The organism is Shewanella phaeophyticola (assembly GCF_025398315.1).
GTDB lineage: Bacteria > Pseudomonadota > Gammaproteobacteria > Enterobacterales > Shewanellaceae > Shewanella > Shewanella phaeophyticola.
Genome location: NZ_JAODOQ010000001.1, coordinates 2,941,240 through 3,056,582 on the forward strand (window position 1 = coordinate 2,941,240; position 115,343 = coordinate 3,056,582).

Below are 115,343 nucleotides of genomic sequence, written 5' to 3' on the forward strand. Positions count from 1 at the left end.
GGTTGATATTATGACCCCTACTGATGCGCAATTGCCGTTACTGGCAGACGACATCATCACCGCAGAACGTGAACAGTGGCCAGAGTCGCAACTGAGCTTGCAATTAAGCCAGCACCCACATTTTATCAACGCTGCCCCGTATTTGGCCGTTTAGCGGATCGTTTTACTCAAAAAAGTCTGTTAGATGAATTGTCGGTAGCCACTTCACCATGGCAACTTGTCGATGACAATACCCGTACCGACACACTGCACAGTGCTTATGGTGACCGAGTATTGTTAAAGCGCCGCACAGGCGGTTATGACGGTAAAGGTCAGCATTGGCTAAAACAGGCTGAAGCAACCACGATTCCTGATGATTGGCGCAATGAAGCCATTGCCGAACAAGCGATTAACTTTGATGAAGAAGTGTCGTTAGTGGGCGTACGCACCCAGGATGGCCGCTGCTTGTTTTATCCGTTAACACTGAACCTACATCAAGACGGTATTTTAATGGCCTCGATTGCGCCACTCAGCCGTTTAGCACCACTGCAAGCTGAAGCTGAAACCATGTTAAGCAAGGTGATGAACGGCCTTGATTATGTGGGTGTGATGGCGATGGAGTGCTTTAGAGTTGGCGAACATCTTATGGTTAACGAGCTTGCGCCTAGAGTGCATAACTCAGGCCATTGGACCCAGGCGGGCTGTCATATCAATCAGTTTGAACTGCATTTACGCGCACTGTGTAATTTGCCAATGCATCAACCACAGGTGAACTTTCAATGTGTGATGGTTAACTTGATTGGTGTCGATAAAGACGACCGCTGGTTAAGCCTGCCAAATGCTGAACTGTTTTGGTACAACAAAGAAGTGCGAGTCGGCCGTAAAGTGGGTCACTTAAACTTGTCTGTGCACAATAAAGCCATGTTAAATGACAGCATTAAACAACTTAAAAGCTGGATGCCACAGCAATACCAGGCTCCTTTAGATTGGATTTTGGCCGAGTTTGCTTAATATATCTTATTAACGATGAAATCTGATCAACGACGAAAAAAGGAGCCTAGGCTCCTTTTTTGTTATGACCTTTGAATTAAACGTTTCAAAATTTATACCAATTCCAGCAATTATCTGGTCATTCAGCGGGAATTCTGTACCTTCTAGGCAAGTAATAGGATTGTAGGCATAGTTGCTCTCGGCAACTGCTCCTGCGTTGCTCTACCTCCTGCATCCATGCAGTCGTACATCAAAATACTATTAAGCAGCATAGAAGGCACAGAAACCCGCCTTGCAGGAGACGCTCAGACAGTCCATTTCTTTGTTGCATTGCCTTAAAAGGGAGTAACCATTCTTTCAACAATGCGCCTCAAACTGAACAGTCTGAGCGGCTCTGATTGGTCACATAATTAATGGAAATGGTATTACCACCACCAGGATGAATCTAAATCCTCTTTGCATTTACCGTATTGAGCTGCGTAGCGTTTGGCGCGCTGGTCGACTTTATTGGCCACTGGAGTCAGCCACTTTTTCGCTTTGTAAGAGCCACGCTTATAACCGCCCCAACCTTCGTGATAATTTAAATATTGGTTTTTAGCATCCCATTTAGACACACCATTAATTTTATGGGTTTTATAAATAAACCAGCCCATGAAATCCATCGCATCGTCAAAATCGCTGCGGCTTGACCAACTGTTTCCCGTTTCACGTACATAGTCGTCCCAGGTCATGGTTTTCGCTTGTGCATAACCATAAGCATCGCTGGCTCGCCCAGTGGGAATAATCCATAGAAAGTATTCCATTGGGGGAGCAGCATTGTGTTTAAACGAGCTTTCTTGATACATCATGGCTAATGGAACATGAACTGGCACGCCCCACTTTTCACGGGTGTCTACGGCGGCATCATACCAATCACTGTGTTCTTCAAAAATGGCACAGATATTATCAGGATCTTTCGGAGGAGAGGTGGCACAACCAGACAATTGCAGTAATAAGACTGAGCTAATAACAGCTAAAAAACGCTTCATAACACCTCGGTTTGCACGTAAGGCTAACGGTTTTCGCTAACCCAGAAATAACATTTGGGACAAAGTGGCAGGCAATTAGCCGCTAAGCCTATGATGATACGATGAGTTTTACATCAATGAACCGCTAATGCAATTAAGGTTCGGATTTCATCTCACATTGATGAGATTCAGTTTGCCACACAATGGGCTGCCAATACCCTGTGTTTTGGCCGATATAAATCCGGTCTGTATTAAACTGAGCTGCAATATGGTATCGCTGCTCAGCACTCACATCGACAGTCAATACCTTCACTTTACGCGCCGCGAGTGACACTTTGAGCTCTGGCGCATTAATCAGTTCAGCTACGGTAAACTCGTGCTTACCCGGGGTTAAGCGGTAATTGAGCAGTGAGAATAACCGGTACACCGTCAAGATGAGTCACCACCACCCGGTAAAGCTGGGCACTGTTATCCGGTGCAAGATAACTAGAAACAGTGCCACAAGCGACAGTATCATCAGGCGAAGACGCGCAACCATGCAAAATGACAAATGCCAAACACATTACGGTAGCTTGCGCTTTGTTTCGCCAGGACAATCTGCCAGACATGTTTACTTAGCCTCAAAGGTGCCTGCTGGCACGACGTCTTTAAAATATTGTTTTAAAAACTCGCTAAAGGTGTCTTGGGGTTGTTGTTCAATGTTTTGCTGTTCAGCTAGCGAGGCTTTGGCTTCGTCTGCATAAAATTGCTCAGTTTCGTCGCTAAGTGGGTAGTGGCTCAAAAATTCATGATAACCTTTGGCCAACTGATGAACCCATACACTGTGGTCAGTTCCCTTCACGACAACTTCGTGAAGAACACGACCTGACAAGGTTTTATCTGGGTCATCAATGGCTTCAGCCCAAGTATTTAATGCCGTTTGATATGCATGACTGTCTTCACCGTCGAGTAATACAGCAAGGGGTGATAGCTCAGCAAATAACGCGTGCATCCACTCATTTAAACCAATGGTTTGGCCATGGCGTTGCAAGGTTAAACCCGGTTTGCGGCCTTCAAGCACTACGGCTTTTAAGTTTGCAGCGATTTCAGCTTCGCCGGCTTCGTCAGTGTCTTCTGATGGTGACAATAAACAGTGTAATAAAAATAAGTCGAGGAAGCGTACCTGGGTAGCATCAATACCCACAGGGCTAAATGGATTAACATCTAATGCGCGAACTTCAATGTACTCGACACCTGCGCGAGCTAATGCTTGCGAAGGCTTCTCGCCTGATTTAGTCACTCGTTTCGCTCGAATTGGCGCATAAAACTCGTTTTCAATTTGCAAAATATTGCTATTAAGCTGGCGGTAATCACCATCCACATTGACACCAATTTGGGCAAATTTTTTCGACGGCATTTTAATCGCAGCGCCCACACCTTCAAGGTATTCAGGTAGTGAGTTATAGCTGATGTTTAAGGTGTCTTGTTCTTTATTGGTGTAGCCTAAATCACTCATGCGCAATGAGGTTGCGTAAGGTAAATACAAGGTCCCTTTACCGGTTTTTTCAAACTCAAAATCAACTTCTTGATCTTTAATAAACGACCCACATAACGCGGGTGATGAACCAAACAAATACGGCAATACCCACACTAAACGGCGATAGTTACGGATAAGACCAAAATAAGATTCAGAGATAAAATCTTCAAAAGTAATACTTTTGCTACAGCAAGCATTGCCATTACCGTTAGCCATTTTGTCATCATACAGGCGTTGCCATAACTCATTTGAAACCGAAAAGTTAAAATGCACCCCGGCAATAATTTGCATTAACGCGCCGTAACGGTGAGTTAATCCTTTGCGGTATAAGGTTTTCATTTTACCGGTATTAGAATTGCCATAACGCGCTACCGGTATATTGGCAACATCGCCGACATAACACGGCATGCTCACTGGCCACAGTTTTTGGCCATTAAGATTGCGTACAGTATAGGCATGAGTTTGGGTTAACCCTTCGAGTAAATCGTCGATACTGTGATTTACTGGGGTGATAAATTCGAGTAATGCTTCGCTGTAATCTGTAGTAATACGCGAGTTAGTCAGGGCTGAGCCTAATGCTTTTGGGTGTTCGTCTTGAGCTAAATGACCGTTATCGTCAATACGCAATGCTTCACGTTCAATACCACGTAACATGCCCAATAATGCCTCGCGGCCTTGAGTATTGTTTAAGTGTTCGACTTTTTCATTGAAAGACTTCAATTTACTACTCTCTTTTATGGATTCGCATTGCGAGTAAACAGCTAGACCTGATAATAAAGGATATTGTTACTAATTTCGCAAAAAATGTATCTCTACGTCAGCGAGACATCGCGCTACTAAGTTAAAAAAATAAAAACGGCAACACGCTGCGGTTACCGTTTATAAGATCTAAGTCATTAAAATTGCTTGTGTAACGCCTAAACAATCTAACCTCAACTTACACATTTAAGATAAATTGAGCACAGATACAGTTTGGTCAATTACATTAAAAAAGCCAGCTAACTTAGCGAGCTGACTTCTGTTTACAATATGAGGTTAACACTGAGCTTTTTCAAGTGCCAGTGTTAACCAAAGCGTATCAATTGTTCAACTAGTCAGCAAGTGTTAGTGTTTCAACCTGATAGCCTAATGCTTTTATGCTAGGTTCAACGCTGGTTTTATCACCCACGACCAGAATAACCATATCATCAATGTTCAACAGTTGACTCGCCAGTTGGTTTAGCTCTTGAGTTGAAATGTTATTGACGATTTTATCTTGCTCTGCGGTAAAATTGCTGTCGAGTTGATAACGTTGAATCATCCGTAAAAAACCGGCTTTTTGATACGGTGTTTCGTACTCAAGCGCTTGACCTTGGGCAATAGAGCTACGCATAAAGTTAAGCTCATCATCTGTCATGCCTTTTGCTTGGTAAGCGGTTAGCTCATTAACAAACTCCGTTAATGCATCGGCAGTCACGTCACTGCGGACGCTAGCGTAAGCCATAAACTCACCAGAGTCTTCAGCACCTACAAACATGGTTCGAGCACCGTAGGTATAGCCTTTTTCTTCACGCAAATTAAGGTTAATACGACTATTAAATGCACCGCCTAATGGATAGTTCATCAGGTAAGCTTTAAAGTAATCGCCTGTGGCATCATAAGCTAACGATGTTTTACCTAGAGTAATAACTGACTGCGCTGCACCTGGTTTATCAATCAAATAAACAGTGTTTTTAGGGTGCGTGGGTGATGCAGCTAATGGTGCAACTTGAGTCGCCTCGCCCTGCCATTGTGAAAATAATGATAGTTTAGGCATTAACTGCTGTTGATTTAAATCAGACACCACCACCATTTGCGCATTACCCGCACGATATTGTTGCTGATAATATTGTTTAACGTCATCTAACGTTAGGGCTGACAAAGACTTAACCGTACCATTGCTGCTCACTCCCATTGGGCTGTTAGTACCGTAAAGTAATGCTTTAAAGCCCGTACTGGCAATGTAGTTAGGGTCTGATAATTGGTGTTGTAAGCCTTGGATAGCTTGTTGTTTAACGCGATCAAAGTCTGCCTGTAAAAAACCAGGGCTAAATAAACGCTCTTCAACTAGAGCCAAGGTCGCATCGAGGTTTTCAGTTAAGCTCGAGACTTTAATGTAACTTTGAGAACTGCTCGCGCCAAATGAAATACTTGAACCTAGCATGTCTAATGCACCAGCAAGCTCTTCACTACTGCGTTTGCTGCTTGATTCATTAAGCATAGACGCCGTTAAATCGGCAACACCGGCTTTATCTAGCGAAGCTAAACGATGACCGCCATCAAGGTATATTAATAGCTCTACGGTTGGCGTTTCGTTGCTTTCTGTGCCCATCACACTGATGCCATTTTCAAGCTTGGCTTGCCACAGTTGTGGCACAGTAAGCAACGGAGCGGCTGACGATGTTGGCATTTTACTGCGATCAAAAGATGACTTAGCAAATGCTGTACCCGTTAATCCGGTAACCGCTTCTTGCGCTATCGGCATAACCTTAGGTGTAAAGTTGTCTTCATGAGCAATTAACTGTGTTTGCCCTTCTGGTACCACACTCATTACGACCATAGGTTTGTTTTTAATGTAGGTGTTAAATACCCGCATGACGTCGGATTTAGTGACGTTGGCATAACGCGCAAGATCAGAGGCTACCATGTCAGGTTGCCCAAAAAAGGTTTGATTGGCAGCGAGTGTCGACACCTTGCCTTGCACACTTTGCATGCCAAAAATGGTGTCGGCCTCAAACTGTACTTTCACTTTTTGTAGGTCGTCATTGGTCACGCCGCGCTGTTCAAACTCGGCAATGGTTTGATTCACTTTTGTTTCAATGTCAGCGAGGTTACCGCCTTTTGCAGGATTAGCAACAGCATACAACGACATTTGGCATGCAAGCTCCTGACATGGGTGACTCACACCTGCTTGCACTGCAAAGCCTTCTTTCACTAGATTTTTATAAATAAGCGATGTTTTACCGCCGCCTAAGATATTGGCCAATAAGTCGAGCGCGGCCTCATCTTTATGTTGTGCGTATACGGTTGGAAAGCCGATATAAAGCAGTGGTAAATGAACTTTGTCTTCCATAGAAATATAACGGGTTTTATCTAAAGTGACTGCCGTTTTAGCATCGGGCTTCACTTCAGAGTCGCGCGGAATTTCGCCAAAGTATTTGTTAACCCAGGCTAAGGTTTGCGCTTCATCAAAGTCACCACCTATGGTCAAGGTGGCATTGTTTGGTCCGTACCAACGTTGGAAAAAATGTTTAACATCGCTTGAGGTAGCACGGTCTAAATCTTCAGGCCAGCCAATCACTGGCCACGAATAAGGGTGTCCTGCTGGGTACAGTGCTTGGTTGAAGCGTTCATTTAAGCGTCCATATGGGCGATTATCAATGCGCTGAGCACGTTCGTTCTTTACTGTTTCACGTTGCACTTCAAACTTTTTGTCGGTTAATGCGGGCAGTAAAAAGCCCATGCGATCAGACTCTAACCAGAGCATTTTTTCTAGCTGGTTGCTCGGTACGGTTTCAAAGTAATTGGTTCGGTCAGTATTTGTGGTGCCGTTTAAGGTGCCACCGGCCTCTGTAATCACTTTAAAATGTTGTTCGTCTGCGACATGTTGTGAGCCTTGGAACATCATGTGTTCGAATAAATGCGCAAAACCACTGCGCCCGGCAAGTTCACGGGCTGAACCAACATGGTAAGTCACATCAACATGCACTAATGGATCTGATTTATCTTGATGTAAAATCACCGTCAGGCCATTAGCAAGTTGATACTTTTTATAGGGGATACTGACTTGATTTTCTGCCTGAGCAACGGCTTCAATTAAACTAACGCCTTGAGGTAATGCAGAAACTTGTTGTACTTCGTGGGCACAGCCTGCCAGTGCAGCACTGATGACACTGGCCAACAACCATTTTTTTAAATGTAATTTCAAAATCGAGTCCTTCCTGTTAACAAAACGTCTAGCGCACTACAGACTTGTTATGCACTAGCCGATTAATTCTAGATTCATTTTATCTTGTCATACCGACATAAAGATGAAAACAATCACACTGTAACGTAATATTTTTCCCGCAAAAATCAGTAATGTTGATGCCATTAATGGCCACTTTAACCAGCCAGCAAGTAGACATAGTACATCACCGATAAGTGGCAACCAGGATAATAACAACGCCCAAATACCATAACGTTCAACCCACACTAAGGCCGTTTGATGAGATTTGCTTTGAATGTCTTGTGGGTTTTTAGCCACCCGACCAGCACGGCCTAAACCATAACTGGTCATGGCGCCTAAGGTGTTACCTAACGTGGCCATTAATAATAATTGCCACCACATAGAGGGAACGTCATTGAGTAACGCCACCAGCAACACCTCTGAACCGCCCGGTAATAAAGTAGCCGCTAAAAAGGCGCCGGAGAACATCATCCACAAACTGGTCATGACTTATCTTATTGTCTCGTAATAAAGGGTTGAGTTAACGGGCTATAGCTTCGACCAACAAAAGTTGGTTTTGTTATTGAAATAGGTTAAAAAACAGTAAAAAAATTAAAGTTATAATAACAAACCCACTTATTCTTATAAGTTATAACAAAATAACGTTGTCTGCTATGAGTTCAGTTCATACAATGCGATTAATATTTATTAACCTTATGCGGAATGACTGGACGTTTTGTAACGCCACACTCCGCTATTTAGCCCATTAATATGCCATCCACTTGGTATTACAGCGTGGGCTTACATTTGGAATTGACATGATACTGCAAACGCTCAATCGTATTCCGTTTTGGCAAAAAGTCATTGCGGGTTTTGTTTTAGGCACCTTAACTGGCATTGGTCTGGGTGAATCAGCCATCATATTAAAACCGCTTGGCGATTTGTTTATTAGTGCGATTAAAATGTTGGTCGCGCCTCTAGTATTTTGTGCCATTGTGGTCAGTATTACCTCTCTAGGCTCGCAATCAAACTTAAAAAGACTGAGCTTTAAAACGTTGGCCATGTTTATGTTTACGGGAACAGTGGCATCGTTTATTGGTTTAACTATTGGTAGCCTTATCGACATGGGCGGTAACCTTGCGCTAGCCACATCAGAGGTGCGCGAACGTGATATACCTGGCTTTGCCCAAGTGTTATTAAACATGATCCCAGTTAACCCATTTGCCTCATTGGCAGAGGGTAATGTGCTGCAAATTATTGTATTTGCTGCGTTGGTGGGCATTGCGATTAATGCTGTAGGCGAAAAAGCCGTAGCCTTAAAAAATACCATTGAAGCGGGCGCGGAAGTCATGTTCCAGTTAACGCGTATGGTGCTTAAATTAACACCTATTGGTGTATTTGGTTTAATGGCTTGGGTAGTAGGCGAATATGGCTTAAGCACACTTTTACCGTTAGGTAAGTTTATTATGGCGATTTATATCGCCGCGCTTATTCACATTATTGTTGTTTACGGTGGCCTAGTGAAATTTGCTGCGGGGTTAAGCCCATTACAGTTTTTCCGCAAAGCCATGCCTGCGCAAGTCGTGGCATTTAGTACGGCATCCAGTTTTGGTACTTTACCAGCCAGCACACGCTGCACTGAAGCGATGGGGGTGTCAAAACGCTATAGCGCATTTGTACTGCCACTAGGCGCAACCATGAATATGGACGGTTGTGGTGGTATCTACCCTGCCATTGCTGCGATATTTATTGCACAAATTTACGGTATTCCATTAGATATGACCGATTATATGTTAATTGCCGTTACGGCTACGGTTGCCTCTGTGGGTACAGCAGGTGTGCCTGGTAGTGCGATGGTAATGCTAACCGTAACATTAGGCGTAATTGGTTTACCCCTTGAAGGTATTGCTTTTATTGCGGCCATTGACCGTATTATTGATATGATCCGCACCGCGACTAATGTCACAGGCGACATGATGACCGCAGTTGTTATTGGTAAAAGTGAAGGTCAGTTAGATGTAGATAAGTTTTATGCAGATGAATCAACCGCACCGCAAACTCAGGGTTAATCTTTAGCATAATATTAATAATACCCGGGCGGTACCAGCAACCAAAAAAACAAAAAGCGAGCATCAATTGATGCTCGCTTTTTTTAGTTATAGCACACTAATAAATTAGAACTTAGCGTTTGCCCATAACCATACTTTATCAGCATCAACTTTACCGGCACCGGCATCGCCCGCAGAATAAGCAGCATATTTAACACCGACAGTATAATGCTTATCGATTGGTAAGCTAAATACCGCGTCTATTTCGTTACCTAAATCACTCACTGTGGCACTTGAGTCATCGGCTTCAAAATCGTGGTAAACCAATGCCCATTTACCGCCGGCGACTTTACCGCTAACTGATACATATGTATCAGCTAAGCCTTGTGCTGGTGTAGCCAAGAATTGGTCTGCCCAACCATTAAACGCATGCAAGGTCGCTAATGGCGTTGAAAATCCATATTCGCCATCGTCTGAACCCAATAGCTCATATCCAAGCTTAACCGTTAAACCACTAAAGCCTACACCCACTTCTGCAAGCATATAATCAGTAGAATATGATGTCGTTGCGGTATCTGTGTCTTGAGTTGCATAATCTACTGTATAAAGTAGTTTGACGTTATCAAAATCTTTAGCACCCGCAAAGCGAATACCATAAGTGTCAATACCATTTTCTACGTTGGTATCTTCTTCAAGTAAGTAACCATATGCACTTAGCTTACCCAAATCTAAATTGTAAGATGCATTAAACACGTGATCTTTTGAGTCAATGTCTTTTACTTCTGCAAAAATACGGTTACGTTTGTAAATGTAACCATAATCAACAGTGAAATCGTTAATAGCATATTGCATGGTCACTGCATCAAAGGTTTGACGGTCTTGACGCCAGCCTACATGCCCAATAAAACGCATATTATCTAGAGCCATCACTTGACGGCCGACTTTAGCTTTAAAGCCATCGCGTTTATATTGTAAAAAAGCTTGGTCTAACTCAGTGGTTTCAGGATCGGCAATCACAGAGTAAGCAGTATTATTACCAATAGCATCGTTATAATCATTTACCCCAGCAAGACTGCGAGAATCTTCAAATTCAACTAATGCACTTAATCCATAATACTCGGCCGTAGCAAACGTTAAACGAGTGCGTAAAGTCAACGCATCAGCATCTTTTAAGGCATTATCTTGATCGACTGATTCATAACGTAAATTTAAGTTTACTTTTGCCGTACCTTGAGTGATTGCATCAGCTACTGAATTAACATTGGTGTCTGCAGCATTTGCACTGCCCATTGCCAATAATAATGAACAGCTTAATGCTGATACTGTCGCTTTTTTAAATGAGGTTAAATTTAAACAAGCTTTACCCGCAACTTGACTCGCAAGCAGTTTATTTTTCATCTTTTATCCCTTGAATGTTTTATTATTACACGTTGTTGTGTGTACTTAAGCCGCTTGCAAGCTAACTGTTATTAATGGTAACGACTTTGTTAATTGTTTGCTGTGACATATCTTGCATTTTATTTACTTGTTTAATTTGAGGCAGTGGTTCAACCTTGCGCTGCTTTTCGTACAGGAATTTAAGGACTTCAGAACGCAATCGGTTGTATTCAGTATCTTGAGCTAAGGCTAAGCGGTTTCTGGGACGCTCAAGCTCAACCGATAAAACCTCCCCCACGGTGGCTTCGGAGCCATTGGTCATCATGACAATTTTGTCTGACAGCAATACGGCTTCATCGACATCGTGAGTAATCATAATCACGGTATTATTGAGCTGACTTTGAATTTCCATTAACGAATCTTGCATATGTGCTCGGGTGAGTGCATCGAGTGCGCCAAAGGGTTCATCCATTAATAGCACTTCTGGTTGCATGGCAAGCGCACGCGCAATACCGACACGCTGCTTCATACCACCAGAGATTTCACCGGGGCGTTTGTGCATAGCATGATCCATGTGTACCAGCTGCAAATTATGCTCAATCCATTGTTTCATTTCGGTTTTATTCATTTTTCCAGCAAAGACTTGTTTTACAGCCAACTCAACGTTTTGATAGGCACTCAGCCAGGGCAATAATGAGTGATTTTGAAACACCACAGCCCGCTCTGACTTCAGGGGCTTTGACTTCTGTATTTTTTAAAATCACCCCACCAGAACTGGCTTGATATAACCCAGCAACAATATTTAATACTGTTGATTTACCGCAACCAGAGTGACCAATTAACGAGACAAACTCACCCTGGTTTATCTTCAAATTAACGTCTTTGAGGGCAGTAAATGATCCCTTAGGTGTTGGAAAAACCATATCAACACCACTGATATCTAAAAATGTGCTCATTGTGTTTTCCTTATTGATCCCAAGAAACCCAGCGTTGTAACGCTAAAATGCCGCGGTCGAGTAAAAAGCCAATAAAGCCAATTACCACGACGGCAGCCATAATGCGCGCTAATGAATCAGAACTGCCATTTTGAAACTCATCCCAAACAAACTTACCTAAGCCTGGGTTTTGGGCTAACATTTCGGCGGCAATTAATACCATCCAGGCCACACCCAGCGATAAACGCATCCCGGTAAAAATCATTGGAATGGACGCGGGTAACACAATTTTTTGTACATGGGTGATGGCCGACAATCGCAGTACTTTACTGACATTTATTAAGTCACTATCTATACTCGACACCCCAATCGCGGTATTGATAATCATCGGCCACACGCTACACAGGGTGACGGTCAACATCGAATTAATAAACGATTTTGATACTATAGGATCAGGCGACACATACACCGCACTCACCACCATAGTGACCAAAGGCAACCAAGCCAGTGGTGATACCGGTTTAAAAATTTGAATAATGGGGTTGATTGCCGCTTGTAAGCTGCGGCTTAGCCCCATCCAAATGCCTAAGGGAATGGCGATAACCGCAGCCAATATAAAGCCACTCATCACAGTCACTAAACTCGTGACAATTTGATCCCAAAAGGTTTCTTTACCGGTGTAGCCACGAATTTTGGCTTCATAGTTTGGATCTTTTGCCAGCCGAGCCGCATTACGCGTTTCTTGGCGTTCAAAAAATGCCTGTGCTTTTTCGCGCTCGTTAACATGTTCTTGATATAAATTTTCAAACTGTGTCACTACCGCAACCGATCCCGGAAACTTACCCAAAGACGTATCGATACTATTGGCGGTCACTGTCCATATGCTTAAAAATATGGCAATACCAATAAACGGTAACAAGATCACTTTACTGAGCTCGGCCATTTTCACCATCACTGCTGCCACCTTGTCTCGTTCCATTAAGCGATGTTGTGTCATCGACGTTAGACTATTCACCCCAGACTCCTTAGCCGTGTATTACAGCTTGTCACCTTGCTTTAAACCAATCGAAAATGAATTGATGTATGCATTCGGCTGAGTTCCGTCGTAGACTAAATTATCGATAAAGTGAGTTTGCGGCGCTTTAAACCCGCTTTCGTTGCTAAAGTCAGGAAACGCACTTGCAGGGATTAATTTGTCGTCGATTAGTGATAGTGCAGCTTTAGCGTAAAGGTCAGGACGATAAACCTTAGCGGCAACATCTTTGTACCAATCGTCTGATTGATCTTGTTCAATTTGGCTTCAACGGCGCATTTGAGTTAAATACCAAATCGCATCTGAATAGTATGGGTACGTGGCGTTATGTCTAAAAAACACATTAAAGTCTGGCACTGCACGCTTGTCGCCTTTTTCATATTCAAAGGTGCCTGTCATGCTGTTGGCAATCACGTCGTAATCTGCGCCGACATAGTTAGGTTGTGACAATATTTTTACCGCTTCAGGGCGGTTAGCATTGTTATTGTCATCCAGCCACTTTGCAGCGCGAATGAGTGCGCGTGTTAAGCGTATTGTGGTGTTTGGGTATTTTTCAGCAAACTGTGCCGTGATACCAAAGACTTTTTCTGGGTTATTTTTCCAAATTTCATAATCTGTCACTACCGGAACGCCAATGCCTTTAAACACCGCCTGTTGGTTCCAAGGCTCACCAACGCAATATCCGTAAATAGTGCCAGCCTCAAGTGTTGAAGGCATTTGTGGTGGCGGCGTTACCGACAATAACGCTTGTGCGTCAATTTGCCCTGATGTATCACCTTTGTGCGGCGCATAAAAGCCTGGGTGAATCCCCCTGCCGCTAACCAATAACGTAACTCGTAGTTGTGAGTCGATACAGGAAATACCATACCCATATTAAATGGCTTACCCGCCGCATTAAATTCTTCAACAACCGGCTTTAATGAGTCGGCTGTAATAGGGTGAACTGGCTTTCCATCAGCTTGCTTGGCAATGTTCGGCTTCATTTTTGCCCACACATCATTTGAAACCGTAATCGCATTACCATTTAGATCCATTGAAAATGGCGTAATAATATGGGCTTTAGTCCCATAACCTATGGTGGCAGCAATAGGCTGCACTCGCAAGCATGTGCGCGCCATCAAGGCGACCGTCAATAACACCATCAAGTAAGACTTTCCAGTTGGCTTGTGCTTCGATGCTGACGTACAGGCCTTCTTCTTCGAAATAGCCTTTTTCATACGCGACAGCTATCGGTGCCATATCGGTTAATTTGATAAAACCAAATTTAAGCTCTTCTTTTTCTGGATAGCCTATTTCAGCATTGACCGAAGTGATACTTAGGCTGGTGCCAATTGCTATCCCCAAGATAAGCGGCTTAAGCATCTGCTGTGTTATCGATGTTGTCCAAGTCATATTCATTCCCCATTGATAAAAATTGCCCACAAAAAAGGCGCCTCGGATATCCATAAAGGAATATCTCGATAGCGCCTTTGCTAAAAATTAATTTTTACACGTTACATATCAGTTAGTTAGGTAAAAACTTAACACTTAATCACTCATACAGAATGTTTAACATGTGTAAATATTAATATTCATCATTCGTGCCAATCTGTTAAATACATGATTTAACAACAATTGTTAAATTTTGGTTAACAACCAGTAATACCATAACAGTGCAACATTACAGCATTAACGCACCAATATGTTCCAAAAGAGGTAGGCCGTAAACGAAAAAGCCAGTGCAAGGCACTGGCTTTATTAAAGATAAAATCATGGTGTTGAAACAACCATTTTATGGTTATATCGACAACTTGGGATTAGCCCAGCACCGCAAGCAAGACACCGGCAGCAACCGCACTACCCAGCACACCCGCAACGTTTGTACCCATGGCATGCATAAGCAAAAAGTTTTGATTATTAGACTCTAGAGCCACTTTATTCACCACCCTCGCAGCCATTGGCACCGCAGAAACACCTGCTGCACCAATCAATGGATTCACTTTACCGCCAGACAACTTACACATCAGCTTAGCCATTAATACGCCAGTCGCAGTACCAATACTAAATGCCACAGCACCCAAAACTAAAATACCGAGGGTTTCGATACGCAAAAACTGCTCTGCAGACAATTTAGAGCCCACTGCCAGCCCCAAGAAAATCGTCACAATGTTGATTAATTCGTTTTGTGCCGTTTTAGACAAACGATCAACCACCCCCGACTCGCGCATTAAGTTACCCAGACAAAACATGCCCACTAATGGCGTCGCTGCAGGTAAAAACAGAATGGTCATGCCCAATACCATCAATGGGAAAATGATTTTCTCTTTTTTGCTGACTTCGCGCAGCTGCTCCATTTTAATTTCACGTTCAGCTTTGGTGGTCAGTAATTTCATTATTGGCGGCTGAATTAATGGCACCAAGGCCATGTATGAATAAGCAGCAACCGCAATGGCACCCAGTAACTCAGGCGCCAGCTTAGAGGCTAAGAAAATCGCGGTTGGTCCATCTGCACCACCAATAATGGCAATTGCAGCAGCATCTTGCATACTAAACTCAAACCCAGGCACTAAATTAAGCCCAATGGCACCCAGTAAGGTTGCAAAAATACCAAACTGCGCCGCCGCACCTAACAATAATGTTTTAGGGTTAGCGATCAAGGCTCCAAAATCGGTTAAAGCACCCACGCCCATAAAGATAAGCAGTGGAAAAATACCGGTTTCAATACCCACATGATAGGCGTAATACAGTAAGCCGCCCTCGTCAGTAAAGCCCGCATTCGGAATGTTCGCTAAAATAGCACCAAAGCCGATTGGCAGTAATAATAGTGGTTCAAAGCCTTTAGCTATGGCTAAAAACAGCAATAAACAGCCCACGCCCATCATTAATAATTGGCCGCCAGTAAAGTTAGCGACCCCAGTTTCTGACCAAAAGGCCATTAATCCTTCCATTTCGACCTCTTATGCTAATGCAAGTAATGCTGAACCCACAGTCACACTGTCACCTTGCTTAACAGCAAGGTTTGCGACAACACCATCTTGCTGAGCACGAATTTCGGTTTCCATTTTCATTGCTTCAAGAATAATCAACACTTCACCCGCTTTAACCGCTTGACCATTGTTAACGAGCACCTTAAAGATGTTACCCGACAAAGGCGCAGCCATAGTACATTTAACCTCACCCGTAGGCGCAGAGGGAGCCGCTGCAACGGGGCTAGGGCTTGCCGATACTGGTGCTGCTGTTGGAGTAATTTGACTGATATCGCCGCCTTCACTGACTTCAACAACAAAGCTTTGACCTTCTACATTGACCGTATAAGTTTGCGGCTCGTTGTCAGCGCTCACTTTTACCTTGAGGTCATCGGCACTAGGAACGGGTTCAAACGCATCTGGATTGCCGCGATTTTTCAAGAACTGCAAACCAATTTGATTAAATAGTGCGTAGGTCATGACGTCGTCATCAGATTCAGTGGCTAACGCAAACCCTTGCTCTTGGGCTTTTTCTGCTAATTCTGTGCGTAATTTATCAAGCTCTGGAGCAATCAAATCTGCAGGGCGGCATGTAATAGGCTGTTCACCTTTTAATACGCGTGCTTGCAGCTCAGCATTGACAGGTGCTGGCGTAGCGCCATACTCACCTTTTAATACGCCTTCGGTTTCTTTAGTCATCGACTTGTAACGCTCACCCATCAATACGTTAATCACTGACTGAGAGCCAACAATTTGTGATGTGGGTGTCACTAAAGGTAAAAAACCCAGATCTTCACGCACCCGTGGGATCTCTTCAAGCACGGCATCCATTTTGTCTGCTGCGCCCTGCTCTTTTAATTGGTTTTCCATGTTGGTTAGCATGCCGCCAGGCACTTGAGCACGTAAAATACGTGAATCAATCCCTTTTAATGCACCTTCAAAACGGACGTACTTTTTACGAACATCTCGGAAATAAGCGGCTATCTCTTCAAGCAACACCATGTCATAGCCGGTCGCTCTGTCGGTATCTTCAACCATAGCAACAAGCGTTTCAGTGGCGCTGTGACCATAGGTTTGGCTCATTGATGATATCGCGGTATCTAAAACATCGACTCCTGCCTCAATAGCTTTTTGATAGGTTGCCGTACTTAAGCCTGTTGTAGCATGGCAATGCATTGAGACCATTAGGTCTGTTTGCGACTTTAAGCGGCTAATGAGTTCATAAGCTTGCATCGGCTTGAGTAAACCCGCCATGTCTTTAATACATAAAGAATCTGCGCCCATGTCTTCTAAACGCTTAGCCATATCCACCCAGGTATCGATGGTATGCACGGGGCTTGTGGTAAATGAAATGGTGCCTTGGGCATGCCCGCCAACGTTCTTAACGGCTTTTACAGCGGTTTCAAGGTTACGCACATCGTTCATTGCATCAAAAATACGGAATACGTCCACACCATTGGTATGAGCGCGCTCAACAAAGCGAGTCACAACATCATCGGCATAATGACGGTAGCCTAAAAGATTTTGCCCACGCAATAACATTTGTTGCGGCGTATTTGGCATGGCTTTCTTTAATTCACGAATACGATCCCAAGGATCTTCACCAAGATAACGAATACAAGAGTCAAAAGTCGCTCCGCCCCAAGACTCTAGAGACCAAAAGCCCACCTTGTCTAGCAAAGGGGCAATCGGCAACATATCGTCAATACGTAAACGTGTTGCGAGTAATGATTGATGGGCGTCACGCAGTACGACATCGGTTAATGCTAATGGCTTGCTCATAATGACTCCAAAATTATTTTGCGCGGTATTGATGTATCGCAGAGGTGATTGCAGCCACTAACTTAGGATCTAAGTGAGTGACTACCGCTGTATTAGAAGGTGCTTGCGGTGCGGGAATATCCGCCACCGGTGCAGGAAAAAGCTTTGCGACAATGCCAATACCTACGATTAAGATACTTAAAAAAGTAAACACTAAGCCCATGCCCATTATCATGATGCCCAGCGCATCCGATAATTGCTCAGATATCGATGTCATGTTTCCTCACTTTTTATCAAACAATTAAAATCAGCTGATTTGATGAATATGTTTTAAATCAATGCCCTATAGAGGTTTACTTCGCCGTTTGTTCTAAAAAACAATCTCACATTGACTCACACATTAACGGCAAGCTAATTAAGCAAGCATAAACATTCATACCAAACGTCATTCAACACCGTGGTTTATCTGAGTAAAACGGCTTATTTAAACACGTTAAACTCAAAATCTTGTCACAAAATATAAACAAAAAACAGTTACAATACTATCCCTTTGTAAATTGGTCTTACCAAAATAAATGCCCAATCTCAGTGCAGGTTAACAAAGTTCAAAATAGTCACCTAAAAAATAAAGATTCAATAATATTTATGCCTTTTTTTGTTGATACATAACAAAATCTGTAAAAGTAACGATTTTGCAACATGATAAAATAGTGCAAATAAATCGTCACCTTAAACAAAAACTGTTTATTTACTCACTTTATATGAATATAAATACACTTCAATCATGTGTTGCCCTTTTTTAGACATAGGTATCGTTTACCAATCTTACTCTTTAACCTCAAGTGATAAAAATGACCATGATCGACCAAGGTAGGTCAGAGCCATGACAAACAGCTGAGTTTTAAATGATAGCTAACGGTCTACAAGCCTGAGATAAGATTAACAATAATGAAGGTTACAGATAATAGAAGGGATATTTGGGCTCAAAGGCTCATAGCCACCTAGTTCAAATCAGTTAATACCAAAGGCTCATGGAAGCCGCCACGATTGATATGATGACTAGGGTCTGTTGATCTTTCAAGATTGTTTTTGCAGCGAATTGTTGGTCTTTTATACAAGGCAGAGACTTTGAGGTGTAGTTATTCTACATAAAAAGTCGATAACGCAGTAAAAATGGCCAACAAATGCTGCCTGAAAGGTTCGGCTAAAAACGTTTTACTCTTTGTTGAATGGATTTTGCTTAGATGACTAGGCATCAATCCATTCGCCTCGATTAAAACGTTTTTAACTCGAACAAAATTCAAACAGCAAAGATCAACAGACCCTAGGTGCAGATATCCATCATGGCGGGTAAATCTGATACCCAAAGCCGAATATATGGGAGCAATTGAGTATCAGAAGTTGTCGTTATTATCTCTTGCAATAAGAGAGGATTCATAAATGGTATTAATGACGATAAGTTAATGACTGTTCAGCATTGTATATTTTACCCATAAAAAAACGCCCTGTAATCATACAGGGCGTTTCTATTATGGTGCGCGTGGGAGGATTCGAACCTCCGACCGCCTGGTTCGTAGCCAGGTACTCTATCCAGCTGAGCTACACGCGCAAAATCGGTACAACATGCCAATCAATATTTTTATGTTTACTACTGTAGTTAACAAATAAAATAATGAATGGCGGAGAAGGAGGGATTCGAACCCTCGATGGGATTTAAAGCCCATACTCCCTTAGCAGGGGAGCGCCTTCGGCCACTCGGCCACCTCTCCGCAAAAATGGTGCGCGTGGGAGGATTCGAACCTCCGACCGCCTGGTTCGTAGCCAGGTACTCTATCCAGCTGAGCTACACGCGCGAAATTTGGGTTTTGGTGCAATATGAATGGTGCGCGTGGGAGGATTCGAACCTCCGACCGCCTGGTTCGTAGCCAGGTACTCTATCCAGCTGAGCTACACGCGCATTCATATTTATCACATTAATAGTTAATGGTGCGGATGGGAGGATTCGAACCTCCGACCGCCTGGTTCGTAGCCAGGTACTCTATCCAGCTGAGCTACATCCGCATCGATTTAACTATTGTAAGAAATGGCGGAGAAGGAGGGATTCGAACCCTCGATGGGAGTTAAAGCCCATACTCCCTTAGCAGGGGAGCGCCTTCGGCCACTCGGCCACCTCTCCGTTTTCTTGGCGCACATATTACTGTTTGACGAAAATAAGTCAAACCCTTTTTAGGAAACCTAACTTCATTTGGACTGTTTTTAATCACATTGGAGATAATAGCTTCAAATACTCATGAAAACTGTATTCTTTTTTGCGAATATTATTTTAAAAAATGATTTTGAAAGATTATTTAAAACGGCTTATTTACCCAAAAAACAAAAAAGCCAGCAAATGCTGACTTAGTTTATATCGGACAAATATGCCGAAACTAGTAATTTCCACCTTCAGAAGGTGAACCTGACTTCTCAGACTGAATACGTTGGTAGATCTCTTCACGGTGAACAGACACTTCTTTTGGTGCATTAACACCAATACGTACCTGGTTACCTTTAACACCTAAAACCGTAACGGTGACTTCATCACCAATCATTAATGTTTCGCCTACACGACGAGTCAAAATTAGCATTCGGTTGCTCCTTTAGTTCAATCTGCATAACACGCTTTGTCCGTAATATGCGTTCATTATAATGTCTGCACTTAATAAAATCATAGTATCTATTTCAAAATACGTCGGTTTATAAGGCATTATCTATTCGGAAAACTTAAAATCTTGGCGATAAACCATTTATTCATACATGACGACTTAAAATAGGCCGCATTTATCATCACGTCGTTAAATCAATCTAAACAGTAAAATCAAACGCAAAACATCCGATATAACACTGGAGTCTAAAGACGCTAAATTAACACGAGTACAAAGCTCAACAAACTCTTCTACCGCTAACAAGTCACTTCACTATGCCAAATCTACTGTTCGCACTCAAGTTATAAAGTTGAATATCATAGACTTTATAACTTAAGTGTCGACTAAATCATGAAATCATGAATAAATTAGCTCAAGCGCTCAGATATCCATGGTTCAACAGATGCTAATGCAGCGGCAAGATTTTCAGGTTGAGTACCGCCAGCTTGCGCCATATCAGGACGCCCGCCACCTTTACCACCTACCTGCTGAGCAACCATTGCAACTAACTCACCCGCTTTAACTTGTTTAGTTAAGTCATTGCTCACACCTGCAATCAGGTTTACTTTGCCGTCTTTCGCGGTGCCAAGCACAATAATGGCTGATTTAAGCTTTTGCTTTAACTCATCTTGTAAACCGCGTAGTGAACCTGGGTCTACACCTTCCATCATTTTAACCAGCACTTTCACGCCATTCACATCAATCGCATCACCGGCCATATCTGCACTTGCTGCAGCGGCTAACTTATCTTTAAGTTGCGATAAGTCTTTCTCAAGTTGTTTCACTTTATCAAGCTGGGCTTTTAACTTAGCGACCACTGACGCGTTGTCAGATTTTAGTAACTGCGCAGCTTCATCTAGCATAGCTTGTTGCTCGGCTACATAACTCATTGCCGCAGCACCGGTAACCGCTTCAATCCGGCGAACGCCAGCAGCAATACCGCCTTCTGAAGTGATTTTAAACAACCCAATATCACCCGTACGGCCAACATGAGTACCACCACACAGCTCGATAGAGAAATCGCCCATTGTGACCACGCGCACCTGATCATCGTACTTTTCACCAAACAGCGCCATTGCGCCCTTTTCTTTGGCTTCATCAATGGCCATTTCAGCCGTTTTTAATTGATGGTTACGACGAATTTGAGTATTAACAAGATCTTCAATCGTTTTCAACTCAGAGGGCTTAACGGCTTCAAAGTGTGAAAAGTCAAATCGTAAACGCTCTGGATTCACAAGTGAGCCTTTTTGCGTCACGTGAGAACCTAATACCTGACGCAGTGCAGCATGCAACAAGTGAGTCACAGAATGGTTTAATTGCGTGCGGTGACGTAATTTTTTATCCACTTGCGCAGATAAGGCTTGCCCGACAACTAATTGCCCTTGAGCTAATTCGCCTTGATGGCCGGTAGCTTGACCAAATTTTTGAGTATCGTTAACGGTAAACTCAATTCCTTGTGTACTTAACACACCTTTGTCACCAACCTGCCCGCCTGACTCTGCATAAAATGGGGTGTTGGCTAACACAACAATGGCTTTTTGACCTGCGGTGACGCTTTCTACGGCGTTGCCATCAACATATAACCCAGTCACAGTCGACTCACCCGTTAACTCGCTATATCCACAAAATTGGGTTTCAGCATCAATGATTAAATTGCTGTTGTAATCTGCTCCAAAGTTACCTGCGGCTTGTGCACGGCTTCTTTGTTCGGCCATTGCAGCTTCAAAACCTGCTTCATCAACATTAATGTCACGTTCACGGCAAACATCAGCGGTCAAATCAACAGGGAAACCATAAGTGTCATACAATTTAAAAACGGTTTCACCATCTAAGGTGTCGCCTTTAAGACCGTTTAATGCGCCATCTAGAATAACCAAGCCACGCTCAAGAGTGCGGGCAAATTGCTCTTCTTCGGCTTTTAATGCTTTTTCAACGATAGCTTGCATGGCTTTTAAGCCGTTTGCAGCATCGCCCATCACGCTGATTAATGTTGGGACTAATTTATAAAAAAACGCTTCGTTAGCGCCCAACTTGTTACCATGACGCACAGCGCGGCGAATAATACGGCGTAGTACATATCCACGGCCTTCGTTTGATGGCATAACGCCATCTGCAACTAAAAATGCGCACGAGCGAATATGGTCAGCAATAACGCGGAGCGATTTATTTTCTAAATCAGATACGCCAATAATCTCTGCGGCTTTAGCTATTAATTGCTTAAAGATATCGATCTCGTAGTTTGAATGTACACCTTGCATAATGGCAGCAATACGCTCAATCCCCATACCTGTATCCACAGAAGGCTTAGGTAAAGGCAGCATTTCACCGTCTGCTTGACGGTTATATTGCATAAATACGATGTTCCAAATTTCAATAAAACGATCGCCATCTTCTTCAGGAGTGCCAGGGCGGCCTCCCCAAATGTGGTCGCCATGATCATAGAAAATTTCACTACATGCACCACTGGAATCGGTATCACCCATCTGCCAGAAGTTATCTGATGCGTAAGCTGCACCTTTATTATCACCTATACGGATCATGTTCTCAGGAGCAATACCAATTTTTTGAGTCCAGATATCATACGCTTCATCATCGGTTTCATAGATAGTGACGCATAGACGCTCTTTAGGTAGCTTTAGAGTTTCAGTTAAAAAGGTCCATGCAAATCGAATGGCGTCCTCTTTGAAGTAATCACCAAAACTGAAGTTACCTAGCATTTCAAAAAAAGTGTGGTGACGCGCGGTATAACCTACGTTGTCTAAGTCATTGTGCTTACCACCTGCACGAACACAACGTTGAGAAGTGGTTGCGCGCGTATAATTACGCTTATCCATGCCTAGGAACACATCTTTAAATTGGTTCATACCCGCATTGGTAAATAACAGTGTTGGGTCGTTTGTGGGAACGAGTGAGCTGCTATCAACAACCTGATGTCCGTTATCTTCAAAGTACTTTAAAAAAGCACTTCTTAACTCTGCTGTAGTCTGAAACATGAAATGGCCCTGAAATAGAAGAATACAAAAGTAACCAACTTGACACGCAAGCCAGTAAATGTAGGCATTATATACTGAATTTAAGGGAATAAGCGAGACGAGTAAACCGATTATCATCTGAGCAAAAAACGATAATTACTCAATAGTTTTATCGCACAAATGCCGCAATAGCACAGTTATTAGCATCGACCATTGTGTTAAGGACATATAATAGCCTTGAGCTTTGCCAGAAAAGGGCTTGTTCTATTTATTGCTCATTCAAATGATGTAACTTTTGCTAGGGTCTGTTGATGTTTCAAGATTGTTTTTGCAGCGAATTGTTGGTCTTTACTCACATATATAACTGCGCGGCAGAGACTTTGAGGTGTAGTTATTCTACATAAAAAGTCGATAACGCAGTAAAAATGGCCAACAAACGCTGCCTGAAAGGTTCGGCTAAAAACGTTTTACTCTTTGTTGAATGATTCTTTGCAAATAAAGAGTTGCTTAGATGACTAGGCATCAATCAATTCGCCTCGATTAAAACGTTTTTAACTCGAACAAAATTCAAACATCAAAGATCAACAGACCCTAGGCTCCAAAACAAAAAAGTCGCGGTGCGTAACAAACGCAACCACGACAGATTAAGCACACAGGCTCATAAAATAAGCAAACCTAGATTAAAATACTTCACCCGTTTCTAAATCAATGTTTTCATCGCCATCTTCAGCATTGGCTAAACTGTTGCCACTTGCTAATAATAGCGAACGCAGTGTGGTGTCAATTTCATTGGCGATTGCTGGGTTTTCAATTAGGTATTTACCGGCGTTAGCACGGCCTTGACCAATTTTGTCACCTTTATAGCTGTACCATGCGCCGGCTTTATCCACTATTTTGTGCTGTACACCTAAATCAACTAATTCACCGGTGCGGTTAATCCCTTGACCATAAAGAATTTGGAATTCAGCTTGCTTAAATGGTGCTGCAATTTTGTTTTTAACGACTTTAACGCGAGTTTCGTTACCCACCACTTCATCACCGTCTTTCACCGCGCCTGTACGACGGATATCTAAACGAACAGATGCGTAAAACTTAAGTGCATTACCACCGGTTGTAGTTTCAGGGTTACCAAACATCACACCAATCTTCATACGGATTTGGTTAATGAAGATAAGCAAAGTATTTGACTGCTTAAGGTTACCCGCAAGCTTACGCATTGCCTGGCTCATCATGCGTGCCGCTAAACCCATATGTGAATCACCAATTTCACCTTCGATTTCAGCTTTAGGTGTTAGTGCGGCTACCGAGTCAACAATAATTACATCAACAGCGCCAGAGCGAGTTAAGGCATCACAAATCTCAAGCGCTTGTTCACCTGTGTCTGGCTGAGAACACAGTAAGTTGTCGATATCAACGCCCAGCTTTTTAGCGTATATAGGATCCAGTGCATGCTCAGCATCGATAAACGCACAGGTTTTACCTTCACGTTGTGCCGCTGCAATGACCTCTAGCGTTAATGTGGTTTTACCTGATGACTCTGATCCGTAAATTTCAACGATACGACCCATTGGTAAACCACCGGCACCTAAGGCGACGTCTAATGAAAGTGAACCGGTAGAGATAGTTTCAACATCCATTGTGCGATCTTCGCCCAATTTCATAATTGAGCCTTTACCAAATTGCTTTTCAATTTGGCCTAAAACGGCGGCTAGTGCTTTCTCTTTGTTTGGATCAACCTTCATTGTAAAACCCTCTTAAGGCATTCAATACGTTTAGTAAAATGCGTTTTGTATTTAGGTGAAATGTTGTAACTCATCTCAATATGTTCATCAGTATACTGTATAGTCATACAGTATCAAGTACTGATCGTAATTTTTTTTATTTCAAGTTAATTTGCCTTTTGACATCAACATTTTACCCTACAAGCAATTTTTATTATGAATTGATTTATACCCCGAAGATAAAAATTGTTAAGATTAGCGCCATAAAGTTTCGTGCCCCAAGATTGATAAAGTGAAGAGTCCATAATGACTGTAATTGATACCAGCGATTTAGAAAAACATACCCCGATGATGCGACAATATTTGAGCTTAAAAGCCGCTCATGCTGACATGTTGCTATTCTATCGAATGGGTGATTTTTACGAGTTATTTTATGATGATGCTAAAAAAGCCTCTGAACTGCTGGGTATTTCGTTAACAGCTCGAGGTAAGAGTGGGGGTGACCCAATTCCAATGGCCGGCATTCCTTACCATGCCGTTGAAGGGTATTTAGCTAAATTGGTTCAAATAGGCCAATCTGTGGCTATTTGCGAGCAAATTGGCGATCCTGCTACCTCAAAAGGCTCGGTTGAGCGACAAGTAGTGCGCATTGTGACTCCGGGCACATTAACCGATGAAGCACTATTACAAGAAAAACAAGACAACCTACTTGCAGCACTTTATCAAGGTAAAAGTGGTTTTGGCTATGCCACACTTGATATCTCGTCAGGGCGTTTTATCATTGCCGAATTACCAACACGCGAAGCATTAGAAGCCGAACTTCAGCGCACCCACCCTGCGGAGTTACTCTACAGCGAAGATTTTACTGACATGTTATTAATCAATAACATGAAAGGTATTCGCCGCCGCCCCGAATGGGAGTTTGATTACGACACCTGCATCAATCTATTGCTCAACCAATTTGGTACCAAAGATTTACATGGTTTTGGTATAAGTGATGCGCGCTTGGCGTTACAAGCCGCGGGTTGCTTAATGCAATATGTCAAAGACACCCAAAAAATGGCCTTACCGCATATCAATTCCATTGTGCGATTCAATCAGTCTGAATCAATCATCTTAGATGCTGCAACGCGTCGAAATTTAGAGCTAACCCAAAATTTATCAGGTGGACATGACAACACTCTTGCCTGGGTACTCGATAATACAGCAACGCCTATGGGCAGCCGCATGTTGCAACGCTGGATCCATGAGCCACTTCGCGACCGCCAAGCAATTCAATTACGCCACGGTGCGGTCAATGAATTAATAGAAAACGACCTTTACCACACTCTGCATGAGCAACTAAAAAGTTTAGGCGATATTGAACGTATTATGGCTCGTCTTGCCCTGCGAAGCGCCAGACCACGAGATTTTTCACGTTTAAAGCAAGCGTTAGCATTATTGCCGACAATCCAGCAAACATTGTCTCAATGTCAACAGCCACAAATGATGACATTAGCGACCCAATTGGGCGAGTTTCCTGAGCAGCATGACCTGCTCGAACGCGCAATTGTCGATAACCCACCGATGTTAATTCGCGATGGCGGCGTGATTAAAACGGGCTACCATGCAGAGTTAGATGAGTGGCGTAAATTGAGCGAAGGCGCGAGTGATTATTTGGTTGAACTTGAAGCCCGTGAAAAACAACAAACTGGGATCAATACCTTAAAAGTTGGCTATAACCGCGTACATGGTTATTACATTGAAGTCAGCCGCTTACAAGCTGACAAAGTCCCTTTGAGTTATCAACGACGCCAAACATTAAAAGGCACTGAACGCTACATCACCCCAGAGCTTAAAGAGTACGAAGAAAAAGTCCTTTCGAGCCAGGGCAAAGCGCTCGCATTAGAAAAACAGTTATGGGAACAATTATTTGATTTACTGTTACCTAAACTGCAAGAGCTACAAAGTTTTGCAACTGCCGCCGCACAGTTAGATGTATTGAGTAACTTTGCTGAGCGTGCAGAAACGCTCAATTATCAATGCCCACAGATGACAAACGATATCGGGGTTCATATCGATGCTGGCCGTCACCCTGTCGTTGAGCAGGTCAGTCAATCTGCCTTTATTGCCAACCCTGTAAGCTTGACCCCACAGCGTAAAATGTTGATTGTAACCGATCCTAATATGGGCGGTAAATCAACTTACATGCGCCAGGTTGCCTTAATTACTTTAATGGCTCACATTGGTTGCTTTGTGCCTGCAGAGGCGGCACAAATAGGTGAAATAGATCGAATCTTTACCCGCATTGGCGCATCTGACGATCTGGCATCGGGCCGATCAACCTTTATGGTCGAGATGACCGAAACCGCCAATATTCTCCATAATGCCACCGCCAATAGCTTAGTGTTAATGGATGAAATTGGCCGCGGAACCTCAACCTACGATGGTTTATCGCTAGCATGGTCTGCTGCTGAATACCTCGCTAAACAAGTCAGTGCCCTCACTTTATTTGCGACCCATTATTTTGAACTAACTCAATTGCCTGAGATATTACCCGCAGTAGTGAATGTTCACTTAGATGCAATTGAACATGACGATACCATTGCCTTTATGCATGCCGTTCAGGAGGGAGCTGCCAGTAAGAGTTATGGTTTACAAGTTGCCGCATTAGCCGGTGTACCCAATCAAGTGATTAAGGCTGCCAAGTATAAGCTGCATCAACTCGAAAATCGCGATATAACAGCTGCAGAACAAGTACCAAGTCAGGTGAGCATGAATTTACTGGCGCCAATGCCGGAACCTTCGCCTGCGATGGATAAGCTGGCACAAATAAACCCTGATGATTTTACACCTAAGCAGGCATTGGACTTATTGTATGAGCTAAAAAAGCTAGCCAATTAAGCGTAAAATGTAAACAATAAAAAAGGACACGCCAATGTGTCCTTATACTATTCATATCATGGTGCGGCTTAGCTTAGCCGCACACTTTCCACTAGCTAGTCTCTAAAAAGCGCTTCCACTGATAAACCTTGCGAGCCTAATAGGTCTTTTAAACGTTTTAACGCCTCTACCTGAATTTGACGAACACGCTCACGTGTTAAACCGATTTCAGCACCGACATTTTCAAGTGTTGATGGCTCATAACCTAATAAACCAAAGCGCCTTGCCAATACTTCACGTTGCTTAGTGTTGAGCTCGTTTAACCAACCTACAATAGAGTTTGATAAGTCTTCGTTTTGTACGCGATGATCTGGCTCTACCGAGTCATCATCGGCAATCACGTCTAATAATGCTTTTTCGTTTTCACCGCCAATCGGTGAGTCAACTGAAGTAATTTTCTCATTCAATTTTAGCATGCGGCTAACATCGCCGGTTGATACATCAAGTTTTTCAGCAATTTCTTCTGCTGTGGGTTCGTGGTCCAGTTTTTGCGCCAGCTGTCTTGCGGTACGCAAATACACATTTAATTCTTTCACCACGTGGATGGGAAGCCTAATTGTGCGTGTTTGATTCATGATCGCACGTTCAATGGTTTGTCTGATCCACCAAGTCGCATAAGTAGAAAAACGGAAACCGCGCTCAGGATCAAATTTTTCTACCGCTCTGATCAGGCCTAAATTGCCTTCTTCAATAAGATCGAGCAATGCCAAACCACGATTGTTGTATCTTCGGGAAATTTTAACAACGAGACGCAAATTACTTTCGATCATACGGTTACGAGATTTTTCGCAGCCTTTAAGGGATTTACGTGAAAAATAAACTTCTTCTTCAGCTGTTAGCAGCGGAGAAAAACCAATTTCACCTAAATATAATTGAGTGGCGTCGAGATTTTTTTGAAGATCATCTTGGATCTTTTCTTCGATATCGAGTTGCTGCACCAAATCGCCATTATTGGTTGCAACCTCTTGTGGTTGTTTAGCTTGATCGACAAGTTGTTCTGCTGAAGCAGTACTTTTTTTGCGGCTCATAATTGCTCTCCCAAACCTAATTTTGTGGTATGTAATCTACTGCACTAGCCTATCCTCCGTTATTTATGTTGCTAAACTATTACTGTTTAGGTAGATATCGTAATGGGTTTACTGACTTACCGTGATAACGTACTTCAAAGTGAAGCATGACTTGGTTTGTCCCGGTACTGCCCATTTTTGCAACTGTTTGCCCTGCGTTAACATATTGCTTTTCTTTAACCATTATCGTGTCTGTATGAGCGTAAGCACTTAAATAATCATCGTTATGTTTAATAATCACTAAGTTACCATATCCTCGCAACGCATTACCCGCGTACACGACCCTTCCATCAGCAGCGGCTTTAATAATATCTCCGCGGTTACCAGCAATCTTAATACCTTGATTGCCTTGTTCCGATGTCGAAAAATATCCAATAATTCGACCTCTAACTGGCCAGTGCCATTGCTGAACTTGTTTTGGCAAGCTGGCGGTTGCACCAACTGCACTTTGGTTAACATTTTGTTGGGTAGTTGTTACAGAATACGCAGGCTTTAAATTGTGATCAAGATCTTTTTTCGTTCTGTTTAAAACAGGCGCTGCACTTGAGTTTGCCGAAGAGTTTGAAACGATTGTTTTATTTTCAGAACGACTGGGGGTGTAGAGTAAGGTACCGTTGCAGCATTTGTTTGCACTGCTGGCACATAAGGTTGTGAAGATTTTGGGTTCGACGATACTGTTTTCTTTGCCAAGACCAAATTAAGCATTTGCCCTGGATAAATCGTATAAGGGGCTTGTAAATTATTCTCACGCGCCAGCTCAACAAAATTACGCCCCGCCCCCCACGCTATCGAATACAGGGTATCGCCCTTCTTTACCTGGTATTGATGGCTTTTTAACGAACCTTTGTGGTAACGAGGATCATAATTAATCGATGATAAACTATCTACCGGCGCAGGACGATCAGCTTGAAAACTACATCCTGTCAGCATAATTGCTAAGACCAAACAATTTGGCCAACCGGTTTTCATCAAACTAAGTCCTTTAGGAAATACACAAGAATAAGGTGAAAGTGTAATCTAGCACGTTTAAAACTAAGCAATACCTTGCAACAAGCTTTGATACAACACAACAAAAATGACGTTTAATTAAATCTTTAGTGTTATTTTTTGTTTCAACACAGTGTTATTACTTAGCGAGCGTATTTTATCTCACAAACTCTACTATACATATCATCGCCACCGCTCACGAGTAATGGCTCTAAATCAACGAAGACTCTAAACAACAATTAACCTAACAATGTTACGCTAAATCACCATTGATTAATGGTACAAATTTAACGGCTTCGACTATTTCGGAGTGAAACTCATAGCTCGTGCGAGTGATCTTCAGTAGCTGCTGAGTGTCCTCACCTACTGGAATAATTAATACGCCGTTATCTGCCAACTGTTCAAGCAAGGCTTGAGGCACTGATGCTGCCGCAGCTGTAACCATGATGCCATCAAAAGTGCCACGATTAGGCCATCCCTGCCAACCGTCACCATATTTAAACGAAACATTGTGCAAGTCTAAGCGTTTTAAGCGTTGCCGGGCTTGAATTTGCAACGCTTTAATTCGCTCTATGGTACACAGCTCAGGAATGAGTGACGCCAGTACTGCAGCTTGATATCCCGAGCCAGTGCCTATTTCGAGCACTTTTTGTGGGTTACGTTGCAAGAGCAATTCGGTCATACGCGCTACGATATAAGGCTGCGAAATCGTTTGCCCCTGACCTATCGGTAACGCAGTGTTTTCATAGGCTTTATGCGCTAATGCACCGTCAAGAAATAACTCTCGCGGTGTGGTGGCCACCGCTTGTAATACTGCTGGGTGGCGGATGCCTGCATCAGACAATTTTTTGGCTAAATTCATTGCTGATATTGATGCTACCCGGGTCATATTTTTGTTATCCACTCAGCTAATCCGTTTAATTGATTATAAGCTGTTAAGTCTACGGTTAAAGGCGTGATTGAGACATAACCTGCTGCTATTGCGCCAAAATCGGTACCTTCGCCAGCATCTTGCTCACTGCCGACCGAGCCAAGCCAATAGATATCTCTACCAGCAGGGTCTTGGGTTTTAATCATTCCCTCGGCTTTGTGTCTTGCCCCTAGACGTGTCACTTTAATGCCTTTAATTTGTTCTACAGGCAAATCAGGTACATTCACATTTAAAATTTGATCGCTATTAACAGGGTGTGCCAGCAAGCCCTTAACTATTTTTGCAGCATAAATCGCTGCACTGTCATAGTGAGTTAACGATTTACCGACTAACGAAATCGAGATAGCAGGTAAGCCTAAAAAGCGCCCTTCCATCGCTGCTGCTACGGTGCCAGAATACAAAGTATCATCACCCATATTCGCCCCAGCATTAATACCAGAAACCACAATATCGGGTTCATGCTGACATAACTGTCTAATGGCTAAATGGACACAGTCAGTCGGTGTACCATTGACTGATATATAGCCATTATCTAAGTTATTAATTCTTAATGGATTAGTCAAGGTTAAAGAGTTGCTCGCCCCAGAACAATTTCGGTCAGGCGCGACAGTCAACACTTGAGCAAACTCACTCAACGCTTGAGTTAACGCGATAATGCCAGGAGCATGAACGCCATCATCATTACTGACCAAAATATTTATCATCGTTATGACTCTTTTTGAGAGGTTGATTCAGATTGTGCTAAACGCTGTGCTTGTTGCTCAGCGACCATGACTTTTCTTTGTTGTTCTTGGACATCTTGATAGTCAGCAAGTTCGCGCAGTACCGAGGTAGCATAACTGCCAGCAGGCAACATAAACTCAAGAGTAAGTACATCGGCGTCAAAGTGCCATTTCATTCCTTGAGGCTCAAGCAACAAAGGCCGTCTTTCTTGTGATAAACCGGCATTTTCAAGCCCAGATAAATCTTGTGAATAATCGGTTAATGGCGCCATTTCTAGCTCAAGAGCTGCATCTTTTGCCAGTGGGTTGCCGCGCCCCCAAAGAGGTGCTGACAATTGGATGTCTTTTTCAGCTAAGCGCTTATTAAGCACATCATCCCAGGCATCGACGGTAAAATAACTTTTACTGCCAGCAAGCATCACACAATCACCCACTATCGTTTGTGCTTGATGTGTGGCTAAACGGTGTGATGCCGAGAGGTTAAATATGTTTGAGCGCACGGCAGACAAATACATACTGCGCTTGTTACGATCTTTAACATTACGGCCGCCATTTAACATCTGGCGTCCCATCACTAAATTTTTGCCATCATGACCAAAGCGTTGTTCGCCAAAATAGTTGGGCACTCCGGCAGCAATCTGCTGTAATCGAGATTCAACGTCAGCAACATCCGTAATATTACGCAGGGTCAACACAAATCGGTTGCCTAGTAAGGCACCAATTCTTAATTTTTTGCTGTGACGACTACTTGATAACACTGTGAGTTTATCATTATTTAATTGCGTCCATTCGGGCGTTTCTTTGCCGGGAATACGTACACCAAACCACTGCTCAGTAACGGCATTTTTATCTTTTTGCCCTGCATAGGTCACATCTTTGGGGTGCACTTTAGCAAACTTAGCAATCACTTCAGCGACATAGACGGTGTTCAAGCCATTTTTTTGGATATGCAGCATATGATGTTCACCTTCCCCCGTTGGGGTAAAAGGCAAAATTTCTTTGACAATAAAATCACTATTGTAAGTTCGTAAATCGGCTTGGCTTGAAGGTTTACCTAACAGGTAATGTAATTCATTCATCTAACTAGCATTCTCTATGTGATTAACGCGATTGACTTACCATCAGTACGACAGCTTCTACAGCAATACCTTCTTTACGTCCGGTAAAACCCAGCTTTTCAGTGGTGGTCGCTTTAACATTTATATTGTCAAGTTCGGTTTGTAAATCGTCACTTAAACATTGACGTATTGCCTCAATATGTGGCGCCATCTTAGGCGCTTGGGCAATCACCGTGACATCAAGATTGCCAATGACAAACTGTTTCTCAACGGCCAATTGATAACAATGCTTTAAAAGCGCCCGGCTGTCAGCCCCCTCAAAATTAGCATCTGTGTCAGGAAAATGCTTGCCGATATCGCCTAATGCCATCGCCCCTAGAATAGCATCACTCACAGCATGTAAAACCACATCGCCATCAGAATGAGCAATTAACCCAGTGTCATAAGGAACAACAACACCACCTAAAATAAGTGGTTTATCGCCACCAAACTTATGTACATCAAAACCATGGCCAATACGTATATTCATGTTAATCCTTGCGGCGAAGTTATCTTTACAATGTGGTTATTGTGCTTGCGACATGAACAGCTGAGCAAGCTGTAAATCATCAGGGTGAGTGACTTTAATATTATCAACACGGCCTGTAACCAAGCCGGGCATAACACCTGCCCACTCCATTGCGCTAGCCTCGTCGGTAATATTGACCTTGGCTTTAAGGGCGTTAGCAAGGTTAGCCTGTAATGTGTCGATAGGAAAATATTGTGGCGTTAATGCATGCCATAATAATGCTCTTTCAACCGTATTAGTGATTATGCCACTGGGGTCACTGCGCTTCATGGTATCACGTACCGGAGCGGCTAAAATCGCCCCTTGAGGAAAGCGTGACTGTGATTCTAGCAGCTTATCGATATCGCTATGGCACAAACAGGGTCTGGCAGCATCGTGAACCAATGCCCAGGCTGTTGGGTCAATAGTCTTAGCCATGTTCAGAGCCGCCAATACAGAGTCTGCCCGTTCTCCCCCACCTATAACTTGAGTCAATTTAGGGTGTTGAGACTGGGCTAAATACTGAAAGTACTGATCTTGTGGATGAAGCGCGATAACCACTTGGGTGATCTGTGGGTGTGATAATAAAACATCGAGAGTGTGCGCTAAAATCGGTTGTTGGCCAAGTTGTAAATATTGCTTAGGTTTATCAGCCGCCATACGACTACCGATACCTGCAGCAGGCACAATCGCAATAATAGAATTAGAGTTGTTTTGCATAGTAGACCATTGTTATCGTTATTATGGCGTAGTTAAAGCGAATGATTTTTATGGGTTAAACGGTTGTTGTTCGCGCAGCTCACTGCCCACCACGCGATAAAAAGTCTCACCGTCTTTGACCATGCCAAGTTCATTACGAGCACGCTCTTCAATGGCTTCGGTGCCACTTTTTAGATCGATGATTTCTTCTTTAAGGATTTGATTGCGAGTCACCAGCTTTTGGTTGCTTTGTTGCTGGGCGTCAATCTGGGCTTGCAGCACGACATACTCTGATAAATTGTTATCGCCCAGCCACAGCCGATATTGCAAAATTGCCAATAAACCTATCATTAATAATATTAGTCGTTTCATAATATCAAGTTACGCTGTGTTAACCCCTAAAATGTTTGTTGGTTATAGTACAACAAAAAAGGCCACCGAGTGGTGGCCTTTTTAAACTAAAGCAAAAAATTATGCTTGACCTTTCACTTCTTTAAGGCCGTTAAATGGTGCTTTTGCACCTAACGCTTCTTCAATACGAAGTAATTGGTTGTATTTAGCAACACGGTCACTACGACTTAATGAACCCGTTTTGATTTGGCCAGCAGCAGTACCGACAGCTAAATCCGCAATGGTTGAATCTTCAGTTTCGCCGCTACGGTGTGAAATCACTGCGGTAAAGCCAGCATCTTTAGCCATTTTAATTGCAGCCAAGGTTTCAGTTAATGAACCAATTTGGTTGAATTTAATTAGGATAGAGTTTGCAATACCGTTGTCGATACCACGCTTAAGGATTTTAGTGTTGGTTACGAATAAATCGTCGCCGACTAACTGAATTTTGTCACCTAACAATTTAGTTTGGTGCGCAAAACCATCCCAATCTGATTCGTCTAGACCATCTTCAATCGATACGATTGGGTACTGGTTAGCAAGATCAGCTAAGAAGTGGTTAAACTCTTCTGAAGTGAACTTTTTGCCTTCACCTTTTAGGTGATAAATGTTGGCTTCTTTGTCGTAGAATTCAGATGCTGCACAGTCTAGTGCTAACGTAATGTCTTTACCTAGCTCGTAACCGGCATTAGCTACAGCGACTTTAATTGCTGCTAGTGCTGCTGCATTTGACTCAAGGTTTGGTGCAAAACCACCTTCATCACCAACGGCTGTTGAGTGACCTTGTGCTTTTAATACTTTTGCTAAGCTATGGAACACTTCTGCACCCATACGTAATGCTTCACGGAAGTTTGGCGCGCCAACAGGTTGGATCATAAACTCTTGGATATCAACACTGTTGTCTGCATGCTCACCACCATTGATGATGTTCATCATTGGAAGCGGCATAGAGTAAACACCAGGTGTACCGTTTAAATCTGCAATGTGTGCGTATAAAGGCACGTTTTTAGCAGCTGCGGCAGCTTTAGCTGCTGCAAGAGAAACCGCTAGGATTGCGTTAGCGCCAAACTTAGCTTTGTTTTCAGTGCCATCTAAATCAATCATGATTTGATCAAGTGCTGCTTGGTCTAATGCATTTTTACCTTTAAGGGCTTCTGCAATTGGACCATTTACAGCGGCAACCGCTTTTAGTACACCTTTACCTAAATAACGTGCTTTGTCGCCGTCACGTAGTTCTAATGCTTCACGACTACCGGTTGATGCGCCAGATGGTGCAGCAGCCATACCCACAAAACCGCCTTCTAAATGCACTTCTGCTTCTACGGTTGGGTTGCCACGCGAATCCATAATCTCGCGACCAATCACTTTAAGAATGTTAGCCATAATTTCCTCGTACTGTGTCAGTAAATTAAAAAATTTATATAAAAGTTAAAAGCCAATACCAATAAAACCACGATATTCGTTAAAACTGTCGATTTATTGGTATTTTACTTTCAGTTTGGTAATTTTATTTTATCTTCGCTTAGGATAAATCGAATTGGATTTAGCTTCAACTTAGTTTACACCACTGTAAGGCATCAGATTGATGATTATTTGATCTTACGCATACATCATAGACAAAAAAGCCGTTAATGCATCAACATTAACGGCTATTTCAAATTTAGCTGATATCGCGTTTTTGGTATGCTGAAGAAGCAGCAATAAACCCTTCAAATAATGGATGACCATCACGTGGGGTTGAGGTAAATTCTGGGTGGAATTGACCCGCAACAAACCAAGGGTGATTTGGTAATTCGATCATTTCAATTAATTTACGGTCTGAAGACAAACCACTGAACACTAATCCGGCTTTTTCAAGACGCTCAATGTAGTTGTTGTTCACTTCATAGCGATGACGATGGCGCTCTACACAGCTTGTAGAGTTGTAAGCTGTTGCTGCTTTAGTGCCTTCTTTTAAGTGACATAATTGTGCACCTAAACGCATTGTGCCACCTAAATCAGAAGACTCATGACGTTTTTCAACATCACCTTCTTCGTTAATCCACTCAGTGATTAAGCCAACCACTGGGTGTGGAGAATCTGGGTTAAACTCGGTTGAGTGGGCATCCTCTAAGCCGGCCACATGTCGAGCAAACTCAATCAAAGCCACTTGCATACCTAAACAAATACCAAAGTAAGGTAAGTTGTTTTCACGGGCAAATTGCGCGGCAAAAATTTTGCCTTCAACGCCACGCTCACCAAAGCCGCCCGGTACTAAAATACCATCTAAGCCTTGCAACACTTCTTCACCTTTAGCTTCAACAGTTTGTGAATCAATGTACTTGATATTCACTGTCACACGGTTTTTTAAGCCCGCATGCTTTAATGCTTCGTTAACAGACTTATAAGCATCGGGTAGTTCGATGTATTTACCGACCATACCAATGGTGACTTCACCGTTTGGATTTGCTTCTTGGTAAATCACATTTTCCCACTCAGATAAGTCGGCTTCGTTACAATCTAAATGGAAACGCTTGATCACTAATTCATCTAACCCTTGTGAGCGTAATAGCGCAGGAATTTTGTAGATGCTGTCGACGTCTTTAAGTGAAATAACCGCACGCTCTTCTACGTTACAAAATAACGAGATTTTAGATTTTTCGTTGGCAGGAATTGCACGGTCGCCACGACAAACCAATACGTCTGGCGCGATTCCAATTGAACGTAACTCTTTTACAGAGTGCTGTGTTGGCTTGGTTTTGATTTCACCTGCAGCCCCCAAAAATGGCACTAAGGTTAAATGCATAAAGAGTGTGCGATCGCGTCCTAGCTCAGCACCTAATTGACGAATAGACTCAAGGAAAGGCAATGATTCGATATCACCTACCGTGCCACCAATCTCTACGATTGCAACGTCATGACCTTCGCCACCTTCAAGTACTTTTTCTTTAATCGCATTGGTAATATGCGGAATAACCTGAATGGTTGCACCTAAATAATCACCACGACGCTCTTTACGAAGTACTTCTTCATAAATACGGCCTGTAGTGAAGTTATTGCGGCGGTTCATTTTAGTGCGAATGAAACGTTCATAGTGACCTAAGTCGAGGTCGGTTTCAGCGCCATCTTCAGTCACGAATACTTCACCGTGCTGAGTTGGGCTCATCGTACCTGGATCGACGTTAATGTATGGGTCCAGTTTCATAATGGTTACATTGAGGCCACGCGCCTCTAAAATTGCTGCTAGCGAAGCTGCTGCAATGCCTTTACCTAGTGATGAAACAACGCCACCAGTAACGAAGATATACCTTGTAGTCATGCTGAACCTGAGAAAATGTGTTGGAAAAAACGTGCTTGTAAGAAAGCACTAGGACGGGGCGATAGTATATCAAAGCCACTTCGATTCGACAAACTTAAACATGCTAATTTTAGCTTAATTTGCCTTTTCATCTTGCTTTACCTTATCCCAGTAGCCATCTAACTCGGACAAAGTATGCTGCTCAATGGCTTTTCCGCTGTCGGCAACATAATGCTCAACGCCTCTAAATCTGCGTTCAAATTTGCTGTTGGCTTGTCGTAGCGCTTGTTCTGGGTCGACCTTTAAATGTCTAGCCAAATTGACCACGGCAAATAATAAATCCCCCATTTCATCTTGAATATGGGTTTGCGAGTAAGCCGGATCGTCATGGCTTTTGTTTACCTCAACAAGCACTTCATCAATTTCTTCATGTATTTTTGCTACAACAGGTTCAAGCTCGGCCTCAATCAAAGCCGACTTTAGCGACCCGATGTTGAATTTTGCGCGCTCGAGATAATGCCGGTAATGCTTGAGGAATATCGTCTAATGCCGAGTGAAGCTGCTTTTGCTGACGCTCATTAGCTTTTAATTTGTCCCATGCTTGGCTTAACTCTTGAGTATTAGTGATAGCGTCACTGATTTGACCATCAGCCTGCACAAACACATGTGGATGGCGCCGGGTTAATTTATCGCTAATACGCTCTACGACCGTGGTAAAGTCAAACATGCCTTGCTCCTGAGCAAGCTGACAATAAAACACCACTTGAAACAACAAATCGCCTAATTCATCGGGTAATTCCTGCCACGCTTTGCGCTCTATGGTATCGACCACCTCATAAGCTTCTTCTAAAGTAAAAGGCACTATAGTGGCAAAGTTTTGGGCAAGGTCCCATGGGCAGCCAGTTTGCGGATCACGTAATTGCTTCATAATATTCAATAACGATTGAATGTTTGCCACCTTGTTTTTCCTCTAAATTGAACGACACTTTAATTAAAAAGGCACCCAGATTAAGGTGCCTTTGTGCCGAGTCTTTTGTTGATTCTTACGGTTTTATAATCTACGAGACTCAATGACACCGTCGACTTGTGATAATTTCGCAATGATGCGCGATAATCCATCAAGGTTGTATAGCTCAAGTTCAAGCTCCACGGTTGCCGTTTGCGTTTTTACATCTGATGATGAGCTCATGGCCATTACGTTTGACTTTTCAGCTGCGAGGACTGTGGTTAAATCGCGCAATAAACCGCTGCGGTCATGAGATAATACCCGTACTCGAATACGGTATCCGCCAGAATAGTTTTCGCCCCAAATGACATCAACACTGCGCTCAGGGTGTGCGCGCATTAATTCTTTAACTTGTTCACAATCACTGCGATGCACTGAAATACCACGCCCCATGGTGATATAACCAAAAATCTCATCACCCGGTACCGGCTGACAACAACGGGCAATATGACTCATTAAATTACCGACACCGTTAACCTCAACCTGGCCTTTGCTTGATTTTTTCGGTTTGTTAGAGGCTTTTTTAAGAATGTCTTCCACTAAGTCTTCGTCGGTATCTTCCACTTTACGGACTTTAGTTTCGGTAAAGTTAACCACTTGGTTTAAGCGTAAATCACCTCCGCCTATGGCTGCTAACATGTCGTCCATGGTATTAAGGTTAAAACGCTCAACTGCCACGATAGCATCTTTAATTTTTAAGCCAACGCGGGATAACTCTGACTCGAGCATTTCTTTGCCGGCGGCAATATTTTTGTCGCGGTCTTGCTGTTTAAACCAATGTTGAATTTTAGATCGAGAACGAGATGACTTGATATAGCCTAAGTTAGGATTGAGCCAGTCACGTTTTGGGTTTGGCGTTTTTGACGTAATGATTTCAATGCGCTCGCCGGTTTCAACCTGGTAAGTAAACGGCACAATACGGCCATCTACTTTGGCGCCTATACACTTATGCCCCACTTGTGAATGAATGTAATAAGCAAAGTCGAGCACCGTCGAGCCTAAAGGTAAATCGACAACTTCACCGTTAGGGGTAAATACATAGACTCGGTCTTCAAATACCTGGCTGCGGACTTCATCAACCAAGTTACCACTTTCGGCCACATCTTCTTGCCACTGTAAAATTTTACGTAGCCAGTTAATTTTTTCTTCGTAGCCGGTTTGTTTGGCGTTACCCGCACCTTCTTTGTACTTCCAATGTGCAGCCACACCAAGTTCAGAATCTTGATGCATGGCTTCGGTGCGGATTTGAATTTCGACAGTTTTGCCTTCAGGTCCCACCACGACGGTATGAATGGATTGATAACCGTTCGGTTTTGGGTTGGCGACGTAATCGTCAAACTCGCGTGGAATGTGGTGCCATAAATCATGCACAACGCCTAACGCGCCATAACAATCTTGTAAGCGTTCGGTAACGATACGTACAGCACGTACGTCAAACAGTTCATCGAACTTAAGATCTTTACCCTTCATTTTACGCCAAATGCTGTAAATATGCTTAGGGCGGCCATAGACTTTGGCGCGGATCTGATCCTTGTCTAAACGCGCTTGTAATTGCGTAACAAACTTGTCGATAAACACTTCACGGTCAACACGTTTACCATCAAGTTGTTTAGCGATGTCTTTATATACCGTTGGGTGCAAGTAGCGGAACGAAATATCTTCAAGTTCCCACTTGAGCTGACCTATACCTAAGCGATTAGCAAGCGGTGCGTAAATATCGGCAATTTCACGGGCTAACAATACGCGAGTTTCTTCGTCAGCATTTTTAACCGCGCGCAATAAACACACACGCTCAGCCAATTTGATCACTACTGCACGTACGTCTTCAACCATCGCCAGTAACATTTTACGAATATTGTCGATTTGAGGTTCGGCGTCACGCGAATTTTCGCTGACTTTAAGGGCGCCAATGGCATTCATGGTGACCACGCTGGCCACCAACTTAGCTAAATTTTCGCCATACTTTTCGGCTAATTGTTCATCACTTAACACGCCTGCTTCATGCATTAAAAACAGCACTGCCGCTTGCAGGGTTTCAATGTCCATGTTAAGTGGCGCTAAAATTTCGATCATTTCACGAGCACGCGCAAGCAACTCGGTGTGCGCCAGTTTGTTTTTGACCGGTAAGGCCTCAACTTGCTGGATCAACGATAATAGTGTTTGAGCGTCGTCTTTATCGTCAATATAACGGGCGACCCACTCATCTAATTGGAATGCTTGCGTATTAAAATGTGCTTCGCGAACAGATACCATGAACCCTTCCTTAGCCGCATGACCGACTGATACCCACCTTCACTTCACTGATTCAAGGTGAAATGAGGTAAAAACGACAACTGAATATGCTATCTTGAAGCCCTAGGCACGTTTGTCAATTCAAACATGATTAATTGAACAATTTTATAGCATACCAGTTGATAATACTGAAAAAGTTGACACTTATTTACCTAGTTCAAATAAGACCATCGCCTCAATATGATGCGTTTGAGGAAACATATCAACTAAACCTACTTTAGCAATTCGATAACCATTGGCTAATAATACACTACTGTCGCGGGCTAAACTTGCCGGATTGCACGACACATAAACCACCTTTTTAGGTTGCATTTTTTGCAGCCATTGTAGACTTTCATAGGCGCCGGCTCTAGCAGGGTCAAGTAACAATTTATCAATTTTACCCAGCCAGGTTTGCTCAGATAAATCGGCACTTAAGTCTGCATGGTAAAAGCTCACATTAGTTAATTGATTATCGAGAGCGTTCTGTTTGGCCTGCTCAACCATTTCTGCCACACCTTCAACGGCAATCACTTGCGCCGCTTTTTTCGCTAACGGCAAACTAAAATTACCGACTCCGCAAAACAAATCAAGGATCCGCTCGCCAGCTTGAGGATCGAGCCAGTCAATCGCTTGTTCAACCATAGCTTGGTTTATCACACCATTCACCTGAACAAAATTACCCGGCGTGAATGAGCAACGAACACTGTTATCCGCTAAAAGGTAAAACGGTAATGTCACTTTATCTTCGTCAGATAACAAAGTTGGGTAAAGCTGGGTTAATTTACCTGCATCATCTTGCAACAACACCTTAAGTTGATGTTTTTCGGCAAAGCCACTTAACCAACGTAAATCTGAATTAGGTAAGGTTTTCGTTATTCTCAACACAGCAAAGTGACCATTGTCAGCTTGGGTTAATTCAACATGGCCTAAACTGGCTTTGGCTTTTAGCTGATTTAAATTAACCGCCAGCGGCGTGATAAGATCAGACAACGGCGCTGCAAGCACTGGACATTGGTTAATTTCAACAATTTTATTGCTGTTTGCGGCCCGAAACCCCAATTGTAAACGTTGGGTGTTTTTGTCAAATACTGTCGCCAACCTAGCTCGGCGGCGATAATGCCAGGCATTATCAACAATGGGTGTGGCAACAAGGTTTTCAGCTACCGCCTCAGCACTGGATAACTTAGCAATAAGGTCAACTAACGTAGTTTGTTTATGTTCGCGTTGTGCCTGTGTGTCCATATGTTGTAAATCGCAGCCGCCGCATTGCACATAATGCGGGCAATGGGCTTTAATACGGCTAGTGGCTGGACTATCAATTTTGATGAGTTTAGCTTTGGCATAACTTTTCTTTTGTTCAACAAGCTGCACCGTGGCTCGTTCGCCTGGCAATGCCCCTGCGATAAACACGACTTTACCTTGATGCTGGGCTATTCCGGCACCTAAATGATCTAACTGGGTGATGTCTAATGAAAGCTTGGCAGATAATTGTTTAGATTTGTTCGGTTTTTCTTTGAAAAATTGTGCCATTTCGGCCTCAGATGTCGAATAAAAAACTAGTCAAGTGTGCGCTATTTCTGGCAGTCTAGACGCAATAGTAGCGATTTAGCATCAGGAACACACCTAACTGACATGAAAAGTGCCAACAATATGACCAAATACAGCCTACGTTCTTGGGTTCTGGTACTAGCGTTAGCGCCCACAATTGTAGTGGGTATTCTACTTGGAAGTTATTTCACGATAAACCGCTTTTATGAATTGGAAGACACCTTAATCGTCAAAGGCAGTAATATTGTTGAGCCTTTGGCCATCGCCAGCGAATTCGGCATCATTAATCAAGACCGTGAATCAACCAAACGCTTACTAGCAGCCTCGCAAATAAACAACGCATCACTCATCCATTCTATTGCCGTATTTGATGCCGAAAACCAGCTGTTTGTCACCTCGCATTATCACAAAGACTTTGAAACCATGCGTTATAAACAGCCCCTGACTCAATTGATTGGCGCGGAGCACGAAACCATTGGTGACACCATGGTCATTAGAGTGCCTATTATTTCGCATACCGGTTATGAAGCATCATTAGTAAGTAGCTTAAACCGCTCAAAAGATAATGATACCCAACCCATCACCCAGCACTTTATAGAACCCATTTATAACAGCCAACAAGAACAAATATTAGGGTATATTTCGGTGTTGTTGAACAAAGAAAATGCCCTTCTTGAACAACATCGAGCCGCTATTGCCGCGTTTATTATTGTGTTGATTGGTGTACAGTTTAACTTATTTTTCACCTTCCGTTTGGTGAAACATGTTAACCATCCCATTACAGAAATGGTGCGGGTGGTGGCAAAAATTCGTGAAGGCAAACTCGACACCCGCCTTGAAGGTAACTTAATTGGTGAATTGGATTTATTAAAACGTGGTATTAATGCCATGGCGAGTTCATTGTCTGAATACCACGATGAAATGCAACAAAACATTGACCAGGCCACCTCCGATTTACGCGAAACATTAGAGCAAATCGAAATTCAAAACGTAGAGTTAGATTTAGCCAAAAAGCGCGCTTTAGAAGCCAGCCGCATTAAATCTGAATTCTTGGCAAATATGTCCCATGAGTTACGCACACCGCTTAACGGCGTCATTGGCTTTGCAAGACAGTTACTTAAAACGCCTCTGCACACCAGTCAACTCGATTACATTAAAACCATTGAGCGAAGCGCCAGTAATTTATTGGGCATTATTAATGACATTCTCGACTTTTCTAAACTTGAAGCCGGTAAAATGGTGCTTGAAAAAATGCCTTTTGCGCTGCGCGAGACTCTAACAGAAACCTTAACCATTATTGCCGGTAGTGCCCAAGAGAAAGGCCTAGAGTTGGTTATCGACATTGATGAAAACGTCCCCGAAAGTGTCAGTGGCGATGCTATGCGAGTCAGCCAAATCATTACTAACCTGGTTGGAAATGCAATCAAGTTTACCGACATTGGTAGCGTGATCCTTAAAATTCACCTTGTTGGACAAGATGAAGATAACATCACCCTACGCTGCGAAGTGATCGATACCGGGATTGGCATTGATGAAAGCCAGCAAGAATATTTGTTCCAAGCTTTTGGCCAGGCAGACTCATCCATTTCACGCCGTTTTGGCGGCACAGGGTTAGGATTGGTGATTACTAAACGCCTTATTAATCAAATGGGCGGCCAGATAGGCTTTACCTCAGCGCCAAATAAGGGGTCAAACTTCTGGTTTATTTTACCTCTTGGGATCAGCCAATTTGAAATTGGTGAAGTGATCCCCGTTGAAATGCTTCAGCATAAATCGGTATTACTGTATGAACCACGTGAATTAACGCGCGACATGCTTAATCGCCGTTTGGTATCGTGGCAGCTTATTTTAACCAATGTGGCTAACTCAGATAACCTGACATCAGTACTCAAAAGCCAAAACAGCAAATTTGATTACATCATCATGAGTTGTCATGGCTTTACAGACAACGCCGCCTTTATTGAATTATTACAACAAGCACGCCAGCATACAGAATGCCTAGTCATCTTGCATGATTGCCTTAACCAAGATGTGATTATCAATGTACTCAAAGCCAATGCTGACATACTGCTTAATACTCCTGTAAGTGATTTTACCCTCGCGCATCACTTAATATATCCGCCAACACCAGCAACGTTAATCAGCTTGCCGGAACCCGCGAAAATTGATGTTCCTAAACGACTCAATGCCTCTGTTTTAGCTGTTGATGACAACATCGCTAACTTAAAACTCATTGATACATTATTAAAAGAGTTGGTCGCTAATGTCGTCACTGTTAATAATGGCAAAGAAGCTATAGCGCAAGCCAAAGCACACGCATTTGACTTGATTTTTATGGATATCCAAATGCCAGGCACTGACGGGATAACGGCCACCCAGCATATACGTGCACAATCGCTTAATCGCCATACGCCTATTATTGCTGTCACCGCCCATGCAATAGCTGAAGAGCGAGAAAATATTTAGCCAGCGGAATGGATGGGTTCTTACCTAAACCCATCGATGAAGTATCTTTAAAAAGTGTAATCAGTCGTTGGATTGTTAAACCCCAATTTACTCACTTTGATACCCAAGTACTCAATTGGGATTTATGCCTAACCCAGGCAAACCAAAAACCTGATTTAGCATTAGATATGCTAAAAATGCTTGTCAGCTCATTACCTGAAACCGTCGAGACCATCACCAACGCATTGAACGATCGCGACAGCAGCACCTTATTACAAACAGTGCATAAACTGCATGGTGCAACCTGTTATTGCGGAGTGCCAACAACCCAAAAGCTTTGCCAAGACATTGAGTCGGGATTAAAGCACAAAATTGACATCGATGATTTAGAACCTGAAATACTAGAGTTACTTGATGAGTTAACTAAGGTAGAATCAGCGGCAAATCAAGTTATAAACCAGCTATCAGTGGATATACCTAATGACCAGTAAAACCGGCTTTTTTAAACGCCTTAAAGCACTTTCTTTACCACAAAAGCAACTTTTTGCACTTGCCTTATGTCAACGCATGCTACCTAATTATCAGTTGTTTTCAGAAGTCTGCGAATTCGGTGAACCACAGGTATTAAGCACTGCATTAGAGTTGCTATGGCAAAGCCAGTACGACAAAAAAATTAAATTCAATATTGAGGTGCACTTACAACGCCTAGATGACAACACCCCAGACCCAAGTGATTTTGAAGCCTACGGAGCGTATCCAGCAATGGATGCAGCAGTTGCCATTGCAACCCTAATGAGTGCAATTAACAGCAAAATTGAAGAAGACATCACTAACATCAGCAAATTGTCATCAAGCACTGTTGCTAACTATATTGAAGCCATTAGCGATGAGTCATTAATGGATGAAGAGCTCGATGAATTCGTGTTTTCACATCCAGTAATGGAAGAAGAGAAAGAGCTTCAAGGTATGCTACTTGATATTATTGAGGCCAATCCGGATATTAATAGCGAATTAGTCAAAGGCTTACGCAAAGACATTATTGATGCGGGTGTATCTAATATTGGCATCAGCATACAATGATCCGTTTTAGACCACTTTAGCCCTAACAACTAAAACCACAATAATAACCACAGCACTCAATCTGTTGTCATCTAAACAGCCTGAAGCAATTCAGGCTTTATAGAGTAATCGTCAATGAAAAAGATTTTTTACCAAGGTTACACCTTTACCAACCCTGACGGTAAAACAGATAATTGGACCTTAGTGATTGGCAACCAAGTTCGTGTTGGTTCATTGTTTGAATTAAGAAGACAAGTGCATTTTTTTACTGAACTTGGCATCTTACCACCGCCAAAAGTCACTAAATAACCCCGCAAATGATAAACCTTAAGGTAAACACTGATACTGAAAGAAAAGTGTTCAGACCTCATTAAACGATAACCGATTAAATTCTGACTCAATCAACGCTAGTCTCATTAAAAACATCATCTTTATCATTAGTCTAATTGCATCACAACAGGCAAAAGCGGTACAGTGACACCTCTATCATTTTGCGAAGGAAACGCGAGGGATGTCTAGTATTCTTACCCCGCTTATTGCTGTTTTTGCCATCATGGTGCTAGGCAGCTTATTTCAAAAAAGCAGGATCTTGCCTGCGGATACTGATGTCATTCTCAATCAATTTGTTTACTACGTCGCATTTCCGGCGATTTTATTGATTGTTTTAGCAGAAACACCGATTGAAGATATTGCCCAATGGGGCTTTATTGCAGGGTTTAGCCTAGCCATGGTCATCACCTATTCGGTAGGGGTATTACTGTCATTGTGGCAAGCGCCTAAACAACAAGCTGTCGCTGCAATGCGCGCATTAAACTCTACATTTGGAAATACCGCTTTTATCGGTATCCCATTGATGAGTTTAATGTTTCCAGATAATAAAATGGCCTTAGTAGCCGCTGCCATAGCGAGCTTATTATCGGTTATTATGTTTGCCTTCGCGCTGGTGTCAATTGAGCTTGCGAGCCGCAGTAAACAATCAACCGAACCTGCCATATTAATTATGGCAAGTGCATTGGGTAAAAACCCCATTGTGGTTGGAAGCGCAATAGGTATCACACTGTCGGCATGTCATATTACCCTTCCCTCTAGTATTACTTTGATGCTGCACCAAATAGGCAATACCTCAAGCCCTTGCGCCCTATTTGCTATCGGAATGGTACTGGTTAAAGCCTTGCGTCAACAAAGTGGTAGAAAATTGTTTAGCGCGGGATTAATTGTCGAGTTAAACGGCATTAATTTGTTAAAACTTGTGGTTCAGCCTCTGATTGCATACGCCCTACTAAAAGCATTTGGTGTCACGCCACAATGGTTAATCATGGGAGTGTTATTAGCATCTTTACCCACGGCAGCAAGTGTTTACTTACTTGCTGAGCGTTACCAGGTACATGCCAATGTCAGTGCACAAGGGATCCTCTACGGCACCTTAATGACCTTTTTAAGTTTACCGATAATAGAAACCCTATTAAAAACGTATGGTTAATCATCAGCCAATTATTGCTCAACAATCAAGCAGAGATAATTTTTAGTCAACTACTTTACTGTATAAAAAATCAGTATATACTGTTTATCAATACAGTGGTTTGGTGGTTTCATTGACAGGAATTCATTATGCTTTGCCAACTCAGCATTAACAATTTTGCTATCGTACGTTTTTTAGAACTCGACTTTAAAGCCGGTATGACAAGCATCACCGGTGAAACCGGTGCTGGTAAGTCGATTGCCATCGACGCTCTGGGGTTATGTTTAGGTAATCGCAGTGATGCTAATACCGTCAGGCCTGGCGCAAGTAAAACAGAAGTCAGCGCTCGCTTTACCCTGCACGATGTACCTTTAGCTAAACGCTGGCTTGAAGACAATGATCTTGACGCTGAAGATGAATGCATTCTGCGCCGTACCATCAATAGTGATGGCCGTTCTCGTGCCTATATCAATGGCAATCCTGTACCCGTGACACAATTAAAAGCCATTGGCCAGTTGCTCATTGGCATTCACGGGCAGCATGCCCATCATGCAATGCTCAAAAGCGAGCACCAATTGAATTTGCTCGACAGTTACGCCAACCATAAATTACTCCTTGATAGTGTTAGTGCCAGTTATCAGCGTTGCAAACAGGTTGAAAACCAACTAAAACAACTTGAACAAGCACAGCATGAGCGTATCTCTCGCCAACAGTTGCTGCAATATCAGGTCGAAGAGTTAAACGAGTTTAACCTAGGCTTAGAAGAGTTTGATGAAATAGAACAAGAGCACAAGCGTTTAGCTAATGGCACCGATTTAATTGAATGCTGCCAGGCGGGTTTACACTTACTTACTGAAAGCGATGAAGGCAACATTGAATCACTGCTCAATAAAGTGACCAGCATTGCTGACACGTTACAAGGATATGATGACTCGCTTGCGCCCATTAGCACCATGTTAAATGAAGCATTAATCCAGGTACAAGAAAGTGCCAGTGAAATAGAAAGCTATTTAAGTCGCTTAGAACTCGACCCTGAACATTTTGCCTTTCTTGAAAAACGCTTATCAACAGCAATGCAACTCGCTCGAAAGCATCATGTTAGCCCAGACAAGCTCGCATTACATCATCAAGAGTTGGTGGCAGAGCTGGCCGAGCTTGCTGGTGATGAAAGCAAACTGGATGAAATAAGAATGCAGCTTGAGGCCAGCCAAAAGGCCTATTTAACCAATGCCCAAAAGCTCAGTCAAAGTCGCAGTCGTTACGCCAAAGAGCTAGATAAATTAGTCACTCATTCGATTCATGAGCTCAATATGCCTAAAGGTAAATTTTGCATCCAAGTCAATCACGACCCAGCCAATATTTCAATGAATGGCAGTGACAGTATCGAATTTATGGTGACCACTAACCCAGGGCAGCCTTTACAACCCATTTCTAAAGTGGCTTCGGGTGGCGAGTTATCACGAATAGGATTAGGTATTCAGGTGATAACCGCTAAAAAAGTCGCCACTCCAACATTGATATTTGATGAAGTTGATGTGGGTATTTCAGGTCCTACGGCATCAGTAGTAGGTAGAATGCTCCGCAGCCTTGGAGAATCAACTCAGGTATTGTGTGTAACTCATTTACCACAAGTTGCAGGAAATGGTCATCAGCACATGTTTGTAAATAAGTTTAATAAGGCCGGTAGCACTGAAACCACAATGCAAGCATTAGATAAAGATCAACGCGTTGATGAACTGGCGCGTTTATTAGGTGGCGACGTGATTACTGAAAACACCTTAGCTAATGCTCGCGAGTTATTGCAGTAAAGGTCATCACTTATCAAAAGTTAATCGGCATGTTATTATTATGTTAAATGGACTTTGCGGATAAAAAATGATGATGACGGTGTTAAAAACGATTGGTGTGCTGGTTGGGATAATCAGCAGTTTATTGGTATTTGGTGTTGTTTGCTTAGTGGCAATCAACGCGTCTGACAGAACAAAATCACCTAATACACTACTCGTTGAAAGCTGGCTAAAGCAACAACCTGTTGTATCGGACACAAACGGGTTTGTATATGTAATGGCGATGCTAGGCACTACCGAAGAAAATAAGTTGAATCCACCAGAAGCAACGCTTCGCTTTAGTGATCAGCAGACCAAATTAATTCGCGACTTTAAAGAAGCTTGCCACTCAGCAAATTTGGATACTTGCAATGAGTTTTTCAGCCGTAATAATGAAACAATTAACCGTGCTATTAATGCCCATCAAACCAATATTGATAAATACAATGTATTAGTCGCTATGCCTGATTGGCAAGAAAGCGATCAGTCTTTAATGCCTCATGATCAAATTCGCTGGTCTCAACTTTTTCAGTTAAGAGAGCTAAGCTTACTTGGTACTCTGAATCGCCCGGGAACTACCACCAACAAAATAGATGTTGATGCTGCAATAGCATTCCTAAATAAAGAAACGTACTTTTGGAATAATGTATATCACTCATCGAGATCGTTACTGTCTCATATGATTGTCAGTGGTGTACTGAAGGAGCAACTCCGCTTTGCGAGCACTTTAGCTCAAAGCAATAAAGAAGTGGTTAAAAATATCAATGCTTGGCAATCACCTTTCAGCTTAAGTCAAAATGACTTCGAACGTATATTTTCAGGTGAATGGCTCTTTGGTCACAACGCCATGCAGCAAATGGTAATGGAAGCTCAACAGGATACTGCACCATTTTACGAACAATGGTTAGCCAAAATGTTTATTAAACCCATTGATGATGATAACTTGCGAGCTGAATATTTCGTTAACATGGTTAAAGAGCCTGTATCAACAGATGCATCGCTTATGCTTAAAAAGCCTGAATATTGCGATAACGACAATGCCTTGATGCAGTTATGGCAATTACGCTACAACCCTATCGGTAAAGTATTAAGCTGCACTTTTTATGAAAGCGATCTTAAACTGCGTGTCGTCAATATGAATAACGAAATAGAACAGCTACGCACTAATTTAATGATGATTCAATAGCCATCAAGTAGTAATAATACCAACACTTCAATACTAATAGCCCAATAAAAAAGAGCATCAGGTGCTCTTTTTTATTGTGTGATAAATGGCTGTTATAAATAGCCTGAATTCAGGATCAGGTTAAATAATAAATCGCTAGTTGCACTCCAATTAATGCAAATATGCCTGCTAAGACATCGTCTATCATAATCCCAAAACCACCGTGGACTTTGGCATCAAGCCAGCGAATAGGCCAAGGCTTAATGATGTCAAAAAAGCGAAATAATATAAAACCAAGTACTAAGTATAGAAAACCAGCGGGCGCAGCGATCATGGTGATCATTAACCCAACCACTTCATCCCACACAATCGCACCGTGATCATGTACCCCCATATCTTTGGCCGCTTTACCACAAATGTAAAAACCAGCAAGCATACTCAATATAGTAATCAACAAGTAATGACCTAAGCTTAATTGCTGCATTAATAGCACTAAAGGCACGGCAGCTAAGGTGCCAAAGGTTCCTGGCGCTTTGGCAACTTTACCACTGCCAAAACCCAATGCAAAAAAATGAATAGGGTTAGTAAGCGACAGTTTGAGTACGAATTTATCTTGAGTCAGTAGTTTCATAAGCCGTCATTTAAAAGTGTTCAAAACCATGCGATACCGGAACAAACGGTTCACCTTGGTCAACCAACTTGAGTTTATCACCGGCACAAATTTGACCGATTTTGACAAATTTAACCCCTGCATGGATCAATGCAGTATCAATCGCTCCGCGTTGAGACTCTGGCACAGTAAATAATAATTCATAGTCTTCACCGCCAGTTAATGCATAACTCAGCGCCTCTTCACGGCTTAAGTTTGCTTTAATGGATGATGATAACGGGATTTGGCTAACATCGATAATTGCACCGACTTTTGAAGCCTTAAGCACATGTTGAATATCGGACACCAACCCATCTGATAAATCGATAGCACTGGTGGCTAAGTTGCGTAAAGCTTGTCCGGCTAACACACGTGGCGTGGGATAGTAATGACGGTTAATCAGGTATTCTTTATCATCGGTGTTAACGATTTTAGCGCCGCGCAAAATATCTAAACCTAAAGCGGAATCCCCCAACGTACCGGTGACATAAACCCAATCACCATTGTTAGCTCCGCCGCGAGTTAACGCACTGCCTTTTATCACTTGGCCATTAATGGTTATAGTGATACTGCGAGTACCACGCGTAGTGTCGCCACCAATTAACGCAATACCGTAATACTCGGCAATTTCAAATAAGCCGTCACTAAATTGTTCTAGCCATTCAGGCTCAACACTCGGTAAAGTAATTGCTAAGGTAAACCACGCAGGCTCTGCGCCCATTGCGGCTAAATCGGATAGATTTACTGCCAGTGATTTATAACCTAAAGCATGGGCTGGAATGTCAGCTAAAAAGTGAACGTTTTCAACTAACGTGTCACAAGATATTGCAATCGATTTATTTTCTGCTGGATTCACTAAAGCACAATCGTCGCCAATGCTAAGTTCAACATCGCGTCTTTTTTGGCCTTTATTGCGGAAGTAATGTTCAATGAGTTGAAATTCTTTCACATTCAGTTTGGTACGGAAAACCGACCACCTTAATTTAGAAACAATTAATAGATATGAAAAACGGCATCCGAAGATACCGTTCTGGTGTTACTTGTGTTTCACTAATTTATCAAGCAAGCCGTTTACAAACTTGTGACTGTCGTCTGCACCGAATGCTTTTGCTAATTCGATACCTTCGTTAATGGCCACTTTAAACGGCACATCTTTACGGAAGGTCAACTCGTAAGTTGCCAAACGTACAATAGCTTTCTCTACTGGTGAAACATCTTCAAAATCACGATCTAAATGTGGCTTTAGTAAATCATCAATCTGTGAAGTTTTAGACGCCACACCTGATAATAATTCACGAAAATAAGCAACATCTACACCGTCAGTGTTCTGTTCAGTTAAAAACTCATGTTCTACGTCAGCAACATTGTTTTTGCTCAACTGCCATGAATAAATGGCTTGAACGGCTAGACGGCGAGCCTTACGGCGCTCTGAAGGTTTCATACTTTTCCTACTATTACAGCTGTTGTTCTAGTTGTTGCAGTACATTAACCATTTCAAGTAAACCAAGGGCAGCTTCGCCACCTTTGTTACCTGCTTTAGTACCTGAACGCTCAATAGCTTGTTCAATGGTATCGGTTGTTAATACACCAAATGAAACTGGTAGATCATAGTCTAAAGCAACTTGAGCTAAACCTTTGTTACATTCACCGGCAACAAAATCAAAATGAGGAGTTCCGCCACGGATCACAGCACCAAGTGCAATGATTCCGTCGAATTTTCCGCTTGCTGCAACACGCTTTGCCGCAAGTGGTAATTCAACTGCGCCAGGAACACGCACAACAGTAATGTTGTCGTCGCTTACCTGACCGAAACGCTTTAATGTGTCTATTGCACCGTCAAGCAGACTTTCAACTAAGAAACTATTGAATCGCGATATTACGATCGCCACTTTGGCATTTTTCGCTTCGATATTACCTTGAACTACGTTCATTCTATCTTACCTAAATTAGCTAAAGCACCCGGCTCGGGGCAAAAAGAGGCGCTATGATATCACAGCCATTAGCCCTGAGCGCTATGCAATTAATGAAATTGTTAAATTTACCGATTACTCGATTTATTCACCGATATAGTCAGTGACTTCTAAGCCAAAGCCTGACAGTGAATGATAACGCTTTGGCGAACTTAATAGGCGCATGGTTGTGACACCTAAACTGGCTAAGATTTGTGAGCCGACACCGACCTGGCGTGACGTACCTTGCCACATTGCTGAAGCCGGTGACTCACCGTTATCTTCAGCTTCAAACGCTTTTACTTTTGCAAGTAATTCGCTTGGATGTTCATTATTACCTAATAACACCAATACACCGCCATCGGCAGCAATTCGCTCCATGGCTTGCTCTAGCGGCCAGCTGCGTTTTTGATCGCGCTCAGAACGCAATAAATCGTTAAAGGTGTTTTGTAAATGAACACGTACCAAACAGTTTGGCTTTACTTCATCTTTAACCATTGCATAGTGTAGTTGATTATCAATCGTGTCTCTAAAGGTAACCATAGTAAATTCACCAAAACGAGTCGGTAATTTACAGGTTGCTTCACGTACAACCGTGGTTTCATTGGTATTACGGTATTCAATAAGATCAGCAATGGTGCCCATCTTAATCCCGTGTTTTTCGCTGAAAACCTCTAAATCTGGACGACGCGCCATGGTGCCGTCTTCATTTAAAATCTCAACAATCACGCTCGATGGCTCACAACCTGCTAAGCGTGCTAAATCGCAGCCGGCTTCAGTGTGACCCGCGCGCGTTAATACCCCACCTTCTTGCGCCATTAACGGAAATATGTGACCAGGTTGCACTAAATCAGACGCTTTAGCTTCTTTTGCTACCGCGGCTTGCACTGTTACCGCACGGTCGTGTGCTGAAATACCGGTTGTGACACCCGCAGCAGCTTCAATTGACACGGTAAAATTCGTTGAAAACTGGGCATTATTATTGGTGACCATTAAAGGTAAATTTAATTGAATACAACGTTCTTTGGTCATTGTTTGGCAAATAAGTCCACGCCCATAGGTTGCCATAAAATTAATTGCTGCTGGGGTAATTTTATCAGCCGCTATGATCAAGTCGCCTTCATTCTCTCTGTCTTCATCATCCATCAAAATAACCATTTTACCTTGACGAATATCTTCAATGATTTCTTCTATACTGTGTAGCGCCATTGTCAGACCTTTATTTATCGATTTATAGTATTTGAATATGTTGGGTACAATTTTTATATGTCATTAGCGTAAAAAACCCGATTTAGCGAGCAGTTCCATTGTCACTCCTGACGTCGGCTCAGGGTTTGCTTCAGGCTGCATTAACCGCTCTAAATAACGGGCGATTAAATCCACTTCAATATTAACGTTATCGCCAACCTTTAACTCTACCAAGGTGGTTTCACCTGCAGTATGAGGCACAATAGTTAATCGAAAACGCGTGCCATCAACTTCGTTGACCGTTAAGCTCACGCCATCAATGGTAATCGACCCTTTATGAGCGATATAACGGCTCAGCGACGCCGGCGCCGACAACCAAAACTCTAACGCCTTGCCTCGATAAGCACACTGCTCAACTTTAGCGATGCCATCAACATGACCGCTAACCATATGGCCACCTAACCTTGTCGTCGCCGTCACCGCTTTTTCAAGGTTTACTTTTTGGCCAACTTGATAACGACTAAAACCCGTTAGCGCGACAGTTTCAGCCGAAATATCTGCAACATAACCGTCTGCCAGGCATTCAACTACTGTTAAGCAAACGCCATTCGTTGCAATACTGTCGCCCAATTTAACGTCGGCTAAATCTAATTTTCCACTCGCAACCGTTAGGCGTATATCGTTACCTTTACGATCAATTTTACGTAATGTGCCAAGGGCTTCGATTATCCCAGTAAACATAATGACTCACTTTTGATTTTGATTCTTTGCTGTCGCTCAGGTTTTACAGTTTGCAACAATTAATAGGTTTTATTATATCTGAGGATATAACGCTTATCTTGGCCTACGCTGCGCTCGTCGATTAATTGCAGGGCAGGTGTTTGCTCCATCGCACTGTAATTAGGAAGCTGCAGCATATTACGACCATGACTACCAAGGATTTTAGGCGCTTGATAAAGCACAATGTCATCCTCCAGTCCTTGAGCCACAAAGGCCCCCGCTAACGTCGCACCGGCCTCGACTAATACTGAGTTGGCCGTTTTCCCCAAATACGTTAACAAGGCCAACAACGGGATTCTACCCGACGAATCACACTCTAGAACTAAAAATGACACATGAGCAGGAAAAGCCGCTTTAACCTCTGGCAGATAATCACACCCTGACACCAGTAAGATCGGACTTTCAATGGCAAAAAGTTGTTGATTTGCGGTTAATCTTGCTCGGCTATCTAACACCACTCTGAGTGGCTGAAAAATTTCACCAGGAGTATGACGAGTGGTTAAGTCGCCCAATGTTTCAAAACGCACATTTAAACTTGGGTCATCGACCAAAACCGTTTCAACGCCAGTAATTAATGCACAGTGGCTTGCGCGGTATTTTTGCACATCTGCGCGCGCAGCAGTGCCGGTAATCCATTTAGACACGCCATTAGACAAGGCTGTTTTGCCATCTAGACTGGCCGCTATTTTTACCGTCACCCAAGGTAAACCGGTTTTCATCCGCTTCATAAACCCAAGGTTTAGCCCGTAAGCTTGTTCAGTTAATAAGCCGACATCAACCTCAATACCCGCCTCTTCAAGCATGGCAATACCACGTCCAGACACTTCCGGGTTGGCATCGGTCACAGCCACAACCACTCTCGCGACGTTGGCATTGATAAGCCCCAATGCACACGGCGGCGTTCGCCCATAATGGCTGCACGGCTCTAAGGTCACATATGCTGTAGCACCTTGAGCTGATAAGCCTTGCTCTTGAATCATCTTAAGCGCGTTAACCTCAGCATGTCCTTGGCCAGCACGTTGATGATACCCTTCACCGATAATTTGCCCTTGCTTGACAATAACGCACCCCACACAAGGATTAGGCCTTGTGGTATAACGGCCTCGTTCTGCCAGCATAATGGCTCGGCTCATCATTTCAATATCGACGCTAGACCAGTTAGACATGGTTGAACTCTCTTTGAATGCCATAAAGCATTACTCATTTATCACAATGGGTAATCATGGCTTGAGGTAGTGATTATTTTTGTAATTTAGCGATAGCTTCGCCAAATTGTGACACATCTTCAAATGCACGATAAACTGAAGCAAAGCGAATATAAGCCACTTTATCTAGGCTCATTAATTGCTCCATCATCAAATTACCAATCATTTCAGAGTCGACTTCACGCTCGCCAGTGGCGCGTAAAGTGGATTTAATTTTACTCAGCGCCTGTTCGATTTCATCAATTGATACCGGACGTTTTTCAACTGCACGCAGCATGCCACCACGCAGTTTTTCTTCATCAAAGGGTTGTCTGGTGCCATCGCGTTTTATCACCCGTGGCATCACTAACTCAGCGCCTTCAAAGGTCGTAAAACGTTCATGACATTCGGTACATTCCCGGCGACGACGAACTTGGTGACCGTCGGCCACTAAACGAGAATCGATGACTTTAGTATCGGTCGCGCTACAAAAAGGGCAATGCATTGAACCTCCTGCAGAAAACAAAATGGCCGCTAAAATTAGCGGCCATTAAAGTTTATCCTATTTGTGGCGCAAGGTTAACCTAAACCTCAACGCCTAAACAATCAAGATTAACCGTATACAGGGAACTTAGCACACAACGCCAATACTTGGCCTTTAACGCGCTCAATGACATCAGTGTTAGATGCATCATCTAAAATGTCACAAATCCAGGTTGTCAGCTCTTTCGCTTCAGCTTCTTTAAAGCCGCGGCGCGTAATTGCTGGTGAACCGATACGGATACCCGATGTCACAAACGGTGAACGTGGATCGTTAGGCACAGAGTTTTTATTAACCGTAATGTTGGCACTGCCTAAAGCCGCGTCAGCTTCTTTACCGGTTAAGTCGCGACCGATTAAGTCAACCAACATTAAGTGGTTTTCAGTACCGCCAGAAACGATTTTGTAACCGCGGGCTAAAAACACTTCAACCATGGCTTTGGCATTTTTAACCACTTGCTGCTGATATACTGTAAACTCTGGCTCTAAAGCTTCTTTAAATGCGACCGCTTTACCCGCGATAACATGCATTAATGGATCACCCTGGCCACCAGGGAATACCGCAGAGTTTAACTTTTTGTATAAGTCTTCATCGTCAGCTGCAGAAATAATAATGCCGCCACGAGTAGACAGCTAATGTTTTATGCGTAGTTGAAGTTACAACGTGTGCATGAGGTACTGGCGTAGGATACACACCAGCGGCAATTAAGCCTGCAACGTGTGCCATATCAACAAATAGGTAAGCACCAATTTTATCTGCAATTTCACGCATTTTAGCCCAGTCAACAATACCTGAGTAAGCAGAGAAACCGCCAATCATCATCTTAGGCTTATGCTCAACCGCTAAGCGTTCCATTTCGTCATAGTCAATTTTACCAGACTCGTCGATACCGTAGGGAATGATGTTGTAAAGTTTGCCAGAAAAGTTAACTGGAGAACCGTGCGTTAAATGGCCACCGTGGGCTAAGTTCATGCCTAACACTGTGTCACCTGGCTGTAATAACGCCATGAATACTGCACTGTTTGCTTGTGAACCAGAGTGTGGTTGCACGTTAGCGTAAGTGGCGCCAAATAACTCTTTTGCACGCTCGATTGCTAATGTTTCAACAACATCAACATACTCACACCCACCATAGTAACGCTTACCTGGATAACCTTCAGCATACTTGTTTGTTAACTGAGAACCTTGCGCTTCCATCACACGTGGACTGGTATAGTTTTCAGACGCAATCAATTCGATGTGCTCTTCTTGACGACAAGTTTCATCTTCAATGGCTTTAAATAATTCTGGATCGTAATCCGCAATATTCATCGCTTTTTTCAACATGGTAGCTCCAACATCATTATCTATATAGTAAGGTTGCGCGGTATTCTACTCTGCAACGATAATTATTCACAGTATAAACAACATGAAATTCACTGTGTTCTCAATACAAAACGATTCATGTTGAATAGCTAATACACTGCCAATCCCCTCAGCGCTATGCACATAAATAAAGCCACAACTGAAAACCTGCAAACGACAGTTGAGTTACGCAAAGAATACAGTAGAATTATCAGCATCATTGTTGACAATTAGACTGAATAAACATGGCTCAATTTGTATATAGCATGCTTCGAGTGGGCAAGATTGTTCCACCTAAAAAGCAAATTTTAAAAGACATTTCGTTAAGCTTTTTCCCTGGCGCAAAAATTGGTGTACTCGGTTTAAACGGCTCAGGTAAATCAACTTTATTACGAGTTATGGCAGGGCTTGATACCGAAATTGAAGGTGAAGCACGCCCAATGCAGGGGCTAAAAATTGGTTATTTACCGCAAGAGCCGCGCTTAAATGAGCAGCAAACAGTACGTGAAGCCATTGAAGAAGCGGTAAGTGAAGCTAAAAATGCCTTAACCCGCCTTGATGAAGTCTATGCCGCCTACGCAGAACCAGACGCCGATTTTGATGCGCTAGCAAAAGAACAAGGCGAGCTTGAAGCGATTATTCAATCGCAAGATGCGCATAACCTTGAACATATTTTAGAGCGTGCCGCCAATGCCCTGCGTTTACCTGAATGGGATGCAAAGATTGAAGTGCTATCAGGTGGTGAACGTCGCCGTGTCGCAATTTGCCGTCTGCTTCTTGAAAAACCAGAAATGTTGTTACTTGATGAACCAACAAACCACTTAGACGCGGAGTCAGTGGCGTGGTTAGAACATTTTTTACAAGAGTATAACGGCACCGTAGTGGCCATTACCCATGACCGTTACTTCTTAGATAACGCAGCCGGTTGGATTTTGGAGCTTGACCGCGGTGAAGGTATTCCGTGGGAAGGTAATTACTCGTCTTGGCTTGAGCAAAAAGATGCACGTTTACAGCAAGAATCATCTACAGAAAGCGCGCGCCAAAAAACCATTGCTAAAGAATTAGAATGGGTTCGCCAAGGTGCTAAAGGTCGTCAATCTAAAGGCAAGGCTCGTATGGCACGCTTTGAAGAGCTGAATACCAATGACTATCAAAAACGCAACGAAACTAACGAATTGTTTATTCCACCAGGACTCTCGTTTAGGGGACAAGGTTATCGAAGTGAATAATCTCACCAAGTCTTACGGTGACCGAGTATTAATTGATAACCTTAGCTTTACCGTACCTAAAGGTGCGATTGTCGGCATTATCGGTGCTAACGGTGCAGGTAAATCAACATTATTTAAAATGATTTCAGGTGCTGAGCAGCCAGACAGCGGCAGTATTTCTGTTGGCGACTCAGTGCAAATTGCATCGGTTGAGCAGTTCCGTGACTCTATGAATGATAAAAATACCGTCTGGCAAGAAATCTCAGGTGGCCTTGATATCATGCGGATCAACAATACCGAAGTCCCTAGTCGCGCTTATGTAGGCCGCTTTAACTTCCGTGGTGGAGATCAACAAAAGATCATTGGTACATTATCAGGTGGTGAGCGAAACCGTGTTCACTTAGCTAAGCTCTTACAAGCTGGCGGTAACGTATTATTACTCGATGAGCCAACCAACGACTTAGACGTAGAAACATTACGTGCACTTGAAGAAGCACTACTTGAATTTCCAGGGTGTGCCATGGTTATTTCCCATGACCGTTGGTTCCTCGACCGTATCGCAACTCATATTTTAGACTACCGTGATGAAGGTCAAGTGAACTTCTATGAAGGTAACTACACTGAATATTCAAACTGGCTTAAAAATACAATGGGCACCGATGTCGTTGAACCGCACCGATTAAAATATAAACGTATTAACAAGTAACGTTTGATTCATTTATAAGTAACAATTGTGTGTAAAACAGAGACTTCGGTCTCTGTTTTGTTTTATACCGGTTTATTTCCGTTTATATTTGTAAATTTTCAATATAAACTCGAAGCTATATCTGCATGTGTCAAAATTTTGTCAATTTATTGTGAGCTAAGCATCACAATCTGTTTGTAAAGGCAAAATAACTTAAGTATTATAAATTATTAACGGATTATTTTGCTCTTTGCTGATTACACTCAGCGTATTACAGAGTGTCGATGGTTCCAGCTTGTAGAGAAATATAATGGAGAGATCAGTGAGATACGGTTCAATTAGCCTTGCTTTATTGTGCTTATACGCAAGTAATTCATTTGCGGCACTCGAAGTCATCACCAAATCAGAAAAACAGACACTTAACCAAATCGAAACCGAGTATGATATCGACAGTCTGCTGATCAATGTTAATGACAAATTCTCTCAACTTAACAAGAAAGCCTATGACGTTGAAGGGCTTAAAAAAGCCATCGCATCAGAACAGCAACGTTATGATGAATTAATCGAAGGGTTACCAGAGGCTATCCGCACAAAGATAACCTTGCCAAACACTTACAAGCAAATTGAAGAGTCAGTCACTTTAGTTGATGAGTTAACCCTAAAAGCAGAACAAGACAGCAAGCGCCTTGAGGCTGAAAAAGAAGAAATCCTGTCTGAATACGAATCCATCAATAAACAGCGTGCGACCAAAAGTCAGCAGTTGTTTAAGCTTAAAACTGATATTACTAACCGCTTGATTGCTGACCTATCAAGATCAAGTAGCACTTTGCCAATTAATATCAATGGTTCGACGGAGTGTTCTAAATACCAAACGATTGCTGATTGTTTAAAAGAATCAAAAAGCAGTATTTTAAGCAGTACCCGTAATGAATCGCCCTTTTTAAATGATAAAAGTGTGCTGCTTTCTTACGAAGTCATCGACGCCAACATGAACATGAAAGGCGGTTTACAATATAAAGTGGCCATGAAGTTCAAGCCATCTTATAACAACAAAATCGATGAAATGCTTAATGAACAACTAGGCTTAAAATCGGCCATGGTCACATTAGTCAGTAACGTGCCTGCAGATTGGTTTGTTAATGGTGTAAAAGTCGGTACCGGTAAAAAGTTGTTCCACGAAATTCCATTAGGCAAGCATGGCATTTTGGCCTCTTACCAAGACCAAGACCAATCAAGTGTCGAAAACATTGAAGGTAATGGTGTATTTAACTACAAGTTCAACAACGTTAAAACAGAAAAAGCGCCAAGCAGCCAAACACCATCTGTAGTGGCAGAGCTACCTAAGGGGATCCTCAAGCCAACAGCAAAAGCAACCCCAAAAACCGCTGACAAACCTAAAGCGAAATACACGCTGTTTTCAGACCAAACCAGCATTAAACTCAGTGATGAAGACGCTAAAAAGACCTCTTCAGACAAAGGCTACGAATACTTTATGGGTGTTTCACCTGCCACTAAAAAGCAAAATATTGAGTTTACAAACGAGCCTATCGAAAAGTAAGCCTTAACACTTTGCTAAACCTTAAAGCCATATCATTCGATATGGCTTTTTTGTTGCGCTAAATAAAACTAAGTGCCTTGTTACAAACAAAACCAAAAGCTTTACATTACTTTACGATAAATTTTACAAAACATAATTACAATATGGCCATATGCTAATTCACAATTTGCGTGCCCTGCGCATTGTTTATAGAGAATTCCCAACATGATTAAGAAACTCGGCTTAAATACGTTTTCAGCAGCCTTTGTGATCGTCGCCTGCAGCGTATTAAGTCCCCATGTTTTTGCAGCCTCTAAGCCTCAACGGGTTGAAAAAATTATCCCCGTTATGACAGCAAATGTTGAACAACATGAGTTATCACAGTCAGTCACACTGATTGGTAAACTCGTCGCCACCGACTCAGTGATGATTGCACCGCAAGTTGGCGGTAAAATCGCTTCCATTGAAGTGACCTCTAACCAACATGTCAGCAAAGGGCAAACCTTGCTCTCTCTTGATAACAGCAAAGCGAAAGCCAATGTATTAGAAGCGCAGGCTTACCACAAAGATGAACTACGTAAACTCAACGAGTTTTTAAAACTTATCAACGTTAACGCCATTACTCAAACCGAAATTGAAGCACAAAAAGCCAGTGTCGACATTGCCCTCGCCCGCCTGCAATCAACACAAACCGATTTGGCCTACCACACAGTAACCGCCCCTTTTAGCGGTAATACCGGCTTGGTCAATTTTAGCCGAGGCAAAATGGTCAGTATGAATGAAGAGTTACTGTCACTAGATGATTTATCAGTACTGCAATTAGATTTACAAGTGCCAGAACAATACTTGTCACTTTTGAGCACAGGTATGCCGGTTAGTGCCAGTAGCAGAGCATGGGCAAACACTACCTTTACCGGCAACATCATTGCAATTGACCCAAGAGTTAACTCGCAAACGCTTAACTTAAACATTCGTAGCCAATTTGATAATAAAAATGGCCAACTAAAACCCGGCATGATGATGTCTGCAACGTTAATTTTTCCGAGCGTTTCAGCCCCTATCGTTCCAGTACAGGCGCTTGAGTACTCAGGCACTAAACGATTTGTTTACGTCATCAACCAAGACAATGTCGCCCAGCGTAAAGAAGTCGTATTAGGCGCAAGGATCAAAGATGAAGTGTTGATTGAGTCTGGCGTCAGTATTGGCGATAGCATCGTAGTTCAAGGGCTAGTGAATATGCGCGACGGGGTTAAAGTGAATGACCTGAGCAAATCAATAAAAACGACACAAAACGACACAAAAGTATTGTCAGATCAGGAGCATAAATAATGTGGTTAAGTGATACTGCAGTTAAGCGTCCTGTTGTCGCTATTGTACTTAGCTTGCTCCTTTGCGTATTTGGTATGGTGTCGTTTTCTAAGCTGGCTGTTCGGGAAATGCCAGATGTGCAAAACCCAGTGGTCACCGTAATGACAACGTACAGTGGCGCCTCGGCCACCATTATGGAAAGTAAAATAACCAAAACGATTGAGGATGAACTCACCGGGATCAGTGGCATTGATGAAATCACCTCAACTACACGTAATGGTATGTCGCGTATTTCGATTGAGTTTGAGCTCGGTTGGAATTTAACTGAAGGTGTCAGTGACGTTCGTGATGCCGTGGCCAAAGCGCAGCGCCGCTTACCCGATGAAGCTGACGATCCTATTGTGTCTAAAGATAACGGCACTGGAGAACCGTCGATTTACGTCAATTTAAGCTCTGAAAACATGGACCGTACGCAATTAACTGACTATGCCCAACGTGTTTTAGAAGACAGGTTTAGCCTCATTACCGGCGTAAGTTCAGTGAATATTTCTGGTGCTTTATACAAGGTCATGTATGTGCAATTAAAGCCACAACTGATGGCGGGCAGAAATGTGACCACCAGCGACATTATCAATGCCCTCAATACTGAAAACCTTGAAACACCGGGTGGTGAGGTTAGAAATGACACTACTGTCATGTCAGTGCGCACCAAACGTTTATATTTTAGCCCCGAAGACTTTGAATACCTTGTGGTGCACACCGCATCAGATGGTACTGCGATATACCTTAAAGATGTCGCCAATGTGTTCATTGGTGCCAAAAACGAAGACTCCACCTTTAAAAGTAACGGTATCGTTAACCTCAGCTTAGGGATTGTGCCGCAGTCAGATGCTAATCCACTGGACATTTCAAGGCAAGTACAACAAGAGGTTGACAAGGTACAAGGCTTCTTACCTACAGGGACCCATTTAGTGGTCGACTACGATGCCAACGTATTTATCGACCGCTCAATCAGCGAGGTATACAACACGCTGTTGATAACTGGGGTACTGGTGGTGTTGGTACTGTATATTTTTATCGGACAAGTCAGAGCAACGTTAATTCCAGCTGTGACTGTTCCGGTGTCTCTCATCGCTGCATTTATGGCAGCTTACAGCTTGGGCTACACCATTAACTTATTAACACTTATGGCACTAATCTTGGCCATTGGTTTAGTGGTCGACGATGCAATTGTGGTGGTTGAGAATATTTTCCATCATATCGAAAAAGGCGAGCAACCCATACTTGCCGCTTACAAAGGGACACGAGAAGTGGGCTTTGCGGTAATTTCAACCACACTAGTACTGGTGATGGTCTTTTTACCTATTTCCTTTATGGATGGCATGGTTGGCCTTTTATTTACCGAATTTTCAGTAATGTTAGCCATGTCAGTGATATTTTCATCACTTATTGCGCTGACACTCACGCCCGTAATGGGCAGCAAATTACTCAAAGCCAATGTGAATAAAAACCGCTTTAACCAATGGGTAGACCGGGGATTTTCTCGGTTAGAACACAATTATCGTCGTATGGTTAGTTTGGCGCTAACATGGCGTGTCGCGGCGCCTGTCGTTATTTTATCGTGTATTGCAGGCAGTTACTTTTTAATGCAACAAGTGCCATCGCAACTTTCACCGCAAGAAGACCGAGGGGTGCTTTTTGCCTTTATCAAAGGGGCTGAAGGCACCAGTTATAATCGTATGGTTGCCAACATGGACATTGTTGAAAGTCGCTTATTACCATTATTGGGACAGGGCGTTGTGAAATCATTTAGCGTAGAAGCTCCCGCCTTTGGTGGCCGCGCAGGCGATCAAACTGGCTTTGCGATTATTCAGCTAGAAGATTGGGCCGACCGCGACATCGATATTAAACAAGCATTAGGGTTAATTAGCCAAACTTTAAAAGATATTCCTGATGTAATGATTCGCCCTATGCTGCCAGGGTTTAGAGGTAGATCAAGTGAACCCGTTGAATTCGTGCTTGGCGGCTCTGATTACGCTGAATTGTTTAAATGGGCGCAAATTATACAGCAAGAAGCCGATGCCAGCCCCATGCTAGAAGGTGCCGATTTAGATTATGCTGAAACCACACCCGAGCTTGTGGTTTCAGTGGATAAACAGCGCGCCGCCGAATTAGGCATTAGCGTATCAGAAATATCAACCACCCTTGAAATCATGTTAGGCGGTCGCAGCGAAACCACTTTTGTAGAGCGAGGCGAAGAATACGATGTGTACCTTCGTGGCAACGAAAACAGTTTTAATAGTGTTAGCGACCTCAGTAAAATTTACTTTAGAAGCTCAAGGGGCGAACTCATTACCCTAGACACAGTCACCCATGTAGAAGAAATTGCCTCACCACAACGGTTAAGCCATACCAATAAACAAAAGTCGATCACCATCAAAGCAAACTTAGGTGAAGACTATACACTGGGTGAAGCCCTAGACTATTTAGAGCAACGTGCAATTGAAATATTACCTACCGAGATTTCAATTGCTTATACAGGCGAGTCAAAAGACTTTAAAGAAAATCAAAGTGGGGTATTGGTAGTATTTGCCCTTGCCTTACTGATTGCTTATTTGGTCTTAGCAGCCCAATTTGAAAGCTTTATTAATCCAGCCGTGGTGATGTTTACCGTACCGATGGGAATTTTTGGTGGCTTTATTGGCCTAGCGCTCACTAATCAAGGCATGAACATATACAGCCAAATTGGCATGATCATGTTAATCGGCATGGTGACTAAAAATGGCATTTTAATTGTTGAATTTGCCAACCAGTTACGCGATCGTGGCTTTGCACTTGATACCGCCATTATTGATGCTTCTGCACGTCGGTTACGCCCCATTTTAATGACCGCCTTTACCACCTTAATTGGCGCAATTCCGTTGATTATGTCAACAGGTGCTGGCAGCGAAAGCCGCATCGCAGTGGGAACTGTGATATTCTCCGGCATGGCATTTGCTACTTTTGTAACCTTATTGGTAATCCCAGCCATGTACCGTTTAATCTCGGTTTCAACTCACTCCCCGGGTATGTTGAAGCCCAATTGAATGACGCCATTGCCGCACAAACGGCACAACAGCCTTAATTAACATAGGTGTGATAATGACTAACATTGCAGTATTTGTAGACGTACAAAATATTTATTACACCTGTAAACAAGGCTTTGGCCGCTCATTTAATTACCGCGCACTGTATCAACAATTAGCAAAGCGCGGTCACATTAGCCATGCCATCGCTTATGCGATAGCCCCAGCCGATGACGGACAAATAAAGTTTCAAGATGCCTTAAAACATATTGGGTTTACGGTAAAAACTAAGCCTTATATTCAACGAAGTGATGGCTCAGCCAAAGGCGATTGGGATGTGGGGATCACCATCGACATGCTCGAGATAGCCCCAACGGTTGATGAAGTAATCTTGTTGTCTGGCGACGGTGACTTTGATCTATTATTGAAAAAAATAAACCAAAGCAGCCAATGCTACACTCATGTTATTAGTGTTGAACGCTTAACGGCCAAGTCGCTCAGTGATCAATGCCAGCAATTTACCCCTATAGACAACACGTTATTGTTGTAATAATTTGCGCCTAAGCCTTATTTAAGATACAACTTATCGACAGTTTTTTTTACAATACCTCATATCGAATAATGAGTTGAACTAACACGATAAACATCGTTGCTGAAGATAAGGTTTTTAATGGGTTTCTTTTTTCGCAAATTAATACATAACCTATGTGGAATATTAATTTCACTTTCCATTATATTCAGTGTCTCAGCAAATCAATATCAAATTGAACGCTTAAATATTTCTGACGGTTTACCATCAGCATTAGTGACAATGATCTATCAGCAAAAAAATGGTTTTTTATGGTTTGCGACTGATTCAGGAGTAAGCCGCTACGATGGACAAGAGTTTATTCACTTCCAATTTTCTCCGGGCGCTAAAAGACATATATCCAATAATTTTGTTACCGATGTGATTGAAGATAGCCAGGGAAATATTTGGTTTGCTACTGAAGATGGGCTAAATCAATTAAACCCAGACGATCAATTAACCACTTATCCATTAAGTTCTGAACCATTCGACCAAAATACCAATTGGATAACGAAACTCTACCAAGACTCAAGCAATCATTTATGGGTAGGTACCGGTAGCGGATTACAATTTAAATCGGCCAACTCGACTCAATTCACTGCGATTCCTTTATACCTCAATCAACAAAAAATCGCCGTAGAAACCTCAATTTACAGTATTGTTGCTGACCAACAACAGCGGTTATGGGTAGGCACTGATTTTGGCTTAGCCGTGTTAGAACCAAACACTCACGCATTGCACTTATTTGAGCCCAATATGGCTGACAATAACAGTAATGAAGCACCTATGCCTATTGCTGCCAAAACGTTATTTAACGACTACATACTCAGCAGTGAAGTGGCCGACGATGGAATAATTTGGTTTGGTACACAAAATTATGGCTTAATCCGCTTTAAACCTTTAGATAAAAGCTATCGGCACTATTATGCTCAAGCCAAGCCACAACAAGGCACTATAGAGAGTAATTATATCAGTAGTATTGCCGTTGAGAATTCACAAACGATTTGGGTAAGCACTAATAAAGGTGTTGGGGTGCTTTCGCTAGCCACTGACACATTTGCTTGGATTACGTCCCAAGCCTTTAATGAGCACTCCTTACCAAGCGACTTTGTCGATGACGTATTTATTGATTCATCAGGCCTTGTCTGGTTTGCATCGACTCAAGGTGTGGCATATTACAGCCCCTTAAAACAGGCCAGTCGAATGTATAAACCGTTAGCGAATAATTCTGAATTATCGGGAGAAAATGTTTTTGCTCTTTCGGTCAACAAACAACATCACGTTTGGGTGGCATCTAACAATGGTTTAGATATTATAGATTTACAGAAAAAACAAGCCACTTTATCCCCTCTAACCAATGAGTCAGATAATACATTAACGGGCAGTATTTGGAACGTACAAGTTGATGACGCTAACAATGTATGGGCATCGCATGAAAAAGGATTAAGTTATTTCGGTGCTAACAGTAAGCAAGTCACCCACTTCAGTAATGCGCCTGGCAATCCTTATGGGTTTCCTAATACCGACTTTTACACCGTCACGCCTGACAATAAAGGGAACGTTTGGGTAACCGGCTATTTAAATGCTGGCGTCATGTTATTTAGCCCAACTGAAGGATTACTAAAGCATTATTTTAATAATAATGAAAACCTCTATACTTCTGGCGGTAATTTCACCTTTGATGCGATTATTATTGATACTGGAGAATTATGGCTTGCTACCACTAATGGCATTTTTATTATTGATTCAAACAGCGATAAAACAACACACTTAAGCTTAGGTAATGACCGCGAAAATATTCGAATAAGCGGCATTTACCAAGATGAGCAAGGCATTATTTGGGCGTCCACTCAAGGGCTTGGTTTAGCTAAAATCACCCCAACTACCAAAGAAAATACCCCATACAATATTGAATACATTACCCGCAAAGACGGCCTAACTGATAATCGTCTTAAAGCTGTAACCGGAGATTCTCAAGGTAATTTATGGATTACCAGTCGCCAAATGTTAACGCAATACGATATCCAAACAGGCACTATCACCCATTACCCAAGTGCAATTAATCATAGTAATTTAATTTTTAACGAAGCAGCGATAAGCTTGACTGGTAATCAACTTGTTATGGGCTCGAATAAAGGTTTAATTCAAATTGATATCACCCAAATTAGTCAAAATCATTTTATTCCACCAGTGCACATTACCGCTGCTAATATCGCCAATAAATCTTTCGTCAATATCAACAACAATAAAGCCGTTGAAGCTGTCACAGTGGATTATGATCATAATATGATTCAGTTTTCATTTGCATCATTAGATTTCACCGCTCCTGAACAAAATAAATTTCGCTTTATGCTCGAAGGTTTTGATCAAGACTGGATTACCACCCAACAACACAATGCCATGTACACCAACCTCCCCGCCGGTGACTATACCTTTAAAGTACAAAGCACTAATAGCGATGGGATCTGGAGCCCCAAACAGGCAGAATTTGCTTTTAGTATCAATCAAGCATGGTGGTTTTACGCGTTAATAACCTTAGCCATTACCGTTTGTTTAATGTTGATGTTATTTGTGTTGTCTCGATTTAAACAAATTAAAGAGTTAAGCAACCGCGCCAATTACGACAGCTTAACCGGATTAGCTAATCGCTTTTATTTTAATCAACAGTTATCAAGGTTAATTAACACCCCCAACCAAGCCTCAGCGGTCGTGTTTATCGATTTAGATCATTTTAAAGAAGTGAATGATTCTATGGGACACGACATTGGTGATGAACTCATTATCCAAGTGGCTAACCGCTTACAGCACTGCTTAAAACATCAAGATGTACTAGCCCGCTTAGGCGGTGATGAGTTTGCGTTAATTATTCAATATGAACCAGATGAAAATAGACTTAACCAAGATTTAGTCAATATTATCGAACGGATCCGAACCTCACTGAACGCGGGCTATCAAATCAATGAGTTTTGGTTAAACAGTTCTGCCAGTATAGGTGTTGCCTGTTATCCACATGACGGTAAAGATGCAAAAACATTATTAAAGCATGCGGATACGGCTATGTATGCTGCTAAACAAAATGGTCGTAATGGCAGTTATTTTTTCAACGAAAAACTGTCTACGGCGCTATTAGAGCGGGTATTAATTAAAAACCAACTTAATAATGCCCTTCCCGAAAACCAGTTAGTGGTGTATTACCAGCCAAAATGTTGTGTCCACACTCAAAGCATATTGGGACTTGAAGCCCTAGTTCGTTGGCAACATCCTACCGATGGTTTGGTTTCTCCTACGCGCTTTATTGACCATGCAGAAGACAGCGGATTAATTATCGACATCGGATTATGGGTACTGTACTCAAGCTTGCCATCAAGGTTATCAATGGCACCAGCAAGGTATTCTTAATGGCAACATTTCGGTCAATATATCGCCGCTACAATTATCTCAGCCAACCATAGTTGAAGACATCGCCTTGATATTGCAGCAAAGCCAATTTCCGGCACAGATGTTAGAGCTTGAAATCACAGAGTCATTATTAATTACCGATATAAAAGCGGCTAAGGCTGTGTTATTCCAACTGAAACAGCTTAAAGTACGTATCGCACTCGATGACTTTGGTAAGGGCTACTCTTCATTAAACTATTTAACCCAGTTTCCTATTGATACCTTAAAAATAGATAAAGCCTTTATTAACTCTATGTTGCCGATAGAGACCAGTAATATTGTACTGAAAAATATTATTAAATTAGGTAACGAGTTGCAGCTAGATGTCATTGCTGAAGGGGTAGAAACACATGCTCAATTAGTTAAGCTTAAGCATTACCAATGTAAAATTGTGCAAGGTTTTTTATTCAGTCCTGCGCTTAATGCGTTCGCGACACAAAGCTTGCTCAAACAAAGTCATATCATGAGCGATCAATTGGTGTGATCAACCCTAGGGTCTGTTGATCTTTCAAGATTGTTTTTGCAGCGAATTGTTGGCCTTTTATACAAGGCAGAGACTTTGAGGTGTAGTTATTCTACATAAAAAGTCGATAACGCAGTAAAAATGGCCAACAAACGCTGCCTGAAAGGTTCGGCTAAAAACGTTTTACTCTTTGTTGAATGATTCTTTGCAAATAAAGAGTTGCTTAGATGACTAGGCATCAATCCATTCGCCTCGATTAAAACGTTTTTAACTCGAACAAAATTCAAACAGCAAAGATCAACAGACCCTAGAGAACTGAGCCTTAACGAGGGCTTGTCAGTAGCGTTGAATATCCCTTTCTCAATAATAATGCTATGATCTCAGTGAAACAAATGGATTATTCAATAAAGGAATATATGCTGGTCACCGCTTTTCAAAACGTCTTATTGGCTCTATTTTCAGCGTACAACTTCTCTCACAAACTGCCAAAAAAAATAGCGGCCACTGTGATGCTTTGTTGTATGTTGACGCTTCCCACTATGGCATATTCTGAACAACTAAAAGTCACCTTAGCTGCAGAAGACGGCTGGCCTCCTTTTGCCGATGAATTTGGCCGCGGTATTTCCCATCATTTAATTCACCAAGCCTTTAAACAAGTTGATGTGGCAGTCTCAACAATCGTAGTACCTTATACTCGCGGATTGGTGATGACCGATCGGGGCTCTGTTAATGGCGTCTTTAATGTCACTAAAGAAAAAAGCACACTCAAACGCTTTGTATTTGGCCTGGAGCCCTTATTTACCGTCAATGCCTCTTTTTTCTTTGCTAAATCACACCCCACCAGCGTCAGTGATAAATGGCACTTACCAGTAGGCAGTGTGGTAGGTATTATTGATGGCTATGAGTACGGAGATGAATTTATTCAACTGATTGAAAAGCGCCAGTTACGTATTACCAAAGTTAACAGCCAACGCCAATTGATTAATTTACTACTGGTTGGCCGTATTGACAGCGCCATCATGTTTGACATGGTCGCTGATGTGTATATTGAACAAATGGGTGTAGGCAAAGACATTAACGCAGAATTTAATAACCACACCAGTGAAATATTTGTCGCTTTCTCAAAGAAAGATCCTCAAGCGGAGCAATGGAGTAAGCTACTCGACAAAGGGTTACAAACATTAAAACAACAAGGACACTATCAGCAATTATTGGTTCCGCTAGACTAATTATTTACCAAGGTTAACTCACAATGAGCACAACAACTTTACCTGTTACACCGCGTTACAGCCCAGAGTACCGCTTTAATGTGCAAATTTATTACGAAGATACTGATTTTTCTGGCGTAGTATATCACCCCAATTTTTTGAAGTATTTCGAGCGCGCGCGCGAGCATGTCATCGGCGCAGAAATATTGCATAATTTATGGCAGCAGCAACAGTTAGGCTTTGCTGTGTATCGCACTGATATGGTGTGCCATGACGGGGTTGAATTTGCAGATATCATTGACGTGCGTACCCAATTTTACTTTGAAAGTAAATTTCGTACAGTGTGGAAGCAATCTATTTGGCGACCAAATGCCACTAAAGCCGCGGTAACAGCCACAATCGAGATGGTATGCATGAACCAAAAGCGTCAGTTAGCCCCCATGCCTCCGGCGTTAATTAGTCAGTTATCGGCAGGTATGGCGTAAAATAAACCAGTGCAATAAACCGTTTAGGCAGATAAATGATTAAGCTGCGGGTAGATGTGTTCAAACTCTTGTGCGGTGGCGGGCTTGGCAAAATAGTCGCCTTGAATAGTATCAACGCCATAGGTTCGTAACGTGTCTAACACCGACTTAGACTCTACTCCTTCTACCGTCACTTCAAAATCTAAGCTTTTAGCCAACTCAATGCTGGTTTTAACAATTTGTTTGGCGGCGTGGGTCGTTTCAAACTCATCTAAAAATGCTTTGTCGATTTTAACTTCATCCACCGGTAAAAAGCGTAAGTAAGCTAACGATGAATGGCCGGTACCAAAATCATCAATGGCAATTTTAACTCCAATGTCACGCAGCTGATTTAGTGTCACTATGGTTTGCTCTAACGACACCATTAAGGCACTTTCGGTAATTTCAATCATGATGCATTCAGCTGGCACTAAATATTGGGTAAGTTTAGTGGCAACATCATTGGCTAAATTAGGGTTATCGAGATCAGTTGATGATAAATTTAATGCGACCTTGACGTAAATTCCCATTTCACGCCATTTAGCTTGTTGGGCGACGACGGTGTCTAATACCCAGGCACTTAATAAATCAATCATGCCTGTTTGTTCAGCCAGCGGAATAAACTCACTGGGAGAGAGATGCCCTAGCCCCTCGTGGTGCCAGCGAATTAACGCTTCTACTTGTTGGCACTGACCACTTTCAATATCAAGTTTTGGTTGGAATACCATATACAATTGATTGTGTTTTAAGCCGTTGGGTAGCCCATTAATAATCAATAATTCACGGTATTGAGCTTTGTCGTCATCTTGATCATAAAAAGCAATAGGCTGTTTTAATTGCTTGGCTTTTTTCAGTGCCAAATCAAGGCGCCTTAACATCAAACTCACATCAGCATGGTGTGCACTCAGTGATAATACCCCTAACTGCATTTTGATACTGATGGGCTGTCGCTCTATTTCAAAAGGTTGTTGTAAATCGTTTTTAATGGTTAACAGCTCAGTTAAGGTTAACTCATTAGGGAAAAACAATAAAAACTCATTGCCATTCATTCGGGCAATAAATTGTGGTTTATGGGCTAAGTGTTCGATGCGCTTGGCAAACGCTTTAAGGAGTTTATCGCCAAATATAAAGCCAAATAAGTCATTCACAAATCTAAATTGCTTAATGTCCACCAGCACTAGCATGCCCTCTGACACTGGCATTTTAGCGAGCATTTTACGTTTAAAGCCAACCCGATTAGTTAATCCGGTTAATTTATCTCGTTCGGTGCTGAACAGGCTAGATTGATATATTTGATTAAGGACTGAGGTCAGGGGTTTTAACGAGGAAGATGATGTATCAAAGGTAAATGAATCTTGGTTGAGCATTTGTAATTGCAGAGCATGGGTCAATTGCTGCAGGGCACGATGCTGACGTAAATGCATACCCCCAATAATCGCGGCTATTACTCCGATCAAGCACAACAAAATGAGCAGCAAATTGTCCATTAACCTATCATCATTAATAAAGTGTTCTATTAGTCATTTTCAGGATATACCATCCTTAAGCATCAACCTAGACGCTATTATCATTTATCGACTAAAGTGCTATCGATGGCAAGCTAATAGCACACAGCCCATACACCCAGCAAAGCACCGTTACTCGTAGCTTTGCTTAATAGAATGATACATATCAATGAACTCGTCACTGGCTAAGTCTTCGGGCGTGACAGGTAATCCGCGCTCAGCAAATACCCCTAAGCGTTCATCTAACTCTTCACCTGCTCGTAATTCACCAGTATAGAATGCCGCAGAGCGAATAAAGTCTAAATAAGTGACTTTTTCAGGCATGTAATGTAAGTCAGCCCAACGTTCGACCACTTCCATCACCTCTGGGGCAAAGTCCCATGTTTTTAATACAGCGCGGCCGATAGGCTACTTGCATTTTGCGCACAAGACTGCGTAACTGTTCAATTTTACTGCAAAGCTCAGGGTGGATCTCCGCTTCGGTTAGCACAGGGAGCGCACCAATATTATGCACTAATCCGGCCAGCGTTAAGGTGTCACGATCGAGGCGTTTGGTCGGATTGCGCTTGTTGTATATTTCTAGCATCGCACAAGAAGAAGCCGTCACTTCAATTGATGTTTTCCATACTTCATCCATCACTTCCCATACCATTTCGTTGGTCGAAATAAACAACTGCTCCATTGCGACTGAGGTAGTAATAGATTTAATTTGCACTAAACCAATGCGGTTAACGGCGGCGCTAATACTCTCGGCTTTGTTGCCGCGAGAGTATAACGCGCTGTTAGCCACTTTAATGATTCGTGCTGAGATAGCCGCATCTTGGCCAATAACATCACCAACTTGCTTGAGACTTGAATCTTTACGCGCCACCACCTCTTGAACTCGCATAGCCACTTCTGGCAATGTTGGTAACACCAACGCATCGTCTTTAAGCTTTTTTAATAATCCAACCAAGAGTTGATGTTCGGTAGACATGCGCTCTCCATAAAATAAAATTTACAATTTCTAAGATTATATACCCAAACACATTCAGTTTGCGATGACTCAAAAACAGCAAGCTCAATTAATTGTGTATTTTTAATGATTGCAGCACCTCGAATCTCAATCGGCCATCAAAAGTACAACTCATCTCACAAATCCTGCGGCTATATTTGTTCTCACTAATGTCCTTAAGTAAGCTTGCGCCCCTGTAGATGTCAACCTTGTTCTAAGCCGAGAAAACTATGTTTAAACCTGAATTATTATCGCCTGCTGGCACGCTTAAAAATATGCGTTATGCCTTTGCTTATGGTGCCGATGCTGTTTATGCCGGCCAACCTCGCTACAGCTTACGGGTGAGAAATAATGATTTTAAAATGGAAAACCTCGCCACAGGGATAGAAGAAGCCCATGCACTAGGCAAAAAGCTGTATGTTGTCAGTAATATTGCGCCGCATAATGCCAAACTGAAAACCTATATTAAAGATATGGAACCAGTGATTGCCATGAAGCCCGACGCGGTCATTATGTCTGACCCAGGGTTAATTATGATGGTACGTGAGGCGTTTCCTGAACAAGTGGTACATTTGTCTGTACAGGCCAATGCCATTAACTGGGCGTCGGTAAAGTTTTGGCAACAACAAGGGATTAAACGCGTCATTTTATCGCGTGAATTATCATTAGATGAAATTGAAGAAATCCGCCAACGTTGTCCAGATATTGAGCTTGAAGTGTTTGTTCACGGTGCACTTTGCATGGCGTATTCTGGCCGCTGCTTATTATCGGGATACATCAATAAACGTGACCCTAACCAAGGCACTTGCACAAATGCCTGTCGTTGGAAATATGATGTGCACCAAGCACAGCAAACCGAAACCGGTGACGTTATTGCCCTTCCCCCAGAAGTACAAATTGAAACACCAACATTAGGGGCAGGTAAGCCGAGTAGCGAGATTGTATTATTACAAGAAGCTGGCCGTCCTGGCGAATACATGCCAGCATTTGAAGATGAGCATGGCACTTATATTATGAATTCAAAAGATTTACGGGCGATTCAACATGTCGACCGTTTAACCCGCATGGGCGTTGATTCATTAAAAATTGAAGGTCGTACCAAGTCTTTTTATTATGTCGCTCGTACCGCTCAACTTTATCGTCAAGCGATTGAAGATGCTGTTGCAGGTAAAGATTTTGACCGCACCTTAATGAATAACCTTGAAGGTTTAGCGCATCGTGGCTATACCGAAGGCTTTTTGCGTCGCCATGTGCATGACGAATATCAAAATTACGAATATGGCCACTCAGTGAGTAACAATCAACAATTTGTAGGTGAGTTTACCGGTAAACGTAACGCTGACGGTCAAGCTGAGATTGACGTTAAAAATAAATTCTCAGTGGGCGACAGCGTTGAAGTGATGACAACCGAAGGCAATTTTGTTATCTCTATTGCATCATTAGTCAATCGCAAAGGTGAGCAGATAGACGCGGCCTTAGGTTCTGGTCATTTTGTGTTTATGGATATTCCGCAAAATATCAATGTTGAACGAGCCATGCTAATGCGCAATTTACCCGAGGGAGTGGATACACGAAACCCTCATCAACCAGGTTAATAATTTATGGCATTAATCATCGATGACAGTTGTATCAACTGCGATATGTGCGAGCCCGAGTGCCCTAATGAGGCCATCACCATGGGTGACGAGATTTACGAAATCGATCCGGCACTATGTACTGAGTGTGTTGGCCATTATGACAAACCTACCTGTGTGTCGGTTTGTCCAATTGACTGTATTGACCCTGACCCACAGCATATTGAATCACATGATGAGTTATTAGTGAAATACGCCACAATTACAGGGCGATAACTGAATGAACCCAGTTAAAAACGGCGCTTTAAGCGCCGTTTTTATTCACCCGATTGCTCATTATTTAGTTTCTGAACCTTGGGTTAATGTTTGTAACATACTCGCCAACTTGTCTACGCTAACCCTAACCGGCTTTGGCAACGCATCAAGCTCAATTGATAACAGCATGTTTTTCACTTCAAGGCCTAATTCGGTATCACCTTCAATACGCAGCTTACGTTGAAAAAACAACGTATCAGGATCTTCTTTAGCCGCCGCGACTAACAAGAGTTCAGGCACATTGGCGCTAAAAATCACATTCGGTTTAGTCATCGGCATAACGCGAAGCTTAGTATCAACACTCACTTGAAATTGCAAATCAATATCATCAACGCAAATGCCCACCCATTTATCAGCTAAAAAAGCTAATTCGCCCGCATTGATTTGCTCAGCTAATACTAAGTTTAACAATTGATTAATCAGGGTTATTTTAAGCTTTTCAGGCATTATCGCTAATGAACGGCGACTAAATTGAGGTGCAAACTGTAAAATATGTTCAGACATACGTTGTTGTAATACTTGAGCCATGAAGGGTTCCTACTTGCAAACAGTGCATTTAATCAAGTGAGTTTACTGGCAATTTATGCAACGAAACCTGTTTTAAATCAATTCATGTTAACTCAATCACATTTACACTCCTGTTCTTTAAAAAAAATGAGAACAGTGACATGGAACTCTTATGCCCAGCTGGCAACCTCGCCTCTTTGAAAGCTGCCTTAAATGCTGGCGCCGATGCGGTTTATTTGGGGCTAAAAGATGACACGAATGCCAGATCCTTTGCCGGGTTAAACTTTTCAGTAGCACAACTCACCCAAGCAACTAAACTCGCCCACAGTCAAGGGCGTAAAGTGTTTTTAACCATAAACACCTTCCCAAAGCCAGGACAAGAACATCGTTGGTATCAGGCTGTCGATATTGCGGCACAATTAGGTATGGATGCACTTATCGTGGCCGATTTATCATTATTAAGTTATGCCCACCAGCATTATCCGCATTTACCGTTACATTTATCAGTGCAGGCCAGTGCGACCAACTTAGGGGCACTATCGTTTTATAAAGAAGCATTTAATATAGAGCGTGCTGTACTGCCTCGAGTGCTGTCAATCAAGCAAGTCAGAGATTTAGCCAAAGTCAGCCCGGTAGATTTAGAAGTATTTGCTTTTGGCAGTTTGTGTATTATGGCTGAAGGCCGCTGTCATTTATCATCTTATGTTACAGGACAATCGCCTAATACTGGCGGTTCATGCTCACCGGCCAACCACGTACGTTGGCAAGACAGCGGCGCAGACAAACTCACTCGCTTAAATGATGTGTTAATTGATAAAGCGGACGCCGGCCAACAATTAGGTTATCCAGTAGTCTGTAAAGGTCGCTATGTGACTGAGCACGAGCAAGACGCAAAATATTTATTAGAATCTCCCACCAGCTTAAATACCTTAAGCCTGCTACCTGAATTGGCCAAAGCAGGTGTGGCATCGCTCAAAATTGAAGGTCGCCAACGCAGTCCAGCTTATGTCACTCAAGTGACTCAAGTATGGCGCAAAGCGATAGACACTTACCTTGCTGCACCAGATTCATTTGCCGAGCAACCACAGTGGTCACAGGCTTTAGCTAAAGTGTCTGAAGGACAAATCACTACATTAGGTGCTTACGAGCGCCAATGGCAATAAGGGTTACCATGAAAATCTCACTCGCCCCCATCAGCTATTGCTGGTCTAAAGCTGATGTTGAACAATTTTACCAACAAGTGGCCAACAGTAATATCGACACAGTTTACCTTGGAGAAACCGTGTGTGGCCGTCGCCGAGAGCTTAAGTTTAGTGACTATTTAGACCTCGCCAATATGTTAAAGGCTCACGGTAAGCACGTTGTTTTATCGACAATGGCGTTGATTGAAGCACAATCGGAGCTTAATGAATTAAAACGCGCGATTGATAACGGCGACTTTAGCATTGAAGCTAACGATATGGCGGCGGTGTTTTACGCTCATCAAGCCAAAATGCCTTTTGTTTGTGGGCCCACCATCAATAATTACAACCGAGCCAGTTTAGAATTATTACATCAAAAAGGTATGTACCGCTTTGTAATGCCTTGCGAACTATCAAAAGATTGGCTACAAGCAGTCATCGATACCGATAAAAAACCGTCATTCGAAATTGAAGTGTTGAGCCACGGGTATATGCCATTAGCGCATTCAGCTCGTTGCTTTACCGCAAAACACTACCAACTCCCCAAAGATAAGTGTCAAACAATTTGCCAGCGTCACAGTAAAGGTTTACTGGCCCAAACCCAGGAATCACAACCGTTATTGAGATTAAATGGCATTCAAACCCAATCCGCGGCACAAGTTAATTTAATTGACCAAATCCCTGAGATGATCACTATGGGCGTGGATTATTGGCGAATTTCACCCAGCAAACTTGCTGATGTGAATTTAGGCCATGAGCTTGCTGTACTATTAGCAAATTTCACCGCAAGTGATGTTAACCCAGTGAGCGAATTGCCGACGAAACTTCAACCGTATACACCTGCCAGTGATCAGCATCATTGTAATGGGTATTGGTTAGGACAACCCGGCATGCAGTACACTGACTCAGCGCAATTAACACCTTGATGGTGCAATAACCCTAAATTAAATCACTATGGATTAACAACAATCCAATAGCCCGTCGCGCGACAACGTTGTTATCGCGCGTAAATAGTTGTATTACTCTAGCTTCAACGTCACTCCTGCCCGTCTCAAACACACACTAAAAAAACAAATGCGAAACAATTAATTAACAACATGATTGTGTTATGTTTTATATGATCTAAGACACAAAAATACACCACGTATAACTACCCACATTTATCTAATAACTATTCGTCACAGTTATCATTTTACATACGGCAGATAAGGGGGTAACCTTGCCTTCCAAAAATATACAACTGAATGGACATTCACTATGATGTCCATGTTCGGTGGTTGGCAAGTGCGACTTGCTCACTCAAAAGCACATACGTAAAGGTGTAGTTAACGTGACACAAAAAAAACATAGTCTTAAAACAATACTGACTTTTATTATTCCGTCTCTGATTGGTCTACTGCTATTTATGACCCCTATCAGCATTGACGGTGCTATTACCATTCCGATCGCTATCGTTTCAAAAGCATTGCAAGCTGAAATGGGCAGTACGATTCAGTTAATCGTAACAGCCATCGTTGTGTTAATGGCCTTCGCTTCTGTACTAACTAAACTGCTCAACCCGCAATTTATTCGCAAAAATCATTTCTTGCGTACCCTATTAAAAGTCAACCTGTTTTGGCTAACCACACGGGTGCTTGGGGCAATATTTATCGTCATGGTTTATTTGCAAATAGAGGCCAGAGGCGATCACTTCTTCGGCTACGGGCGGCTTAGTATTAAATGACTTAGTGCCGGTATTATTTTCAGTGTTTATTTTTGCTGGAATGCTTTTACCATTATTACTTAACTTTGGTTTGCTGGAGTTTTTTGGCACCTTATTAACCAAAATTATGCGACCCATTTTTAACTTACCAGGTCGCAGTGCCATTGACTGTATGGCCTCATGGCTAGGTGATGGTAGTGTTGGTATCTTAATGACCAACAAGCAATATGAAACCCGCTTTTATACTGAAAGAGAAGCGGCGGTTATTGGTACCACATTCTCAGCGGTATCGATTACATTTAGTTTAGTGGTCATTTCGCAAGTCAAACTTGAACACTTATTTGTGCCGTTTTACTTAACCGTTTGTTTAGCTGGTATTGTGGCAGCGATCATTGTGCCGAAATTACCGCCGCTATCATGGAAAAAGACACCTACATCGACAACACTCCACGTCATGAAGATGACGAAAGCGTACCAGTGAGTCACGGTGTTATGTCATGGGGGTTTGAACAAGCAATGCAACGTGCATCAAGCGCTGGTGGCGTTAAGCAGGTATTAGTTGAAGGTGTTAAAAACGTTGTAGACATGATATTCGGGGTTATCCCGGTTGTAATGGCTATTGGTACCGTGGCATTAGTATTGGCAGAGCACACACCATTGTTTAACTACCTTGGTATGCCATTTATTCCATTACTAGAACTACTGCAAATTCCTGAAGCGACCGAAGCGTCCAAAACCATTGTGGTTGGTTTTGCGGATATGTTTATCCCTTCTATTTTAGCCAGCTCAATTGAGTCAGACTTAACCCGTTTTGTGATTGCTGCGTTATCTGTAACGCAATTAATTTACATGAGTGAAGTGGGTGCTTTATTGATTGGCAGTAAAATTCCAGTTAATTTTTTTGAACTGTTTGTCATCTTTATCTTGCGTACATTGGTCACGCTACCTGTTATTGCACTCATAGGCCATTTGCTCGTATAAATCAATACTGGCTATATTTGTGACTTACCCCAAAAGGAGCGCAATGCGCTCCTTTTTTAGCTTAAAAACTCAGCGAAAAAAATAAAATTCGAGTATGCTTAAGCAATAACAACATACTCAATGGTTGCGAGCGATAACTCGTTATCATTAAACGCATTAAGGGTACCCAATGGATGACAGACGCAAATTTTCTCGTATCTTTTTTGCTGCCAGCGCTCATTTAGCGCAAACGGAGCAAACTTGGCGTACCAAGATTTTAGATTTAAGCCTTAATGGGGCACTCGTTGAGTTACCAGAGGGTTATACAGGGCAACTCAATACTATTCTAACGCTGGCATTTGTACTGCCAGAGTCAGACATTGAGCTGCAAATGGAAGCCGCTATCGTGCACAAAACCCACGAACACCTTGGATTAAAGTGTACCCATATCGATGTTGATAGCATTACCCATTTACGCCGAATTATCGAATTGAACATGGGCGATGCTGAATTACTTGACCGTGAGCTATCCTCACTAATGACACCTGCACCATAAGAATAGTGGGGTATGCAGAGGCGTTATCGTTAATTATTTTTGTTGCGCATAAAACGAAAAAGGCAAGCCTAATGGTTTGCCTTTTCAGATCAGCGACTAATTAATCAGCTCAAGTAACTCATGAATCGTTTTGACAGGGGTAATTTTAGCACCTAAGCCTTCCATTGATTTATGGTAATTACGAAACGGAATAAATATCTCAGTAAAACCATGTTGCGCCGCCTCTTTCACTCTCGGCACGCCACTGTCGATAGGCCTTACATCACCATTTAAGCTCAGTTCTCCCATAATACAGGTTGTTCTTGGCACCACAAAATCATTTAAACTGCTCAATAATGCCGTCACCAATGCTAAATCGATACAGGTTTCAGACTCATCAATTTTTAAACCACCGACAATATTAAAAAACGTATCATGGAAAATCTTCGTTTTAGTATGTTTACGTAAAATGCCCGTCAACATTTTAATCCGGTTCATGTTGAGCCCCACGCACACTCGCTGTGGAAACTCTGACTCAGTTTCAGTGGTTAAACATTGGATCTCTAATAATAAGTTACGGTTACCTTTACGGATACAGGTAATGGTAGAACCAGGAGAGTCAGTTGTAGAGCCAGATAAAAATATCTCACTGGGGTTATCAACGCTCACCATACCGCGTTCGCTCATGCGGAAAATACCCACGGTATCAACATCACCAAAACGGTTTTTATTGTACCTTAAGGTACGGATTTGGCCGTCATTGGTATCAATATGCAATAACGAATCGACAATGTGCACCAAGGTTTGCGTATACCTGCGATTTCATTATTTTTATTCACGTGGGCGATAATAAACATAGTGACGTTGTTTTTTTTACAATATTGGGTAAAGGCTTGCGCCGCTGTTTTAACTTGCGAAGGTGAACCTGGGCTACCATTGGCATTTTCGGTTACCACCGCTTGAATTGAGTCAATCACCGCAAATTTAATTTGTTTTGCTTCTAACTCTTCGATAATGGATTCAACACTGGTTTCCGACAACAGGTATAAATTGTCTTCGTTATAATTCAGTTTTAAGCGATTTACCCGGTTTTTAAACTGAGATAAAGACTCTTCAGCAGTACAGTATAACGATGCTGTCGACTGCGACATGCGCGCAACAAGATCCGACAGTAAAGTGGTTTTACCCGCACCAGGATCGCCAGAAATAATATTCACCGAACCTGTCGTCAAACCGCCACTGAGAACCCGGTCTAACTCGCCTATACCCGTAAGCCTTTTTCAGCTTCAACGGACTCAACTTCATTGAGCTTTTTGGCCCCACCACCCGCAGCACCGGCATAACCTAATACCGCTGGACGAGATGCTGACGTTTTAGCGGCAGATAGGCGCACCTCAACTAACGAATTCCAGGCACCACAACGACACTGCCCCTGCCAACGTGGATAATCCATACCACAATCGTCACACACAAATGCCATTTTTGGAGCTTTAGCCATGTTACTTCCTGTCATTTACTCTAATGTTTAGTATTTTAAAAATTTAACTTAAGGCTGATTTTTCGTCGCTATAAACCACGGCACGATAAGCCAGTAATACAAGCCGGACTATTATCCTATAACTGCACTACTAAGACAAAAACTGAGATAATGTATATAAATAATCAATTAAATGAAGTTTATAGCGAAGATATATTGTTTGAACCTTGCCAAAAATAGCAATCTTGTTCACACTGAATACGCTCAAGCGATAAAAGCAAAAACAACCACTTATAATAATGTGGTACAGCGTGATGAAATCTATATTAATTTCACACTCAGACTTGTTGATGACTTTTAATCATTTACTTTTGCATCATATTAGCTTACCAATTGTAGATTGGTCATGCATAATAATGAAAAATATTATAAAGAACAGCATGTTCTTGCCGATAAATATTAGCCAGACTCACAACAAGCCAATAAAACGATAACATAAATGAGTTTAGATAATCACAGTGCATTAATTGAACAACTCAAACCCTTGTTGATGGAACCTGATTTTCAGGACATCTTCGAGCAGTTGACTGTGGATGAATCAAACTCAACCCGGTTCCTATTAAAAATGGAATTAAACCGAATTTCATCGCAATGCACTCGTATTATTGATTTACGTGACAAAACTGAATTACCGTGTGAAGAAGTCGTTATTGCCAACCAAAGGCACTTTCTTGACGAACCAGCTAAAGAGTCGCTCATTAATGCCCTGCCTTTATACCGTAATAAATATACACTTGGCGTTTATGAACAGGTGGTTAAAGCACACAAGCTACGCCGTTTAAAGCTTCGCAATATTGAGCCTGAAGAGATTGTCTCAGAAGAAAACCCTTATTTAGTACCTGCTGTAGTGCTTGGCAGTTACTTTAACCGCTGTGAAGAGCGAATGAATTACAGCATTCGCATTGCGGTGACTCAGCCGGGAATACCAGAAGCTAATGGTGTTACCCTGGATCTTTCTGTTGGCGGTGCCCGGATAAAACTCCCCTTAAAACATCATTTAGATCAAGATAAGCCAATTAAGCTCAAATTACTCGAACTGAGTGAAGAGTTTTTTGTTGATGATCTTCAGCATGGCGTTGATTATCAAATTGTTGATATTCAAAACAAGGACGGCAACGCCATACTAAGACTTAAACGCCTTGGCGGTGGTGAGACGCTCGACAAAGTGATTAGCAAGGTCATTCGCAGCTTTAAATTTCGTTACAAAGTGGATGTTAATGATGTCATTGTTACTGCCACTGGTCTTGGTTATGAGCGGCAATACTTACCTCTATTAACCCATCTCCCTTTGTATATTAGCGTTAAAGATGACATACCACATATTGCTTATGAGCTATTAGGGCGCGGTAATCAACCGATACAACACTATTTTCAAGATGAAAATGAAATCAGTCAGTTACCTAACTTTTTAAATAACCGGCGATTAACTCAAATCTTAAAAAGCGATAATGACATTGACCACTGTTTGCTGTTTTCATTTACTCACCACGCACAAGGGAAATTGCATTTTTATTCGGCGTCATTGGCGGAGTTAAAAGTCACCAAAAATTTACATTTATTTTTAGGTTTTGCTTCAACCAAAGCCAGTTGGCGGGTATTTAAAATTGTGGCGCAAACCATTGATCACAGTAAAAACTACAAAACATCAACACTACCTGGTGATGATGCCCGTTACAGTGCCCTAACAGAACAACAATTAGCACAATTTAGCCACACGCTGCAATTGATCGACCTGACCAATGAAAATGCACGTAAAGACTACCAAGGCTGGTTTAATAAAGCCGACGTGAATGGGCTAAAGATTTTTGCACAAGCCAAGGTCAAGAAACACAGCATAAAAAAAGTATCGATGCCATTCAGTGAGCGCCGCAACGAGGCACGCTTTGCGTTTAAAACCCTTGTAACAATTCAACAAGGCGACAAGAAAGCCACTGGCGTCACTCATGATATTTCAAGTCGTGGCTTACAGCTTATTTTAGAAGAAAGCGTCGAATTTACCGAACCCGCTCAAGTTATGTTGTCTTTCCCTCGCCTGCAAGCCGCCTCAGGCAAAGCCAATTTAACCCATTTACCTTATCAACTTATTCGGAGCCGCATGAACGGCCAAACATTGCATTTAAGTGCACTGATAGGGCACACACCACATGACGGGGTTGAATTTTTAAATAAACTGATTGCACATAATAAGCAAAAACTAGAGCAATTATCTGATAATGAAGGCCAACTTAAAGAGCTAGCCGACGGACTTAAAAACTTGTTTATGCGTCAGCTGCCTGGAGTACCTTATTTTATTGAAAAAACAGTTAAGTCAGCACAGATGGCCTACATTGGTATTGGCACAACCACTGATGAAATAAGCCATTTGTTTGCCCAAGACTCAGACCAAGTACTGCAATATAATTTACGACCGTTACTGGATAACAACGTATTAAAACAACAAATCATTGATCCTATCAAATCCATGAAACCTAGCCACGACATGGACTTTTTTGAGGTATTTATTCAGCTCACCCGCCAAGCAAGGGGGTCTGTACAAATTAAGTGTGTGCTTAAATCGGAATTAGGTGGCAAAGACAATCAAATACAATTTATTCAGCAAAGTAAAAAAGTGGGTCGTTTTATGGCACTGCGAGTCTATCGCGGAGCCACAGACAAACCCGACATGAGTTATATCCGCCGCGAATTAGAATATATCCATATTCATGCCAATCACCGCGCAAAACAACTTGAAGAACAACTCTGGAAAGTCATCGGTTCTGGTGAATTACTCGATATTACCGCCGAAGTAGAAATGCGTTATCCCAGCCTTCTCACGGTCGACAATCCTAAGTAAACTGAACGCTGGATAACAACTTAGCTTATAAGGCTAAATACCACTGCTTAATCGCGACAAAATGATCTTGTTCAGCTTGTTTATTGGTTAACATTCCTGCGTGGTCATAATCAAATAAGTTTCCCTGCGCTTTAGACAGTAAAGTGTATTTCACTTGCTTAAAACCACATTCGGCAATCATATCGCGTACATCAGATGGATGACCTAATACTCGATCGTTTTTGCCGGCAATAAACCAGCTTGTAGGCCATTGGGTTTGCCTTGCTGCGCTCGCATAATCAAAGTCATCATCGTGATCGACCCACTCGCCTTTTACCCAGTCAATCGTTTGCAATAACGAGGCGCGACTTTCGTTGTCCATGCCTACACGTAAACGGTTGGCATCTAGATAACCTTGCCTTTGCACAAGATAAGGCGCCAAGCGATTCCAAAAAATCGACCATTAACCACTTCTTAAGCGATCTGACTTTGATGGTACGTTTAGAACCAAATGTCAGCAAAGATGCAACACTGGTTTGTAACTCAGCAAAACGCGCCAAACTACTGGCCATTAATACTCCGCCCCAGGAATGAGCACACCAATGCACTTGAGACACTAAAGGGTGACGTTGCAATATGAATTGATGCACTAGCGGAAGCTGTTCTCGAATAACCTCACCTTGGCCTAATGCAAAATCGCGCTGAATTTTGGGTTCGCTTAAGCCTCGCCCAGCCGTATCCATGACATAAACGTCAAAACCTGCATTAGCTAAAAAACACGCTAACCCACGCCCAGACTCACTGTAGAACACCCGACCATTAGACATAGCTCCATGCAACATTAAAATAGGGATTGTAGCCCCATGAGGCGTTAGCGGTCGTATATGCCTTACGTGAAGATGACCTTCACGATAAGGGATAAAAAGAGACTGTTGTTGAATATCAGTGTTCACAATTGACAATATTAAAAGTAACCATAAGGTTAAGCTATCATTATTGCCATCAAACACAAATAAACTAGAGTAAAAACGTTATATTAAATGTTTTTACTCGCTATCGTTTACTGCGCTAATACAATGACATTATGCTTGGCAATTTGGCTAGGGTCGGTTGATCTTTCAAGGTTGTTTTTGCAGCGAATTGTTGGCCATTACTCATATACAAGTGCGCGGCAGAGACTTTGAAGTGTAGTTATTCTACATAAAAAGTCGATAACGCAATAAAAATGGCCAACAAACGCTGCCCAAAGGGTTCGGCTAAAAACGTTTTACTCTTTGTTAAATGGATTTTGCTTAGATTGCTAGGCATCAATCCATTCGCCTCGATTAAAACGTTTTTAACTCGAACAAAATTTGACCAGCAAAGTTCAACAGACCCTAGGCTTGCAAGCAAAATACCAGGGCACGTAAATCGAGACGCCCAATAGCCGCATCAGCCGCCGCAACAAGTTTAGGTTTTGCATGAAATGCCAAACCAAGGTCGGCCGCTTGGATCATTGGAATGTCATTTGCACCATCACCAATGGCAACACACTGCCCCGGCGCTATTGACCATTGCTTTGCACTTTTTGCAATCACATTAGCTTTATACTGTGCATCAACGACCTCGCCCGTGACTTCACCAATCAGCTTACCATCTTTAATCACTAACTCATTGGCATAGGCAGCATCTAAATCGAGCAACTGTTTTAAATGACCAACAAAAGGCGTAAAACCACCAGAGGCCACCACCAATTTCCACTGATGGGATTTAAGCTCAGCAATCATAGACTCAATCCCTGGCATTAACGGTAAAGAGTCACATAGCGATTGGATGATACCGGCATCTGCGCCCGCTAATTTGGCAACACGTTCTCTAAGCGATGCTTCAAAATCTAGCTCGCCACGCATCGCTCGGGCAGTGACGGCTGCAACATCTTTACCAACGCCAGCCATGGCGGCCAATTCATCAATGCACTCAATTGTTATTGCTGTTGAGTCCATGTCCATCACTAATAACCCCGCCACATTAAGCTGCGCCAAAGGTTGTTGTACAAGCACGATTTCAGCGCTGACCTGTTGCGGAAATGACATAATCCATTCGTCACTCACACTTTGAGTGGCCACCTCAAACCCGCGTAAATCGTTTTGCCTCTTTAGTTCGGCAATATGGGCTCCCCGATGGTATCAACGCTAGCCAAGATTCAATTTCCGCAGTTGCTTCAATACTAAAAATAACCCGGCATCGGTAAGGCAAATGAGATTGCAATTCCAATACATATTCAGACTCTTCATAGCGGTATAAAATACGACCTTGATGTTGATAAGTCTCACAAGTCTCTGAAAATAACCAATTAAGTAAAACATTATCACGCGTTTGTTGCATCAACCCGGCCTCTTGGTATGTTACGACTATCTACTGACAAAAATTTCGATTAGTATAGCTTTTTGATGATTTTCTATAATTGAATTATCGCTGTGCCTTATATACATCATTAGACAACCCAAACAGCCTTCAATTAAATAGAAAAAACACTGAGGATTAAAGTGATTTTTGTTAAAGGTCTTAAGAAAAGACAAAAATTCAGCCGGATAATACAAATTATTATCGCTATATCACTGATTTTTGGTCTGATACATTTATGGCAAGCCAGTTTGCGAAATGGTCAAAACTTACTTAACTCGCAAACTAAAGTGATGGCTCGCTTACTCGCACAACAAGCTGCTAATGGCGCAGCTCCGGCCATGTATTTACAAAATGACGAACAACTTCAATGGTTAGCATCAGCATTAGCCGCTGATCCTAAAGTCATGTCAGTGAATATTTATAACTCGCAAGGCGTTAGACTCGCCTTCGCTCAAAGTGTGTCATTTGAGCAATTAGAAGCGGACTCAGAAGCATTAAAAGGTTTATTAAAACCTTACCCGCCATTAATCGAAAATGTGGTTCAAGATGACAACAACCTAGGTTATGTTGAGGTGCGCTTAAACTTGGATATCTTTTTTGACGAGATTAAGATTTTGCACGAACAGAACATGGAGCTGCAGCAAATGATGTTAATCGTTGCTGGCTTTATTGGTTTGCTGCTATCTCGTTCACTGTCATTTAAGCGAGCCGACTTCGATCGCCGTAAAACACGGGCAAAACTGCGTAAAAAACCAAAGAAAGTCGCCTTGCTTGCAGAGCCTGCGCAAACGGAAAATGATACTGTTGATAAAAAGCCCCTCACCTGAAGTGCGCAACAAAAAAAGGGGCGCTCAATGAGCCCCCCTTTTTAATCGTTATAGATTACAGCGTTAATGCAGCATCTAAAGTCATCACGATCATGTCGTTGAAAGTAGTTTGGCGCTCATCAGAAGTGGTTTTTTCACCCGTACGGATATGGTCAGATACAGTCACTACACATAATGCTTTAGCACCTAACTCATGCGCAACACCGTATAGACCAGCGGCTTCCATTTCTACACCGAGTACACCCATTTTTTCCATCACGTCAAACATTTCAGGATCTGGTGTGTAAAATAGGTCTGCAGAGAAAACGTTACCTACACGGATTTTAGTGCCGTGAGTTTTAGCAGAATCAACTACTGCGCTTAATAAGCTATAATCTGCAATTGCTGCAAAATCGCTATCTTTAAAGCGTAAACGGTTCACTCTAGAGTCAGTACAAGCACCCATACCAATGATCACGTCACGTACTTTTACGTCAGTGCTAATTGCGCCACAAGTACCAACACGGATTAGGTTTTTAACACCGTAATCTTTGATAAGCTCATGTGCATAAATTGAACAAGATGGGATACCCATGCCGCTGCCCATTACAGAAATACGCTTACCTTTATAAGTACCCGTAAAACCTAGCATGTTACGTACATCTGTTACTTGCTCAACATTTTCTAAAAATGTTTCAGCAATGTATTTTGCGCGTAATGGATCGCCTGGAAACAGTACAGTTTCAGCAAAAGCACCTTCTACAGCATTAATATGTGGTGTAGCCATGTTATAACCCCTATGTTTCTATTTTATTTGGTCTTGCTTTAATAATATCGACAGTTTAGCAAACACATTGAACTATATATAGAACCGTCGTTTGAAAATGTGACTAATTAATAAAAGATTCACCATAATTCATTGGCTCTAGCTTAAAGTAGCTCGCAATCGACTGACCAATATCAGCAAATGACTGACGACGGCCTAATGAACCTGCCGGTAAACCTGCTCCGTAAGCTAATACAGGCACGCGTTCACGAGTGTGTTCAGTACCTACCCAAGTTGGATCGCAACCGTGATCGGCAGTAAATACCACTAAATCGTCTGGCTGTAAAATTGCAAAAAGTTCAGGTAAGCGAGAATCAAAGTACTCTAATGCTTTAGCATAACCAGCAGTGTCACGACGGTGCCCGTAATGAGAGTCAAAATCAACAAAGTTGGTAAACACGATGGTGTTATCACCTGCGCGTTTTATTTGCGCTAATGTTTCGTCAAATAACTCTTCAAGACCTGTCGCTTTGAACTTTTGTGTAATACCGCTATGAGCATAAATATCAGCAATTTTACCAATACTGACCACTTCACCGCCGGCTTCTTTCATCTTATCTAGGATGGTTGGTGCTGGGGGTAATACCGCATAATCATGGCGATTACCGGTACGGGCGAAATCAGCAGTAGCCAGTCCCCACAAAAGGACGAGCAATAACACGACCTATGTTATAAGGCTCAAGTTCTTCGCGAGCAATTTTGCATAGGTTGTACAGGTTTTCTATGCCGAATGTTTCTTCATGGCAAGCCACTTGAAATACCGAGTCAGCTGAAGTGTAGAAAATAGGTTTACCTGTTTTCATGTGCTCTTCGCCAAGTTCTTCAAGAATTTGGGTTCCAGATGCATGACAGTTACCTAAAAAGCCTTCTAAACCAGCACGTTTAAGAATTTTATCAGTCAGATCCTTCGGGAAAGAGTTGTTTAAGTCGCTAAAGTAGCCCCATTCATACAGAACCGGTACTCCCGCCATTTCCCAGTGACCACTTGGGGTATCTTTACCAGAACTCAGCTCGTCGGCATGGCCATAAGCACCAATCACTTCAACATCAGCGTTAAAGCCATCAGCAAATTTACCCGTGCTCTCAAAGCCTGCATGGCCTAGACCTAATTTGGCTAAATTAGGCAACTTTAAAGTAGCCTTGACGACCCACATCAGCCTTACCTTCTGCACATGCCTGAGCAATGTGACCAAAAGTATCCGAACCGACATCACCAAACTTTTCAGCATCGGTGGCAGCCCCCAGGCCAAAAGAATCTAGCATTAAAATAAAAGTACGTTTCATTGTGTTTTCCTTTATAAATCTGAAGCGCGAATGTAGCGATAAATTTCAGGCGTCTTTTCTGGCGCGCTATCACTAATCACAATTGCTTGTTGAACTGCCGCGGCAGCTTCAGCAAAGGCATCTTCAGATTGAGCATGGATCATCGCTAACGGAACATCTTGGTTAACTTCTTGACCCAGTGCGCAAACTTGAGTTAATCCGACACTATAATCAAGCGCATCACCCGGTTTACGACGTCCGCCACCTAACGTGACAACGGCTAAACCAAGCTCGCGGGTATCCATTTGGTGAGCAAAGCCGGAAGTGTTGGCATAAACAGGACGAATAATCTTCGCATGAGGCAGATACTTGTCATAAGCCTCAACAAAATCAGTTGAAGCCGCCTAAACCAGAGACCATTTTAGCAAATGCCTCTGCCGCTTTACCATTATCTAATACAGTATTTAATTTATTACGGGCATCAGCTTCGTTTTGTGCAATACCGCCCAAAACAAGCATTTCAGCACATAAGCCCATAGTGACTGCATATAAACGTGGATTACGGTATTGACCAGTTAAAAACTGAATGGCTTCACGCACTTCTACCGCATTACCGGCACAAGAAGCCAATACTTGGTTCATGTCTGTTAGTAATGCTGTGGTTTTAGTACCTGCACCGTTGGCAACGGCGGTAATACTGCGAGCTAATTCTTCAGATGCTTCATAAGTCGGCATAAATGCACCGCTACCGACTTTGACATCCATAGCTAGCGCATCAAGACCTGCGGCCAGTTTTTTTGATAAAATCGAGGCGGTAATAAGCCCAATAGACTCAACGGTAGCCGTGTTATCGCGAATAGAATAAAAGCGTTTGTCAGCAGGTACTAGATCGCCAGTTTGGCCGATAATAGCCACACCAGCCTCTTTGACCACTTTGCGAAATAATTCGCTAGATGGCTCAGTTTGGTAACCAGGAATGGCATCAAATTTATCGAGTGTGCCGCCGGTATGACCTAAGCCACGTCCAGAAATCATCGGCACATAACCACCACAAGCTGCCGCCATAGAGCCAAGCATTAGGCTAATTACATCACCAACGCCACCGGTACTGTGTTTATCGATAATAGGACCGTCTACTCGTAATGTATCCCAATTTAATACGGTGCCAGAGTCGCGCATGGCACTGGTCAGTGCGATACGTTCATCCATATTCATGTCCTGGAAATAAACCGCCATACCAAAGGCCGCAATCTGACCTTCAGATACGGTATTGTGAGTAATGCCATTTACAAAGAATTGGATTTCGGCTGTGCTGAGTGCTTCGCCATTGCGTTTTTTACGGATAATCTCTTGAGCAAGAAACATAATACGTCCCCTTTTAGGCAACCCATCACCTTTAGGATCGCCATTAATATAGGAATACTATCTTACGATAGTGCCTTTAAATGATGCCTTAATGCATCACCTAAAGAGAAAATAAAGCCTAGCAGATCTCTGCTAGGCTATTGCCATTAGTAACCTGAAGTAGGCTTAGGCGCGTCTGACAACTCTAACGTGTGCAATAAGCTGTTTAATAAGCTTGATGCGCCAAAACGGAATGTTTGAGGCGTCACCCAGTCATCACCTAAAATGCGCGCAGCTAATCCTAAAAACTCAGCTGTTTGTGCTGCATCACGTACGCCACCAGCTGGCTTAAAGCCAACGTTACGGTCTTTTTCGCTGATAACGGTTAACATAATTTCAGCGGCTTCTAATGTGGCATTAACCGGTACTTTACCTGTTGATGTTTTGATAAAGTCTGCACCTGCATCAATTGAAATTTCAGATGCTTTACGGATTAACGCAGGATCTTTTAACTCACCAGACTCAATGATCACTTTAAGAATGGCTGCATCGCCACATTCTTCTTTACAGGCTTTAACCAGTTCAAAGCCTACTGTTTCATTACCGGCCATTAATGCGCGGTATGGAAATACCACATCGACTTCATCAGCACCGTAAGCAACGGCTGCACGGGTTTCTAATACCGCAATCGCAATATCATCGTTACCGTGTGGGAAGTTAGTTACTGTGGCGATTTTGATGTCTTCACAGTCAAGCTCATTGAGCGTTTTACGCGCAATAGGAATAAAACGAGGGTAAATACAGATAGCGGCAGTATTGCCAGCAGGTGATTTAGCTTTGTGGCACAAGTCGATCACTTTTTGATCGGTGTCATCGTCATTTAATGTGGTTAAATCCATTAAAGAAATGCCAAGTTGCGCCGCTTTTTTTAAATCAGTCATAATTGCTCTCCAAACGAAAAATCAAAGTAGATAAATTTTTATTCAGGCAACACTAGGTAGCAGGCATATGATTATTATTATGGCCGAGCCTTCAGTATTGCCAGTAAATCTAGGTGATATTTACTAACCTAAGTATTCAATCTGATAACGAGTACCACGACTTGAATCCTTGAAGACCGGAAAAGATAAAACAAAGATAGTTGCTTCAACCATTCCGCGAAAAATCCATTTTAGCGCGCGAAAAAACAAACATTGTAAACAATTTGTAGGATACAAACCTTTATATAAAACCACGGTTGTTAAACAATAATTTTAGATAAAAATTTCTATATTGGTAATTTTATTTTTAAATTTGGAGCCGCAATTTGCGGCTCCAATACAATCATCTAGTTTAATTAGATTTTGTAAGTTGCGCTCAAGAAGTGAGTCCAACCAGTTGTATCTAAACCACCCCAGAATTCGTTTTTAAACGCAGCGTCGTTCAAACCATATGAATGGTAGAAGTACTTACCGCCATAACCTAACGCGAAACGATCTGTATGGTAGTAAAGACCAAAGAATGCTGCACCGCCATGTTCAGTGTTGTTGTACTTACCATCACTATTCATGCCAGAGTATTCTTCATCCATATCAAATTGGTAATCAACATAGCCTTGGAAAGATAGGAAGCTCTTATCATCAAAGAATACGAATGGCTTAAACCAGTTAGCAGAGAATTGGTAACCGTTCCAATCTTTACGACCGATGTCATATGTAGCAAAAAGGTTCATACCTGTTTTGCCTAACCAAGGCACATTAACGTCAGCGCCAAGACCCCAGAAAGACATGTTAACGTCGCCTTCGCCAGTACCTGTTGTGCTGATTGCTCCACCACCCCAGTTAAATAGAGTAGAGAAATAAACTTCTTGTACTGGTAGCCGAAAGATAAGTCAGTACCAGTGATAGCATCAAGAGAGAAACGTGGTGCTAACTTCATGAACATTTTGCTAGCGCCATCAGACTTATCGCCTGAATCGCTATTAGCTAAGTTGAATACGTCAACATAGCCGTATAGATCAAGGAAACCTGAGCGACCGCCGAATTCCATTTCTAAATAGTTATGTGTTGCTTCATCTTTATCAGCAATTGGATGCTCATCAATGGCATACATAATGTTGAACTGCATCCATTTATAATCGTTAGCATGAATATCACCAGTCTGCTCAGCTGCAGAAACAGTGAAAGCTGAACTTGCTAGAGCAACTGTACTTGCTAATGCTAAAGTGTTTAATTTTTTCATCATCAACCCCATGTATATTATTTAACTATCTTCTTGGATAGCACTTCTTTTCTAATCAATCGTATTTTACCGCTTATGGTACAAAGCACAACAATTAATCGATAAAAAACGAATACAAAATTCTATTTTGTGAACAATATCGCGACACAATGTCTACATATTGATAACAACACTTATTGAGACTAACTAGCGGTTTTAAAGCATCCTCTTTCGCAGTCATCAATCAGTCGTCGTGTCACATCGGAAATGGTGGATTAACACAAAAATCAATAACAACGTTCTTATTACACTGGGTCTCTATCGTTATAAGTGTAAAGACCCAGTGTGATAGGAGAAACCTCCTATCAAGACTCTTAACTTAGATAGCTAAGAATAAACCGGCTAAAGTCGCGCTCATTAAGTTAGCTAATGAACCAGCGATAACAGCACGGATACCTAATTTTGCAAGGTCATGGCGACGTGAAGGAGCCATAGCACCTAAACCACCAAGTAAGATTGCAATAGAAGATAAGTTAGCAAATCCACACAGTGCAAATGAGATAATCGCTTTAGTACGATCAGTCATTACCGCTTGTGTTGCTTCAACTAGAATACCGCCATCTGCAACATCTTTTAGGTATGGAGCAAAGTTTAAGTAAGCAACGAATTCGTTTACAACAATCTTTTGACCGATGAAAGAACCTGCAACTAATGCTTCGTTCCAAGGTACACCGATTAAGAATGCTAAAGGCATGAAGATGTAACCAAGGATAAGTTCTAGAGTAATCCCCTCTAGACCAAACCAACCCGTTACGCCACCGATGATGCCGTTAATCATGGCAATTAAGCCAACGAATGCAATCAACATTGCACCAACGTTTAACGCAAGGCTCATACCAGATGAAGCACCACCTGCTGCAGCGTCTAATACGTTAGCTGGCTTATCAGGGTCTTCTGGTAACTCATCCATTTCGTTAATAGCAGTTTCTGTTTCAGGGTGCATCAGTTTAGCCATTAATAGACCACCTGGTGCCGCCATGAATGACGCAGCAACTAAGTATTCAATTGGAACACCCATTTGCGCGTAACCGGCTAATACTGAACCAGCAATAGAAGCAAGACCACCCACCATAATGGCGAATAGTTCAGATTGAGTCATTGTGGCAATGAACGGACGAACAACTAAAGGCGCTTCTGTTTTACCAACAAAGATGTTGGCTGTAGCAGACATAGACTCTGTACGGCTAGTACCTAATGCTTTTTGTAAACCACCACCGATAATACGGATGATCCACTGCATAATGCCTAAGTAGTAAAGTACTGCGATTAAAGAAGAGAAGAATACAATGACGGGTAATACGTTAATGGCAAAAATAAAACCAACTTTAAAGTTAGCTAAATCACCAAATAAGAAGCTAATACCACTTTGTGCGTAACTAATCACACTTGATACAGCGTCAGAAACACCTTTCAGAATATCTTTACCGATTGGAACATATAATACGAAACCCGCGAAGAATGCTTGAATTGCTAAAGCACCACCAACGGTACGTACACTAATTGCTTTTTTATTATTTGATAGTAAGAAACCTATCGCAAGTAGGGTGACCACCCCTACTAAACTCATTAAAATATCCATTAATCATCACCCTTTTGTTAACAGTTTTTTTGAATGTTGTTAACTCACCTAATTTCCGTTGATGATTATAACTGAGCGTGAAACGAAAAGCGTCGTTTTGATCAACTTTTTAGAGTTTAATTTCAATCTCTTAGGCAATAAAACACCAGGTTACGCAATTCGTTTCAAAAAAAACAATTAAAGCTCAAACAGTTGCACAGCATTTTTATTCAACTGTTCTAATATACAGACAGTTTCATTTTTCTTTAAAAATGAGATTTCGGACACAATTCTGGTTAATGTTAAAGGAGTATTACGTTGATTCACTTCATCGAAAGGACTCATGCTGGGTGAATCGGTTTCTAATAAAAAGTGATTTAACGGCAAGTCAGTCACCGCCTGTCGAAGCTTTTTGGCACTAGGGTTGAGCAGTAAACCACCAATTCCTAATTTAAAGCCGAGATCGATATATTGCTGAGCCACAATACTGTTACCGTAAAAGCCATGTACCACACCTCCTCGGCTCAATTGAACTTTACGTAACAATCCTAATAATTCTTGATGCGCTTTTACTGCGTGTAAAATCACTGGTAAATGATATTTTTGTGCAAGCTCTAATTGCTTCTCTAATATTAACAGTTGCTTATCAGGCCAATTATGCAATTTATCTAAACCACATTCGCCCACGGCAACTAAATGCTTATTTTGTCTATATTGCTTCAACTTGGCATCGAGCTTACAAATGGCATCATCAATGTCATCTGGTATATGCCAAGGATGGATCCCTAGAGAAAAATACCATTGATACTTTTCTGCGATATTCAGCTGCTTTTCCCAAGCGTCCACAGCCACACCAGGAATAATTGCAGAGGTAATGCCATGGGCTGTCATCGCTGCGACCAATTGCGCTCTATCAACATCAAACTCAGGCATATCAAGATGGGCATGGGTATCGATCATATATAATCTACATTTATTATGGTTGACGATAAAATTAGCATAAAAATCAACCATACGTTAAGCGTTGAATTGAATTACCTATAATGAGATATCATTGATAAAAAATGCTATGAATAATAGATAATCGCAAACGGGAAAATTCAGGATCACACAAAATGATAATTACTGTGATAAGCCTCTTAAAACACAATAAAAAAGGTGGCAAAAGCCACCAATTTAACATTAATTTAACATCTTGATTAACAATTAGTGTCTCGCGGGTCTTAGCAAACTCAATGTCAGGATAACGTTCCATCGACAGGTTTAAATTAACCATGGTTGGCGCGATATAAGTTAAGTTATCGCCACCATCGAGTGCAAGGTTAGGGCTGCACTTTCGACGAAATTCTTCAAGCTTACGCTCATCTTTGCAGTACACCCAACGTGCAGTACTTACACTAATACCTTCGTAAATTGCTTCAACGTTATATTCGCTTTTTAAGCGGCCAACAACCACTTCAAACTGCAGCACACCAACAGCACCAACAATTAAATCATTTGAGTCAATCGGCCTAAATACCTGCACAGCCCCTTCTTCTGATAATTGCACTAAGCCTTTGAGTAACTGTTTTTGCTTTAAAGGGTCTTTTAAACGAATACGACGAAACATTTCTGGCGCAAAGTTAGGCACGCCAGTGAAACGTATCTTTTCACCTTGAGTAAAAGTATCGCCAATGCGCATGGTGCCGTGGTTATGTAAACCAATGATATCACCAGGGTATGCCGCTTCTGCACGATTACGGTCACCTGCCATAAAGGTCAATGCATCACTCACATTAACATCTTTACCAATACGCACATGGTGCATTTTCATGCCTTGCTCATATCGACCCGAGCAAATACGCATAAAGGCCACACGGTCACGATGCTTAGGATCCATGTTGGCTTGAATTTTAAAAATAAACCCAGAGAATTTATCTTCATCCGGTTGCACTTGACGGGCATCCGTTTCTCGCGGTAGTGGCTTTGGTGCCCACTCAACGATGCCATCAAGAATATGGTCAACACCAAAGTTACCTAATGCAGTACCAAAGTATACAGGTGTAAGTTCGCCTTTTAAAAATGCTTCTTGGTCAAACTCATGAGAGGCACCTGCAACCAGCTCCATTTCATCACGTATCTCTGCGGCATAAGCGCCTAACTCTTTATCAAGTTCAGGGTTGTTTAACCCTTTAATAATACGTTTTTCTTGGATGGTATGACCCATACCACTTTGATACAAGATCACTTCATCGCGCAGTATGTGATAAACACCTTTAAATTCTTTACCTGAGCCGATTGGCCAGGTAATCGGTGCACAGGCCATTTTTAAAATGTCTTCAACTTCATCCATTAGCTCAATAGGATCACGAATGTCACGGTCACATTTGTTCATGAACGTCACAATCGGCGTGTCACGTAATCGCGTCACTTCCATCAGCTTAATGGTTCTGTCTTCTACACCTTTAGCGGAGTCAATAACCATTAAACAAGAGTCGACTGCGGTCAGAGTGCGGTAAGTATCTTCCGAAAAGTCTTCGTGACCAGGCGTATCAAGCAAATTGACGAGTGCGCCACCGTAAGGAAATTGCATAACAGAAGTTGTGATAGAGATACCACGATCTTTTTCCATTTCCATCCAGTCTGACTTAGCATGCTGCCCAGACTTTTTACCTTTAACGGTACCGGCTTTTTGTAAAGCCTGTCCGAATAAAAGTACTTTTTCGGTGATGGTGGTTTTACCCGCATCGGGGTGCGAAATGATGGCGAAGGTACGACGCTTGTCGACCTCAACGTTGTTGCCTGACATGTTAACCTTGCACTAGCCGCTAAAAAAGGCGCAAATTATAGCGCCTATCGACAGAATTGGCTAGGCAAAGTACGGTTTAACCTTCAGCAGATAATGTAACTGACTTTTGGATCATGTTTTTCATTTTTGCCAATTCGATTCTGGCATAACGATGTTCAACAAAATCGTAAATGTTTGTCGCTAATGTTAACCGGTAAAAATTAGCTGCTTGTTGGTATTGCCCTTGTGCTGCTGCGTGTTTCGCTAAATAGAAATACGCTTCACATAAACGTTCTGCATATTCTTTAGGCTGTGACAAACCCACTTTGGCTGCGGCAAACACTTGCTCTTGATTCATTTTACCTAAATAAAAATCAACCAAAACACTCGCCCAGTCCTGATTATTTAACTGTTGGCGTTGTGATGCTAAATCGGCAAGTGCCTGTGTACTATCAACGGCAGATGACATTAAATAAAGCCATAGCACCCGATAACCATCAGTTGGGTCTCGTTCAAAGAATGCTTGCATATCTCCTATCGCTAATTGATAGCGTTCACCATAGTACAAGGCGATACCACGGTTAAGGTAGGCATAATCGTAGCCTGGAGATAATTCCAATACACCATCAAAGGCCTCATAGGCACTTTCAAACTCGCCTTCCTGAGTGTAATAAATACCTAAAAAATTATACGCATCGGCTAAATCAGGCTGAAGCTTAATAGCTTGGTGAAAATCAATTCGACCTAATAAACGTAAACCCACGCTGTCGTAAATGACCCCGCGATCGTAATGAAAACGTGCACGTTGTTCATCAGTGAGCTCCATGGTCGCTAACACTTCATTTAGCTTAGCGAGGGTCACTTCCATTTTATAGTCTGGCATTACTGGCGCAACAATCATTTGCCCTGCAACATCGTCACTTGAACCTTGCGTTGCAGCACAGCCTGACAACAACATACTTGCACCGACAGCAACGGCAATGACTGTGGTGCGTAGTTTACATTCCATTCGTATTACCTTATCAGGTTTTATTTATATTCAATATCATAGCAATCTGCTTATCTAAGAGCTATGGACTCATACAGATTATTTTTAATAAACATAAAAAAAGGAGATCATATGATCTCCTTTTTAAGTCGCTTAACACGCTAAATTAAATTACTCAGCAGTTTCCTTAGTCTGAGCTTCTTTAATTGACAATCTTACGCGACCTTGACGATCCACTTCCATTACTTTAACAGCAACTTCTTGGTTCATTTGTAGGTGATCTGACACATTAGCTACACGCTCATCACTAATTTGCGAGATGTGTACTAAACCGTCTTTACCTGGAAGGATGTTAACAAACGCACCGAAATCAACGATACGGATAACTTTACCATTGTAAATACGACTCACTTCAACTTCAGCAGTGATTTCTTCAATACGACGAATCGCTTCTTTAGTCGCTTCACCGTTAGACGATGCAATTTTGACTGTACCATCGTCATCAAGTTCAATCGTAGTGCCAGTTTCTTCAGTAAGAGCACGAATAACCGCACCACCTTTACCGATAACATCACGAATTTTTTCAGGATTAATCTTGATAGTCGTAATGCGTGGCGCGTGATCAGAAATATCATCACGGTGAGAACCAATCGCTTGGTCCATTACATTTAAGATATGAACGCGAGCGCCATATGCCTGTTGTAATGCGATATCCATGATTTCTTTCGTGATACCCTCAATCTTGATATCCATCTGCAATGCAGTGATACCATCACGAGTACCGGCGACTTTAAAGTCCATATCACCTAAGTGATCTTCATCACCTAAGATGTCAGAAAGTACAACGAAATCGTCACCTTCTTTCACTAAGCCCATCGCAATACCAGCAACAGATGACTTAATTGGAACACCCGCATCCATTAATGCTAACGATGTACCACAAACAGAAGCCATAGAGCTTGAACCGTTTGATTCAGTAATTTCAGATACGACACGAACACTGTATGGAAATTCTTCAGCTGAAGGCATAACAGCATTCATACCACGCCATGCTAACTTACCATGACCGATTTCGCGGCGCTTAGGCGAGCCAACCATACCGGTTTCACCAACAGAATACGGAGGGAAGTTATAATGAAGCATAAAGCGGTTAGTACGCTCACCCATGATGCTGTCAATTTTCTGTGCATCACGTTCTGTACCCAGAGTACAGGTAACTAATGCCTGAGTCTCACCACGAGTAAATAATGCGCTACCGTGTGTACGAGGTAAAACACCTGCAAGTACGTTAAGAGCACGGATCATGTCTGGTTCACGACCGTCGATACGTGGCTTGCCACTAATAATACGACCACGAACCACTTTCTTTTCTAAGCTACCTAACAAGTTGTCTACTTCGCGTAAATCAACATCAGCATTCTCAGCAACTAGTGCTGCTTTTGCCGCAGCTTTAACAACACCGACTTGAACATAACGGTCTTGTTTAACTTCAATTTGATAAGCTTCAGTCAATCCTGCTTCAGCAAGATCTTTGATTTTAGCCACTAAGTCTTGATCTTGAACTGGAGCAGACCAATCCCATGTTGGCTTACCCGCTTCAGCTTTAAATTCGCTAATAGCGTTAACAACAACTTGTTGTTGGTCGTGACCGTAAGTCACAGCGCCTAACATGATTTCTTCAGCAAGTGACTTAGCTTCAGATTCAACCATTAATACTGCAGCTTGAGTACCCGCAACAACTAGGTTTAAGTCACTAGTAGCAAGTTGCTCTACACTCGGGTTAAGAACGTATTCGTTATTAATATAACCAACACGAGCAGCACCAAGAGGACCATTGAAAGGAATACCTGAAATTGCTAACGCAGCTGAGGTACCAATCATTGAAATAATATCAGGCTCAATTTGTGGATCGACAGAAACCACAGTGATGATAACTTGAACTTCGTTTTTAAAACCGTTAGGGAATAAAGGACGAATTGGACGGTCGATAAGACGGGCAATCAGAGTTTCATCTTCTGATGGACGACCTTCACGCTTGAAAAAACCACCAGGGATCTTACCTGCTGCGTATGTTTTTTCTTGATAGTTAACGGTTAACGGGAAAAAGTCGCGGCTTAAATCGGCTTCTTTTTTACCCACTACGGTAACTAATACTGTGGTATCGCCCATGCTTGCTAAAACTGCAGCATTTGCCTGACGTGCAATGACACCTGTTTCTAAGGTGACGGTATGTTGACCATACTCAAAACTCTTTACAATTGGATTCACTTGACCCATTCCTTAATTTAATGACCTTTAATTACGCGCACAAGTATACTTCAAATACTTTGAATAGTTAAATAGACGCGATATACAGAATGAAAAATTTTTAAAATAATCATTTTCCTACAGCAGAACATTACATTAAGCATCGATTTGTTATAGATAGTTCAATATTTGTTACGAATAAGTTATTCCAACGCAGGTTTTAGCGACATTGTTAATGACAACAGTGGCCAATTTGACTAAAGTTAGTACAATAGCGAGCATCCATTATTTCAGGTAAAGGATACAGTCGATTATAAAATGGACGATACGATAACTTAATCTCATTTGTGTTTACAGCATTCTAAGCAGCGCAAATTAAATAAAATAAATTAGTCACTTACGCGACATGGAATCCTAAATGAACGCCAGTTTCAAGTCCTTAACATGGAAGCAGACAAACTTAGTGGTATTTACCGCTTTGTTTTTTGCAATTGCCATTTTTATTGTCGAAATCGCCATTCAAGTTATCTCAACCAAAAATCAATTAGCTGATGCACAGCAAGAGTTACTCAACTCTGTTGAGCAAACCACCACCAATGCGGTTTGGTCACTCGATGACAAACTCGCTAGTCAAACGTTACAGGGGATCATAAAAGTCGATAATGTAGGCTCTGCAGTGATTGAACTTGATGATGGATCGCGGTTTGTCTCTACAGCTAATCAAGCCAGTAAATCATTGGGCGCGTATGAGAGTTTAAGCCAAAGATTATTTGGCGATTTAAAAGAAACCTCGCGACCTTTGTATCGCCCTTTTTACTTTGAAAGCAATCAACAACAACAGCTTATTGGCACCTTAACTATTTTTTACGATACTCAAAAATTGACCAACAAACTGTTTGGTCAGCTTCAACTTGGATTAATTGCCACCTTAGCCAGAGCATTACTACTCACATTAGTATTGACCGTAGTGTTTCATCGCTTTTTGACCCAACCGATAGCCCAAATCAGTGAGGCAATTGACAAGATTGATCCAGATTCACCGGATGAGAATTTGCTACCCATGGCGCCAGCTCATAAAGATGATGAATTAGGCTTGGTCACCAGTAAGTTCAACCAAATATTATTGCAGTTTAGCCAAACCCAAAACAAATTACGCAAAATGGCTACCCGAGACCCGCTTACCGGTTTGCCTAATCGCACCTTATTGCTCGAAACCTTAAATGTCACCATTCAACGATCACGGGTGCACAATCGTAACTTCAGCTTATTATTTATCGATTTAGACCGCTTCAAAAACGTTAATGACTCGCTGGGGCATGCTCTAGGCGATCAGTTTTTGGCCGTATTGCACGCATATTAGAACGTGTTGTTGGCGATAGAGGCAGTGTGGCGCGCCTTGGTGGTGATGAGTTTGTGATTTTGGCCGATGAAACCCAAACCCCTGCTCAAGCCGCCGACTTCGTCGATAAATTATTAATTCAATTAAATGCACCAATACAATTGAACGAACATGCAATCCACCCAGCAGCATCAATTGGCATATCGATATACCCGGACGATGGTGATACCGCAGAAGATTTGATCCGCCACGCTGACATTGCGATGTACAGTGCTAAAGCTGCGGGTTCAAACCAATGGTCCTTTTTTAAGCAACAAATGACCGAGCGTGCAGCAGTGAGACTTCGCACAGAAGCCTCATTACACGATGCCTTAAAAAACAATGAGTTTTTACTATATTTTCAACCTAAGTTTGATTTGAATACTCACAAAGTGGTTGGCTGTGAAGCGTTAATACGTTGGCAAAAAGATGGCCGTTTGATAAGCCCAATGTCGTTTATCCCCGTAGCCGAAGAAACAGGCATTATTATACCTATCGGACGTTGGGTAATTGAGCAAAGTTGTAAAGTTATCCGCGAATGGCAACGTAAATACAATTATGCCATTCCCATAGCTGTGAATGTCGCATCACAACAGTTTGCTGACGCAAGTTTAGTTCCTGATATTAAGCAATTGGCTATTCGTTACCAAATTAGCCCTGAATTACTCGAGGTTGAAATTACTGAAACGTCATTAATGAACGATGTAGAACAAGCCATAATTAAACTTGAACAACTTAAAACAGCCGGATTTGGTATCGCCGTTGACGATTTTGGTACGGGTTATTCTTCGTTATCATATTTACGCCACTTACCGATTACTACCATGAAAATCGACAGAGCCTTTGTGAGCGACTTGCCAAAAGACAGTGCGATAGCATCTACTATTTTAATGCTCGGGCAACAATTAGACTTATCTATTGTGGCTGAAGGTATTGAAAACGATGAACAACTACAGTGGCTCAAAAACAATAACTGTGTGATCGGTCAGGGTTTCTTTTTTAGTGAGCCATTACCGTTAGAAGAGTTTGAGCAACAGTTTATTTCAGCGAAAACGGCCGAGATTCTGCACATATAGACGAAGCAAGTCATACCATTTCCATTAATTATGTGACCACTAGAGTCACTCAGACTGTTCAGTTTGAGGTGCACTGTTGCAAGAATCGTTATTCCCTTTTAAGGCAATGCAACACAAAATGGACCGTCTGAATGTCTCCTGCAAGGCGGGTTTCTGTGCCTTCTATACTGCTTAATAGCATTTTGAGGTACGACTAGGTAGAGCAACTATGCTTTCGAGCCTATTACTTGCCTAGAAGACACAGAACTCCCGCTGAATGACTAGATAATGAGTGGGATTGGTATCACACATTTAATTTCAAAATCATAATGGTTACAACCTGAGACTTTAATAAATAAGTCTTTTACCTATCCTGATTAACCTGAACACGGAATAAGGGATGAACTTGTGCCATTTAAAATCACCACCCCACTTTCACGCTTGTCATTATCTATGCTAACAAGGCGAATTGACGCAGTTAGCAAGATAAAGGACGGTTGGAAAGCGTTTATTAGCCAGAGCTCAGGTGGATTAGAATATGATCCATTTAAGGCTACATCACTCGACCCAATACAATGAGAATAACTGTAGGTGTTGTCATCTACATCATAGTTATACCATATATGGACCCTCTCTTATTGCAAGAGACAATAACGACAATTTCTGATACTCAATTGCTCCCATATATTCGGCTTTGGGTATCAGATTTACCCGCCATGATGGATATCCGCACCTAGTTATCATATCAATCGTGACGGCTTCAATGAGCCTTTGGTATAAACTAATTTGAACTAGGTGGCTATGAGCCTTCAATCATCATATTGTTTCTTTAGCAATTTGGTGAAAAGGTACCTCTATTGTAATTGTGATTTAACGCTAGTTAGACAGCTTGTACTTTGTATTTTTCTTGCTTAATGACCATGGCTCCAAGCCATTCTCGCCATCTTATTAGCGAGCGCTACACAGGCTTTGTTGAATCCGGCTCTAGCTTCTAAGTTGACAGCCCAAACACTTAATCTGTCATCTTTATTTTTGGCATGCTTCAAAGCGCTTCTCGCGCCATTAATGAGCTGAGTTCGTAAGTAGGCATTTCCTCGTTTACTTATTCCTAATAAGCGAGCTTTATCACCCGTAGAGTGCTGTTTTGGGACTAGACCACACCAAGCAGCAAAATGACGGCCATTTTTAAAATTTTTACCGTCTCCAAGTGCCACCCAAAGAATACTCGAAATCAATGCACCAATCCCTGTCATGGTTTGAAGACTTTGACACTGTTCATTATCTCGAGCCTGCTTAACAAAAAGCTTATCGATGTTTTTTATTTTTTCATCCCAGGTGATGAGCTCGTTCATCACCTCATCGAGCATCATTCGAACAAGAGAACTCAGCTCATTCTCTGAGTCTTCTAAGGCAAAAGGTAAGGCCTTTTTTAGACAAGAAATCCCTCTGGGGATAACGACACCATACTCAGCCAATAAACCTCTGATTTGATTGCCTAGCGCCGTTCTTTGCTTCACATATCGCTCTCTTACTCGGTGTAACAGTTGCGCATCTTGTTGCTCAATACTCTTTGCCGGAACGATTCTCACATCTTCGCGTTGAGCGACATCGGCAAGTGCTTGTGCATCATTGAAATCATTTTTGTTGCCAATACGATGCTGCGCAACATATTGAGGTGCAATTATCATGACCGAATGTCCGAGTTGGCTAAAAACCCGACTCCAATAGTGGCAAGCACCGCAAGCTTCGATGGCAATGGTACAAGTCTCCTTATTGGCGAAGTAAGCGACCAATTTACTTCTAGGGAGCTTGACCTTTTTTAGTATTCGACCAGAGATATTTTTCTCTACAACATGAAAAATAGATTTGGTTGTATCTAAACCGACTGTTACGCTTGTCATAGAGACCTCTCTTACTGTTGTTGGTTGCTTTTTCATCAATCAATATGGCTCATTTGAAGCCGATTTGGTAGAGAGGATTCATTCCATTAATCAGGATAAATAAGTGATCATTCTTGTGCTGATTGGCATTATTTGATGCCGTAATGGCTTTTATGACATAGAGCAGAAGGGCGAATTTATCGTGTTGGCCTTTCTTATCATACGACTGCATGGATGCTGGAGGAAAAACAACGCAGGAGCGGTTGTCGTGTGCACCACGCCCTCATAAGGCTGCAATACCGCATGCTAAAAAGTAAATATAATGTGGACTGGTATGAGATTTTAGGTAATAAAAAAGGAGGCCATAAGCCTCCTTTTTTACGGTTTGCCGCCTAGTTAGACTAAGCAACACATCGAATTAACGACGTAAACCTAACTTCTTGATTAGATCAGCATAACGAGCTGCATCAGTACGCTTTAAGTAAGCAGTAAGCTTACGACGAGCGCTAACCATGCGTAATAGACCACGACGTGAGTGGTGATCATGGATGTGCTCTTTAAAGTGACCTTGAAGGTGGTTAATTTGAGCAGTTAACAAAGCTACTTGAACTTCAGTTGAACCTGAATCGTTTTCGCCGCGACCAAACTCAGCTAAAATTTTTGCTTTTGCTTCAGCACTTAGTGACATGTGTATCTCCAAAAAAGTAAATGTATCTCTAGCCGATCACTAACTCAGCCAGAGCGAGCGCGGTATAATAACGAGATTAACCTGCAACCGCAATAAAAAAACGCAAAAAAACGAACTATTTGTACCGTTATGATTGCTGTTCATTTTCATGCATAACGATAAGACGCTTAGGCGCTAATAAACCGTCGTCATTCATGATACCGATACCAACAAACTTGCGTTCATCACCTATCGTAATCCGAACTAAACAATCTGGTTTTAAACCCGCGGCTTGAATCGCTTGGCCTTGCATAACGTAATAGAGCATGGCATCAGGCAGGTTAATTTCAGGGAAATTAGCCACGGCTGTATCCATAGGCAACAACAAAGGATCAAGTAAGGTTTTAGGCGCAATCTCTTGCTCTTGAGCCTGAGCCAATAATGTTTCTAGCTCTGCCAAACTGACCATTTTCTCATAGGGATAATCTGCAACTTGAGTACGGCGTAGCATAATCACATGAGCACCGCAGCCAAGCATTTCACCTAGGTCATCAATGATTGTGCGAATGTAAGTACCTTTAGAACAGTGAATATCTAAGGTTAATTCGTCACCCTCAAGCTTGATAAAATTAAGCTCAAAAACCGTTATAGGACGCGATTCACGCGGTACCTCAATGCCTTCGCGCGCATATTTATACAAAGGTTGACCTTGGTATTTTAACGCAGAATACATTGACGGAATTTGTTGGGTCGTGCCACGAAAAAACTCAAGTTTTTCATCTAGAAGATCCTGAGTAAATTCAACTGGACGCGTTTGCACTACTTCACCGTCTGAGTCACTGGTGTCAGTGCGCTCACCCAGTTTTGCTGTAACAAGGTAACGTTTATCAGCATCTAATAAATGCTGAGAAAACTTAGTCGCCTCGCCTAAGCAAATCGGTAACATCCCAGTGGCTAATGGATCGAGCGCACCTGTATGTCCGGCTTTATTCGCGTTAAAGATGCGCTTAACCCGTTGCAAAGCAAAATTAGAACTCATGCCAGTATCTTTATCGAGTAACACGATACCGTCGATGAAGCGACCTTTAGGGCGACGAGCCATTAATCTTGCTCCTTGTCACCGTCAACAGACTCGCTGCTTTCTGGTGCCTGTGGATCAAATTGTTGTTGCTTGGCTTTATCTTTATTAATGACTTGAGTGACTAGGTTAGACATTCGCATACCTTCCACTAATGAACTGTCATAAACAAAGCGCAGTTCAGGCATAACACGTAATTTCATACGCCCAGCCACTAACGTGCGTATATAAGGTGCTGCAGCGCTTAACGCATCAACTTTTTGTTGAACAAGTTCGTTATCTTCTTCAAAGAAGGTCACAAATACTTTCGCATAGCTTAAGTCACGTGAAACGTCTACGTCGTTTACGGTAACAAAGCCTATACGTGGATCTTTCATATCGCGCTGTAACACCATTGCAAGTTCTTGCTGGAGTTGTTGGGCGATACGGCGGGTACGACTAAATTCTTTTGCCATGATGATATGCCATAACGTTGGGTATACAATCAAAAAGGGCGGCTAATGCCGCCCTTTTTTGGTTCTTATAAGGTGCGAGCTATCTCGACTGTTTCGAAGACCTCAATCTGGTCTCCTACACGAACGTCATTGTAGTTCTTCACGCCGATACCACATTCCATACCGTTACGGACTTCTTGTGCATCGTCTTTAAAGCGACGTAATGATTCAAGTTCACCTTCGAAGATAACCACGTTTTCACGTAGTACACGGATTGGCGCGCTGCGCTTAACTAGACCTTCGGTAACCATACAACCAGCAATAGCACCCAGTTTAGGCGACTTAAACACGTCACGAACTTCAGCAAGACCAATAATCTCTTGTTTGAACTCAGGCGCTAACATACCTGTCATTGCAGCACGTACTTCATCGATTAGATTATAGATGATGCTGTAATAACGTAGGTCAACACTTTCTGCTTCAATGGTCTTACGCGCTTGTGCATCAGCACGAACGTTAAAACCAACAAGAATAGCATTTGATGCTGCTGCAAGCGTTGCGTCAGTTTCGGTTAATGCACCCACACCGCGAGCAATGATGTTCACTTTAACTTCGTCTGTAGACAGTTTAGTTAATGAATCACAAATTGCTTCTAGTGAGCCTTGAACGTCCGCTTTAAGTACAATGTTCAGCTCTTGTACTTCGCCTTCTTCCATGTTGGCAAACATGTTTTCTAGCTTAGACTTCTGCTGACGAGCTAACTTAACATCACGGAACTTACCTTGACGATATAGTGCAACTTCACGTGCTTTACGTTCATCACGTACAACAGTCGCTTCATCACCAGCTGACGGCACACCAGAAAGACCTAAAATCTCAACCGGAATAGATGAATCCTGCTTCAGTAATAGCTCTACCGTTTTCGTCTTTCATCGCACGGATTTTGCCGTACTCTAAACCACATAAAACGATATCGCCTTGGCGTAAAGTACCTTCCTGAACAAGAATGGTCGCGACTGCAGTCACGGCCTTTATCAAGCTGTGATTCAATCACCACACCAGCAGCCATCGTATCGCGAACAGCTTTAAGCTCTAATACTTCAGCTTGTAATAAGATGCCTTCTAACAGCTCATCAACACCGTCACCTGTTTTGGCTGACAAGTGGACAAACATGTTGTCTCCACCCCAATCTTCAGACATAACACCATGCTGAGAAAGTTCGCTCTTAACACGATCAGGATCCGCTTCTGGCTTATCCATTTTGTTAACCGCAACGATTAATGGCACGTTACCGGCTTTAGCATGTTGGATCGCTTCGATGGTTTGTGGCATTACGCCGTCATCTGCAGCAACAACCAAAATAACAATATCGGTAGCCTTAGCACCACGAGCACGCATTGAGGTAAACGCAGCGTGACCAGGGGTATCAAGGAAGGTGATCATGCCATTGTCAGTTTCAACGTGGTATGCACCAATGTGCTGGGTAATACCACCGGCTTCGCCATCGGCTACTTTAGCGCGACGGATGTAGTCTAGTAGTGACGTTTTACCATGGTCAACGTGACCCATAATAGTTACAACTGGCGCACGTGATTCTAAAATAACGTTATCATCACGGTCTTGCAGTACTTGGTGTTCTAATTCGTTTTCACGAATTAATACCACTTTATGCGCCATTTCTTCTGCAACCATTTGGGCAGTTTCTTGGTCAAGTACTTGGTTAATCGTTACCATTGAACCCATTTTCATCATCTGTTTGATGATTTCAGTGGCTTTAATCGCCATTAAATGAGCAAGTTCAGATACGGTTACGGTTTCACCAATGCGAACATCGCGAGACACAGCTGCTGCAGGCTTGTTAAAACCATGAGCCATTGATTGCGGTGCTGTGCTGCGGTTACGCATATGTCTTTCGCGACCGTCTCGTGAGTCTTTACCACCACGTTTCTTATTGTTGTTTTTGTTGCGCGCACGACGACCACGTTTTTCATCATCAGCATCTGAGCTGTCTTCTGCTGCACGAGCAACTTTAGACGTTGTGATGTGGTGATCGCTGTTCTTTTCAGCATCTAAACGTTGACGTTCTTCTTCAGCCCAACGCTTCGAGTTTTCTTCAGCTAGTTTACGGGCTTTTTCTGCCGCTTGAGCTGCTTCTTCTTTCTGCTTTTCGGTCAATACCGCTTCTTGGGTCGCTTTTAAACGCTCAGCTTCTGCTTTTGCAGCTGCCGTTTCTGGATCAGCTGCTTTAGGCGCTTTAGGCTCTGCTTTCGGTTTTTCTGATTTCACTTTGGCTTCTGCTTCTGCTTTTTTCTTCGCTTCTGCTTTGGCTTTAGCTTCAGCCGCTGCTTTTGCTTCAGCATCCGCTTTTGCCTTAGCTTCGGCTTCGGCTTCGGCTTCTGCTTTCGCTTTGGCTTCTAACTCGGCTTGTTTTGCTAATTCAGCATCATCACGCTTAACAAAAGTACGTTTTTTACGGACTTCAACTTTCACGTCTTTAGACTGACCGCCAGTACTGGCAACACTTAATGTTGACACAGTTTTACGCTGAAGCGTCATTTTGGTCGGCGCAGAATCTGCACCGTGCTGTTTTTTCAGATAATCTAAAAGCTGTTGCTTTTCTTGCTCTGAAACGGTGTCATTTTGTTGCTTTTTAATACCAGCATCTGAGAACTGCTCGATTAGTCGATCAACCGGCTTTCCCACTTCTGCTGCTAATTTTTCTACACTTGTATCTGCCATCAATTAAATCCCCCTGTTGATCGACTTATGCTTCTTCGCCAAACCAACAGATGTTGCGGGCAGCCATAATAAGCTCACCTGCTTTTTCTTCTGTTAATTCTTCAATATCAATTAAATCGTCAATACCTTGCTCGGCCAAGTCTTCTAAAGTCACTACACCTTTGCTCGCTAGAACATAAGCTAAATGTCTTTCTAATCCTTCCAATGCTAATAAATCATCACTTGGCTCTGCACCATCTAACGCTTCTTCAGTGGCTAATGCTCTTGTAGAGATAGCCGCTTTTGCACGTTCACGTAATGCCGCGACGATTCCTTCGTCAAAGCCTTCTATTGCGAGTAGTTCAGATTCTGGCACATAAGCAATTTCTTCGAGTGAAGTAAAGCCTTCATCGGCTAATACGCTTGCAAAATCTGTATCTACATCTAGCGAAGCAACAAACAAATCAATCACCTTAGCGCTTTCGGCTTGGTGTTTCTTGTTCATGTCTTCTACTGTCATTACGTTAAGTTCCCAACCTGTTAGTTGAGTGGCTAAACGTACGTTTTGGCCGTTACGACCAATTGCTTGAGCTAAACTGTCTGCTTCAACTGCAATGTCCATAGAGTGGTTGTCTTCGTCCACAATAATAGACGCAACGTCGGCTGGCGCCATGGCATTGATCACATATTGAGCAGGATTATCATCCCACATCACGATATCAACACGTTCGCCACCTAATTCGTTTGACACTGCCTGAACACGTGCACCACGCATACCAACACACGCACCAATTGGGTCAATGCGGCGGTCATTTGATTTAACCGCAATCTTAGCACGAGCACCTGGGTCACGTGCAGCACCCATCACTTCAATCATTTCGTCGTAAATTTCAGGTACTTCAACACGGAAAAGCTCGATTAACATATCAGGCTTACTGCGTGTTAAAAATAACTGCGCACCACGTGCTTCTGGACGTACTGAGTACAATAATGCACGCACACGGTCACCAGGGCGGAATGATTCACGGCTGATTAAGTCTTCTTTAAATAATACGCCATCAGCGTTATTACCTAAATCAACAACCACGCTTTCTGCGGGTGCTTTTCTTAACAACACCCGTGACGATTTCGCCTTCGCGTTCAATAAATTGTTCTACGATTTGAGCACGCTCAGCTTCACGTACTTTTTGTACGATAACTTGCTTAGCGGTTTGCGTGGTAATACGGTCAAAAGCAACTGAGTCGATTTGATCTTCAATAAACTCACCAACTTCAATACCAGGCTCTTCAAAACGTGCAGCTTCAAGCGTGATTTCGCTGTATGGGTTTTCTAATGCTTCACCCTGGTCATCAACAACCATCCAACGACGGAACGTGTCGTAGTGACCGGTTTTACGATCAATCGCAACACGAACTTCAATATCACCTTCGTATTTTTTCTTGGTAGCAGTAGCTAATGCGATTTCTAGCGCTTCAAAAATTTTCTCGCGCGGAACGCCTTTCTCATTGGAAACCGCTTCTGCGACTAGCAGGATCTCTTTATTCATTTGGTCTTGCCTCGTTCTTCACCTGAAACTATCAAAACTTAGCGATAATGTTGCCTTTACGGATGTTATCCAAAGCAACAATCAAGTCTTTACCATCAACTTTGATGGTGAGCATTTGCCCATCAACACTAGTGATGACGCCTTTTAAATTTCGACTACCCGCAACAGGCATAGTCAACTGTACTTTCGCATCTTCACCGATATAAGCGGCATACTGCGCTGCAGTAAATAGCGGTCTATCTACCCCAGGTGAAGAAACTTCTAATGTGTATTCTGTAGAAATGGGGTCTTCAACATCCATAACTGCACTGACTTGACGACTAGCCTCGGCACAATCTTCAATGTTGATGCCATTCTCGTGATCAATAAACACACGAAGAATTGAATGACGACCAGCCTGAACATATTCAACACCCCACAGCTGAAAGCCTGAAGCTTCAACTGGAACCGTTAATAATTCAACTAGTTTGGATTCTATTGTTGCCAAAAATGACCCCCAAAAAAACAAAAAAAGGGCTAAAAGCCCCAGAGCAATCCGTCAAAAACACGGATATTTAAAAGTCCATATAACAAAAAACCCCGTAATCACGAGGTCATTTTATTATAGAACCTGTAAATTGCGATTTAATTTCAAGGTGAAAATAAATCGCAAGGAGCTGGTTGCGGGGGCCGGACTTGAACCGACGACCTTCGGGTTATGAGCCCGACGAGCTACCAACTGCTCCACCCCGCGTCAACTGCATGCAAGTATATTGATTTACGTCATATCTTGCAATAACTAATCAAACACAATCCTTGGTTTGTTAGTTAAAATTTGGTGCCGAGAGCGGGACTTGAACCCGCACGTCCGTTAGGACACAGCCACCTCAAGGCTGCGCGTCTACCAATTCCACCACCTCGGCGACACCTGGTTTACTAGTCAGGAATTTTAGTTTCTGACTGTTCGGTTTGCACAGGCGCTTCATCAATGATTTGCTCTGCTGCTGAACCTAAATCGTTCCATTGATCGTTCTGCTGTGTATGGTTAGCACTTAAGTTACCAATCACTAAGCTTAGTGCGAAAAACGCAATCGCTAAAACAGCAGTCGAACGGGTCAGGAAGTTACCTGAACCACCTGAGCCAAATAAAGTGCCTGAAGCACCGGCTCCGAAAGATGCGCCCATATCGGCACCCTTTCCTTGTTGGATTAAAATTAAGCCTACTAGACCTAATGCAACCACCAAGTATACAACTATAAGAACTTCGTACATATTATTACGCGCTCATCGCTATGGTACATAAACTTAAAAACTCAGTTGAGTTCAAACTTGCACCGCCAATCAGACCACCATCAACATCGGGTTGGGCAAAGATATCTGCCGCATTATTTGGGGTAACACTACCACCGTAAAGAATCCTGATGTTCTCTCCAATAAATGGAGACACTTCAGAGAGGCGACTGCGAATAAACGCATGAACTTCTTGTGCCTGCTCTGGTGTAGCGCTTTTACCGGTTCCTACTGCCCATAAAGGTTCGTAGGCGATAATTGCGTTATCAAAAGCCATGGTACCGTTTTTTTCAATTACTATATCTAGCTCTTCAGCAATCACCTCAAAGGTGCGTCTTGCTTCACGAGCTGTGTCCAGATTCGCCAACACACAGTATTGGTGTAAGACCATTTTTTTGTGCTGCAGCAAATTTCTCTGCCACAATATTACTCGTCTCTCCGTACATACGGCGACGTTCGGAATGGCCGATAATTACATATCGACATCCTGAATCTTTTAGCATCTGCCCGGAAATCTCACCGGTGTACGCACCAAAATCATGTTGACTAAGATTTTGCGCGCCCATTCTAACAAGCGATCCATCTAAGGTTTGCTTGTTGGCTTCAAGTAGTTGCCTAACACTTTCAAGATAAATTAAAGGTGGGCATAAAACCACTTCAGCTGAATCATTTTGGAGCTTAGTAGCAAATTTCTTGAATAACTCTTCAGCTAATGCTGAATTACCATTCATTTTCCAGTTGCCAGCTACCATAGGACGTCTGAGTGCCATCACGGTCTCCTCTGAAAGCGGCGTGAATAATAGCGAACCACTTATCAAGTTACAATAGGTAAAAGGGGAATATTTCAGTTTACTTGTCGAAGCGTCTACTTTTTGAGCGCGCAACTACGTTACTGAATATTCAAATAATTAACATGCTGCTTTTACAGCCTCTGCGATGCGATTTGCATGCGCTAACACTTGTGAATGGTCATCACCTTCTACCATTACACGGATTAACGGTTCAGTACCCGATTTACGCAGTAATACTCGACCTCGGGCGCCTAATTGCATTTCAACATCAGTTTGTGCAGCTTTAACCGCATTGGTATCAAGTGGGTTAGTCGTTCCTTCAAAGCGAACATTGACCAACACTTGCGGTAACATTTTCATGGCTTCAGTCAGTTGCTCAAGCGATGCTTGTTGTCTTCGCATTGCTGCGAGCACTAAAATACCAGCAACAATACCGTCACCGGTTGTACCATGATCGAGATTGAGTATGTGACCAGAGTTTTCACCACCAATACGCCAATCATGCTGTTTAAGCATTTCCATGACATATCGATCACCCACTTTTGAACG

At 42.3% G+C, this 115,343-nt stretch carries 73 protein-coding genes, 8 tRNA genes and 22 pseudogenes (2 of these 103 only partly in view); 29 read left to right on the forward strand and 74 right to left on the reverse strand.

Going from position 1 to position 115,343, the window contains the following annotated elements; translation table 11 throughout:
* A pseudogene (gene purK / locus N4T56_RS13645) lies at window positions 1-990 on the forward strand (5-(carboxyamino)imidazole ribonucleotide synthase) (it extends 95 nt beyond the left edge of the window).
* 404 nt (window positions 991-1,394) lie between these two features.
* Here the strand turns inward: purK and N4T56_RS13650 are convergent.
* From N4T56_RS13650 to N4T56_RS13670, 5 genes and pseudogenes are all read right to left on the reverse strand, one after another.
* Window positions 1,395-1,997 (reverse strand): transglycosylase SLT domain-containing protein, encoded by a 603-nt coding sequence (locus N4T56_RS13650; RefSeq protein WP_261733616.1) that lies wholly within the window; start codon window positions 1,995-1,997, stop codon window positions 1,395-1,397.
* Between the two features lie 133 nt (window positions 1,998-2,130).
* A pseudogene (locus tag N4T56_RS13655) lies at window positions 2,131-2,539 on the reverse strand (hypothetical protein).
* A gap of 47 nt (window positions 2,540-2,586) precedes the next feature.
* A complete protein-coding gene (gshA, locus tag N4T56_RS13660; protein WP_261734829.1) occupies window positions 2,587-4,230 on the reverse strand; it encodes a glutamate--cysteine ligase in 1,644 nt (547 codons plus the stop codon).
* A gap of 352 nt (window positions 4,231-4,582) precedes the next feature.
* Window positions 4,583-7,438: a M16 family metallopeptidase gene (locus N4T56_RS13665; protein WP_390904057.1), complete on the reverse strand. Its 2,856-nt coding sequence runs from the start codon at window positions 7,436-7,438 to the stop codon at window positions 4,583-4,585.
* 87 nt (window positions 7,439-7,525) lie between these two features.
* Window positions 7,526-7,945, reverse strand: coding sequence for a YqaA family protein (locus tag N4T56_RS13670; RefSeq protein WP_261733617.1), 420 nt, complete (start codon window positions 7,943-7,945; stop codon window positions 7,526-7,528).
* Between the two features lie 311 nt (window positions 7,946-8,256).
* On the opposite strand from N4T56_RS13670, the gene N4T56_RS13675 reads away from it, so the two are divergent.
* On the forward strand, window positions 8,257-9,507 hold the full coding sequence (locus N4T56_RS13675; protein ID WP_261733618.1) for a dicarboxylate/amino acid:cation symporter: 1,251 nt from the start codon (window positions 8,257-8,259) through the stop codon (window positions 9,505-9,507).
* Between the two features lie 105 nt (window positions 9,508-9,612).
* Here the strand turns inward: N4T56_RS13675 and N4T56_RS13680 are convergent, their stop codons facing one another.
* The 18 genes and pseudogenes from N4T56_RS13680 to recA form a co-directional block, all read right to left on the reverse strand.
* Window positions 9,613-10,776: an alginate export family protein gene (locus N4T56_RS13680; RefSeq protein ID WP_261734831.1), complete on the reverse strand. Its 1,164-nt coding sequence runs from the start codon at window positions 10,774-10,776 to the stop codon at window positions 9,613-9,615.
* A 169-nt stretch (window positions 10,777-10,945) separates the two neighbouring features.
* A pseudogene (locus N4T56_RS13685) lies at window positions 10,946-11,819 on the reverse strand (ABC transporter ATP-binding protein).
* Between the two features lie 10 nt (window positions 11,820-11,829).
* Window positions 11,830-12,750 (reverse strand): ABC transporter permease, encoded by a 921-nt coding sequence (locus N4T56_RS13690; protein ID WP_261734832.1) that lies wholly within the window; start codon window positions 12,748-12,750, stop codon window positions 11,830-11,832.
* A 348-nt stretch (window positions 12,751-13,098) separates the two neighbouring features.
* Window positions 13,099-13,973, reverse strand: a pseudogene (locus N4T56_RS22825) (CmpA/NrtA family ABC transporter substrate-binding protein).
* Window positions 13,891-14,223 carry an ABC transporter substrate-binding protein gene (locus tag N4T56_RS22830; RefSeq protein WP_390904058.1) on the reverse strand — a complete coding sequence of 111 codons (333 nt, stop codon included), beginning with the start codon at window positions 14,221-14,223 and terminating at the stop codon, window positions 13,891-13,893. The pseudogene N4T56_RS22825 and the gene N4T56_RS22830 overlap by 83 nt, the downstream one beginning before the upstream one ends.
* 404 nt (window positions 14,224-14,627) lie before the next feature.
* A complete protein-coding gene (locus N4T56_RS13700) occupies window positions 14,628-15,758 on the reverse strand; it encodes a sodium ion-translocating decarboxylase subunit beta (RefSeq protein ID WP_261733619.1) in 1,131 nt (376 codons plus the stop codon).
* 9 nt (window positions 15,759-15,767) lie between these two features.
* The gene (gene oadA / locus N4T56_RS13705) at window positions 15,768-17,558 is read right to left on the reverse strand and encodes a sodium-extruding oxaloacetate decarboxylase subunit alpha (RefSeq protein ID WP_261733620.1); all 1,791 of its coding nucleotides are present in this window, start codon (window positions 17,556-17,558) and stop codon (window positions 15,768-15,770) included.
* Window positions 17,559-17,571: 13 nt separating this feature from the next.
* Window positions 17,572-17,814, reverse strand: a complete 243-nt coding sequence (locus N4T56_RS13710) for an OadG family protein (protein ID WP_261733621.1) — start codon at window positions 17,812-17,814, stop codon at window positions 17,572-17,574.
* 724 nt (window positions 17,815-18,538) lie between these two features.
* A pseudogene (locus N4T56_RS22835) lies at window positions 18,539-18,793 on the reverse strand (hypothetical protein).
* Window positions 18,794-19,069: 276 nt separating this feature from the next.
* Window positions 19,070-19,146: transfer RNA gene (locus N4T56_RS13720), tRNA-Arg, on the reverse strand.
* Between the two features lie 68 nt (window positions 19,147-19,214).
* Window positions 19,215-19,306: transfer RNA gene (locus tag N4T56_RS13725), tRNA-Ser, on the reverse strand.
* A gap of 7 nt (window positions 19,307-19,313) precedes the next feature.
* Window positions 19,314-19,390: transfer RNA gene (locus N4T56_RS13730), tRNA-Arg, on the reverse strand.
* Window positions 19,391-19,417: 27 nt separating this feature from the next.
* A tRNA-Arg gene (locus tag N4T56_RS13735) sits at window positions 19,418-19,494 on the reverse strand.
* A 27-nt stretch (window positions 19,495-19,521) separates the two neighbouring features.
* Window positions 19,522-19,598 (reverse strand) — tRNA-Arg (locus N4T56_RS13740).
* A 23-nt stretch (window positions 19,599-19,621) separates the two neighbouring features.
* A tRNA-Ser gene (locus N4T56_RS13745) sits at window positions 19,622-19,713 on the reverse strand.
* A gap of 250 nt (window positions 19,714-19,963) precedes the next feature.
* Window positions 19,964-20,161 carry a carbon storage regulator CsrA gene (csrA, locus tag N4T56_RS13750; RefSeq protein ID WP_188917397.1) on the reverse strand — a complete coding sequence of 66 codons (198 nt, stop codon included), beginning with the start codon at window positions 20,159-20,161 and terminating at the stop codon, window positions 19,964-19,966.
* 425 nt (window positions 20,162-20,586) lie between these two features.
* Entirely contained in the window at window positions 20,587-23,211 is a 2,625-nt protein-coding gene (alaS, locus tag N4T56_RS13755) for an alanine--tRNA ligase (protein ID WP_261733622.1), read from the reverse strand.
* A gap of 659 nt (window positions 23,212-23,870) precedes the next feature.
* On the reverse strand, window positions 23,871-24,932 hold the full coding sequence (recA, locus tag N4T56_RS13760; protein WP_261733623.1) for a recombinase RecA: 1,062 nt from the start codon (window positions 24,930-24,932) through the stop codon (window positions 23,871-23,873).
* 285 nt (window positions 24,933-25,217) lie between these two features.
* On the opposite strand from recA, the gene mutS reads away from it, so the two are divergent.
* Window positions 25,218-27,794 carry a DNA mismatch repair protein MutS gene (gene mutS, locus N4T56_RS13765; RefSeq protein WP_261733624.1) on the forward strand — a complete coding sequence of 859 codons (2,577 nt, stop codon included), beginning with the start codon at window positions 25,218-25,220 and terminating at the stop codon, window positions 27,792-27,794.
* 95 nt (window positions 27,795-27,889) lie between these two features.
* On the opposite strand, the gene rpoS is transcribed toward mutS, so the two are convergent.
* The 13 genes and pseudogenes from rpoS to rlmD all read right to left on the reverse strand — a co-directional run bounded on the left by rpoS (window position 27,890) and on the right by rlmD (window position 42,321).
* A complete protein-coding gene (gene rpoS / locus N4T56_RS13770) occupies window positions 27,890-28,861 on the reverse strand; it encodes an RNA polymerase sigma factor RpoS (protein WP_261733625.1) in 972 nt (323 codons plus the stop codon).
* Window positions 28,862-28,940: 79 nt separating this feature from the next.
* Window positions 28,941-29,872, reverse strand: a pseudogene (locus tag N4T56_RS13775) (peptidoglycan DD-metalloendopeptidase family protein).
* 268 nt (window positions 29,873-30,140) lie between these two features.
* Entirely contained in the window at window positions 30,141-30,776 is a 636-nt protein-coding gene (locus N4T56_RS13780; protein WP_261734833.1) for a protein-L-isoaspartate(D-aspartate) O-methyltransferase, read from the reverse strand.
* Window positions 30,773-31,522 carry a 5'/3'-nucleotidase SurE gene (surE, locus tag N4T56_RS13785; RefSeq protein WP_261733626.1) on the reverse strand — a complete coding sequence of 250 codons (750 nt, stop codon included), beginning with the start codon at window positions 31,520-31,522 and terminating at the stop codon, window positions 30,773-30,775. Before surE ends, N4T56_RS13780 begins: the two co-directional genes overlap by 4 nt.
* A 2-nt stretch (window positions 31,523-31,524) precedes the next feature.
* Window positions 31,525-32,619, reverse strand: coding sequence for a tRNA pseudouridine(13) synthase TruD (gene truD, locus N4T56_RS13790; protein ID WP_261733627.1), 1,095 nt, complete (start codon window positions 32,617-32,619; stop codon window positions 31,525-31,527).
* Window positions 32,620-32,641: 22 nt separating this feature from the next.
* A complete protein-coding gene (gene ispF, locus N4T56_RS13795) occupies window positions 32,642-33,127 on the reverse strand; it encodes a 2-C-methyl-D-erythritol 2,4-cyclodiphosphate synthase (protein ID WP_261733628.1) in 486 nt (161 codons plus the stop codon).
* Between the two features lie 36 nt (window positions 33,128-33,163).
* The gene (ispD, locus tag N4T56_RS13800; protein ID WP_261733629.1) at window positions 33,164-33,865 is read right to left on the reverse strand and encodes a 2-C-methyl-D-erythritol 4-phosphate cytidylyltransferase; all 702 of its coding nucleotides are present in this window, start codon (window positions 33,863-33,865) and stop codon (window positions 33,164-33,166) included.
* A 48-nt stretch (window positions 33,866-33,913) separates the two neighbouring features.
* Window positions 33,914-34,216, reverse strand: a complete 303-nt coding sequence (gene ftsB / locus N4T56_RS13805; RefSeq protein ID WP_261733630.1) for a cell division protein FtsB — start codon at window positions 34,214-34,216, stop codon at window positions 33,914-33,916.
* A gap of 99 nt (window positions 34,217-34,315) precedes the next feature.
* The gene (gene eno / locus N4T56_RS13810) at window positions 34,316-35,617 is read right to left on the reverse strand and encodes a phosphopyruvate hydratase (protein ID WP_261733631.1); all 1,302 of its coding nucleotides are present in this window, start codon (window positions 35,615-35,617) and stop codon (window positions 34,316-34,318) included.
* A 277-nt stretch (window positions 35,618-35,894) separates the two neighbouring features.
* Window positions 35,895-37,532: a CTP synthase gene (locus tag N4T56_RS13815; RefSeq protein ID WP_261733632.1), complete on the reverse strand. Its 1,638-nt coding sequence runs from the start codon at window positions 37,530-37,532 to the stop codon at window positions 35,895-35,897.
* A 114-nt stretch (window positions 37,533-37,646) separates the two neighbouring features.
* Window positions 37,647-38,439 (reverse strand): annotated as a pseudogene (gene mazG, locus N4T56_RS13820) (nucleoside triphosphate pyrophosphohydrolase).
* A gap of 123 nt (window positions 38,440-38,562) precedes the next feature.
* Entirely contained in the window at window positions 38,563-40,770 is a 2,208-nt protein-coding gene (gene relA / locus N4T56_RS13825) for a GTP diphosphokinase (protein ID WP_261733633.1), read from the reverse strand.
* A 183-nt stretch (window positions 40,771-40,953) separates the two neighbouring features.
* Complete coding sequence (gene rlmD / locus N4T56_RS13830; protein WP_261733634.1) at window positions 40,954-42,321, reverse strand: 23S rRNA (uracil(1939)-C(5))-methyltransferase RlmD; 1,368 nt, start codon at window positions 42,319-42,321, stop codon at window positions 40,954-40,956.
* Window positions 42,322-42,423: 102 nt separating this feature from the next.
* Between rlmD and barA the strand changes: the two genes are divergently transcribed.
* From barA to N4T56_RS13860, 7 genes are all read left to right on the forward strand, one after another.
* On the forward strand, window positions 42,424-44,805 hold the full coding sequence (barA, locus tag N4T56_RS13835; protein WP_449329049.1) for a two-component sensor histidine kinase BarA: 2,382 nt from the start codon (window positions 42,424-42,426) through the stop codon (window positions 44,803-44,805).
* An 8-nt stretch (window positions 44,806-44,813) separates the two neighbouring features.
* On the forward strand, window positions 44,814-45,275 hold the full coding sequence (locus N4T56_RS22945; RefSeq protein ID WP_449329050.1) for an Hpt domain-containing protein: 462 nt from the start codon (window positions 44,814-44,816) through the stop codon (window positions 45,273-45,275).
* The gene (locus N4T56_RS13840) at window positions 45,265-45,864 is read left to right on the forward strand and encodes a YjaG family protein (protein ID WP_261733635.1); all 600 of its coding nucleotides are present in this window, start codon (window positions 45,265-45,267) and stop codon (window positions 45,862-45,864) included. The genes N4T56_RS22945 and N4T56_RS13840 overlap by 11 nt, the downstream gene beginning before the upstream one ends.
* A 114-nt stretch (window positions 45,865-45,978) precedes the next feature.
* A complete protein-coding gene (locus N4T56_RS13845) occupies window positions 45,979-46,152 on the forward strand; it encodes a DUF3319 domain-containing protein (RefSeq protein WP_238106987.1) in 174 nt (57 codons plus the stop codon).
* Between the two features lie 202 nt (window positions 46,153-46,354).
* On the forward strand, window positions 46,355-47,323 hold the full coding sequence (locus N4T56_RS13850) for an AEC family transporter (RefSeq protein WP_261733636.1): 969 nt from the start codon (window positions 46,355-46,357) through the stop codon (window positions 47,321-47,323).
* Window positions 47,324-47,451: 128 nt separating this feature from the next.
* The gene (recN, locus tag N4T56_RS13855) at window positions 47,452-49,110 is read left to right on the forward strand and encodes a DNA repair protein RecN (protein WP_261733637.1); all 1,659 of its coding nucleotides are present in this window, start codon (window positions 47,452-47,454) and stop codon (window positions 49,108-49,110) included.
* 67 nt (window positions 49,111-49,177) lie between these two features.
* Window positions 49,178-50,314 carry a hypothetical protein gene (locus N4T56_RS13860; protein ID WP_261733638.1) on the forward strand — a complete coding sequence of 379 codons (1,137 nt, stop codon included), beginning with the start codon at window positions 49,178-49,180 and terminating at the stop codon, window positions 50,312-50,314.
* Window positions 50,315-50,429: 115 nt separating this feature from the next.
* On the opposite strand, the gene N4T56_RS13865 is transcribed toward N4T56_RS13860, so the two are convergent.
* The 9 genes and pseudogenes from N4T56_RS13865 to glyA form a co-directional block, all read right to left on the reverse strand.
* Window positions 50,430-50,924, reverse strand: a complete 495-nt coding sequence (locus tag N4T56_RS13865; protein WP_261733639.1) for a phosphatidylglycerophosphatase A family protein — start codon at window positions 50,922-50,924, stop codon at window positions 50,430-50,432.
* A gap of 10 nt (window positions 50,925-50,934) precedes the next feature.
* Window positions 50,935-51,891, reverse strand: coding sequence for a thiamine-phosphate kinase (gene thiL, locus N4T56_RS13870; RefSeq protein ID WP_261733640.1), 957 nt, complete (start codon window positions 51,889-51,891; stop codon window positions 50,935-50,937).
* 87 nt (window positions 51,892-51,978) lie between these two features.
* A complete protein-coding gene (gene nusB, locus N4T56_RS13875) occupies window positions 51,979-52,383 on the reverse strand; it encodes a transcription antitermination factor NusB (RefSeq protein ID WP_188917351.1) in 405 nt (134 codons plus the stop codon).
* Window positions 52,384-52,396: 13 nt separating this feature from the next.
* Window positions 52,397-52,873 carry a 6,7-dimethyl-8-ribityllumazine synthase gene (gene ribH, locus N4T56_RS13880; RefSeq protein WP_188917349.1) on the reverse strand — a complete coding sequence of 159 codons (477 nt, stop codon included), beginning with the start codon at window positions 52,871-52,873 and terminating at the stop codon, window positions 52,397-52,399.
* Window positions 52,874-52,996: 123 nt separating this feature from the next.
* Window positions 52,997-54,100, reverse strand: a complete 1,104-nt coding sequence (gene ribBA, locus N4T56_RS13885) for a bifunctional 3,4-dihydroxy-2-butanone-4-phosphate synthase/GTP cyclohydrolase II (RefSeq protein ID WP_261733641.1) — start codon at window positions 54,098-54,100, stop codon at window positions 52,997-52,999.
* Window positions 54,101-54,163: 63 nt separating this feature from the next.
* Window positions 54,164-54,820, reverse strand: a complete 657-nt coding sequence (locus N4T56_RS13890) for a riboflavin synthase (protein WP_188917345.1) — start codon at window positions 54,818-54,820, stop codon at window positions 54,164-54,166.
* A 59-nt stretch (window positions 54,821-54,879) separates the two neighbouring features.
* Window positions 54,880-56,025: a bifunctional diaminohydroxyphosphoribosylaminopyrimidine deaminase/5-amino-6-(5-phosphoribosylamino)uracil reductase RibD gene (gene ribD / locus N4T56_RS13895; protein ID WP_261733642.1), complete on the reverse strand. Its 1,146-nt coding sequence runs from the start codon at window positions 56,023-56,025 to the stop codon at window positions 54,880-54,882.
* Between the two features lie 73 nt (window positions 56,026-56,098).
* A complete protein-coding gene (gene nrdR / locus N4T56_RS13900; RefSeq protein ID WP_188917341.1) occupies window positions 56,099-56,548 on the reverse strand; it encodes a transcriptional regulator NrdR in 450 nt (149 codons plus the stop codon).
* 107 nt (window positions 56,549-56,655) lie between these two features.
* Window positions 56,656-57,910: pseudogene (glyA, locus tag N4T56_RS13905) on the reverse strand (serine hydroxymethyltransferase).
* 263 nt (window positions 57,911-58,173) lie between these two features.
* Here glyA and ettA point away from each other — a divergent pair.
* The 9 genes and pseudogenes from ettA to N4T56_RS13955 all read left to right on the forward strand — a co-directional run bounded on the left by ettA (window position 58,174) and on the right by N4T56_RS13955 (window position 71,893).
* Window positions 58,174-59,842: pseudogene (gene ettA / locus N4T56_RS13910) on the forward strand (energy-dependent translational throttle protein EttA).
* A gap of 301 nt (window positions 59,843-60,143) precedes the next feature.
* Window positions 60,144-61,379, forward strand: coding sequence for a hypothetical protein (locus tag N4T56_RS13915; RefSeq protein WP_261733643.1), 1,236 nt, complete (start codon window positions 60,144-60,146; stop codon window positions 61,377-61,379).
* 204 nt (window positions 61,380-61,583) lie between these two features.
* Window positions 61,584-62,687, forward strand: coding sequence for an efflux RND transporter periplasmic adaptor subunit (locus tag N4T56_RS13920; protein ID WP_261733644.1), 1,104 nt, complete (start codon window positions 61,584-61,586; stop codon window positions 62,685-62,687).
* Window positions 62,687-65,790 (forward strand): annotated as a pseudogene (locus N4T56_RS13925) (multidrug efflux RND transporter permease subunit). The gene N4T56_RS13920 and the pseudogene N4T56_RS13925 overlap by 1 nt, the downstream one beginning before the upstream one ends.
* Window positions 65,791-65,807: 17 nt before the next feature.
* On the forward strand, window positions 65,808-66,281 hold the full coding sequence (locus N4T56_RS13930) for a LabA-like NYN domain-containing protein (protein ID WP_261733645.1): 474 nt from the start codon (window positions 65,808-65,810) through the stop codon (window positions 66,279-66,281).
* Window positions 66,282-66,401: 120 nt separating this feature from the next.
* A complete protein-coding gene (locus N4T56_RS13935; protein WP_261733646.1) occupies window positions 66,402-69,698 on the forward strand; it encodes a diguanylate cyclase domain-containing protein in 3,297 nt (1,098 codons plus the stop codon).
* A 7-nt stretch (window positions 69,699-69,705) separates the two neighbouring features.
* Window positions 69,706-70,221 (forward strand): EAL domain-containing protein, encoded by a 516-nt coding sequence (locus tag N4T56_RS13940; protein WP_261734834.1) that lies wholly within the window; start codon window positions 69,706-69,708, stop codon window positions 70,219-70,221.
* 395 nt (window positions 70,222-70,616) lie between these two features.
* Window positions 70,617-71,429: a substrate-binding periplasmic protein gene (locus tag N4T56_RS13950; RefSeq protein ID WP_261733647.1), complete on the forward strand. Its 813-nt coding sequence runs from the start codon at window positions 70,617-70,619 to the stop codon at window positions 71,427-71,429.
* A gap of 23 nt (window positions 71,430-71,452) precedes the next feature.
* A complete protein-coding gene (locus N4T56_RS13955; protein WP_261733648.1) occupies window positions 71,453-71,893 on the forward strand; it encodes a thioesterase family protein in 441 nt (146 codons plus the stop codon).
* 23 nt (window positions 71,894-71,916) lie between these two features.
* Here N4T56_RS13955 and N4T56_RS13960 read toward each other — a convergent pair whose 3' ends face one another.
* Together N4T56_RS13960 and N4T56_RS13965 are read right to left on the reverse strand one after the other, a co-directional pair.
* A complete protein-coding gene (locus N4T56_RS13960) occupies window positions 71,917-73,398 on the reverse strand; it encodes a putative bifunctional diguanylate cyclase/phosphodiesterase (RefSeq protein ID WP_261733649.1) in 1,482 nt (493 codons plus the stop codon).
* 150 nt (window positions 73,399-73,548) lie between these two features.
* Window positions 73,549-74,392: pseudogene (locus N4T56_RS13965) on the reverse strand (HDOD domain-containing protein).
* 248 nt (window positions 74,393-74,640) lie between these two features.
* Here N4T56_RS13965 and trhP point away from each other — a divergent pair.
* On the forward strand, window positions 74,641-76,005 hold the full coding sequence (trhP, locus tag N4T56_RS13970) for a prephenate-dependent tRNA uridine(34) hydroxylase TrhP (RefSeq protein ID WP_261733650.1): 1,365 nt from the start codon (window positions 74,641-74,643) through the stop codon (window positions 76,003-76,005).
* Window positions 76,006-76,011: 6 nt separating this feature from the next.
* Window positions 76,012-76,260 carry a YfhL family 4Fe-4S dicluster ferredoxin gene (locus N4T56_RS13975; protein WP_261733651.1) on the forward strand — a complete coding sequence of 83 codons (249 nt, stop codon included), beginning with the start codon at window positions 76,012-76,014 and terminating at the stop codon, window positions 76,258-76,260.
* Window positions 76,261-76,320: 60 nt separating this feature from the next.
* On the opposite strand, the gene ubiT is transcribed toward N4T56_RS13975, so the two are convergent.
* Entirely contained in the window at window positions 76,321-76,827 is a 507-nt protein-coding gene (gene ubiT / locus N4T56_RS13980; protein WP_261733652.1) for a ubiquinone anaerobic biosynthesis accessory factor UbiT, read from the reverse strand.
* Between the two features lie 140 nt (window positions 76,828-76,967).
* On the opposite strand from ubiT, the gene ubiU reads away from it, so the two are divergent.
* The 4 genes and pseudogenes from ubiU (at window position 76,968) to N4T56_RS14000 (ending at window position 81,205) form a co-directional block, all read left to right on the forward strand.
* Window positions 76,968-77,969, forward strand: coding sequence for a ubiquinone anaerobic biosynthesis protein UbiU (gene ubiU / locus N4T56_RS13985; RefSeq protein WP_261733653.1), 1,002 nt, complete (start codon window positions 76,968-76,970; stop codon window positions 77,967-77,969).
* An 8-nt stretch (window positions 77,970-77,977) separates the two neighbouring features.
* Window positions 77,978-78,913 carry a U32 family peptidase gene (locus N4T56_RS13990; protein WP_261733654.1) on the forward strand — a complete coding sequence of 312 codons (936 nt, stop codon included), beginning with the start codon at window positions 77,978-77,980 and terminating at the stop codon, window positions 78,911-78,913.
* A gap of 479 nt (window positions 78,914-79,392) precedes the next feature.
* A pseudogene (locus N4T56_RS13995) lies at window positions 79,393-80,670 on the forward strand (YjiH family protein).
* Between the two features lie 169 nt (window positions 80,671-80,839).
* Window positions 80,840-81,205, forward strand: a complete 366-nt coding sequence (locus N4T56_RS14000) for a PilZ domain-containing protein (RefSeq protein WP_188917309.1) — start codon at window positions 80,840-80,842, stop codon at window positions 81,203-81,205.
* Window positions 81,206-81,301: 96 nt separating this feature from the next.
* Here N4T56_RS14000 and radA read toward each other — a convergent pair.
* Window positions 81,302-82,682: pseudogene (radA, locus tag N4T56_RS14005) on the reverse strand (DNA repair protein RadA).
* Between the two features lie 478 nt (window positions 82,683-83,160).
* Between radA and N4T56_RS14010 the strand changes: the two are divergent.
* Window positions 83,161-85,554 carry a PilZ domain-containing protein gene (locus tag N4T56_RS14010; RefSeq protein ID WP_261733655.1) on the forward strand — a complete coding sequence of 798 codons (2,394 nt, stop codon included), beginning with the start codon at window positions 83,161-83,163 and terminating at the stop codon, window positions 85,552-85,554.
* 25 nt (window positions 85,555-85,579) lie between these two features.
* On the opposite strand, the pseudogene N4T56_RS14015 reads toward N4T56_RS14010, so the two are convergent.
* Window positions 85,580-86,486, reverse strand: a pseudogene (locus tag N4T56_RS14015) (alpha/beta fold hydrolase).
* A 423-nt stretch (window positions 86,487-86,909) separates the two neighbouring features.
* A pseudogene (gene serB, locus N4T56_RS14020) lies at window positions 86,910-87,897 on the reverse strand (phosphoserine phosphatase SerB).
* Window positions 87,898-88,058: 161 nt separating this feature from the next.
* On the opposite strand from serB, the gene N4T56_RS14025 reads away from it, so the two are divergent.
* Window positions 88,059-88,745 (forward strand): AhpA/YtjB family protein, encoded by a 687-nt coding sequence (locus N4T56_RS14025; protein WP_261733656.1) that lies wholly within the window; start codon window positions 88,059-88,061, stop codon window positions 88,743-88,745.
* A gap of 55 nt (window positions 88,746-88,800) precedes the next feature.
* Here the strand turns inward: N4T56_RS14025 and deoD are convergent, their stop codons facing one another.
* The 11 genes and pseudogenes from deoD to pnp all read right to left on the reverse strand — a co-directional run bounded on the left by deoD (window position 88,801) and on the right by pnp (window position 101,997).
* The gene (gene deoD / locus N4T56_RS14030) at window positions 88,801-89,511 is read right to left on the reverse strand and encodes a purine-nucleoside phosphorylase (protein ID WP_188917300.1); all 711 of its coding nucleotides are present in this window, start codon (window positions 89,509-89,511) and stop codon (window positions 88,801-88,803) included.
* Window positions 89,512-89,614: 103 nt separating this feature from the next.
* A pseudogene (locus N4T56_RS14035) lies at window positions 89,615-90,834 on the reverse strand (phosphopentomutase).
* 11 nt (window positions 90,835-90,845) lie between these two features.
* Window positions 90,846-92,178: pseudogene (deoA, locus tag N4T56_RS14040) on the reverse strand (thymidine phosphorylase).
* A gap of 146 nt (window positions 92,179-92,324) precedes the next feature.
* Window positions 92,325-93,098: a deoxyribose-phosphate aldolase gene (gene deoC / locus N4T56_RS14045; RefSeq protein ID WP_261733657.1), complete on the reverse strand. Its 774-nt coding sequence runs from the start codon at window positions 93,096-93,098 to the stop codon at window positions 92,325-92,327.
* A gap of 395 nt (window positions 93,099-93,493) precedes the next feature.
* The gene (locus N4T56_RS22840) at window positions 93,494-93,925 is read right to left on the reverse strand and encodes an outer membrane protein OmpK (RefSeq protein WP_390904061.1); all 432 of its coding nucleotides are present in this window, start codon (window positions 93,923-93,925) and stop codon (window positions 93,494-93,496) included.
* Window positions 93,880-94,380 carry an outer membrane protein OmpK gene (locus tag N4T56_RS22845; RefSeq protein WP_390904062.1) on the reverse strand — a complete coding sequence of 167 codons (501 nt, stop codon included), beginning with the start codon at window positions 94,378-94,380 and terminating at the stop codon, window positions 93,880-93,882. The genes N4T56_RS22840 and N4T56_RS22845 overlap by 46 nt, the downstream gene beginning before the upstream one ends.
* A 355-nt stretch (window positions 94,381-94,735) precedes the next feature.
* On the reverse strand, window positions 94,736-95,995 hold the full coding sequence (locus N4T56_RS14055; protein ID WP_261733658.1) for a NupC/NupG family nucleoside CNT transporter: 1,260 nt from the start codon (window positions 95,993-95,995) through the stop codon (window positions 94,736-94,738).
* Window positions 95,996-96,172: 177 nt separating this feature from the next.
* Entirely contained in the window at window positions 96,173-96,934 is a 762-nt protein-coding gene (locus N4T56_RS14060; protein ID WP_261733659.1) for a TatD family hydrolase, read from the reverse strand.
* Window positions 96,935-97,187: 253 nt separating this feature from the next.
* A pseudogene (gene prfC / locus N4T56_RS14065) lies at window positions 97,188-98,762 on the reverse strand (peptide chain release factor 3); the annotation flags it as partial.
* Between the two features lie 76 nt (window positions 98,763-98,838).
* A complete protein-coding gene (nlpI, locus tag N4T56_RS14070) occupies window positions 98,839-99,750 on the reverse strand; it encodes a lipoprotein NlpI (RefSeq protein WP_261733660.1) in 912 nt (303 codons plus the stop codon).
* 150 nt (window positions 99,751-99,900) lie between these two features.
* A complete protein-coding gene (pnp, locus tag N4T56_RS14075) occupies window positions 99,901-101,997 on the reverse strand; it encodes a polyribonucleotide nucleotidyltransferase (RefSeq protein ID WP_261733661.1) in 2,097 nt (698 codons plus the stop codon).
* Window positions 101,998-102,394: 397 nt separating this feature from the next.
* Here pnp and N4T56_RS14080 point away from each other — a divergent pair.
* Both N4T56_RS14080 and N4T56_RS14085 read left to right on the forward strand, forming a co-directional pair.
* A pseudogene (locus tag N4T56_RS14080) lies at window positions 102,395-104,430 on the forward strand (putative bifunctional diguanylate cyclase/phosphodiesterase).
* A 387-nt stretch (window positions 104,431-104,817) separates the two neighbouring features.
* The gene (locus N4T56_RS14085) at window positions 104,818-104,988 is read left to right on the forward strand and encodes a hypothetical protein (RefSeq protein WP_261733662.1); all 171 of its coding nucleotides are present in this window, start codon (window positions 104,818-104,820) and stop codon (window positions 104,986-104,988) included.
* Between the two features lie 332 nt (window positions 104,989-105,320).
* Here N4T56_RS14085 and N4T56_RS14090 read toward each other — a convergent pair whose 3' ends face one another.
* From N4T56_RS14090 to glmM, 12 genes and pseudogenes are all read right to left on the reverse strand, one after another.
* Entirely contained in the window at window positions 105,321-106,310 is a 990-nt protein-coding gene (locus N4T56_RS14090) for an IS110 family transposase (protein ID WP_261733663.1), read from the reverse strand.
* A gap of 397 nt (window positions 106,311-106,707) precedes the next feature.
* Entirely contained in the window at window positions 106,708-106,977 is a 270-nt protein-coding gene (gene rpsO / locus N4T56_RS14095; protein ID WP_188917278.1) for a 30S ribosomal protein S15, read from the reverse strand.
* Window positions 106,978-107,104: 127 nt separating this feature from the next.
* Complete coding sequence (truB, locus tag N4T56_RS14100) at window positions 107,105-108,058, reverse strand: tRNA pseudouridine(55) synthase TruB (protein WP_261733664.1); 954 nt, start codon at window positions 108,056-108,058, stop codon at window positions 107,105-107,107.
* A complete protein-coding gene (rbfA, locus tag N4T56_RS14105; RefSeq protein ID WP_188917274.1) occupies window positions 108,058-108,489 on the reverse strand; it encodes a 30S ribosome-binding factor RbfA in 432 nt (143 codons plus the stop codon). The genes truB and rbfA overlap by 1 nt, the downstream gene beginning before the upstream one ends.
* A 65-nt stretch (window positions 108,490-108,554) precedes the next feature.
* Window positions 108,555-111,208, reverse strand: a pseudogene (gene infB, locus N4T56_RS14110) (translation initiation factor IF-2).
* A gap of 25 nt (window positions 111,209-111,233) precedes the next feature.
* A pseudogene (nusA, locus tag N4T56_RS14115) lies at window positions 111,234-112,734 on the reverse strand (transcription termination factor NusA).
* Window positions 112,735-112,765: 31 nt separating this feature from the next.
* Complete coding sequence (gene rimP, locus N4T56_RS14120; protein WP_188917268.1) at window positions 112,766-113,221, reverse strand: ribosome maturation factor RimP; 456 nt, start codon at window positions 113,219-113,221, stop codon at window positions 112,766-112,768.
* A gap of 170 nt (window positions 113,222-113,391) precedes the next feature.
* Window positions 113,392-113,467, reverse strand: a tRNA-Met gene (locus N4T56_RS14125).
* 82 nt (window positions 113,468-113,549) lie between these two features.
* A tRNA-Leu gene (locus tag N4T56_RS14130) sits at window positions 113,550-113,636 on the reverse strand.
* A gap of 13 nt (window positions 113,637-113,649) precedes the next feature.
* Entirely contained in the window at window positions 113,650-113,985 is a 336-nt protein-coding gene (gene secG, locus N4T56_RS14135; RefSeq protein WP_188917266.1) for a preprotein translocase subunit SecG, read from the reverse strand.
* A gap of 4 nt (window positions 113,986-113,989) precedes the next feature.
* Window positions 113,990-114,773, reverse strand: a pseudogene (tpiA, locus tag N4T56_RS14140) (triose-phosphate isomerase).
* A gap of 138 nt (window positions 114,774-114,911) precedes the next feature.
* Window positions 114,912-115,343: the final stretch of a phosphoglucosamine mutase gene (gene glmM / locus N4T56_RS14145; RefSeq protein WP_261733665.1), read on the reverse strand. It continues 906 nt past the right edge of the window; 432 of the gene's 1,338 nt are visible here — the last part of the coding sequence; the start codon falls outside the window, past its right edge; its stop codon occupies window positions 114,912-114,914.

Coding starts and splice junctions, on each gene's coding strand:
- N4T56_RS13700 (WP_261733619.1), bottom strand. CDS start 15,758: ATGGAAGGATTAATGGCCTTTTGGTCAGAAACTGGGGTCGCTAACTTT.
- nusB (WP_188917351.1), bottom strand. CDS start 52,383: ATGAAACCTTCAGAGCGCCGTAAGGCTCGCCGTCTAGCCGTTCAAGCC.
- N4T56_RS13675 (WP_261733618.1), top strand. CDS start 8,257: ATGATACTGCAAACGCTCAATCGTATTCCGTTTTGGCAAAAAGTCATT.
- N4T56_RS13950 (WP_261733647.1), top strand. CDS start 70,617: ATGCTGGTCACCGCTTTTCAAAACGTCTTATTGGCTCTATTTTCAGCG.
- N4T56_RS22840 (WP_390904061.1), bottom strand. CDS start 93,925: ATGTCTTTCTGGGGTCTTGGCGCTGACGTTAATGTGCCTTGGTTAGGC.
- ispF (WP_261733628.1), bottom strand. CDS start 33,127: ATGAATATACGTATTGGCCATGGTTTTGATGTACATAAGTTTGGTGGC.
- ribBA (WP_261733641.1), bottom strand. CDS start 54,100: ATGGCGCTACACAGTATAGAAGAAATCATTGAAGATATTCGTCAAGGT.
- N4T56_RS13670 (WP_261733617.1), bottom strand. CDS start 7,945: ATGACCAGTTTGTGGATGATGTTCTCCGGCGCCTTTTTAGCGGCTACT.
- N4T56_RS14055 (WP_261733658.1), bottom strand. CDS start 95,995: ATGGATATTTTAATGAGTTTAGTAGGGGTGGTCACCCTACTTGCGATA.
- N4T56_RS13990 (WP_261733654.1), top strand. CDS start 77,978: ATGAAAATCTCACTCGCCCCCATCAGCTATTGCTGGTCTAAAGCTGAT.
- N4T56_RS13975 (WP_261733651.1), top strand. CDS start 76,012: ATGGCATTAATCATCGATGACAGTTGTATCAACTGCGATATGTGCGAG.
- N4T56_RS13650 (WP_261733616.1), bottom strand. CDS start 1,997: ATGAAGCGTTTTTTAGCTGTTATTAGCTCAGTCTTATTACTGCAATTG.
- N4T56_RS13920 (WP_261733644.1), top strand. CDS start 61,584: ATGATTAAGAAACTCGGCTTAAATACGTTTTCAGCAGCCTTTGTGATC.
- secG (WP_188917266.1), bottom strand. CDS start 113,985: ATGTACGAAGTTCTTATAGTTGTATACTTGGTGGTTGCATTAGGTCTA.
- csrA (WP_188917397.1), bottom strand. CDS start 20,161: ATGCTAATTTTGACTCGTCGTGTAGGCGAAACATTAATGATTGGTGAT.
- N4T56_RS13845 (WP_238106987.1), top strand. CDS start 45,979: ATGAAAAAGATTTTTTACCAAGGTTACACCTTTACCAACCCTGACGGT.
- N4T56_RS13780 (WP_261734833.1), bottom strand. CDS start 30,776: ATGACCCGGGTAGCATCAATATCAGCAATGAATTTAGCCAAAAAATTG.
- N4T56_RS13850 (WP_261733636.1), top strand. CDS start 46,355: ATGTCTAGTATTCTTACCCCGCTTATTGCTGTTTTTGCCATCATGGTG.
- N4T56_RS13690 (WP_261734832.1), bottom strand. CDS start 12,750: ATGGTGAAAATGGCCGAGCTCAGTAAAGTGATCTTGTTACCGTTTATT.
- N4T56_RS13680 (WP_261734831.1), bottom strand. CDS start 10,776: ATGGGCAGTGCAAATGCTGCAGACACCAATGTTAATTCAGTAGCTGAT.
- N4T56_RS22945 (WP_449329050.1), top strand. CDS start 44,814: ATGGATGGGTTCTTACCTAAACCCATCGATGAAGTATCTTTAAAAAGT.
- ribH (WP_188917349.1), bottom strand. CDS start 52,873: ATGAACGTAGTTCAAGGTAATATCGAAGCGAAAAATGCCAAAGTGGCG.
- surE (WP_261733626.1), bottom strand. CDS start 31,522: ATGATAAATATTTTGGTCAGTAATGATGATGGCGTTCATGCTCCTGGC.
- N4T56_RS22845 (WP_390904062.1), bottom strand. CDS start 94,380: ATGATGAAAAAATTAAACACTTTAGCATTAGCAAGTACAGTTGCTCTA.
- nlpI (WP_261733660.1), bottom strand. CDS start 99,750: ATGGAATGTAAACTACGCACCACAGTCATTGCCGTTGCTGTCGGTGCA.
- rlmD (WP_261733634.1), bottom strand. CDS start 42,321: ATGGCACAATTTTTCAAAGAAAAACCGAACAAATCTAAACAATTATCT.
- rpsO (WP_188917278.1), bottom strand. CDS start 106,977: ATGTCACTAAGTGCTGAAGCAAAAGCAAAAATTTTAGCTGAGTTTGGT.
- N4T56_RS14010 (WP_261733655.1), top strand. CDS start 83,161: ATGAGTTTAGATAATCACAGTGCATTAATTGAACAACTCAAACCCTTG.
- N4T56_RS13935 (WP_261733646.1), top strand. CDS start 66,402: ATGGGTTTCTTTTTTCGCAAATTAATACATAACCTATGTGGAATATTA.
- eno (WP_261733631.1), bottom strand. CDS start 35,617: ATGGCTAACATTCTTAAAGTGATTGGTCGCGAGATTATGGATTCGCGT.
- ftsB (WP_261733630.1), bottom strand. CDS start 34,216: ATGAAACGACTAATATTATTAATGATAGGTTTATTGGCAATTTTGCAA.
- N4T56_RS13710 (WP_261733621.1), bottom strand. CDS start 17,814: ATGACATCGATATCTGAGCAATTATCGGATGCGCTGGGCATCATGATA.
- N4T56_RS13865 (WP_261733639.1), bottom strand. CDS start 50,924: ATGAAACTACTGACTCAAGATAAATTCGTACTCAAACTGTCGCTTACT.
- rpoS (WP_261733625.1), bottom strand. CDS start 28,861: ATGAGCCGCAAAAAAAGTACTGCTTCAGCAGAACAACTTGTCGATCAA.
- N4T56_RS14060 (WP_261733659.1), bottom strand. CDS start 96,934: ATGATCGATACCCATGCCCATCTTGATATGCCTGAGTTTGATGTTGAT.
- N4T56_RS13840 (WP_261733635.1), top strand. CDS start 45,265: ATGACCAGTAAAACCGGCTTTTTTAAACGCCTTAAAGCACTTTCTTTA.
- N4T56_RS13955 (WP_261733648.1), top strand. CDS start 71,453: ATGAGCACAACAACTTTACCTGTTACACCGCGTTACAGCCCAGAGTAC.
- N4T56_RS13890 (WP_188917345.1), bottom strand. CDS start 54,820: ATGTTTACTGGGATAATCGAAGCCCTTGGCACATTACGTAAAATTGAT.
- deoD (WP_188917300.1), bottom strand. CDS start 89,511: ATGGCTACACCACATATTAATGCTGTAGAAGGTGCTTTTGCTGAAACT.
- N4T56_RS13860 (WP_261733638.1), top strand. CDS start 49,178: ATGATGATGACGGTGTTAAAAACGATTGGTGTGCTGGTTGGGATAATC.
- truB (WP_261733664.1), bottom strand. CDS start 108,058: ATGGCTCGTCGCCCTAAAGGTCGCTTCATCGACGGTATCGTGTTACTC.
- truD (WP_261733627.1), bottom strand. CDS start 32,619: ATGAATGAATTACATTACCTGTTAGGTAAACCTTCAAGCCAAGCCGAT.
- N4T56_RS13930 (WP_261733645.1), top strand. CDS start 65,808: ATGACTAACATTGCAGTATTTGTAGACGTACAAAATATTTATTACACC.
- ubiU (WP_261733653.1), top strand. CDS start 76,968: ATGGAACTCTTATGCCCAGCTGGCAACCTCGCCTCTTTGAAAGCTGCC.
- N4T56_RS22830 (WP_390904058.1), bottom strand. CDS start 14,223: ATGACTTGGACAACATCGATAACACAGCAGATGCTTAAGCCGCTTATC.
- N4T56_RS14090 (WP_261733663.1), bottom strand. CDS start 106,310: ATGACAAGCGTAACAGTCGGTTTAGATACAACCAAATCTATTTTTCAT.
- alaS (WP_261733622.1), bottom strand. CDS start 23,211: ATGTTTCAGACTACAGCAGAGTTAAGAAGTGCTTTTTTAAAGTACTTT.
- recN (WP_261733637.1), top strand. CDS start 47,452: ATGCTTTGCCAACTCAGCATTAACAATTTTGCTATCGTACGTTTTTTA.
- deoC (WP_261733657.1), bottom strand. CDS start 93,098: ATGACTGATTTAAAAAAAGCGGCGCAACTTGGCATTTCTTTAATGGAT.
- ubiT (WP_261733652.1), bottom strand. CDS start 76,827: ATGGCTCAAGTATTACAACAACGTATGTCTGAACATATTTTACAGTTT.
- mutS (WP_261733624.1), top strand. CDS start 25,218: ATGACTGTAATTGATACCAGCGATTTAGAAAAACATACCCCGATGATG.
- N4T56_RS14000 (WP_188917309.1), top strand. CDS start 80,840: ATGGATGACAGACGCAAATTTTCTCGTATCTTTTTTGCTGCCAGCGCT.
- rbfA (WP_188917274.1), bottom strand. CDS start 108,489: ATGGCAAAAGAATTTAGTCGTACCCGCCGTATCGCCCAACAACTCCAG.
- N4T56_RS13815 (WP_261733632.1), bottom strand. CDS start 37,532: ATGACTACAAGGTATATCTTCGTTACTGGTGGCGTTGTTTCATCACTA.
- relA (WP_261733633.1), bottom strand. CDS start 40,770: ATGGTATCTGTTCGCGAAGCACATTTTAATACGCAAGCATTCCAATTA.
- barA (WP_449329049.1), top strand. CDS start 42,424: ATGAAAAGTGCCAACAATATGACCAAATACAGCCTACGTTCTTGGGTT.
- N4T56_RS13960 (WP_261733649.1), bottom strand. CDS start 73,398: ATGGACAATTTGCTGCTCATTTTGTTGTGCTTGATCGGAGTAATAGCC.
- nrdR (WP_188917341.1), bottom strand. CDS start 56,548: ATGCATTGCCCTTTTTGTAGCGCGACCGATACTAAAGTCATCGATTCT.
- ribD (WP_261733642.1), bottom strand. CDS start 56,025: ATGTCTAACTGGTCTAGCGTCGATATTGAAATGATGAGCCGAGCCATT.
- oadA (WP_261733620.1), bottom strand. CDS start 17,558: ATGAGCAAGCCATTAGCATTAACCGATGTCGTACTGCGTGACGCCCAT.
- trhP (WP_261733650.1), top strand. CDS start 74,641: ATGTTTAAACCTGAATTATTATCGCCTGCTGGCACGCTTAAAAATATG.
- recA (WP_261733623.1), bottom strand. CDS start 24,932: ATGAAGGTTGATCCAAACAAAGAGAAAGCACTAGCCGCCGTTTTAGGC.
- ispD (WP_261733629.1), bottom strand. CDS start 33,865: ATGCAAAACAACTCTAATTCTATTATTGCGATTGTGCCTGCTGCAGGT.